The following is a 113,625-nucleotide window of genomic DNA, read 5'->3' as shown; positions in this document are numbered from 1 at the left end:
GAAATCAATACCAGGAATCATCGGAAAATGACGGATAATTTTCCCTTTTCCGGTGATAGCCAGAGCATCTTTATAATTCAGGCTGGACCAGTGGACATCCACCGTCACATCACCTGCCGGCAGTTGACTCTCTTCGAGATGTTGCACGGATGCGAGGGTTTTACCGTCCTGCTGTTCTAAGATCAACGCCTGCATAACCTGTCCTCACTTTACATGGTAGATTGGAAAAATAGCTACGAAGACTATACTCGCTAATTAAAACGTGATGCCGATGCAACGCAATAAATTGCCAGATAGATCCATTTTGGTAGTATGCCTGCTTCATTGCGCGCCGTGGCGAATTCCGCCTTCAGATTCGCTTTTTCATACTGTTTATAACCGTCGGAGTTAACTCAAGGATGCGATTAACGACGAAATTCTCAGCTTTTATCACGCTGCTCACGGGGTTAACGATCTTCGTGACTCTGATAGGTTGCTCGCTAAGCTTTTATAACGCCGTACAGTATAAGTATGTCAGCCGTGTGCAGGCGACGGCAACAGCCATTGATACGCACCTGGTGACCCATGATATTGTCTCGCTGACGCCGCAAATCGACGAACTCATGATCGCTTCCGATATTGTGCGTGTCGATCTGTTGCAGGGGGAGCGCAGCGTCTACAGCCATTCTCGCGCCAGAGGTTATCGGCCAGCCGGCACCAGCGACATGTATCGCGAGCTGGTCGTACCGCTGATAAAACATCCAGGAATGTCGCTACGTCTGGTTTATCAGGACCCGATGGGTAACTATTTTCACTCACTGATCACCACGGCGCCGCTGACGCTGGCGATCGGTTTTATCGTTCTGATTTTGTTTTTATCGGTACGCTGGCTGCAGCGGCAGCTTTCCGGGCAGGAGCTTCTGGAAATTCGCTCCACGCATATTCTGAACGGCGAACGCGGGGCGAATGTCCGCGGTTCTGTTTACGAATGGCCGGCGCGCACCAGTAGCGCGCTTGATGTATTGCTTTCCGAAATTCAGTTTGCTCACGAACAGCGTAGTCGCCTGGACACCCTCATTCGCTCCTACGCCGCGCAGGACACCAAAACCGGGCTCGGTAACCGTCTGTTTTTTGATAACCAACTGGCGACGCTGCTGGAAGATCAGGAAAAAGTGGGAGTGCATGGCGTGGTGATGATGATCCGCTTGCCAGACTTCAATCTTCTGCGCGACAGCCTGGGAGGCAATCAGGCGGAAGAGCAGATGTTTATGCTTATCAATCTGCTATCGACATTTATTATGCGTTACCCAGGCTCGCTGCTGGCGCGTTATCACCGCAGCGACTTTGCCGTGCTGCTACCGCATCGAACGCTGAAAGAAGCGGAAAGTATTGCCGGACAACTTTTAAAAGCTGTCGATGCGCTACCGGCTAACAAAATGCTCGATCGTGACGATATGGTACATATCGGCATTTGCGCCTGGCGCAGCGGACAGTCCACCGAGCAGGTGATGGAACATGCTGAAGCCGCGGCGCGGAATGCCGCCCTGCAGGGGGGAAATAGCTGGGCTATCTACGACGACACTCTGCCGGAAAAAGGGCGCGGCAATGTGCGCTGGCGCACATTGATTGAGCAGATGCTGAACCGGGGCGGACCGCGACTTTATCAAAAACCGGCGGTCACGCGAGAAGGTCGCGTACATCATCGGGAATTGATGTGTCGCATCTATGACGGTAAAGAAGAGGTGAGCTCGGCGGAGTATATGCCGATGGTGTTGCAATTTGGTTTATCGGAAGAGTATGACAGATTACAAATTAGCCGCCTGATTACGTTGCTGGGCTACTGGCCGGATGAAAATCTGGCAATGCAGTTGACGGTTGAGTCGCTGATTCGTCCGCGTTTTCAGCGCTGGTTGCGCGATACGTTAATGCAGTGTGAAAAATCACAGCGAAATCGCATAATTATTGAACTTGCGGAGGCAGATGTTTGTCAACACATCAGTCGGTTACAACCCATCCTTCGCTTAGTCAATGCGCTTGGCGTTCGGGTGGCGGTGACACAGGCGGGTTTGACGCTGGTTAGCACGAGCTGGATTAAAGCGCTCAATGTGGAATTACTCAAGCTGCATCCGAGTCTGGTCAGAAACATTGAGAAGCGAACGGAAAACCAGCTTCTGGTTCAAAGTCTGGTAGAGGCCTGCGCGGGTACGCCTACGCAGGTTTACGCGACGGGCGTCCGTTCGCGCGGCGAGTGGCAGACGCTGACAAAACGCGGCGTGGCTGGCGGGCAGGGTGATTTTTTTGCCTCCTCCCAACTACTTGACACAAACGTGAAAAAATATTCGCAAAGATACTCGGTTTAACCTGCCGTTTAATTTGTTTTCACGTAGAATAACGCGCGCTGCGCCTCATGGGGGTGTGCTTGTCTGCTCGCCAGATTGTTGCAGCAAATATGCAGGTGAATGACCTTTGACAGGTTGCAAACGAAGGCGAGGATTGCTGCTGATTTTTTCAGCCCTGAGGGACTCAGGCCGAGATTTGTAACAAAGGAAACGAACTGCACTAATTTTCACCGTAGCAGATGATTTTTGCGCCTTGTCGCTGCTGCGTGTGGTTGGTAAAGTAAGCGGATTTTGTTTTCCGCCCCAGCTTTCAGGATTATCCCTTAGTATGTTGAAAAAATTTCGTGGCATGTTTTCCAATGACCTGTCCATTGACCTGGGTACCGCGAATACCCTCATTTATGTAAAAGGACAAGGCATCGTATTGAATGAGCCTTCCGTTGTGGCCATTCGTCAGGATCGTGCCGGTTCGCCGAAAAGCGTGGCTGCAGTCGGTCATGATGCGAAGCAGATGCTGGGCCGTACGCCGGGCAATATCGCTGCGATCCGTCCGATGAAAGACGGCGTTATCGCTGACTTCTTTGTGACCGAAAAAATGCTCCAGCACTTTATTAAACAAGTGCATAGCAACAGCTTTATGCGCCCAAGCCCGCGCGTACTGGTATGCGTGCCGGTCGGCGCGACGCAGGTAGAACGCCGCGCGATTCGTGAATCCGCTCAGGGCGCAGGCGCCCGTGAAGTCTTTTTGATCGAAGAGCCGATGGCGGCCGCGATCGGCGCAGGTCTGCCAGTTTCTGAAGCAACCGGTTCAATGGTTGTGGATATCGGTGGTGGTACCACTGAAGTTGCCGTGATCTCCCTGAACGGCGTGGTTTACTCTTCTTCTGTCCGTATTGGTGGTGACCGCTTCGACGAAGCCATCATTAATTACGTTCGTCGTAACTACGGTTCTCTGATCGGTGAAGCTACCGCAGAACGTATTAAACACGAAATCGGTTCCGCTTATCCGGGCGACGAAGTCCGTGAGATCGAAGTGCGTGGCCGTAACCTGGCGGAAGGCGTTCCACGCGGCTTTACCCTGAACTCAAACGAGATTCTGGAAGCGTTGCAGGAACCGTTGACCGGTATCGTCAGCGCGGTAATGGTAGCGCTGGAACAGTGTCCGCCGGAGCTGGCGTCAGACATCTCCGAGCGCGGTATGGTGCTCACCGGCGGCGGCGCGCTGCTGCGTAACCTTGACCGTCTGTTAATGGAAGAGACGGGCATTCCTGTCGTGGTTGCTGAAGATCCGCTGACCTGTGTGGCGCGCGGCGGCGGCAAGGCGCTGGAAATGATCGATATGCACGGCGGCGACCTGTTCAGCGAAGAGTAGTTGGATACGGGCAGGATTATCCCTGGATTGTCCTGCCTCTCCGACGCGAGAATACGCATAGCCTATGAAGCCAATTTTTAGCCGTGGCCCGTCGCTACAGATTCGCCTTATTCTGGCGGTGCTGGTGGCGCTCGGCGTTATCATTGCCGACAGCCGCCTGGGGACGTTCAGTCAAATCCGAACGTACATGGACACTGCCGTCAGTCCTTTCTATTTTATTTCAAACGGCCCTCGTGAACTGCTCGACAGCGTGTCACAAACGCTGGCTTCTCGCGACCAGCTTGAGCTGGAAAACCGGGCGCTGCGCCAGGAATTACTGCTAAAAAACAGCGATCTGCTGATGCTGGGGCAGTACAAACAGGAGAACGCGCGGTTGCGCGAGCTGCTGGGGTCGCCGCTGCGTCAGGACGAGCAGAAAATGGTGACGCAGGTTATTTCAACGGTTAACGATCCTTACAGCGATCAGGTCGTTATCGATAAAGGCAGCGTTAATGGCGTATATGAAGGTCAACCGGTCATTAGCGACAAAGGTGTCGTAGGGCAGGTTGTCGCCGTGGCGAAACTGACCAGCCGCGTGTTGCTGATTTGCGATGCGACTCATGCGCTGCCGATTCAGGTACTGCGCAATGACATCCGCGTGATTGCCGCCGGTAACGGCTGTACTGACGATCTTCAGCTTGAACATCTGCCCGCCAATACCGATATTCGCGTCGGCGATGTGCTGGTAACGTCCGGACTTGGTGGGCGTTTCCCGGAAGGGTATCCGGTGGCGGTGGTCTCCTCCGTCAAGCTGGACACTCAGCGCGCCTATACCGTCATTCAGGCACGTCCAACCGCGGGTTTGCAGCGTTTACGCTATCTGCTGCTGTTGTGGGGAGCCGATCGTAACGGCGCCAATCCGATGACGCCGGAAGAGGTTCACCGCGTCGCCAATGAGCGCCTGATGCAGATGATGCCGCAGGTGTTGCCTTCTCCGGATGCGATGGGGCCGCCGGCGCCAGTGCCGGAGCCGGCGACGGGGATTACTCAGCCATCTGCGGGCCAGGCTGCGCCGGTAGCAACGCAACCATCGCCTTCGGGCGCGACCACGCCGCCTGCGCGTGCGCCGGGAGGGTAATGGTGGCGAGCTATCGTAGCCAGGGGCGCTGGGTTATCTGGCTCTCGTTTCTTATTGCGCTGTTGCTGCAAATCATGCCCTGGCCGGACGACATCATTGTTTTCCGGCCAAACTGGGTTTTGCTCATCTTACTGTACTGGATTCTGGCCCTGCCGCACCGCGTAAATGTGGGGACGGGATTTGTGATGGGTGCCATACTTGATCTCATCAGCGGTTCCACACTTGGCGTGCGCGCTCTGTCGATGAGTATTGTCGCCTACCTGGTCGCTCTGAAATTCCAGCTCTTCCGTAACCTGGCGCTCTGGCAGCAGGCGCTGGTGGTAATGTTGCTTTCACTGGCCGTGGACATTATTGTTTTCTGGGCCGAGTTTTTAGTGATCAACGTCTCTTTCAGACCGGAAGTGTTCTGGAGTAGTGTAGTCAATGGCGTGCTGTGGCCCTGGCTCTTTTTGCTGATGCGTAAAGTACGCCAGCAGTTTGCTGTGCAATAAAGGTCGATATGACAACTCTGTATCTTGCTTCCGGTTCCCCGCGTCGCCAGGAATTATTGACTCAACTTGGATTTTCATTCGAGCAGGTCGTGCCTGGTATTGAAGAGCAACGGCGTGCTCAGGAAAGCGCGCAGCAGTATGTTGTTCGGCTGGCGCGCGAAAAGGCGCAGGCTGGCGTGGCGCTGGTTCCCCGTGATCTGCCGGTTTTGGGCGCGGATACGATAGTCGTGTTAAATGGCGAGGTGCTGGAAAAGCCGCGCGACGCCGCTCATGCCGCAGAAATGCTGCGTTTGCTTTCCGGAAATACGCATCAGGTGATGACTGCTGTTGCGCTTGCGGACTCGCAGCAGACGCTGGATTGTCTGGTGGTAACGGAGGTGACTTTCCGCACGCTTTCTGCGCAGGATATTACTGGCTATGTCGCCAGCGGCGAGCCTTTAGATAAAGCAGGTGCATACGGTATTCAGGGGCGGGGTGGCTGTTTTGTCAGGAAGATAAATGGCAGCTATCACGCCGTGGTCGGCTTACCGCTGGTTGAAACGTATGAGTTGTTGAGTCATTTTAACGCACTGCGTGATAAAAGGGATAAACATGACGGCTGAATTGTTGGTAAACGTAACGCCATCGGAAACGCGCGTGGCGTACATTGATGGCGGTATTCTTCAGGAAATCCATATTGAGCGCGAAGCGCGACGCGGAATCGTAGGCAATATCTACAAAGGTCGTGTAAGTCGTGTACTTCCAGGTATGCAGGCGGCTTTTGTAGATATTGGGCTGGATAAAGCCGCATTTCTTCACGCTTCCGATATTATGCCGCATACCGAATGCGTGGCGGGCGACGAGCAAAAACAGTTTACGGTGCGCGATATCTCCGAACTGGTGCGTCAGGGACAGGATCTGATGGTGCAGGTAGTGAAAGATCCGCTCGGCACGAAAGGCGCGCGTTTGACCACGGACATCACGTTGCCCTCCCGTTACCTTGTTTTTATGCCCGGCGCGTCACACGTTGGCGTTTCCCAGCGTATCGAAAGCGAAAGTGAACGCGAGCGCCTGAAAAAGGTGGTGGCGGAGTACTGCGACGAACAGGGCGGGTTTATTATCCGTACCGCGGCGGAAGGCGTGTGTGAAGAGGATCTCGCGTCTGATGCCGCCTATCTCAAGCGCGTCTGGACGAAAGTCATGGAGCGCAAAAAGCGTCCGCAAACGCGCTACCAGATGTATGGCGAACTGGCGCTGGCGCAGCGCGTGCTGCGCGATTTCGCCGATGCGCAGTTGGACCGAATTCGCGTAGACTCACGTCTGACCTATGAGTCGCTGCTGGAGTTTACCGCAGAATACATCCCGGAAATGACCAGTAAACTGGAGCATTACAGTGGCCATCAGCCGATCTTCGATCTTTATGACGTGGAAAATGAAATCCAGCGCGCGCTGGAGCGCAAGGTTGAACTCAAGTCCGGCGGTTATCTGATTATCGACCAAACCGAAGCGATGACGACGGTAGATATCAATACCGGCGCGTTTGTCGGACACCGTAATCTCGACGACACCATTTTTAATACCAATATTGAAGCGACTCAGGCCATTGCCCGCCAGCTACGCCTGCGTAATCTGGGCGGCATTATCATTATCGATTTTATCGACATGAATAATGAAGATCATCGCCGCCGGGTGCTGCATTCGCTGGAACAGGCGTTAAGTAAGGATCGCGTGAAAACCAGTATTAACGGTTTTTCGCCGCTGGGACTGGTGGAAATGACCCGTAAACGGACCCGTGAAAGCGTGGAACATGTGCTTTGTAACGAGTGTCCAACCTGTCATGGCCGCGGGACGGTAAAAACGGTGGAAACCGTCTGCTATGAGATCATGCGTGAAATTGTACGTGTTCATCACGCTTATGACTCCGATCGCTTCCTGGTTTATGCTTCTCCTGCGGTGGCGGAAGCGCTGAAAGGCGAAGAATCACACGCGCTGGCGGAAGTCGAAATCTTTGTCGGCAAACAGGTTAAAGTTCAGGTCGAACCGCTTTATAACCAGGAGCAGTTTGACGTCGTAATGATGTAAAAGACCGCGACCCGTACGAGCATTTGCAGGCCGGATAAGGCGTTCACGCCGCCGTCCGGCAAAGCAAGGTTGTGAGTCGTATTTTTTGGCAGACAAGGAGAGACGCGTGAGGCGATTGCCGGGGATTTTATTGCTCACTGGAGCCGCGCTCATCGTCATTGCAGCGCTGCTGGTTAGCGGGCTGCGCCTGGCGTTGCCTCATCTTGACGCCTGGCGTCCGGCTATCCTGAATAAAATTGAGTCTGTGACCGGCGTGCCGGTGGCCGCCAGCCAACTCTCCGCAAGCTGGCAAAATTTTGGCCCTACGCTGGAAGCGCATAATATTCATGCCGCCCTGAAAGATGGCGGCGAACTGTCGATAAAACGCGTTACGCTGGCGCTGGACGTCTGGCAAAGCCTGTTGCATATGCGCTGGCAGTTTCGCGACCTGACCTTCTGGCAACTCAATTTCCGCACCAACACGCCTCTTCAAAGCAGCGACGGCGAAGGCATCGAAACCAGCCGTTTAAGCGATCTTTTCCTGCGTCAGTTCGATCATTTCGATCTGCGCGATAGCCAAATCAGTTTTCTGACGCTTTCCGGACAACGCGCGGAACTGGCGATCCCACAGCTTACCTGGCTAAACGGCAAAGAGCGGCACCGCGCCGAAGGCGAGGTCAGTCTCTCCAGCCTGACCGGGCAGCACGGTGTGATGCAGGTGCGGATGGATTTACGCGATGACGACGGTTTGCTGAATAACGGCAGAGTCTGGTTACAGGCCGACGATATTGACGTCAAGCCGTGGCTGGGTAAATGGATGCAGGATAATGTGGCGCTCCAGACGGCGCGTTTCAGTCTGGAAGGCTGGATGACGCTCAGTAAAGGCGAAATCGCCGGAGGAGACGTCTGGCTGAAACAGGGCGGAGCAAGCTGGTTGGGCGATAACACGACGCACACGCTGTCTGTCGATAACCTGACGGCGCAGATTAGCCGCGAGCAGCCGGGCTGGCAGTTTTATATTCCGGACACACGGATTACGCTTGATGGTAAACCCTGGCCGAGCGGAGCCTTAACCGTGGCCTGGCTCCCGCAGCAGGGCGTCGGCGGCGAGAATCACACACGTAGCGATGAGCTACGCATTCGCGCCAGTAATCTTGAACTGGCGGGGCTGGAAGCATTACGTCCGCTGGCGGCTAAACTGTCGCCTGTGCTGGGCGAAATATGGCAGGCTACGCAGCCGAGCGGAAAGATCGCCACTCTGGCGCTGGATATTCCGCTACAGGCGACCGAAAAAACGCGTTTTCAGGCATCGTGGGAAAATCTTGCCTGGAAACAGTGGAAGCTGTTGCCCGGCGCGGAACATTTTTCCGGTACGCTGGCGGGAAGCGTAGAAGACGGGCAGATGAAGGTTGCGATGCAGCAGGCTAAAATGCCCTATGAAACCGTTTTTCGCGCGCCGCTGGAAATTGAAAACGGCGTCGCGACGCTTAGTTGGTTGAAGAATGAGAACGGCTTTCAGCTTGATGGCCGCGACATTGACGTCAAAGCAAAGGCGGTACATGCGCGCGGCGGGTTCCGCTATCTGCAACCGACGGGCGGCGAACCGTGGCTGGGTATTCTGGCCGGAATCAGTACCGACGATGGATCTCAGGCGTGGCGCTATTTTCCGGAAAACCTGATGGGCAAAGCGCTGGTCGATTACCTTAGCGGCGCGATTCAGGGCGGCGAGGCGGATAACGCCACGTTGGTTTACGGTGGTAACCCGCACCTCTTTCCCTATAAGCATAACGAAGGTCAGTTTGAAGTGCTGGTGCCGCTACGCAATGCGACGTTTGCTTTTCAACCCGACTGGCCGGCGCTAAAAAATCTCAACATTGAACTGGATTTCCTGAACGACGGCCTGTGGATGCGTTCGGATAGCGTCGATTTGGGCGGGGTGAAGGCCAGCAAACTCGCGGCGGCGATTCCGGATTATTCCAAAGAGAAACTGCTCATTGATGCCGATATTAACGGGCCGGGAAAAGCCGTTGGGCCTTATTTCGACGAGACGCCACTAAAAGACTCGCTTGGCTCGACGCTGGCGGAGCTCCAATTAGATGGCGATGTGAATGCTCGCTTACATCTTGATATTCCGCTGGATGGCGAACAGGTTACCGCTGAGGGCGATGTCTCGTTGCGTAATAACAGTCTGTTTATTAAGCCGCTAAACAGCACGCTCAAAAATCTGAACGGTAAATTCAGCTTTGTGAATGGCGCGCTAAAAAGCGGGCCGCTGACGGCAAACTGGTTTAATCAGCCGCTTAACCTGGATTTCAGTACGACGGAAGGGGCAAAAGCCTATCAGGTCGCCGTCAACCTGAACGGTAACTGGCAACCAACGCGTATGGGCGTCTTACCGCCGCAACTGAATGACGCCCTGAGCGGCAGCGTGACGTGGAATGGTAAAGTCGGCATCGATCTTCCATATCATGCTGACACCACTTATCGCATCGAGCTGAACGGCGATCTGAGAAATGTGAGCAGTCACTTACCTTCTCCGCTAAATAAACCCGCAGGCGAAGCCATTCCGGTGAACATTCAGGCTGACGGCAACCTGAAAAGTTTTGCGCTAACGGGGAGAGCAGGGAGTAAAAATCACTTTAACAGCCGCTGGTTATTAAATCAGAAGCTGACGTTGGATCGGGCTATCTGGACGACGGACAGCCGGACGATTCCGCCATTACCTGCTCAACAAGGCGTTGAGCTCAATCTGCCGGCGCTGGATGGCGCGCAATGGCTGGCGTTATTCCAGAAAGGCGCGGCGGATAACGTGAGCAGTTCGGCCGAGTTTCCTCAACGCGTCACGTTGCGTACTCCCGCGCTATCGCTGGGCGGCCAGCAGTGGAACAATTTGAGCGTCGTTTCAGCCCCCTCGCTGAACGGAACAAAAATTGAAGCGCAGGGCCGTGAGGTGAACGCCACGCTGCTCATGCGCAACCATGCGCCGTGGCTGGCGAACATTAAGTACCTGTACTACAACCCTGGCGTCGCAAAAACGCACGCCTCGTCACCCACGCCGACATCGCCGTTGGCTTCGGCGAACACGATTAGCTTCCGCGGCTGGCCGGACTTACAGCTTCGCTGCGAAGAGTGCTGGCTGTGGGGGCAAAAATATGGGCGTATTGATGGTGATTTCGCCATCAAAGGCAATACGCTGACTCTGGCGAATGGCCTGATCGATACCGGATTCGCCCGTTTGAAAGCGAACGGCGAGTGGGTGAATGCGCCGGGTAATGAACGAACCTCGCTGAAAGGTAGTCTGCATGGTAGTAACCTCGACACGGCTGCCGGGTTCTTCGGTATCTCGACGCCAATCCAGAACGCGTCTTTTAACGTAGATTACGATCTGCACTGGCGAAACCCGCCCTGGCAACCTGAGGAAGCCACGCTCAACGGGATTTTACGTACGCGTCTGGGTAAAGGCGAGTTTACTGATCTCAGTAGCGGTCATGCCGGACAGTTACTGCGGCTGCTCAGTTTTGATGCGTTGCTGCGTAAGCTGCGGTTTGACTTCAGAGATACCTTTAGCGAGGGCTTCTATTTCGACTCTATTCATAGTACCGCGTGGATTAAAGATGGCGTCCTGCATACTGACGATACGCTGGTGGATGGGCTGGAAGCGGATATTGCAATGAAAGGTTCTGTTGATCTGGTGCGTCGTCGTCTTGATATGGAGGCCGTTGTCGCGCCGGAAATTTCCGCCACCGTGGGCGTCGCCGCCGCGTTTGCCGTTAACCCGATTGTCGGCGCGGCGGTATTTGCCGCCAGTAAAGTGTTGGGGCCGCTATGGAGCAAGGTCTCCATTCTGCGTTATCGCATTACCGGCCCGGTCGATGCGCCGCAGATTAACGAAGTTCTGCGCCAACCGAGAAAAGAAAGCCAGCAATGATTTGACGGGGGCGAGGAATTGCCCCACTCTCAGTAAATAGTCATGCCGGACGGCGCTGCGTTTATCCGGTTTGTACAATCTAACAACGTAGTCCGGATAAGGCGTGAACCGCCATCCGGCAGAAATCAACGAGTAGCAAAAACGATGAGTCTGAACCTGGTAAGTGAACAATTGCTAGCGGCGAATGGCCTGAACCATCAGGATCTGTTCGCTATTTTGGGCCAACTGGCCGAACGCCGTCTTGATTATGGCGACCTCTATTTTCAGTCGAGCTATCACGAATCCTGGGTTTTAGAAGACCGCATCATTAAAGATGGTTCATATAATATCGACCAGGGCGTTGGCGTTCGCGCCATTAGCGGCGAAAAAACCGGTTTTGCTTATGCTGACCAGATAAGCCTCCTGGCGCTGGAGCAGAGTGCGCAGGCAGCGCGAACCATTGTACGCGAGAACGGCGAAGGCAAGGTAAAAACGCTCGCCGCCGTAGCGCATCAGCCGCTCTACACCACCCTTGATCCGTTGCAAAGTATGAGCCGCGAAGAGAAGCTGGATATCCTCAGACGCGTTGATAAAGCGGCGCGAGAAGCCGATAAACGCGTGCAGGAAGTTAACGCCAGCCTGACCGGCGTATATGAATTAATCCTCGTGGCGGCGACCGACGGGACGCTGGCGGCGGATGTCCGTCCACTGGTGCGTTTGTCCGTTAGCGTGCAGGTGGAAGAAGACGGTAAACGCGAGCGCGGCGCCAGCGGCGGCGGCGGTCGCTTTGGTTATGAGTATTTTCTTGCCGATCTCGACGGCGAGGTGCGCGCCGACGCGTGGGCGAAAGAAGCGGTACGCATGGCGCTGGTTAATCTCTCCGCGGTCGCTGCGCCAGCGGGGACGTTACCGGTGGTTCTGGGCGCCGGGTGGCCGGGCGTATTGCTGCACGAAGCGGTCGGTCACGGGCTGGAAGGTGATTTTAACCGTCGTGGGACGTCTGTGTTTAGCGGTCAGATCGGCGAGCAGGTTGCCTCCGCGCTTTGCACCGTAGTGGATGACGGCACAATGATGAACCGTCGCGGCTCCGTTGCTATCGATGATGAAGGTACGCCAGGCCAGTACAACGTATTGATTGAAAATGGCGTACTGAAAGGATACATGCAGGACAAGCTGAACGCGCGCCTGATGGGCGCTGCGCCGACCGGTAACGGGCGTCGCGAATCTTACGCGCATCTGCCGATGCCGCGTATGACGAATACCTATATGTTGGCGGGGCAGTCAACGCCGCAGGAAATTATCGAATCCGTTGAGTACGGCATCTATGCGCCTAACTTTGGCGGCGGTCAGGTGGATATCACCTCCGGCAAGTTTGTGTTCTCTACCTCGGAAGCGTATCTGATTGAAAACGGAAAAGTCACGACGCCGGTGAAGGGCGCGACGTTGATTGGATCAGGCATTGAAACGATGCAACAGATCTCCATGGTCGGCAACGACCTTAAGCTGGATAACGGGGTGGGGGTCTGCGGTAAAGAGGGGCAAAGTCTGCCGGTAGGCGTAGGCCAGCCGACGCTGAAAGTCGATAACCTGACGGTTGGCGGCACCGCATAACTGTCCGCCTTATCAGGCCTGTGGTGTGTGCCGCCCAGGCCTGATAAGCGCAGCGCCATCAGGCAATGTCTGCGTCGGGTGGCATCTGGCCTACAATCGTCTTCAGCAATTACCCGGTGTTTTTATTTTTCTTTCCCTCGCCCGTGCATCCCCTGAAACAGGTGTGCGACATCGACAAAATAGTCAGTTAACGCGTTAATCACTACCTGCACTTTAAGCGGCAGCTTATCTTTTTCGGTGTACAGCGCGTACACCGGACGAGGATCGGACTGATAGCGAGGCAGCAGGATCTCCAGATCGCCACGATTGATCTCATCGATCACCCACATCAGCGGCACATAGGCGATTCCGGTTCCGGCGGTCAGCCAGCGTACCAGCGTCATCGGATCGTTAGTGACGAACCGCCCCTGTGGAATCAGTCGGGTAGAAATTCCTTCCGGCGCGATAAGTTCAAACTCATTATCCGGGCGCACGCTATATTCCAGCCAGGAATGGCTACTGAGATCGGCGGGTTTTTCCGGGACGCCGTACTGAGCGAGGTAGGGCTTGGCGGCGCACACAACCATCGGCATCGCGCCGAGTCGACGGGAAAACAGGCTGGAGTCTTGCAGCGCGCCCACGCGGATCACCACGTCCAGCCCGTCGGCAATTAAATCCGGGGCCGGAATTCCTGTCACCAGATTGACCGCCAGACCGGGATACTCTTTTAATAATTTTGCGGTAAGCCCGGCCAGCACATTTTGCGCCATGGTTGAAGAACAGCCGATACGCAATGTACCGATGGGCGTGTTATTAAAAGCGTAAAGCTGCTCATGAACATCCTGCACTTCATGCAGCATACGACGACAACCCTGATAATAGATTTTTCCAGCCTCGGTAAGCCCAATGCTGCGTGTGCTGCGGTTGAGCAATTTAACCTGAAGCTCATCTTCCAGTTTCGCCACAGTCTGGCTGATGGACGATACGCTCATTTGCAGCTGTCTGGCTGCGGCGGTAAAAGAGCCAAACTCGACAACTTTGGCGAATACCGACATTCGTTTTAATCGTTCCATTATTCACTCTGGCTTAAAAGTGATTTAGATCACATAATATAGATAACAGCATAACAATTACGTTAATATACTATTATTCGAATAAGAGCTATGTCGCTCTCGCCTGGCGTCTCTTGCCCTTCTCTGCGGCGATGTAGCTTAACAATCTATCGCCTGCTCTCTCTCAGAAATCAAGGTCAACATGAGTCTGTTTCCCGTTATCGTGGTGTTTGGTCTTTCCTTCCCACCGATATTTTTCGAATTGCTTTTGTCACTGGCTATTTTTTGGCTGGTGCGTCGGATGCTAGTGCCGACGGGCATCTATGATTTTGTCTGGCATCCGGCTCTGTTCAATACTGCGCTGTATTGTTGTCTGTTTTATTTAATATCGCGCCTGTTCGTTTGAGGTTGAAGTGAAAACACTAACAAGAAAACTCTCCCGTACGGCCATTACCCTCGTACTGGTTATTCTGGCCTTTATCGCCATTTTCCGCGCCTGGGTGTATTACACCGAATCTCCCTGGACGCGTGACGCGCGTTTTAGCGCCGATGTCGTCGCTATTGCCCCGGATGTCGCGGGCCTGATTACCCATGTAAACGTGCATGATAACCAACTGGTGAAAAAGGATCAGGTCCTGTTTACCATCGATCAGCCACGCTATCAAAAAGCGCTGGCGGAAGCGGAAGCTGATGTAGCCTATTATCAGGTCCTGGCGCAGGAAAAACGCCAGGAAGCCGGTCGCCGTAATCGCCTCGGCGTACAGGCGATGTCCCGGGAAGAGATCGATCAGGCGAACAATGTCTTGCAGACTGTACTGCATCAACTGGCTAAAGCCCAGGCGACGCGCGATCTGGCTAAACTCGATCTGGAACGCACCGTCATTCGCGCGCCTGCCGACGGCTGGGTGACTAACCTCAATGTTTATGCCGGTGAATTTATTACCCGCGGTTCCACAGCCGTCGCCCTGGTGAAAAAGAACTCTTTTTACGTGCAGGCCTATATGGAAGAGACCAAGCTGGAAGGCGTGCGTCCGGGATATCGTGCCGAAATCACGCCGCTTGGCAGCAACCGGGTATTAAAAGGTACCGTCGATAGCGTGGCGGCAGGGGTAACGAATGCCAGCAGTACCAGCGATGCGAAAGGGATGGCGACGATAGACTCTAACCTCGAATGGGTGCGTCTGGCCCAGCGTGTCCCGGTGCGTATCCGGCTCGACGAGCAGCAGGGGAATTTGTGGCCTGCCGGTACGACGGCAACCGTCGTGATCACCGGTAAGCAGGATCGTGACGCAAGCCAGGACTCCTTCTTCCGTAAACTGGCGCACCGGCTGCGCGAATTCGGTTAATCGTCATGGGCATTTTCTCCATTGCCAACCAGCACATTCGTTTTGCGGTAAAGCTGGCGTGCGCCATTGTGCTGGCATTATTTATCGGCTTCCATTTTCAACTGGAGACGCCGCGTTGGGCGGTGCTGACCGCCGCGATCGTGGCGGCAGGCCCGGCATTTGCCGCCGGCGGGGAACCCTATTCCGGCGCTATCCGTTATCGCGGAATGTTGCGTATTATCGGGACGTTTATTGGCTGTATCGCCGCGCTTATCATTATTATCTCTATGATCCGCGCGCCGCTATTAATGATTCTGGTGTGCTGTGTCTGGGCCGGTTTTTGTACCTGGATCTCCTCTTTAGTACGGATCGAAAACTCTTATGCGTGGGGACTGTCAGGTTATACTGCGCTGATCATTGTGATTACCATTCAGACGGAGCCGCTGCTCACGCCGCAATTTGCGCTTGAGCGCTGTAGCGAAATCGTTATCGGCATTGGCTGTGCTATTTTAGCGGATCTGCTTTTCTCGCCGCGATCGATAAAGCAGGAGGTTGATCGCGAACTGGACAGTTTACTGGTAGCGCAATATCAGCTAATGCAACTTTGTATTAAGCATGGCGACAGCGAAGAAGTCGACAACGCCTGGGGCGATCTGGTGCGACGCACGGCGGCGCTGGAGGGGATGCGAAGTAATCTGAATATGGAATCTTCGCGCTGGGTACGCGCTAACCGCCGCCTGAAAGCGTTGAATACGCTTTCGCTCACGCTGATTACGCAATCCTGTGAAACTTATCTTATTCAAAACACGCGGCCGGAACTGATTACCGATACATTCCGGGAACTGTTCGAGACGCCGGTTGAAACGGTACAGGACGTCCACAGGCAGTTAAAACGGATGCGGCGTGTCATTGTCTGGACCGGTGAGCGCGAAACGCCCGTCACGCTTTATAGCTGGGTAGGCGCTGCGACGCGCTATCTGCTGCTTAAACGCGGCGTGATCAGCAACACCAAAATCAGCGCGACGGAAGAAGAGATCCTGCAAGGCGAGCCCGTAGTTAAAGTGGAATCCGCTGAACGCCACCATGCGATGGTGAACTTCTGGCGCACCACGCTTTCCTGCATTCTGGGGACATTATTCTGGCTATGGACCGGCTGGACATCGGGTAATGGCGCGATGGTGATGATTGCCGTGGTGACCTCGCTGGCGATGCGTTTACCCAATCCGCGCATGGTCTGCATTGATTTTATTTATGGCACTCTGGCGGCGTTGCCGCTGGGATTGCTCTATTTCCTGGTGATTATTCCCAATACGCAGCAAAGTATGCTGTTGTTATGTTTGAGCCTGGCGGTATTGGGGTTCTTTATCGGCATTGAGGTCCAGAAACGGCGTCTGGGGTCGATGGGGGCGCTGGCCAGTACGATTAACATTATTGTGTTGGATAATCCGATGACGTTCCATTTCAGCCAGTTCCTCGACAGCGCGTTGGGGCAAATTGTCGGCTGTATGCTGGCGTTTATCGTCATCCTGCTGGTGCGTGATAAATCCAAAGATCGAACCGGTCGCGTGCTGCTTAATCAGTTTGTTTCCGCTGCGGTCTCGGCAATGACGACCAACGTGGTACGTCGTAAAGAAAACCGTCTGCCTGCGTTATATCAGCAACTCTTTTTGCTGATGAATAAATTCCCTGGCGATTTGCCGAAGTTTCGCCTGGCGCTAACGATGATCATTGCTCATCAACGTCTGCGCGACGCGCCGATACCGGTTAATGAGGATCTGTCAGTGTTCCACCGCCAGCTTCGTCGTACCGCAGACCATGTTATTTCCGCCGGAAGCGATGATAAACGGCGACGCTACTTTGGTCAGTTGCTGGATGAGCTGGATATCTATCAGGAGAAATTACGTATCTGGGAGGCGCCGCCGCAGGTGACGGAACCGGTTAAACGCCTGACGGGCATGTTACATAAATACCAGAACGCGCTTACCGATAGCTAACCCACAAGAACCGATGCCAAAAGCGTCGGTTTTTTTATGACTATACTTATTTGAGATACAAAAACAGCGCAAGAGTGCTCCGGGGCTAAAAGCGTTTCTGGAAGTGAAACCTCTGCATAATGATGCTTAGTAGTAAAACAGACAATTGTCTGTCGGGGATGGTGGCTGGCTATGAATGTCTATACTTTTGATTTTAATGATATTAAAAACCAAAGCGATTTTTATCGCGAGTTTACGCAGACGTTTGGTCTTGCCAGTGAGAAAGTAAGCGATCTTGATACATTATGGGATGCGGTAATGAGCGATATCTTACCTCTACCGCTAGAGATTGAGTTCGTTCACCTGCCTGATAAACTGCGCAGGCGCTACGGGGCGCTGATTTTACTCTTTGATGAAGCGGAAGAAGAGCTGGAGGGGCGGCTACGGTTTAATGTCCGGCATTGAAAAAGCATAAAAAAGCCCCCGACAGGCGGGGGCAAGTCGTCGGGTTAGACGACGAGGGTTTACTTATACAACTCGGCGGTGGCGTGCCAGTTATCACCTTCTTTTAATTCGATGATGCGATAGCTATTAGCGCCTGCTTTTTCGGCTTTAGCGACAATCTCCTGGCGCATATCCATTGGCGTACTGCCAATCTGCGAGACGGAAATGGTGCCCATCGGTTGCAGATTCTGCGCCTGTTCCGCGTTGACCTGATGTACTGCGGCATTTGCGCCGAAAGAGAGCAGAGTGGCCAGGCCGAGTGATGCGATAATGTATTTCGTTTTCATGGTCTTTTATTCCTTTATAGGGTCAACCTCGCGGATTAATGGGCTTTTCTTATGCGATATCTCCGCGAAGTAACGACACGTTATATGCGATGGCAGGTGAATTTTATTTGTACAGTTCGGCAGTGGCGTGCCAGTTGCTGCCGCTACGCGCTTCGGTAATGTGGTAGGCTGTAGCGCCTTGTTCATCCGCTTTTTTGCTCAGCATGGCGTTCATATCCATAGGCGATGAGCCGATAGCGCTGACTGAAACCGATCCGATTGCTTCACGGTTTTGCGCTTGCTCTGCGCTGATAGGTTCTGCGGCGAAAGCGCCAAAAGAGAGAACGGACAGAATACTTAATGTTGCAACAGTGGTTTTGATTTTCATGATTTTTACCTCGTCGAATTCCTTTACTGGGGTCTTTGTTTCGTGACCCTCATCACAAAATTAAGTATACACTAATCACGCTATTAATTAATACCACGCTAATTGTTTCTGCTTTTTAAAGACATTAAAAATTTTATTTTTTATAACGTTATGGAATTAAAATTGCTGTTTTTCGCCGCTGTCATTTAAAAAATGAAATAAAATCAATGTTTTAATAAATTTGACATTTTGTGCGTTTTTTTGATTTGTCATTCATGTGGTGAATGTTTAAGGGCATGATTTGCCAAATGATAGCCGTACAGGAAAGCGGCGAGGGGAGGGGACAAAAAGGTGCCTCCGCCGTACGACGACGGAGGAAGTGGGACTAAAGCTCTTGTTCAAAAAGTTCCAGAATGGCTTCGTACAGATCTCTTACGGAAAAGCCGCTGGCAGGCGTAGTGAAGATAGTATCGTCGCCGGCAATCGTGCCGAGAATACCTTCTGCTTTCCCCAGTGAATCCAGCAGGCGCGCGATGAGTTGTGCCGCGCCGGGGCTGGTATGAATCACCACGACAGCGTCGTTATAGTCGATATCCAGCACCAGATTTTTCAACGGACTGGATGTTGTTGGGACGCCCAGTTCAGCCGGAAGACAGTACACCATTTCCATTTTTGCGTTACGTGTACGCACTGCGCCGAACTTAGTCAACATGCGCGAGACCTTGGACTGATTGATATTTTCAAAGCCCTGATCCTGCAACGCGAGGACGATTTCGCCCTGTGAGCTGAATTTTTCTTCTTTGAGGAGCGCTTTAAACGCTCTTACTAGTTCTTCTTGTTTAGCCGAGCTTCGCATAAGTCACCCGTAATATGGCGGTAGAAACAACATTATTGTGCATACAGATGAATTTTTATGCAAACAGTCTGCCTTGTTTAAGGCTGAAATAATGTTATGAAAGAGCGGAATTTTATCAAATTTCGTTATCAAGAAACATGCCTGTGTCACGCCTCGCAAATAAGATTAAAAGTAAATTAATTGTTATCAAAATGATGTTGTTTTGAGAGGATAGTAGGGTATATTGTCACCACCTGTAGGAACGTTGCTCTCTGGTTGCAGCCGATCCGGATTACGCAAATTAAATGCATAAAAGCCAAAATTGCGCGACTCCGCATTCTTGATGAGTGAGGATTGTAATCATTGAATTTGTGAATTAAGGTCGCCGCCGCGGAGCAATAGACACTTAGCTAATCATATAATAAGGAGTTTAGGATGAAAGTCGCAGTCCTCGGCGCTGCTGGTGGTATCGGTCAGGCGCTGGCATTACTTTTAAAAAACCAACTGCCTTCAGGTTCAGAACTCTCCCTGTACGACATCGCTCCAGTGACTCCCGGTGTGGCCGTTGATTTGAGCCACATCCCCACCGCTGTAAAAATCAAAGGTTTCTCCGGTGAAGACGCAACCCCGGCGCTTGAAGGCGCTGACGTAGTACTGATTTCTGCGGGTGTGGCGCGTAAGCCGGGTATGGACCGTTCCGACCTGTTTAACGTTAACGCCGGCATCGTGAAAAACCTGGTGCAGCAGATCGCTAAAACCTGCCCGAAAGCGTGCGTGGGCATTATCACCAACCCGGTGAACACCACCGTTGCGATTGCGGCGGAAGTGCTGAAAAAAGCAGGCGTATACGACAAAAACAAACTGTTTGGCGTTACCACGCTGGATATCATCCGCTCTAATACCTTTGTCGCAGAGCTGAAAGGTAAGCTGCCAACGGAAGTTGAAGTTCCGGTGATTGGCGGACACTCCGGCGTGACGATTCTGCCGCTGCTGTCGCAGATTCCAGGCGTAAGTTTTACCGAACAAGAAGCGGCCGAGCTGACTAAACGTATTCAGAACGCCGGTACTGAAGTCGTCGAGGCGAAAGCCGGCGGCGGATCGGCAACCCTCTCTATGGGTCAGGCTGCCGCGCGTTTCGGTCTTTCACTGGTTCGCGCTCTGCAGGGCGAAAAAGGCGTGGTGGAATGCGCCTATGTGGAAGGCGACGGTCAGTATGCCCGTTTCTTCTCTCAGCCGCTGCTGCTGGGTAAAAACGGTGTAGAAGAGCGTAAATCCATCGGCACACTGAGCGCTTTCGAGCAACATTCGCTGGACGCTATGCTGGATACGCTGAAAAAAGATATTCAGTTGGGTGAAGATTTTATTAATAAATAAGCTGTTCCTGCCCGATGCCGGGGCTTTTGCTCCGGCTTCTTTGACTGTAAACAAGCCACGAAATCAAGTACTAAATCTGCTAAACTCCTCACGTCTTATCGGTTATTAACGAGAACGTCGTGAAAAAGATCCAAAGAACGCAAACCCGCGATCACATTACGCAAATGCTTCGCTATGAAATTCTTTCCGGCAATATAAAAGCGGGAGAAGAACTCGCGCAGGAAAGTATTGCGGAGCAGCTTGGTCTTTCACGAATGCCGGTTCGAGAAGCGCTACAGTCACTCGAACAGGAAGGTTTTTTAATCCGACTGCCCAACAGGCACATGCAGGTCGCGCATCTTGAGGCCGATCGCGTGAGTCATATTTTTCGCGTGATTGCCGCGATGGCCGCCGAAATGTTTTCGCTGATACCCAGCGAAGTAGGCGATGCCCTCCTGATACGTGCGCAAGCGCTGGCTGTCGCAGAAGACAAATCCTGCGAACTGGAGTGTCATGCGATGCTGATTTCTTATGTGAATAACCGCTATCTGGAAAAGGTGTATCAGCAGTTCCTGGACGGTTATGTCTCTTATGTTATTTTGCATCTGAAAAAAGATAATCAGGAGTCGGCGCAGCTTTTCGCTGAACTGGCTGACGTCATACGCCAGGGGCGGCGTGATGAGATTGGGCAAGTTATGCAGCGTTATTTCCTCTCTTTAGCAGAAATAATGCGTCAACATATGAAGGATTGGGAAAGTGCAGAAGCCTAAGTTAGGGAAGATTAAGCTTCTTTCAGCGAAAGAACAGGTCGCGGCAGTGCTGCGTAAAGCGATTCTTTCGAGGGAGTTAGTGGAAGGGCAGGAGATTACGTTAGAAGGCATTGCCGGAATGGTCGGCGTGTCCAGTATGCCAGTGCGCGAGGCGTTTCAGATTCTGGCGGCGGATGGGCTGATAAAAGTGCGCCCTAATAAAGGGGCGGTGGTGTTGGGCATCAATGAACAAACGATCCGTGAACACTATGAAATTCGCGCGCTGTTAGAAAGTGAGGCGGTGGCTAAAGCTTCTCGTCCTGGCACCGATATCTCGCGGATAGCCCAGGTGCATTATGCCGCTGAAAAGGCTCTCGCGGAAAATAACTCGGCGGAATACTCCGACCTGAATCAGGCATTTCATATGGAAATATGGAATGTTGCTGGCAACGAAAAAATGAAAATGTTGCTCTGTAATATGTGGAACGGCCTGTCGATGGGCCATAAGGTCACCGAAGAAGAGTATGCCGTGATTTCCATTCAGGAACATAAAAGTATTCTGCAAGCTCTTGAACTTCATGATGAAACATTGGCACGCCAGCGCATGCGCGAACACATTATTCGCTCAATGGAGAATATGCTGACCCGCTATGTTGGTGACCCTTCTGCCTGATCTTTTCGCCTGCGTGAGCATCGCAGGCGCTTCAACCAATTCTTCAATTCTATTAATCACGTCCAGTAACGATCTAACCACGATCTTGATGTAGATCCCACTCCTGCATCTTTCCTGAGAAACGATTTGACTTAGTTTTTGTATGGGAATAATTTCTCCCTGTCAACATTGGATACAATATCATATATCATTGATTGGATAATTATAAATATGGAACCCATTACCCTTACCTTATGTTTATTGGTGTTCGCTATCGTCATGTTTGTATGGGAAAAAGTGCCACTGGCCGTCACTTCCATGATTGTCTGCGTGGCCTTAGTGATCACCGGAGTTCTGAATATCAAACAGGCCTTTGCTGGCTTTATCGACACTAATGTCATCCTCTTTGTCGCGATGTTCATCGTGGGGGGCGCGTTGTTCGAGACCGGTATGGCAAACAAAGTGGGCGGCGTCATCACGCGCTTCGCGAAAACAGAAAAACAGCTGATCTTCACCATTATGGTGGTGGTGGGTTTGATGTCTGGCGTCCTCTCTAACACCGGTACCGCTGCGGTTTTGATTCCGGTGGTGATCGGCGTGGCGGCAAAATCGGGCTTCTCGCGTTCTCGTCTACTGATGCCGCTGGTTTTCGCCGCTGCGTTGGGCGGTAACCTGTCGTTAATTGGCGCGCCGGGAAATCTTATCGCGCAGTCTGCGCTACAGAATATTGGCGGCGGCTTTGGCTTTTTTGAATACGCAAAAATCGGTCTCCCGATGCTCATCTGCGGCATTCTCTACTTCCTGACTATTGGCTATCGCTTTCTGCCGAATAATGCGACCGGCGGTGAGGTGGGGAGCGTCGGGGAGCAACGTGACTACAGCCATGTTCCACAGTGGAAACAACGGCTCTCACTCGTGGTGTTGATCGCAACGATCCTTGGCATGATCTTTGAGAAGAAGATCGGTGTCAGCCTGGCCGTGACCGGTTGTATTGGCGCTCTTGTGCTGGTAGTAAGCGGCGTACTCACGGAAAAACAGGCCTATAAAGCCATTGATTCACAGACTATTTTTATCTTTGGCGGCACCCTGGCGCTGGCAAAAGCGCTGGAAATGACCGGGGCAGGCAAGCTGGTTGCGGACTATGTAATCGGCATGCTGGGGCAAAACTCCTCACCGTTCATGTTGCTGATCGCCGTTTTCGCCTTATCCGTTGTGATGACCAACTTTATGTCCAATACCGCAACGACAGCGCTATTGGTGCCGGTGAGTTTGTCCATTGCCGCAGGCATGGGGGCCGACCCGCGTGCGGTTCTGATGGCGACGGTCATTGGCGGTTCCTGCGCCTACGCAACCCCTATCGGTATGCCTGCCAACATGATGGTGCTCTCCGCGGGTGGCTATAAATTTGTCGACTACGCTAAGGCCGGTATCCCCCTGATTATCGTTTCAACCATTGTCAGCTTGATCCTGCTGCCAATCCTTTTCCCTTTTCATCCGTAATTAACGGAAGCTGTTCTGACTAAGGAGCATTTATGAGTAAAAGTGAACAGATATCCCATATGACCGACGTTATGGCCAAGTTTGTGGGATATACCGGCAAAGTTTTGCCTGATGATGTCACTGCAAAACTGGAAGATTTGCATAAGAAAGAGACCAGTAAACTGGCCGACGTCATCTTTACTACCATGATTGAGAACCAGCGTCTGGCGAAAGAGCTGGATCGACCTTCCTGCCAGGACACCGGTGTCATTCAGTTTCTGGTGGAGTGCGGGACGAACTTTCCGCTGATTGGCGAGCTGGAAGCGTTGTTGCGTGAGGCGGTGATCAAAGCAACTGTAGATTCTCCGCTGCGCCACAACAGCGTAGAAACTTTTGATGAATACAACACCGGTAAAAACGTGGGTAAAGGTACGCCGACGGTCTTCTGGGAGATCGTTCCCAATTCCGATCAGTGCAGCATTTATACCTATATGGCAGGCGGTGGTTGTTCTCTGCCGGGGAAAGCGATGGTGCTGATGCCGGGTGCAGGCTATGAAGGTGTGACCCGCTTTGTACTGGATGTGATGACCAGCTACGGCCTCAACGCGTGTCCGCCGCTGCTGGTTGGCGTGGGCGTAGCGACCTCTGTTGAAACGGCGGCACTGCTATCGAAAAAAGCGCTGATGCGTCCGATCGGTTCGCATAACGAGAATGAGCGTGCAGCCTCGCTGGAAAAAATGCTGGAAGAAGGCATTAACAAAATTGGCCTGGGGCCGCAGGGGATGTCCGGTAATACCTCCGTTATGGGCGTGAACATTGAAAACACCGCGCGTCATCCTTCTACCATCGGCGTGGCGGTAAACGTCGGCTGCTGGTCGCACCGTAAAGGGCATATCGTTTTCGATAAAGATTTGAATTACACCATTACGTCTCACAGCGGAGTGAATTTCTGATGACTAAAAAAATCCTGACTACGCCAATTAAAGATGAAGATTTAGCGGATATTAAGGCTGGCGATATTATTTATCTCAACGGTCATATTGTTACCTGCCGTGACGTAGCCCATCGCCGTTTAATTGAAGGTGGTCGCGAACTTCCGGTAGATGTTCGCGGCGGCGCTATTTTACACGCTGGCCCCATTGTCCGCCCAATTAAAGGCGAAGACGATAAGTTTGAAATGGTCTCCGTTGGACCAACCACCAGCATGCGTATGGAGAAATTCGAAAAAGAATTTATTGCGCAGACCGGCGTGAAATTAATTGTGGGTAAAGGCGGTATGGGTAAAGGTACCGAAGAGGGCTGTGCTGAACACAAAGCGCTGCACTGCGTATTCCCTGCCGGTTGTGCGGTTGTAGCCGCCGTGTGCGTGGAAGAAATTGAAGATGCCCAATGGCGCGATCTGGGGATGCCGGAAACGCTGTGGGTCTGTCGGGTTAAAGAGTTTGGCCCGCTGATTGTTTCTATTGATACCCATGGGAATAATCTGTTTGAACAGAACAAAATTATTTTTAATCAGCGTAAAGAGCTCGTCGCTGATGAAATATGCCAGAACGTAAGTTTCATCAAATAAACCTGATTACGTAAATTGCACGATAATGGTGGTAATACGTTATGACGATAATAATAACCAAGGGCTCTGGCCGGGGGCGGCTCAGGGAAATCCACCCTTATTATTTCATCGTCATAAATAGCCCCATTATCGTGCCTCCTGCCTGAAGGCTATTTTATGACTAATGCAGCTCTGCTATTAGGTGAAGGCTTCACCCTGATGTTTCTCGGCATGGGGTTCGTGCTGGCGTTTCTGTTCCTGCTGATTTTCGCCATCCGCGGCATGTCCGCCGTGATTACTCGCTTCTTCCCGGAACCTGTCGCCGCGCCCGCACCGCGCGCCGTTCCCGCCGTGGACGACTTCACCCGCTTAAAGCCGGTGATTGCCGCCGCCATTCACCATCACCGCCACCACGTTTAATTTCCCGGAGGGATCCATGACCATTGCCATTACCGACGTCGTCCTGCGTGACGCCCACCAGTCCCTGTTCGCCACCCGCCTGCGCCTTGACGATATGCTGCCGATTGCCGCTCAGCTCGACGACGTGGGCTACGGCTCCCTCGAATGCTGGGGCGGCGCCACCTTCGACGCCTGCATCCGCTTCCTCGGCGAAGACCCGTGGGTCCGCCTGCGCGAGCTGAAAAAGGCCATGCCGAAGACCCCCCTGCAGATGCTGCTGCGCGGCCAGAACCTGCTCGGCTACCGCCACTACGCCGATGACGTGGTCGCCCGTTTTGTCGAACGCGCGGTGAAAAACGGCATGGACGTCTTCCGCGTCTTCGACGCCATGAACGACCCGCGCAATATGAAAGCGGCCCTGCAGGCGGTGCGCAGCCACGGCGCGCACGCCCAGGGCACCCTGAGTTACACTACCAGCCCGGCGCACACCCTGCAGACCTGGCTGGACCTGACCGAACAACTGCTGGAAACCGGCGTTGACTCGATTGCCATCAAGGATATGTCCGGCATTCTTACACCGATGGCGGCGTATGAGCTGGTCAGCGAAATCAAAAAACGTTTTGAGGTGCGCCTGCACCTGCACTGTCACGCCACCACCGGGATGGCGGAGATGGCGCTGCTGAAGGCCATCGAGGCGGGCGTCGACGGCGTCGACACGGCGATTTCCTCCATGAGCGCCACCTACGGCCACCCGGCCACCGAGGCGCTGGTGGCGACGTTGGCAGGTACTGAGCATGACACCGGGCTGGATATCCTGAAGCTGGAGAGCATCGCCGCGTACTTTCGCGAGGTGCGCAAAAAGTATCACGCCTTTGAAGGCCAGCTGAAGGGCTACGACAGCCGTATTCTGGTGGCCCAGGTACCGGGCGGAATGCTCACCAACCTCGAAAGCCAGCTGAAGCAGCAGAACGCGGCGGATAAACTCGACCAGGTGCTGGCGGAAATCCCCCGCGTGCGCGAGGACCTCGGCTTTATCCCGCTGGTGACCCCGACCTCGCAGATTGTCGGCACCCAGGCGGTGCTCAACGTGCTGACCGGCGAGCGCTACAAAACCATCGCCAAAGAAACGGCGGGCATTCTGAAAGGCGAATACGGCCACACCCCGGTGCCGGTTAACGCCGCGTTACAGGCCCGCGTGCTGGAAGGGGGCGCTCCGGTGACCTGCCGTCCGGCGGACCTGCTGAGGCCGGAGCTGGCTGAACTGGAAGCGGACGTCAGGCGCCAGGCGCAGGAGAAGGGGATTACTCTGGCGGGAAACGCCATCGACGACGTGCTCACCGTGGCGCTGTTCCCGCAGCCTGGCCTCAAATTCCTTGAGAACCGCCATAACCCGGCGGCGTTTGAGCCGGTACCGCAGGCGGAAGCCGCGCAGCCGGTGGCAAAAGCAGAGAAGCCTGCAGCTTCCGGTATCTACACCGTGGAAGTGGAAGGCAAAGCCTTTGTGGTGAAGGTCAGCGACGGCGGCGATATCAGCCAGCTCACTGCTGCCACCCCGTCTTCCGCACCGGTTCAGGCTGCCGCCCCGGCAGGCGCAGGCACACCGGTCACCGCCCCGCTGGCGGGCAACATCTGGAAGGTGATTGCCACCGAGGGCCAGACGGTGGCCGAAGGCGATGTGCTGCTGATTCTGGAAGCCATGAAGATGGAAACCGAAATCCGCGCCGCGCAGGCCGGCACCGTCCGCGGTATCGCGGTGAAGTCCGGCGACGCAGTCTCCGTCGGTGACACCCTGATGACGCTGGCGTAAGGACGAGGAGCAGAAATGGAAAGTCTGAACGCCCTGCTTCAGGGCATGGGGCTGATGCACCTTGGCGCAGGCCAGGCCATCATGCTGCTGGTCAGCCTGCTGCTGCTGTGGCTGGCGATTGCGAAGAAGTTCGAACCGTTACTGTTGCTGCCGATTGGCTTCGGCGGTCTGCTGTCGAACATCCCGGAAGCGGGTATGGCGCTGACCGCGCTGGAGAGCCTGCTGGCCCATCACGACGCCGGGCAGCTGGCGGTGATTGCCGCGAAGCTTAACTGCGCGCCGGACGTGCACGCCATTAAAGAGGCATTAGCGCTGGCGCTGCCGTCGGTGCAGGGACAGATGGAGAACCTGGCGGTGGACATGGGTTACACGCCGGGGGTGCTGGCGCTGTTCTATAAAGTGGCGATTGGCTCCGGTGTCGCGCCGCTGGTCATCTTCATGGGCGTCGGCGCGATGACCGACTTCGGCCCGCTGCTGGCCAACCCGCGCACCCTGCTGCTGGGGGCGGCGGCGCAGTTCGGTATCTTCGCCACGGTGCTCGGGGCGCTGACGCTGAACTACTTCGGCCTGATTTCCTTCACCCTGCCGCAGGCGGCGGCCATCGGCATTATCGGCGGCGCGGACGGTCCGACGGCCATTTACCTGTCGGGCAAGCTGGCGCCGGAGCTGCTGGGGACCATCGCGGTGGCGGCGTACTCGTATATGGCGCTGGTGCCGTTAATCCAGCCGCCGATTATGCGCGCGCTGACCTCGGAGAAGGAGCGGAAAATCCGCATGGTGCAGCTGCGCACGGTGAGTAAGCGGGAAAAAATCCTCTTTCCGGTGGTGCTGTTACTACTGGTGGCGCTGCTGCTGCCGGACGCGGCGCCGCTGCTGGGAATGTTCTGCTTTGGCAATCTGATGCGTGAAAGCGGCGTGGTGGAGCGTCTGAGCGACACGGTACAGAACGGGCTGATTAATATCGTGACCATTTTCCTCGGACTGTCGGTGGGCGCGAAGCTGGTCGCGGATAAGTTCCTGCAGCCGCAGACGCTGGGCATTCTGCTGCTGGGTGTGATTGCGTTCGGGATTGGGACGGCGGCCGGGGTGCTGATGGCGAAGCTGCTGAACCTGTGCAGTAAGAACAAAATCAACCCGCTTATCGGTTCGGCAGGGGTGTCGGCGGTGCCGATGGCAGCCCGCGTATCGAACAAAGTGGGGCTGGAATCAGACCCGCAGAACTTCCTGCTGATGCACGCGATGGGCCCGAACGTGGCGGGGGTTATCGGTTCGGCCATTGCGGCGGGCGTGATGCTCAAGTACGTGCTGGCAATGTAATCCAATCTAATCGGGAGCAGTGATTCTGCTCCCGCCAAATGAGGACACAGTAATGAGTGAAATGGTTGCGTTTCGGCAAGGTACATCCATGCCATCCAGAGAAACCATCTTGCATTATGTTGTTGAGACGGTGAATCAGATAACTGAGCTTGAGCCAGCGCTGCATTTACTGCCGTGGTCTGGCGTCAACTCAGCAATATATGAGCAACGTTTTGCACAGTGTTACGACGAGGGGCTTTGTGCCGCACAGACGTCGGCACCGAATGTTCCGCAGGGGATTCTGCCATCAACCGATTGGGCTCAGGGTATCGGGTTACTCTGTTTTGCCGCAGGGTATATGAGCGCAGGCGAGCGGCCATTAACACACAATCAGCTATGCGATTTCGTCAAACAGGCGGCTGTTTGTTTATCGCCGATTGAGGGGGAAGCGGCGAGCGGTTTCTCGACGGTACGTAGTATTGCATTACCCGTATTCAGGCGATTACAACGCGATGGTCACGCGTCTCGGATCCTGCTGTTACAAACGTTGCTGCATCTGGTCGCCTGGAAAAGCGCATCGCAGTATGCGCGTCAACAGGCGCAACGACTGCTCTGGATGGGTGGCATTCTGGGGGAAGGGGGCGAGTCTGGCTTATTGGCACTCGATAAGGCGCTGCGTGAAGAGGCCGTCGGGGAGAAAAGTCTCCCCGCTCTGCTGATCTTCACGAGTTTCCTGGCGCATTTTCCGGCAGGGCCAGTCTTTATTGACTAGCCGTCGAACGACGCAGGCAAAAGCTGCGTCGTTTTAGTTCGACGCCGGGTATTCCTGCACTGTCACCTGGAACGTGAGCTGCTTATCATCCCGCATTACCACGACCGGAATGACGGAGCCCGGGCGGATTTCCGCCACCTGATCCATCGTCTCCAGCGCGGACACGGCGGGTTTATTATTGACCGAAATAATCAAATCATTAACCTGAATACCGGCAAGCGCGGCGGGGCCGTTTGGCGTCACTTCATTAACGACAATGCCCTGAATCGGGTCCATGCCGCTACCCTGCTGCGCGTGCAGCGGCGCGATTTCTCGTCCGCCAATACCGATATAGCCGCGAATCACGCGACCGTCGCGGATAAGCTTATCCATAATTTTCGTGGCTAGCTGGAAAGGAATCGCAAAACCAAGGCCTTCCGGCGTTTCACCATCGTTACTCTTATCAAAAGAGAGGGTGTTGATCCCCATCAGTTCGCCTAACGAGTTGACCAGCGCGCCGCCGGAATTACCGTGGTTAATCGAGGCGTCGGTCTGGAGAAAATTCTGTCGCCCCGTCGGGTTCAAGCCGATACGACCCGTTGCGCTGATGATCCCCTGGGTGATGGTCTGTCCCAGATTATATGGGTTGCCGATAGCCAGTACGACGTCGCCAATATGCGGTGTACGTTTTGTATTAATCGGGATGGTAGGTAGCCCGCCAGTGGCGTTGATCTTCAGCACCGCCAGATCGGTAAGCGAATCGGAGCCAACCAGTAGCGCTTCAAAGACGCGGCCATCCTGTAGCGCGACGATAATCTGATCGGCATCGTTAATCACGTGCTTGTTAGTAATAATATAACCGCGTTGATCCATGATCACGCCGGAACCCAGCGTGCGGATTTCCAGTTGATTATGCGCGGTACTGTTCATACTGCGGTTATAGACATTGACGACGGCAGGCGCGGCGCGGCGAACCGCAAAATTATAACTGGCTGGCGTCTCATCGGTACTGTCGAATTGCGGGACGGCGATAGGATTAATTTTGCGCAAAGAAGGCATGACGGCCAACAGAATAGCGCCGACAATTAAACCTATTGCGACCGAACGTAAGAGCTTCACAAACATGATGGAGGCGTCGTTAAAAAAGGGAACGGCAGCAGCATACCATGAGTTAACCGGACATCACATCGCAGGCTGATGCCCGGTTTAAGACAGGATTAGCGCAGCAATAGATAAATGTTCTCGTTGCCGCGTACTACCTGAAGAGCAATGATGGACGGTTTTGCCGCCATCACTTTGCGCATTTCGGCGATAGAACTGATGCGATCGCGATTAACGCCGATGATAACATCATCTTTTTGCAAACCGGCCTGCGCGGCAGGACTGCTTTTTTCGACGCTATCAACCTTAACGCCTTTCGTCCCGTCTTTCAGCTGGCCGTCGCTCAACGTCGCGCCTTGCAACGCCGGGGCGATCATTTCGGCGCTGGCGGAAGAAGAGGTATTGGAATCCAGCGTGACTTCCACCTCCAGCGGCTTACCATCGCGCAGCAGGCCCAGCTTCACTTTCGTGCCCGGTTCGGTGGTGGCGATACGCGAACGCAGTTCGGCAAAGCTATTCAGCGGCTTACCGTTAAGACTGATAATCACGTCTCCGGATTTCACCCCGGCCTTCGCCGAACCTGAATTGGGTAAAACCTCGCTGACAAAAGCGCCACGCTGAACGTTCAGTTTGAATGCCTTAGCGATATCAGCAGTCATTTCAGTGCCTTTAATTCCCAGCAATCCGCGTTTGATTTCGCCGAACTGAATCAACTGCTGTGCCAGCGTCTGCGCCATATTGGAAGGAATAGCAAAGCCAATGCCGATGCTCCCGCCCCCTGGCGCGAGGATCGCGGTATTAATCCCGATCAGCTCGCCGTTCAGGTTAAGCAGCGCGCCGCCGGAGTTGCCGCGGTTAATAGAGGCATCGGTTTGAATAAAGTTCTCAAGCCCTTCCAGATTAAGCCCGCTGCGTCCCAGCGCTGAAATAATCCCGGAGGTGGCGGTTTGCCCAAGGCCAAACGGATTACCGACCGCCACGGCGAAATCGCCGACGCGGAGTTTGTCGGAATCGGCGATGGCAATTTGCGTTAACTTGCTGGGATTCTGAATTTGTAACAGAGCGATATCGCTCTGGTCGTCGCCGCCGATCAGCTTCGCGTCGAATTCGCGTCCGTCATTCAGTTGAATACTGATCTTCTGTGCCTGATTAATCACATGATTATTGGTTAATACATAGCCTTTCGCGGCATCGATAATCACCCCCGAACCGAGTCCTTCAAACGGCTGGGACGGCTGGTCTGGCAGATCCTCGCCAAAGAATTTTTTAAACTCCTCCGGCACTTTTTGGCTCTGGGCGGCGGTTCCCTCGACTTTTACGCTGACGACAGCAGGCAGCACTTTCTCCAGCATAGGGGCAAGGCTTGGCAGCGTCGCCTGGCCTGGTACCTGGCCTGGTATCGATGCAAGGGCTGGAAACGGTGCCGAAAGAGTTAACCCGACACTTAACGCTAATGCACTTAACAGCTGGGTGTGTTTTTTCATGGATGCTGCTCTCGTACCTTGAATGAACGGATAGACAATTCAAAACAGATTGATGTTATTGAATTTTCAGCCTGGTAACAATGATAATAGCTGGGACAGGAAAGATAGAGAGAGGGCGCAAGCGATGCGCCCGATAAATTTCTTAACGGCGTGCGATTAATCGCGCTTTGCGCCGCTACGTAACAGGCCAGACGCGCCTTCAGAATAATCACGTGGCATTTGTACTGGTGCCTGATCGTTGCTCGCCTCAGACTCCGCCAGACGGTTACGGAACGGATTCGACTCCGCAGACATTTCCGGCAGCAGGCTGCTGGAGCTTTTCGCCATATGCTGATACAGCTGGCGGTAATCATGCGCCATGGTATCCAGCAGTTCCGCGCTGCGGGCGAAGTGGCTAACCAGCTCTTCACGGTACTCTTCCAGCTCAGCTTTGTTTTTTTCCAGTTCGTACTGCAATGCCTGCTGTTGACGTAACTTACGATTACCAAAACGCATGGCCACGGCACCAATGATGATACCGACGACTAATCCAATTAGCGCATATTCCCAGGTCATGAACATCTCCCGTTGTCTTATGTTTCCGTAGGGTGTTGGCTCCAGGCTCCATGCCCGCGCCTGATTATGCCACTATAACCGCTAATTCCGTAGAAGTGGAATCCCGACAGCATATCGCGTAGTGTAGAACGGCCTTTTTTTCGTCAGCCGTGAACGACGGCACATCGATTTTCAAGGAATAACAATAACATTATGCAAAGCCTTTCCCCTACATCGCGTTATCTCCAGGCACTCAACGAAGGCACCCATCAGCCTGACGACGTACAGAAAGAGGCGGTCGACCGTCTGGAAACCCTTTATCAGGCGCTCACCGCGAAAAAATCGTCGGCTACGCCACCCGGCGGTCTGATAGCGCGACTGGGGAAATTATTAGGCAAAAACGAACCGGACACGCAAATACCGGTTCGCGGGCTGTATATGTGGGGGGGCGTGGGGCGCGGCAAAACATGGCTCATGGATCTCTTCTACCACAGCCTGCCGGGCGAGCGAAAACTACGCCTGCATTTTCATCGGTTTATGCTGCGCGTGCATGAAGAACTTACCGCGCTACAGGGGCAGATCGATCCGTTAGACATTATTGCCGATCGGTTTAAAACCGAGACGGACGTACTGTGTTTCGATGAGTTTTTCGTCACCGATATTACCGACGCCATGCTGTTGGGCGGTTTAATGAAAGCGCTGTTTGCACGCGGCATTACGCTGGTCGCGACCTCCAATATTCCGCCGGATGAACTCTACCGCAACGGTTTGCAACGCGCCCGCTTCCTGCCGGCTATCGATGCCATTAAACAGCACTGCGATATTATGAATGTGGACGCCGGCGTCGATTACCGACTGCGGACGCTGACGCAGGCCCATTTATGGCTAACGCCGCTTAATGATGAAACCCGGCGGCAAATGGATAAACTATGGTTGGCGTTAGCGGGGGCCGCGCGCGAGCACGCTCCGACGCTGGAAATCAATCATCGCCCTTTATCCACCCTGGGCGTTGAAAACCAAACGTTAGCGGTCTCTTTCGCTACGCTGTGCGTCGAGGCCCGCAGCCAGCATGATTACATTGCGCTCTCAAGGTTATTTCACACGGTTCTGCTGTTTGACGTGCCGGTCATGACGCCGCTGATGGAGAACGAAGCGCGCCGCTTTATTGCTCTGGTGGATGAGTTTTACGAGCGCCACGTTAAGCTGGTGGTCAGCGCCGCCGCGCCGTTATATGAGATTTATCAGGGGGAGCGGCTCAAGTTTGAATTTCAGCGCTGTCTGTCGCGCCTGCAAGAGATGCAGAGTGCGGAGTATCTCAAGCGGGAGCATATGCCGTAAGCCGGACAAGCGCAGCGCTCCGGCATTGTGCGGTATCATATCTGTGCAACCTCCCCTACCGGAGGGTGAACCAGGCCTGAACAAAACCCGCGGCAAATCGCAAAAAGGGGTCGATCTTTGACCTGGACTTCTCTATAATCCTGCGACCCCACGTTACAAGAGAGTTTTTTCCCAAACTTTCTCTGTGCCGGCCAAACATATCCGAGGGGGTAGGTTTACCGGACTTTGTCGTGTGAACCTCAACTATTTAAACGTTTGGGTGTTCACCAACGTGTAACTTATTTATTTGGGTAAGCTTTTAATGAAAACTTTTACAGCTAAACCAGAAACCGTAAAACGCGACTGGTATGTTGTTGACGCGACCGGTAAAACTCTGGGCCGTCTGGCTACTGAACTGGCTCGTCGCCTGCGCGGTAAGCACAAAGCGGAATACACTCCGCACGTAGATACCGGTGATTACATCATCGTTCTGAACGCTGACAAAGTTGCTGTAACCGGCAACAAGCGTACTGACAAAGTGTACTATCACCACACCGGCCACATCGGTGGTATCAAACAAGCGACCTTTGAAGAGATGATTGCCCGCCGTCCTGAGCGTGTGATTGAAATCGCGGTTAAAGGCATGCTGCCAAAAGGCCCGCTGGGTCGTGCTATGTTCCGTAAACTGAAAGTTTACGCGGGCAACGAGCACAACCACGCGGCACAGCAACCGCAAGTTCTTGACATCTAATCGGGATTATAGGCAATGGCTGAAAATCAATACTACGGCACTGGTCGCCGCAAAAGTTCCGCAGCTCGCGTTTTCATCAAACCGGGCAACGGTAAAATCGTTATCAACCAACGTTCTCTGGAACAGTACTTCGGTCGTGAAACTGCCCGCATGGTAGTTCGTCAGCCGCTGGAACTGGTCGACATGGTTGAGAAACTGGATCTGTACATCACTGTTAAAGGTGGTGGTATCTCTGGTCAGGCTGGTGCGATCCGTCACGGTATCACCCGCGCTCTGATGGAGTACGACGAGTCCCTGCGTGGCGAACTGCGTAAAGCTGGCTTCGTTACTCGTGACGCTCGTCAGGTTGAACGTAAGAAAGTCGGCCTGCGTAAAGCACGTCGTCGTCCGCAGTTCTCCAAACGTTAATGGGTTTCTGCTTCGGCAGACAACTGTTAGCGAAAAAACCCGCTTCGGCGGGTTTTTTTATGGCTAAAGTCCGAATCCAGTCTCTTTTCCTCCCTATCTTTAGCATTATTCTCATCTTATTCATCTTTCATGCACGCTCAGAGAAAAGGAAGTCACAGTGGGATTTTTTAACGCATTGTTTACTAAGAAAGAGTCGTTAATGCTGTCGAATAAATGGGAATTCTTTATAACAACGGTGGATGACCATGTTACGGGGATACGTGTGGATATCGGCGCCATTCAGGATGAAAAATTTGATCGCCTTATCCATACCGGGTTCTTACGTGTTCATTACACCAACTGTTATGAAAATGGTTTGCCGCAGCCCGATGAAACACAGCGTTTAAATCGTATAGAGGACTGGCTTGATGAAAAGGGGAAGACGTTTCCGATCTGGCTGGTGGGTGTGGTTACCCAACAAGGCTGGCGCGATTTTGTGTTCATGTCGGAAGAGGATCTTAACTGGGAAAAGACGCTGGATAAATTGCTCGCTGGTGGCCCGGAAATCTCTTTTAGTTATAGAGAGAGTCACAATGATAAAGGAAACTTTTACCGCCAGTTCTTGTATCCAACCCGATACGACTGGAACTGGATACACGATTCCCGCGTGTGCCGGGGATTACAGGAACAAGGTGATGATCTGACGCTTCCGCGCGCTATTGATTATTATGCGACATTGCCTACAGAAGTCGCCGCGCGCGACCTGGCGCAAGATATTGCTGCATTACCGTATGGCATAACGCTGGTCAGTATTCGAATGAATGACCCGCAACAGGGGTTTATGGCGTCTTTTATCAGCACCGATGCTCCGCAACAATGGCATATGACAGAAATCACTTGCCAGCTTACCGATCTGGCTGAAAAACATGGCGGCAGTTTTGATGGCTGGGGCGCACCGGTAGTACAGGCATAACAGGCGAAAGACAATATCTCAGGTGGGGCGAGCATTTCAGACCAGGAATATCTCTTTTTCCTCATTTCCAGAATCGACTCACCACAAAGGTCACAAAATCTGGTAAACTATCATCCAATTTTCTGCCCAAATAGCGGGGAATGTTCATTTTTTGTCTCGTTTCTGAGCAATGATGGCTTTTTTCGCCCTGGGTGACATAACATCTGGCTGGTCACATTGTGGCTGGTAGCAGTAAAAATTCTGAATATACCTGGAGGTTTTCATGGCTGTCGCTGCCAACAAACGTTCGGTAATGACGCTGTTTTCTGGTCCTACTGACATCTATAGCCATCAGGTCCGCATTGTGTTGGCTGAAAAGGGTGTTAGTTTTGAGATCGAACATGTGGAAAAGGACAATCCACCTCAGGATCTGATTGACCTCAACCCGAATCAAAGCGTTCCGACACTGGTGGATCGTGAGCTGACCCTGTGGGAATCTCGCATCATTATGGAATATCTGGATGAGCGTTTCCCTCATCCGCCGCTGATGCCGGTTTATCCGGTCGCGCGCGGTGAAAGCCGTCTGTACATGCACCGTATTGAAAAAGACTGGTATACGCTGATGAACGTCATCGTAAACGGGTCTGCTTCCGAGGCCGACTCTGCGCGTAAACAACTGCGTGAAGAGCTGCTGGCGATTGCGCCGGTATTTGGTCAGAAACCGTATTTCCTGAGCGACGAATTCAGCCTGGTTGATTGCTACCTGGCGCCTCTCCTGTGGCGTTTACCGCAGTTGGGTATTGAATTCAGCGGCGCAGGGGCGAAAGAGCTGAAAGGCTATATGACCCGAGTCTTTGAACGTGATTCTTTCCTGGCTTCTTTAACCGAAGCTGAACGTGAAATGCGCCTCGGTCGGGGTTAACCTGTATGGATTTGTCACAGTTGACGCCGCGTCGTCCCTATCTGTTGCGTGCTTTCTACGAGTGGTTGCTGGATAACCAGTTGACCCCGCATCTGGTGGTGGATGTGATGCTGCCTGGCGTGCATGTCCCTATGGAATATGCGCGTGATGGGCAAATCGTCCTTAATATTGCGCCGCGGGCGGTAGGTAATCTGGAGCTATCTAATGATGAAGTGCGTTTTAATGCGCGCTTCGGCGGCGTTCCCCGTCAGGTTTCTGTGCCTTTGGCTGCGGTGCTGGCGATTTACGCCCGTGAAAACGGCGCAGGCACCATGTTTGAGCCTGAAGCCGCCTATGATGAAGACGTTGTCAGCTTAAATGATGATGACAATACCGCAGGTGCGGAAAGCGAGACCGTGATGTCCGTCATTGATGGCGATAAGCCCGACCACGATGACGACAGTAGCCCTGATGACGAGCCGCCTCCGCCGCGTGGCGGACGTCCGGCGCTACGCGTAGTAAAATAATCAACAGGCCCTGAAGGGCCTGTTTTGTTTGGTCTCCTCGCGGGTTCACCCTGCTTTTGAAGCTGTGTTACGATAAGCTTGCTATTATTTGCCACCGACCACTCATGAATGGACGTTATGAACGCATTTGATTCGCAAGCAGAAGATTCACCGACATCCCTCGGGCGTAGTTTGCGCCGCCGTCCGCTGGCGCGTAAAAAACTGTCTGAAATGGTTGAGGAAGAGCTGGAGCAGATGATCCGCCGTCATGAGTTTGGCGAGGGAGAACAGCTACCGTCTGAACGTGAATTAATGGCCTTCTTCAATGTGGGACGTCCCTCCGTGCGTGAAGCGTTAGCTGCGCTGAAGCGTAAAGGCCTGGTGCAAATCAATAACGGCGAACGCGCCCGCGTCTCGCGCCCCTCTGCTGATACCATCATCAGCGAACTGTCGGGTATGGCGAAAGATTTTCTTACTCATCCTGGCGGCATCGCTCACTTTGAACAGCTACGGCTTTTCTTTGAATCCAGCCTGGTACGCTATGCGGCGGAACATGCCACCGACGAGCAGATCGCGTTGTTAACGAAAGCGCTGGAAATTAATAGCCAGTCGCTGGATGACAACGCGCTGTTTATTCGTTCGGATGTCGAGTTTCACCGGGTGCTGGCTGAAATTCCCGGCAATCCGATCTTTATGGCTATTCATGTTGCTCTGCTGGACTGGCTAATCGCCGCTCGCCCAAGCGTTCCCGATCGTGAGCTGCATGAACATAATAACGTGAGTTATCAACAGCATATTGTGATTGTTGATGCCATTCGCCAGCGAGATCCCGATAAAGCGGATCGCGCTCTGCAAACCCACCTCAATAGCGTTTCCGCTACATGGCACGCGCTCGGTAAAAAAAGTCAAAAAATGCGGTAGCGATCGCACCTCCGATCCCGGTTTAGTGAAGCAGATCGCACTATAAGCGTTCTGTATTATTTGCTGCTTATTTGATCTGGTATAACAGGTATAAAGGTAGGTAGTTAATATATTCATCATCCGTAGAGGTAGGTATGGCAAAAGCATTGCAAGGCGTAATGGCGGCGTTGTTGACCCCATTTGATCATCAGCAGCAACTGGATAGCGAAAGCCTGCGCCGTCTGGTGCGTTTTAACATCGGGCAGGGTATCGACGGGCTGTACGTTGGCGGTTCCACCGGGGAAGCATTCGTACAGAGCCTTGCTGAAAGAGAGCAGGTACTGGAGATTGTCGCCGAAGAGGCGAAGGGAAAAATCACGCTGATCGCCCATGTCGGGACGGTAAGCACCGCAGAAAGCCAGCAGCTTGCCAGCGCCGCAAAGCGTTACGGTTTTGATGCGGTCTCTGCGGTGACGCCTTTTTATTACCCTTTCAGTTTTGAAGAGCACTGTGACCATTATCGGGCAATCATTGATTCCGCAGATGGATTGCCGATGGTGGTATACAACATTCCGGCGTTAAGCGGCGTAAAACTTACCCTCGATCAGATCAATACGCTGGTGACATTACCGGGCGTGAGCGCGCTGAAGCAAACCTCCGGCGATCTCTTCCAGATGGAGCAGATCCGCCGTGCGCATCCGGATCTGGTGCTGTACAACGGTTATGACGAAATCTTCGCTTCCGGCCTGCTGGCGGGCGCGGACGGCGGTATCGGCAGCACATACAACATTATGGGCTGGCGTTATCAGGGGATTGTTCAGGCATTACGTGAGGGCGATGTGGCGAAAGCGCAGCGTCTGCAAACCGAGTGCAATAAGGTTATTGATTTACTGATTAAAACCGGCGTATTCCGCGGCCTGAAAACGGTCCTGCATTATATGGACGTGGTATCGGTGCCGCTGTGTCGTAAACCGTTCGCGCCTGTTGATGAAAAATACCTGCCGGCGCTCAAGGCGCTGGCTCAACAACTGATGGAAGAAAAGGCGTAACAGCATAATGCCGGGGGCGCTACGCTTGCCCGGCCTACAACAGTGTGAGCGGTAGGCCGGATAAGGCGGAGCCGCCATTCGGCATAACGACAACAAAAATCGTCGGGAGAGTAAAATGAGTACTTCTACCCAGAACATCCCGTGGTATCGCCATCTCAACCGGGCGCAGTGGCGGGCATTTTCCGCTGCCTGGCTGGGATATCTGCTTGATGGTTTTGATTTTGTGTTGATTGCTCTTGTACTGACTGAGGTACAAAGCGAATTTGGGCTGACGACAGTACAGGCGGCAAGCCTGATTTCTGCGGCTTTTATCTCTCGCTGGTTCGGCGGGTTATTACTGGGCGCGATGGGCGATCGCTATGGGCGTCGTCTGGCGATGGTCAGCAGCATCATCCTGTTTTCAGTGGGAACCCTGGCCTGCGGGTTTGCGCCCGGTTACACCACCATGTTCATCGCCCGACTGGTGATTGGTATGGGCATGGCGGGCGAATATGGTTCCAGCGCGACCTATGTGATTGAAAGCTGGCCAAAACATTTACGCAATAAAGCCAGCGGTTTTCTGATTTCCGGCTTCTCCGTCGGCGCGGTCGTTGCCGCGCAGGTGTACAGCCTGGTGGTGCCTGTCTGGGGCTGGCGCGCGCTGTTTTTCATTGGCATTTTGCCAATTATCTTCGCCCTCTGGCTGCGGAAAAACATTCCGGAAGCGGAAGACTGGAAAGAGAAACACGCGGGTAAAGCGCCGGTACGTACGATGGTCGACATTCTTTATCGGGGCGAACATCGCATCATCAACATTTTAATGACTTTCGCCGCCGCCGCTGCGCTGTGGTTCTGTTTTGCCGGTAACCTACAAAATGCTGCGATTGTGGCGGGGCTGGGACTACTGTGCGCGGTTATCTTTATCAGCTTTATGGTGCAGAGCAGCGGTAAACGCTGGCCCACTGGCGTCATGCTGATGCTGGTGGTACTGTTTGCTTTCCTCTATTCCTGGCCGATTCAGGCGCTATTACCCACTTATCTGAAAACCGAGCTGGCCTACGATCCGCATACGGTGGCGAATGTCCTGTTCTTTAGCGGATTTGGCGCGGCGGTTGGTTGCTGCGTAGGCGGTTTTCTTGGCGACTGGCTGGGAACGCGTAAAGCATATGTCTGTAGCCTGCTGGCCTCGCAAATCCTCATTATTCCGGTCTTTGCGATTGGCGGCACAAACGTCTGGGTTCTGGGTCTGCTACTGTTTTTCCAACAGATGTTGGGGCAGGGGATTGCCGGGATTCTGCCGAAACTGATCGGCGGTTACTTCGATACCGATCAGCGCGCGGCGGGGCTGGGCTTTACTTATAACGTCGGCGCGCTCGGCGGCGCGCTGGCACCGATCCTGGGAGCGCTGATCGCTCAACGTCTGGATCTGGGCACTGCGCTGGCATCGCTCTCTTTCAGCCTGACGTTTGTCGTGATCCTGCTTATTGGGCTTGATATGCCGTCTCGCGTACAGCGTTGGCTACGTCCGGAAGCGTTACGCACCCACGATGCTATTGACGACAAACCGTTCAGCGGAGCCGTACCGCTTGGCAGTGGTAAAGGTGCCTTTGTAAAAACGAAAAGTTAATCCGCTTGCCCGGTTTTCAACCGGGCAATATTTGTAAGGGAGTAGTATGTCGTTACTTGAACAACTGGATAAAAATATTGCCGCTTCTGGCGGCCTGATTGTCTCCTGCCAGCCCGTTCCGGGCAGTCCGCTGGATAAGCCGGAGATTGTAGCGGCAATGGCGTTGGCAGCGGAACAGGCGGGCGCGGTTGCGGTGCGTATTGAAGGCATAGACAACCTGCGTATGACCCGCTCGCTCGTTTCGGTACCCATTATCGGCATTATCAAACGCGATTTGGACGACTCTCCAGTGCGCATTACCCCTTTTCTCGACGATGTAGATGCGCTGGCACAGGCCGGAGCAGCTATTATCGCCGTTGATGGAACCGCTCGGCAACGGCCGGTAGCCGTTGAGGCGTTGTTGGCGCGCATTCATCACCACCATCTACTGGCGATGGCCGACTGCTCATCCGTGGACGATGGTCTCGCCTGTCAACGGTTGGGCGCGGACATTATCGGCACGACAATGTCCGGCTACACCACCCCCGATACGCCGGAGGAACCCGATCTGCCCTTAGTCAAAGCGTTGCATGACGCCGGATGCCGGGTGATAGCCGAAGGACGCTATAACTCGCCAGCACTGGCGGCGGAGGCGATCCGTTATGGCGCATGGGCGGTGACGGTAGGGTCCGCCATTACCCGTCTGGAACATATCTGTGGATGGTATAACGACGCATTAAAAAAGGCGGCGTCATGACTACGTTAGCAATTGATATTGGCGGGACTAAACTTGCCGCCGCGCTCATCGACAACAACTTGCGCATTAGCCAGCGTCGCGAGCTGCCGACCCCCGCGAGCAAAACGCCGGATGCGTTACGTGAAGCATTAAAGGCGCTGGTTGAACCGCTACGGGCAGAGGCGCGTCAGGTAGCGATAGCTTCTACCGGGATCATTCAGGAAGGGATGCTGTTGGCGCTAAACCCCCATAATCTGGGCGGCTTGCTACACTTTCCGTTAGTGCAAACACTGGAAACGATCGCTGGCCTGCCGACGCTGGCGGTGAACGACGCGCAGGCGGCGGCCTGGGCGGAGTATCACGCGCTCCCTGATGATATCCGCGATATGGTATTTATCACCGTTTCAACCGGCGTTGGCGGCGGCGTTGTCTGTGACGGCAAGCTCCTTACCGGAAAAGGCGGTCTGGCCGGGCACCTGGGACACACCCTGGCGGACCCACACGGGCCCGTATGCGGCTGTGGACGCGTTGGCTGCGTAGAGGCCATCGCCTCCGGACGAGGGATGGCTGCGGCGGCGCGGGACGATCTGGCGGGATGCGACGCCAAAACCCTATTTATTCGCGCTGGCGAAGGTCATCAGCAGGCGCGACATCTGGTAAGCCAATCCGCGCAGGTAATAGCGCGGATGATCGCCGATGTGAAAGCGACTACCGACTGCCAGTGTGTGGTCATTGGCGGCAGCGTAGGGTTAGCTGAGGGATACCTGGAGCAGGTTCGCGCGTTTTTGATGCAAGAGCCTGCGCCTTATCACGTGGCGCTGAGCGCCGCTCGCTATCGGCATGACGCAGGATTATTAGGCGCTGCGTTGTTAGCTCAAGGAGACACATTATGATGATGGGGGAAGTACAGTCGTTGCCTTCTTGCGGGTTGCATCCGCGACTGCTGGATGCCTTGACTCTTGCGCTGGCGGCAAGACCGCAGGAGAAAGCGCCGGGGCGCTATGAATTGCAGGGCGACAATATCTTTATGAATGTAATGCAGTTAACGACGCAAATGCCGGCAGAGAAGAAAGCGGAATTGCATGAACAATACATTGATATTCAGCTACTACTAACCGGCGTCGAGCGTATTGCGTTTGGGATGTCCGGTGCCGCTCGCCAGTGCGAGGAGATGCACGTTGAAGAGGATTACCAGCTTTGTAGTCAAATTGCCGACGAGCAGACTATTACGCTGCAAGCGGGGATGTTTGCTGTGTTTATGCCGGGAGAACCGCATAAACCGGGATGTGCAGTGGGTGAGCCAGATGACATCAAAAAAGTGGTAGTGAAAGTACGCGCCAGTCTGCTGGCGGCCTGAATCTCTTGCCGCAGCAGTCTTCCGAACGCAGCCCCTTATGGGCTGCGTGGTGAATGTGCCGGAGAGCGCGGGTATGACGGGTTAACGCTTAAACGTCACGGCTTCCGGCTGGGTCAGGTGCAGCGTCGTCTGGCTCGGCACCGTCTCGGCAATAACCCGCCCGTGGCGAATCGAGTAACGGGCAGGCGTCTGGCGACGTACCGCATCGAATCCATTCTCAGCGGGTAAGATAACCAGATTCGCGGCATTGCCGACGCTCATACCGTAGTCCTGTAAATGCAGGGTTTTTGCGCTGTGGGTAGTGATCAGATTTAACCCATCGTTGATTTGCCCATACCCCATCAACTGGCAAACGTGTAACCCCATATGCAGCACCTGCAGCATATTTGCGGTGCCTAATGGATACCACGGATCGAATACGTCATCATGGCCAAAGCAGACGTTGATCCCCGCTTCCAGCATCTCTTTCACCCGCGTGACGCCACGACGTTTCGGGTAAGTGTCAAACCGCCCTTGCAGATGAATATTCACCAGCGGGTTGGCGACGAAGTTAATCCCCGACATTTTCAACAGGCGGAACAGGCGTGACGCATACGCGCCGTTGTACGAGTGCATAGCCGTGGTGTGGCTGGCGGTCACGCGCGCCCCCATGCCATCACGATGCGCCAGCGCCGCGACCGTTTCGACAAAGCGAGACTGCTCGTCATCAATTTCGTCGCAGTGCACATCGATCAAGCGATCGTATTTCTGCGCCAGTGCAAAGATTTTGTGCAGCGATTCAACGCCATATTCCCGCGTGAACTCAAAGTGCGGAATGGCACCAATAACGTCAGCGCCCAAACGCACGGCTTCCTCTAACAGCGCTTCACCGTTGGGATAAGACAGAATACCTTCTTGCGGAAAGGCGACGATTTGCAGGTCTACCCACGGCGCAACCTCTTGCTTCACTTCCAGCATGGCTTTCAGCGCGGTGAGCGTAGGATCTGAAACGTCAACGTGAGTACGAACGTACTGGATGCCGTTAGCCATCTGCCATTTCAGGGTCTGCATCGCGCGCGCTTTCACATCTTCATGCGTGAGCATTGCTTTACGTTCTGCCCAGCGCTCAATCCCTTCAAACAGTGTGCCGGACTGGTTCCAGCTCGGTTCACCCGCCGTTTGCGTGGTATCCAGGTGGATATGTGGCTCAACAAACGGTGGAATAGCCAGACCGCCTTCGGCATCAAGCACTTCGCCCTGCGGTAACGATGCGGCTTCCTGAGGCTCAATCCGGCTAAAGCGCCCGTTTTCAATCGTAATCTGCCATAATCCTTCGTGTCCCTGCAGACGCGCCTGACGAATGGTGATGTTATTGTTCTGCATGGCTGACCTCTGGTGATTTAGCAAGGCTGCGGTTGAAAAGTGGATTCAGCAGGATATAGCTGAAGACGCCGCCGAGTACGGCGTTGACGGGCACAATACCAGGAACATAATGTCCGGCGGCGATGCCCAGCGCGACGGAAAGAATAGCAATCCAGTTAACGGGAATAAAGCGCACGGTGTTGAAGTCGGCATAGCGGCGGCGGTTCAACAGATAGTCGGCAATAATCACTCCGCCAATCGGTGGGATGGCCGATGACAGGAACGTCAGCCAGCCGACAAAATTATTGTAAAGCCACAGCGCGCACACGGTACCGATAATCCCGTTCACCACCGACAGCGTGCGGCTGGAAAGACCGGTAATATTGGCGAAGCCCAGACCCGATGCGTACAGCGCGTTATCGTTGGTGGTCCAGATATTCAGGCCGAGCACCACAATCGCGGGCAGCAGCAGCCCCTGCGCTATCATCACGTCAGAGATATCCGCCTGACCGACAGCGGCAGCGCCTGCCGCGCCAAAGATAAACATCAGCGAGTTGCCGAGGAAAAAAGCGACCATCGCAATCAGTACGGCGCTTTTGGCATGACGCCCGAAGCGGACGAAGTCGGCGGTTAATGTACCGGCGCTGACAAACGAGCCCACCACCAGCGCCAGCGCGCTGGAAAAATCCAGCGGCGTCTGCGGCACTATCGTTTTTAAATGCTCCAGCCCACCCACGCCGCTGACCGCCAGCCAGACGGAGTAGCTGCCCAGAATCACGATCGCGGGTACGGCAATGATAGACAAAATGGTCAACGCCGAGATGCCGAAAAAAATGGTCAGGGTCATCAGCAGACCCGAAACGGCAATCAGAATATTGGCATCAATGCCCGTCGCTTTACTGACCGGAATAGCGAACATCGCTACGCCAACGCCAAACCAGCCGACCTGTGTGCCGCCTAGCAGCAGCGAGGGAAGCCATGATCCTTTAACGCCAAAGGAGTAGCGTGCAAGGAGGTGGGTGGAGAGTCCGGTTTTTGCGCCGATGTAACCAAGAAATGCAGTGTAGATACCGAGGAGGAGATTACCGAAGAGAACTGCGAGGAAGAAATCATTATAAGAAAGACCGGTGCCGAGTGTCCCTCCGGTCCACATACTGGCGGAAAAAAACGTTAAACCCAACATGACAAACGTCAGTGGAATCACGCCCTTCCGCGCCGCCAGAGGGACGGGGCCCTGGCTATAATTGTTGTCCTGCGACACAACGCCTCCATGAATTTTGCCCAAAAAATCCGCCGCATAATATACAGTTCTCAGAATAAAGCAAACGTTTTCGTGTGATATTTTCTTGATAATTATTCATGGAATTAATGGTTCGCTAGTTTTTCTCCGTTGTCAGTGAACCACCGCGTGTGAGTTGAGTTTCCAGCATGGTTTGCGAACGAATAAGTTCGTCTGTGAGTAATTTTTCGTCGGGCAACTGCACTTTGTACTCGCTCGCCATGATGGTGTTTGGCAGGCCAGTCAGCGCGTAATGCGCTTCCCCCGCGCCTTTCCCTGCGCACAAAACCAGGCCGACTGGCGGGTTTTCTCCGGGCATTGTCCAGTGCTCTTTGGCATAGTTCAGGTACATATTCATCTGCCCGGCATCGCTATAGCTGAATTTGCCTACCTTCAGGTCAACGAGCAACAGGCAGCGCAAGCGACGATGGAAGAACAGCAGATCGACGCGGAACCAGCTATCGTCTATGCGTAGTCGGCGTTGGCGGCCAACAAAAGCAAAATCGTCACCGAGCTCCAGCATAAAGTCCATCAGGTGGCTGAGCAGCGCGTCTTCGAGATCTGATTCGGAATACTCGTCCTTCAGGTTAAGAAATTCCAGAATGAACGGGTCGCGTATGGTTTGCTCTGGCAAAACGTTTGGCTCGGCGGGTGCAGGCTGCTGCAACATGGCGGATTTGTCGTGGGACAGTAGTGTTCGTTCGTAAAATTGAGTGGCGATTTGCCTGTCGAGCTGCCGTACGGACCAGCCGTTACGTAGCGTCTCTTTCTCGTAAAAAGTGCGGGCATCGGGATTTTTTACCGACAAGAGGCGGACATACGCCGACCAGGGGAGTGGGAAAGATTTAGCCAGTTGCGCCAAATGGAGAGATTCTCCAGACACTGTCTGGAGAATCTCAATTTTTTGAAAATAAAGATAAAACTTTTTAAATTGCCATAGATTACTGGCAGAAAAACCTCGTTTATATCTTTGGCTTAAATCCTGTGATAAACGATCAATTAGCTGTTCACCATAAGCAGCTCTGGCTTCACCGCCTTGTTCAAATTCAACAATGCGTCGACCCATTTCCCAATAGGTTGCTGTCATGATGGTGTTGATGCTGCGAACGGTTTGTGTCCGCGCTGTATCCAGCAGTTGAACAATTCCGTTATGAATTTGCTGATATTCATCAGACTGTGGCGCTAAAGTTGGATTCGTCATGTCATCCCTTACGTGATAGTTTCATTGTGAAATTAGAACGCTATCAATACGCTTCAGGCGTAAACGGATCAATCCATGAACGGATTTTACATGACATTACATCTCGATTTACGAGCGGGTTTCCAGAATCGGCAGGAGAGATATTGAGGAGAGGAATATCGGCTCCCCAGCCATCAGCACAAGGCATCAACCGGGGAGCCGGAAGGGTTACACTTCGAGGTAGTTCATAATCCCGTCAGCCGCCTTACGGCCTTCGGCAATCGCCGTCACCACCAGATCGGAACCGCGCACGATGTCGCCACCGGCGAAGATTTTCGGGTTGCTGGTCTGGAAAGCATTATCGCTGCGTTCCGGCGCGATAATTCGTCCCTGCGAGTCCAGTTCCACGCTGTGTTTCGCCAGCCATTCCATGCTGTGTGGACGAAAACCAAACGCCATCACCACCGCATCAGCCGGAACCACATGCTCGGAACCGGCGACGATCTCCGCCCGCCGACGGCCTTTGGCATCCGGTTCGCCCATTTCAGTGCGCACCATTTTTACGCCGCTCACTTTGCCGTTGACATTGACTTCAATGCCCAGCGGTTGAACGTTAAACTGAAATTCGACACCTTCCTCGCGCGCGTTTTTCACTTCGCGTCTGGAGCCCGGCATGTTCTCTTCATCACGACGATAAGCACAGGTTACGTGCGTTGCGCCCTGACGAATGGAGGTACGTACGCAGTCCATTGCGGTGTCACCACCGCCCAGCACCACCACGCGTTTGCCTTCCATGCTGACATATGGTGCGTCGCTGGTTTCGCCAAACCCCATGATCTGCTTCGTATTGGCGATAAGGAACGGCAGAGCGTCGAATACGCCGTCCGCATTTTCATTTTCCAGCCCGCCGCGCATCGACTGATAGGTGCCGACGCCAAGGAACACCGCGTCGTACTCTTTCAACAGCTCGTCAAGTTCGACGTCGCGGCCCACTTCGGTATTAAGTTTGAACTCAATACCCATGCCGGTGAAGATCTCGCGACGGCGGGTCATCACCTCTTTTTCCAGTTTGAAAGCTGGAATACCGAAGGTCAGCAGGCCGCCGATTTCCGGATGGCGATCAAAGACTACCGCCTTCACGCCGTTGCGGGTCAGCACGTCGGCGCACGCCAGCCCTGCCGGACCTGCGCCGATAATCGCTACCCGTTTGTCCGTCTGGCGCACGCCGGTCATATCCGGGCGCCAGCCCATCTCAAACGCTTTATCGTTGATATAGCGCTCAATGTTACCGATGGTTACTGCACCGAACTCGTCGTGCAGCGTACAGGAGCCTTCACACAGGCGGTCCTGCGGGCAGACGCGGCCACACACTTCCGGCAGGGTGTTGGTCTGGTGCGATAGCTCAGCCGCCTCAAAAATACGCCCTTCGTTAGCCAGTTTCAGCCAGTTCGGGATGTAGTTATGTACCGGACATTTCCACTCGCAGTAGGGGTTCCCGCAGGACAAACAGCGATCCGCCTGGGCTTTCGCCTGACCTTCAGAAAACGGTTCGTAGATTTCAACAAACTCGATCTTACGGATCTTCAGCGGTTTCTTCGGCGGATCAACGCGCTGCAGGTCGATAAATTGATAAACATTCTGGCTCATTTCAATTCCTTACTGCGCCTGCACGCGCAATTCTGCCGCACTACGACTACGGTGGCCCAACAGGGCTTTGACATCGCTGGACTTGGGCTTAACTAACGCGAATTGGGTTGAGAAGCTTGACCACCTGGACAGGATCTCTTCGCCGCGTTGCGAACCAGTATGTTGCACGTGCTCGGTGATCAGGCCGCGCAGATGCTCTTCGTGGATAGCCAGCGAATCAACGTCCAGTACTTCTACCAGTTCCGGGTTCACGCGTTTACGGAATTCGCCATCTTCGTCCAGCACATAGGCGAAGCCGCCGGTCATCCCCGCGCCGAAGTTAACGCCGGTTTTACCCAGCACGCAGACGATACCGCCGGTCATGTATTCACAGCCGTTGTCGCCGATGCCCTCTACTACGGTAATCGCCCCGGAGTTACGCACGCCGAAACGTTCGCCCGCGCGGCCCGCCGCGTACAGACGGCCACCGGTCGCTCCATACAGGCAGGTGTTGCCGATGATGCTGGCTTTATGGCTGAGGAAGGCGGAACCTACCGGTGGTCTGATGGCGATCAAACCGCCTGCCATACCTTTACCGACATAGTCGTTGGCATCGCCAGTCAGATATAACTCCACGCCGCCCGCGTTCCACACGCCAAAGCTCTGGCCTGCGGTACCGCTGAAGTGCGCTTTAATCGGATCGGAAGCTAGCCCCTGATCGCCGTGGGTCTGTGCGATGTAGCCGGAAAGCGACGCGCCGACGGAACGATCGGTGTTGCGGATGTCGAACCAGAAGGTTTTGCTCTGGCGCGCATCGACAAATGGCTTCGCCTGCTGCAACAGTTGCGCATTCAGCACGCCGTTATCAAACGGCGGGTTATTCTCGGTGCAGTACAGCGCTTTACCCGGATGAGGTTCAGCGGTTTCCAGTAGACGAGACAGCGCCAGCTTCTGCTGTTTAGCGGTGAAGCCCTCCAGCTCTTTAAGCAGGTCGGTGCGGCCAATCAAATCCACCAGGCGGGTCACGCCAAGTGAAGCCATTAGCTCGCGCACTTCGCGGGCGATAAATTCAAAGTAGTTAGTCACTTTGAACGGCAGGCCGTGATAGTGGTTCTTACGCAGCTTGTCATCCTGAGTTGCTACGCCGGTTGCGCAGTTGTTCAGATGGCAAATGCGCAGGTATTTACAGCCCAGCGCCACCATCGGGCCGGTGCCGAAGCCGAAACTTTCCGCACCGAGAATCGCCGCTTTAATGATATCGACGCCGGTTTTCAGACCGCCGTCCACCTGCAGACGAATCTTGTGACGCAGACCGTTAGCGACCAGCGCTTGCTGGGTTTCAACAAGTCCGAGTTCCCACGGGCAGCCAGCGTATTTCACCGAAGAGAGCGGGCTGGCGCCGGTACCGCCGTCGTAGCCGGCGATAGTGATCAGATCCGCATAGGCTTTCGCCACGCCGGTCGCGATGGTGCCAACGCCCGGTTCGGACACCAGCTTCACGGAGATCATCGCCTTCGGGTTGACCTGTTTGAGGTCGAAAATCAGCTGCGCTAAGTCCTCGATAGAGTAGATATCGTGGTGCGGCGGCGGGGAGATCAGCGTCACGCCCGGCACTGAATAGCGCAGTTTAGCGATATACGGAGTGACTTTATCCCCCGGCAACTGACCGCCTTCGCCCGGTTTCGCGCCCTGCGCGACTTTAATCTGGATCACATCGGCATTGACCAGGTACGCTGGCGTCACGCCAAAGCGACCGGAGGCCACCTGTTTGATACGCGACACTTTATTGGTGCCGTAGCGCGCCGGGTCTTCGCCGCCTTCGCCGGAGTTGGAGTTGCCGCCGAGGCTGTTCATCGCTTCCGCCAGCGCTTCGTGCGCTTCCGGACTTAATGCGCCGATAGACATGGCTGCGGTATCAAAGCGTTTAAACAGCTCACTGGCGGGCTCAACCTCGTCGATAGTCACCGCCTCGCCGTCTGGATGTATCGCCAGCAGATCGCGCAGCGTTGCCGCCGGACGCTCATTGACCAGTTTGGCGTATTCCTGATAATCGCTGTACTCGCCGCTCTGTACCGCCTGTTGCAGGGTACGCACGACATCCGGGTTATAGGCGTGATATTCGCCGCCGTGGACGTACTTCAGCAGGCCGCCCGGGCTAATGGGTTTGCGCGCCAGCCAGGCGCGTTTGGAGAGATTCAGCAGATCCTGCTGGAAGTCATCAAAGCTCGCGCCGCCGATACGGCTGACCACGCCCTGGAAGCACAGGTTTACCACATCATCGTGCAGCCCGACCGCTTCAAACAGTTTGGAGCAGCGGTAAGAGGCAATGGTCGAAATGCCCATTTTGGACATAATCTTGTACAGCCCCTTGTTGATGCCGTTACGGTAGTTCTGCATCACGGTACGGTAGTTTTTAGCGATGGCCTGGGTATCAATCAGACGCCCCAGCGTTTCGTAGGCCAGGTACGGATAGATGGCCGTTGCGCCAAAGCCGAGCAGTACCGCAAAGTGATGCGGATCGCGGGCGCTTCCGGTTTCTACGATGATGTTGGCGTCGCAGCGCAGGCTTTGTTCCACCAGACGCGTTTGCACCGCGCCCACCGCCATCGGCGCGGGCACCGGCAGGCGATTCTTACCGATATTGCGATCCGAGAGGACCAGCAGCACGGTGCCGTTGCGCACCATCTGTTCCGCTTTATCGCACAGCGCTTTAACCGTCGCGTCCAGTGTGGTTTCGGTGACATCAAAGGTAATATCAAGCCAGTCGGCGCGGTAGTGATGCTCGCTCATGGTGGTGAGCTGTTTGAAATCGGAGTACAGCAGAATTGGTGATTTAAAACTCAGGCGATGGGCCTGACCTTCCGCTTCGCAGAAGACGTTCATTTCGCGACCGATGCTGGTGGCGAGCGACATGACGTGCGCTTCACGCAGCGGGTCGATAGGCGGGTTAGTGACCTGCGCGAACTGCTGGCGGAAGTAGTCGTAAATAATACGCGGCTGGCTGGAGAGCACGGCAAAGGGGGTATCGTCGCCCATTGAGCCGACGGCTTCCTGGCCGTTTTCGCCCAACACGCGGATAACCGAGTCCAGCTCTTCGGCGCTGTAGTTAAACTGTTTCTGATAGCTGGCGAGCAGGTCATCGTCCAGTTCGCGACTACCGACTTCTTCATCAGGCAGCTCTTCAAACGGCACCAGACGGCGAACATTCTTTTCCATCCACGCTTTATACGGATGGCGGCTTTTCAGATCGTCATCGGTTTCCGCGGAATGCAGAATACGTCCGCCGCGGGTGTCGATCACCATCAGCTCGCCTGGACCGACGCGGCCTTTCTCGACCACTTCATCCGGCTGATAGTCCCAGATACCGACTTCGGAGGCGCAGGTGATCAGCTTGTCTTTGGTAATGACATAGCGTGCCGGGCGCAGGCCGTTACGGTCAAGGTTACAGGCGGCGAAGCGCCCGTCGGACATCACGATGCCTGCCGGTCCGTCCCACGGCTCCATATGCATGGAGTTAAAGTCAAAGAAGGCGCGCAGATCCTGGTCCATATCGGGGTTGTTCTGCCAGGCGGGCGGCACCAACAGGCGCATGGCGCGGATGATGTCCATCCCGCCTGCCAGCAGCAGTTCCAGCATGTTGTCCAGCGAGCTGGAATCCGAACCGGTTTCGTTAACAAACGGCGCAGCGGACTGTAAATCCGGGATCAGCGGCGTCTGGAATTTATAGGTACGGGCGCGCGCCCACTGGCGGTTGCCGGTGATAGTGTTAATCTCGCCGTTATGCGCCAGGTAGCGGAACGGCTGCGCCAGCGGCCAACGCGGCACGGTGTTAGTGGAAAAGCGCTGGTGGAACAGGCAGATGGCCGATTCCAGACGCAGATCCGCAAGATCCAGGTAGAAGCGCGGCAGATCCGCCGGCATACACAGACCTTTATAAATGTTGACCAGGTTCGACAGGCTGCATACGTAGAAATCTTTGTCGTCCTGCAGACGTTTTTCAATGCGTCGGCGGGCGATAAACAGACGGCGCTCCATATCGCGCGGACGCCAGCCCGCCGGAGCGTTGACAAAAATCTGCTCAATACGCGGCAGAGAGGAGAGGGCGATTTCACCAAGCACGCCTTCATTGGTTGGCACATCGCGCCAGCCGACAATCGACAGGGTTTCCTGCTGTAATTCTTCTTCGACAATATGGCGTGACGCGGCGGCCAGTTCAGGATCTTTATTCAAAAAGATCATCCCGACGGCGTAGTTTTTGGCTAAGCGCCAGCCGCGCTCTTCGGCCACGATGCGAAAGAAACGGTCAGGTTTTTGTAACAGCAAGCCGCAACCGTCGCCGGTTTTACCGTCGGCAAGGATCGCGCCACGGTGCTGCATCCGGGCCAGCGCGTGTATGGCGGTACGCACTACCTTGTGGCTAGGTTCGCCTTCTATGTGGGCGATCAGGCCGAAACCACAGTTATCCTTCTCAAGGGATTTATCGTACAACATATCAGTGAACCTCCCCAGGCTCTACGGGACGCTCTCTCAACCGACGGCGCGCGGGCACAGCAAGAGCATGGCGACGGGGCTGGCGCATCATACGCTTACCTCGCATTCGCCCTCTTTGTGTCCTTTGCGCATTGGTAAATACGGTTAAGAGGGAATCTCAATTACTGCATAAATATGATGAGCAGACGGCTCATCCAGAAAGCTTCCAGCGGATCCCCAACTTATCGGGAATCCACACCCAGGTCAAATGGCAAACTGATTTATGCAAAAGTGTGCTGTAGCACAGATAACTTTTTGAATCTGTTGAAATTAAAAGGTTTTTTATAGAGGGGCTGCTAATACGGAGCGGCAGAAAGCCTGTGATCTGTCTCACTATAAGAGCCGCTCGCCAGACGTTATCTGACCTTGCTTTTTCAAAAATCTTGGCATTTTATGCTGTTTTAAGCGTGAGCAGTATTGAATGCTACTGTTTTTATCGATGACCCAGCAAACGCTGAAAAAAGAGGGGAATATCAGGAAAAATCATCAGCGGGATTATGAATGAAATATCGTTTATTTTGCTTGATTATGCAATGGATAAAAGCCTTCCGGGACGATTGATCCAGGTCATCGCCAAAGGAGACTAAAAATGGCAGGCTTTGGCCTCTTTTTAAGAGGCGGTCTATCAGATTATGCAGTTACAGAAATTAGTCAATATGTTTGGTGGGGATCTTTTACGTCGGTATGGGCAAAAGGTTCATAAGCTGACGCTTCATGGCGGTTTTAGCTGCCCTAATCGCGACGGCACCATCGGGCGTGGCGGTTGCACCTTCTGTAATGTCGCCTCTTTTGCCGATGAGGCGCAGCAGCATCATTCGATTGCCGAGCAGCTTGCGCATCAGGCGCATCTGGTGAACCGCGCTAAACGCTATCTGGCCTATTTCCAGGCCTACACCAGCACCTTTGCGGAAGTGCAGGTGCTGCGTTCCATGTATCAACAGGCGGTCAGCCAGGCCAGTATCGTCGGGTTATGCGTCGGTACGCGTCCGGATTGCGTCCCGCAGGCAGTAGTAGATTTACTGTGTGAATATAAAGATCAAGGCTACGAGGTGTGGCTGGAACTGGGATTGCAAACCGCGCACGATAAAACCCTGCACCGAATTAACCGCGGGCATGACTTCGCCTGCTATCAGCGTACCACCCGGATTGCCCGGGAGCGCGGGCTGAAAGTGTGCGCGCATCTGATTGTGGGGCTGCCGGGCGAAGGGCAGGCAGAATGCCTGCAAACCATGGAGCGTGTGGTGGAGACGGGCGTTGACGGTATTAAACTGCATCCGCTGCATATTGTGAAAGGCAGTACGATGGCCAAAGCCTGGGAAGCGGGGCGGCTGAACGGCATCGAACTGGACGACTACACGCTAACGGCAGGTGAGATGATTCGTCATACGCCGCCGGAGGTAATTTATCACCGAATTTCAGCCAGCGCTCGCCGTCCGACGCTGCTTGCCCCGCTGTGGTGCGAGAATCGCTGGACGGGGATGGTTGAGCTGGACAAATACCTGAATGAGCATGGCGTGCAGGGCTCTGCGCTGGCCCGTCCCTGGATACCACCTGTAGCGTAGCGTGATGAGGGGCGCTACGCATATTTCGCACAATATTCAACGCGGTTCCCATAATTGGGTATTATGTGCGAAGTTGTGGTGAAGGAATCCTCTATGAAGCAAATTCGTATGCTGGCGCAATACTATGTCGACCTGATGATGAAATTGGGTCTGGTGCGCTTTTCCATGCTCCTGGCGTTGGCATTGGTGGTGCTGGCGATTGTCGTGCAGATGGCGGTGACCATGGTGCTGCATGGTCAGGTTGAAAGTATCGACGTTATTCGTTCCATCTTTTTTGGCCTGTTAATTACGCCCTGGGCGGTCTATTTCTTATCCGTTGTTGTTGAACAACTGGAAGAGTCAAGGCAGCGACTGTCGCGTCTGGTGCAAAAGCTGGAGGAGATGCGCGAGCGCGATCTCAAGCTTAACGTACAGTTGAAGGACAATATTGCCCAGCTTAATCAGGAAATTGCCGATCGCGAAAAAGCGGAAGCGGAGCTGCAAGAGACATTTGAACAGCTAAAAGTAGAAATTAAAGAGCGTGAAGAGGCGCAAATCCAGCTAGAACAGCAATCCTCTTTTCTGCGCTCCTTTCTGGACGCCTCGCCGGATTTGGTTTTTTATCGTAATGAGGATAAAGAGTTTTCCGGCTGTAACCGCGCAATGGAATTGCTAACCGGCAAGAGCGAAAAACAGCTGGTGCATTTGAAGCCGGAAGATGTGTACTCTCCCGAAGCGGCGGAGAAAGTCATTGAAACCGACGAAAAAGTATTCCGCCATAACGTCTCCCTGACCTATGAACAGTGGCTGGATTATCCGGACGGACGAAAGGCCTGCTTTGAAATTCGTAAAGTGCCTTATTACGACCGTGTCGGTAAACGTCATGGCCTGATGGGATTTGGTCGTGATATTACCGAACGTAAGCGTTATCAGGACGCGCTGGAACGCGCCAGCCGCGACAAGACCACGTTTATCTCTACCATCAGTCATGAGCTGCGCACCCCGCTTAACGGCATCGTCGGTTTAAGCCGCATCCTGCTGGATACCGATCTCACCGCCGAACAGGAAAAATACCTTAAAACAATCCATGTCTCCGCCGTGACGTTAGGCAATATTTTCAATGATATCATTGATATGGATAAGATGGAGCGGCGTAAGGTTCAGCTTGATAACCAACCGGTTGATTTCACCAGCTTTATGGCCGATCTGGAAAACCTTTCCGGTTTGCAGGCGCAGCAAAAAGGGCTACGTTTTGTGCTTGAGCCGACGCTGCCGCTGCCGCACAAAGTCATTACCGACGGAACGCGTTTGCGCCAGATTTTATGGAATTTGATCAGCAATGCGGTGAAGTTTACTCAGCAGGGCCAGGTGACGGTGCGGGCGCGTTATGATGAAGGCGACATGCTGCACTTTGAAGTGGAAGATTCCGGGATCGGCATTCCGCAGGATGAGCAGGATAAAATTTTCGCCATGTATTATCAGGTGAAAGACAGTCATGGCGGTAAGCCGGCGACGGGTACCGGTATCGGGCTGGCGGTCTCCCGTCGGCTGGCGAAAAATATGGGCGGCGATATTACCGTCTCCAGTCTGCCGGGCAAAGGATCGACCTTTACGCTAACGGTTCATGCGCCAGCGGTGGCGGAAGAGGTGGAGGACTCCTTTGATGAAGACGACATGCCGCTGCCCGCGCTGCATGTTCTGCTGGTCGAAGATATTGAACTGAATGTGATTGTGGCGCGTTCAGTACTGGAAAAACTGGGGAACAGCGTGGATGTCGCGATGACCGGCAAGGCGGCGCTGGAGATGTTCGCGCCGGGCGAATATGACCTGGTCTTACTGGATATTCAGCTACCGGATATGACGGGTCTGGATATTGCCAGAGAACTGACCCGTCGCCACACGCGGGAAGATTTACCGCCGCTGGTAGCGCTTACGGCTAACGTTCTGAAAGATAAAAAAGAGTATCTGGACGCTGGTATGGACGATGTGCTGAGTAAGCCGCTGTCGGTGCCGGCCTTAACCGCGATGATTAAAAAATTCTGGGATGCCACCGATAAAGAGGAGAGTACCGTGACGCCTGAAGAGAGCGATAAAGCGCAAGCGCTGCTGGATATCCCGATGCTGGAACAATACATCGAGTTGGTCGGGCCTAAATTGATCACCGACGGTCTCGCGGTGTTTGAAAAAATGATGCCTGGCTATTTAAGTGTGCTGGAGTCCAATCTGACGGCGCGTGACAAAAAAGGCGTCGTTGAGGAAGGGCATAAGATTAAAGGCGCCGCCGGTTCGGTAGGACTGCGTCATCTGCAACAGCTTGGCCAGCAAATCCAGTCGCCGGATCTTCCCGCCTGGGAAGATAATGTCGCGGAATGGATTGAAGAGATGAAGCAGGAGTGGCAGCACGATGTCGCGGTGCTGAAAGCCTGGGTGGCAAACGCGGAAAAAAAATGACCCCGGTTTGACCGGGGTGCGCGAATACTGCGCCAACACCAGGGAAATCGTGGCTGCGCCGTGCTTATTATGATGATGTCAAAGGCGCAGTCCTGTTTTCAGGCCGCACGCAGTTAAGATAGCAAATCCTAAATGATTTGTTACATGAATCATTTAAATGTGTGAAGCGTAGCATTTTAATCAAAATTATTAATGGTCTTGAGTCGGTTGCAGGAGGATGTTCACCATGAAAAAAATTGGCGTAGTGCTCAGCGGATGCGGCGTCTATGACGGCGCCGAAATTCATGAGGCCGTTCTGACGCTGTTGGCCATTGCCCGCAGCGGCGCGCAGGCTGTCTGCTTCGCGCCGGATAAACCACAAGCGGATGTTATTAATCACCTGACCGGCGAAGCGATGGCGGAAACGCGTAACGTCCTGATTGAGGCGGCGCGTATTACGCGGGGCGATATTCGTCCCCTGTCCCAGGCTCAGCCAGAGGAACTGGATGCGCTCATTGTGCCTGGTGGTTTCGGCGCGGCGAAGAACCTGAGTAATTTCGCCAGCCAGGGGAGCGAATGCCGGGTGGATAGCGATGTCGTCGCGCTGGCGAAGGCCATGCACCAGTCCGGCAAGCCGCTGGGATTCATCTGTATCGCGCCCGCAATGTTGCCGAAAATCTTTGACTTCCCGCTACGTCTGACAATAGGGACGGATATTGATACCGCTGAAGTACTTGAAGAGATGGGCGCCGAACACGTACCTTGCCCGGTTGATGATATCGTTGTGGACGAGGATAACAAGGTCGTGACCACCCCTGCCTATATGCTGGCGCAGGATATCGCTCAGGCGGCAAGCGGCATTGATAAATTAGTGTCGCGCGTGCTGGTTCTGGCGGAATGAGCAAACGACGCATCGCGCCGTTAACGTTTTTGCGCCGTCTACTTTTACGTATCCTTGCTGCGCTCGCCGTCTTTTGGGGCGGCGGCATTGCGCTGTTTAGCGTGGTTCCGGTGCCTTTTTCGGCGGTGATGGCGGAACGGCAGATTAGCGCCTGGCTCGGCGGAGAGTTCGGTTATGTGGCGCATTCTGACTGGGTCAGTATGGCGGATATCTCGCCGTGGATGGGGCTGGCGGTAATTGCGGCGGAAGACCAGAAGTTCCCTGAGCACTGGGGCTTTGATGTTCCGGCGATTGAAAAAGCGCTGGCGCATAATGAGCGGAATGAGAGCCGTATTCGCGGCGCCTCTACGCTTTCGCAGCAAACGGCGAAAAATCTCTTTTTATGGGATGGACGCAGTTGGCTGCGCAAAGGTCTGGAGGCTGGGCTAACGCTGGGCATTGAAACTGTCTGGAGCAAAAAGCGCATCCTCACGGTTTATCTGAATATCGCGGAGTTTGGCGATGGTATTTTTGGCGTGGAGGCTGCGGCACAACGGTATTTTCATAAACCTGCCAGTCGCTTGAGTGTGTCTGAAGCCGCGTTGCTGGCGGCGGTATTGCCAAATCCGTTACGCTATAAGGCGAATGCGCCTTCTGGCTATGTGCGTAGCCGGCAGGCGTGGATTATGCGCCAGATGCGCCAACTGGGTGGGGAATCTTTTATGACGCGCAACCAGCTTAATTAATTTTGCCGAATGGCGGCGCGAAAGCCTTATCCGGCCTGCGATCTGTGTCGTCCAGGCCTGATAAGCACAGGTCTTAAGCCTCGTGAGAAGTAAGCGCCAGCCGTTTCTTGTTTTTTGGCTGCGCGTCCCTCTCCAGGGCAACGGCCAGCGCAGGCTGGGCGATAAACCGCTGCCACACTCTCTCCAGTTTGCGTTCACAGCACCATGTTGACCAGGTTGCCAGCGGGATAAAGGTACTTTCCCCCAGATTGTCGCAAACCACCGGAACCACTTCTGACTCGCTGATACGCTGGCAAAGGATGTTTTGCGGCTTCAGCGACATCGTCACAATATGGTTATCCAGCAGGTAGCGTTTCAGTTTTTTCAGTAGCCGCCGCAGGACAGCGACATCCTCTTCATAACGACATTGCGCGGCGAACTCGGTCAGGGTAATAGAGGGCGCGCCGTTGAAATCGGTAATCATGTCGTAGACATAGCCGGTGCCGCAATCGGTTTCTACCGTGCCGTAATAACGGGGGATAGCGCTCCAGTCTGTCAGGTAGCGGGACAGATGCGCATAGTAGCTCAGTTCACGCCGAATCTCTTTATCACCGCCGTGGTCACGGTTGTAAATGACTTTTATGCAACGCCGGGCATTATCCGGATGCGTATAGCATTTACGATGTCGACCGGCGCCCAGCGGAGTCTGTTTCGATAAGAGGATCATGGCAAGTCCTGGAAAAATTTATTCACATAAATTTAGTATGGACAAAGAACTTAAACAAAACCTAAACGAAATTTTTTAAGGTTTTCTTAATGTTTTTATGCATAGGTAAAGCGCACGAAATGTACAAATCTTACGAAAGGGTGGGGCTGCGGGACAAGTGGCAGGCAGGCGTAACACGCCCGGTTTTGGGGTGACTGTCATCAAATACCGGGACGGCGTTGGGGGAAAATAGGGTATAGAGGGGGAGGTTTAGTCTTCGTCAAAGCCGGAATTGAACAGCGCGATAACCGCCGCCAGCGCTTCAACTTCTTGCGGGCCGGTGGCTTCAATTTCGATCTGACGCCCTTTGGCGGAGTCGAGCATTAACAGAGCGATGACGCTGTTCGCTTCCGCTTCAGTGCCTTCGTCATTGCGTAATAGCACCTCGGCGTCAAACCCCTGCATCAGTTCGAAAAGCTTCATGGCAGGCCGGGCATGCATGCCCAGCTTATTGGTGACTTCAACAGTTTGCTTTACGGTCATGTTTTGCGTTTTTCCAGCGTGCGATGGCGAGACTGGACATTTTTACCGCGCGAGCGGAAGTAGTCTGCCAGCTGTTCTGCAATATACACCGAACGGTGTTTCCCGCCGGTACAACCGATAGCGACGGTAAGGTAGCTGCGGTTGTTGGTCTCCAGCATCGGTAACCATAGCTCAAGATAGCTGCGAGTCTGATAGATAAAATTGTGAACTTCTGTGTGTCGGTCAAGAAACGCGGCTACCGGCTTATCAAGCCCGGTCATGGGGCGCAGTTTGGGGTCCCAGTGCGGGTTGGGCAGAAAGCGGACATCAAACACATAGTCCGCATCAATCGGGATACCATGTTTAAAGCCGAAGGACTCAAATACCATCGTCAGTTCGCGCTCGCGTTTGCCCAACAGCCGGGTACGCAGCATCTCCGCCAGCTCATGGACGGACATTTCTGAAGTGTCGACGATCAGATCCGCACGTGAGCGTAACGGCTCCAGCAAGTCACTCTCTTTATCGATCGCACTCTCTAAAGAAAGATTTTTGCTGGAAAGCGGATGCAAACGGCGCGTGTCGCTGTAGCGGCGAATCAAGGTATTGCGGTCGGCATCAAGAAACAGCAATTGCGGCGAGAAAGCGCCAGGCAGATTATTCATCGCCTGTTCAAAAATCTCAGGTGATTCAGGCATATTGCGCACATCAATGCTGACGGCGGCGGAAATCTGGCGATCGGCCAGCGTTCGCGCCAGATCGGGCAACAGCACGACGGGGAGGTTATCCACGCAGTAAAATCCCATATCTTCCAGCGCGCGCAGAGCGACAGATTTACCTGATCCGGAACGCCCGCTGACGATCATCAGTACCATGTACCGTTTCTCCTCACAACGACAGAAAGAAATGCCATTGAGTTGTTATGCCTCATTCTGCTCACCTTCGGTGTCAGTAATGATTTGATACAGCTCTTCATCATTCAGCGCCGCGCGCAGGCGGCGGCAGATCGTTTTATCCGCCAGACGTTTCGCCACCAGCGACAGCGTGTGCAGATGCGTTTTAGTTTGATCGGCGGGCACCAGCAGGGCGAAGAGGAGATCGACCGGCTGGTTATCGATGGCGTCGAACGCGATCGGCGTTTCGAGCTGAACGAACACGCCGACGGCGCGTAAGGTATCTTCTTCCAGTTTCCCGTGCGGGATGGCGATACCATTACCAATACCGGTACTGCCCATTTTTTCGCGTGTCAGAATGGCTTCAAACACGACCTGAGGAGGTAAACTGAGCTGTTTTGCCGCCAGTTCGCTGATGATTTCCAGCGCGCGTTTCTTACTCTGACAATGAACGCCGCTACGCGTACACTCCTGGTTAAGTACACTGCTCAGTTGTAGAGTCGTATCGTTATTTATCATAATTTCACCTAAGAACCTGTCCTGTCAGGTTGATGGCCAGGTTCGGAGCGCTAACTGTACAAATGGCCCGTTGTGTCACACAACAGGCCGTCCTGCACTGGCTAACTGCCCGGACAATTAGTGTTGTTTCAGTTTATCTTTATGCCTGGTTAACTGCCTTGCCAGTTTATCAATCAAGCCGTCAATGGCGGCATACATATCCTGGCCTTCCGCGCTGGCGTGAATTTCGCCGCCGTTAACGTGTAGCGTCGCATCCGAGATATGCGTGACCTTCTCCACTTTCAACACCACGTATACCTGATTAATCCGCTCAAAATACTGTTCAAGTTTGGCGAATTTTGTCGTCACAAATTCACGCAGGGCTTCAGTAATTTCGACATTATGTCCGGTGATATTGAGCTGCATAGTGTCTTCCTTATCGGTTGGGTCAAACCAGCTGTTTGCGTTGGTTTGACGGCGGAATGGATAAAGACTCTCGGTACTTCGCAACAGTGCGGCGTGCCACCATGATACCTTGTTCTGACAGCAGAGAGGTTAACTTGCTGTCGCTCAGTGGTTTCGCGGGGTTTTCCGCCGCAATTAACTTCTTCACCAGCGCGCGAATCGCGGTGGAAGAGGCTTCGCCTCCGCCTTCGGTATTGACGTGGCTGGAAAAGAAATATTTGAGTTCAAAAATACCGCGCGGGCTGTGCAAATACTTCTGCGTGGTCACGCGGGATATAGTGGATTCGTGCATCTCGACGGCCTGGGCGATATCCGCCAGTACCATCGGTTTCATATATTCTTCGCCCTGTTCAAAAAAGGCTTGCTGTTGCTCGACGATGCAGCGACTGACGCGCAGCAGCGTGTCGTTGCGGCTTTCAAGGCTTTTTATCAGCCATTTCGCATCCTGTAAATTACTGCGGATGAACTGGCTGTCGGCATCGTTGCGCGCGCTATTGCACATGGCGGCATAGTGCTGGTTAATCTGTAAACGGGGAATACTGTCGCTATTAAGCTCCACCGTCCAGCGACCGTTATGCTTGCGTACCAGCACATCCGGGATAACGTACTCCGGCTCGCCGGTCTGGATCGATTGACCGGGTCTGGGATCGAGCGACTGAATCAGGTTTACCGCCTCTTTCAGCACCTCTTCTTTCAGTCGGGTAACGCGCATCAACGTGCGGAAATCGTGGTTGGCCAGCAGATCAAGGTGATCGCAGATAATGAGCCGCGCCTCTTCCAGCCACGGCGTGGATTTGTCGAATTGTGAAAGCTGGATCAGCAGACAGTCGCGAAGATCTTTTGCCGCGACGCCCACCGGATCAAAACGCTGAATACGCTTCAGGACGGCTTCGACCTCATCGAGATCCACCTCTACATCGCCCATGCTTTCGCGAATTTCATCCAGGGATACGGTGAGATAGCCGGTATCATCTACCGCGTCGACAATGGATGTCGCAATAGCGCGATCGGTGTCCGAGAAGGGCGTTAGCTCAACCTGCCACATCAGATAATCCTGCAACGACTGCGTCGTTTCACCCTGATAGACGGGCAGCTCATCGTCGATATAATCGCCGCTGGGGCCGGACGGCGTCCCGGCGGTGTAAATTTCATCCCAACTGGCGTCAAGCGGCAGCTCTTCCGGCATCTCTTTTTGTTCGAGCGCGTCGGCGGTATCGAGAGGATCGTTATCCTGAGGTTGCTGAGTGTCGATTTCGTCATGAAGATCGGTTTGCTCAAGCAGCGGGTTATTTTCCAGCGCTTGCTGGAGTTCCTGCTGAAGTTCCAGCGTAGACAACTGCAACAGACGGATAGCCTGTTGTAGCTGAGGCGTCATCGCCAGTTGTTGGCTAAGCCTGAGTTGCAAACCTTGCTTCATATTCAGAGTCGTTTTCTCCCGCTAGAGCAGCATAGCCCTCTACCCTATCAGAGTCTGAAGTCTTCCCCAAGATATACACGCTTAACGTGTTCGTCTTGCAGGATTTCTGTCGGCGTACCGTGGGCAATAAGGTGGCCCTGGCTCACGATATAGGCACGTTCACAGACTGCCAGCGTCTCACGGACGTTATGGTCGGTGATCAGCACGCCGAGCCCGCTATCGCGCAGATGCTCGATAATGCGTTTGATGTCGATAACGGAAATCGGGTCAACGCCGGCAAAGGGTTCATCCAGCAGGATAAATTTGGGATTAGCGGCCAACGCGCGGGCAATTTCTACACGACGGCGTTCACCACCGGACAGCGCCTGTCCCATGCTGTCGCGCAGATGCTCGATATGAAACTCTTCCATCAGCTCATTGGCGCGGTCTTCTCGCTGTTCTGCGGTCAAATCGTCACGAATTTGCAGTACCGCCATCAGGTTATCAAATACGCTGAGACGGCGGAAAATAGAGGCTTCCTGCGGCAAATAGCCGATACCGCGGCGCGCGCGCGCGTGCAGCGGCAGCAGACTGATATCTTCATCATCGATGATGATATTGCCCGCGTCACGCGGCACGATACCGACGACCATATAAAAGGTGGTGGTTTTACCCGCGCCGTTTGGACCGAGCAGCCCGACAATCTCCCCGGAGTTAACGGTCAGACTGACATCTTCCACTACGCGACGGCCTTTATAGGCCTTCGCCAGATTCTTTGCAGTTAATGTTGCCATAACGAATTAGTTACTCTTCTTTTGCGCCGGAGTCTGGCCTTTGTTTTTGTCTTGCAACTGCGACGGCACCAGAACGGTGGTGACGCGTTTGCCTTTCTCGCTGAAGGCCTGCATTTTCTGCTCTTTCACCAGGTAGGTGATTTTGTCGCCGGTAATGTTGCTGTCAAGCTGCTCCAGATAAGCGTTGCCGGTCAGCACCACAAAATCTTTCGCCAGCTCGTAATGCATATGGGAAGCGTGGCCTTTCACCGGCTTACCGTTGTCCTGCATCTGGTAGAAGGTGGCCGGATTGCCGTAACCGTCGATCACCTCTTTCCCCTGTTCGCCGCCAGGGCGGGTAACCACGACTTTATCGGCGTTGATCTTAATCGTGCCCTGGGTCATCACCACGTTGCCCGTAAAGGTCACGACGTTGCCTTGCATATCCAGCGACTGTTGATCCGAGTCAATATGAATAGGCTGTTCGGTATCGCCCGTGACGGCGAAGGCCGGAATGCTGGCGGCCAGCAGCGAGCCGGCAAGCATAAGATTAAGGCTGAGTTTGTTTGTTTTGAATTTCATAAGAGGTTCTAACCTTTTCAATCAGCTCGGCGTTCTTGCTGCGTAAGTTACCGCGCATTTTCAGTCCGCTGGAGTTAAATGTTGTGCCGTATAACGTCACCAGATCGTTCGAGGTAACATCCTGCGTCACCAGATTAATCTGCGCGTTATCGGTGGTAATTCTGCGTAATTGAGCGTCAGGCACCAGGGCGTTGACTTCAACATGGCCATACAGATAGAGCATCCGATCGTTAGTCAATTTGGCTTTATCGGCCTTGATCGACCATGTCGGCACTTTATCCTTATCAAAGGTGGTTAATACCGGTTGCGTAAACCATGAGACCGCCTGATCGGAAAAATATTCAACGTGCTGCGCGATCAGACGATAGCTCAACGCGCCTTCCGGACTGTACACGACGGTATCCGTATGCTCGCTTTTATACGTGGGATCGTTGCTGTTGACCATCACGGCAGCAGGATCGTCTTTATCCGCCAGATTGATACCAATCAGTACCAGAATGGCCAGCGACAGTAGAATGATAACCCAACGTCTGGTTTTACTCATATCGATTGCCCTTTGGCCTCATCCAGCTTGCCCTGCGCCAGCAGCAGCAAATCGCACACCTCACGTACCGCGCCGCGCCCGCCGGCAATGTGCGTCACATAGTCAGCGCGGGGGATCAGCAGCGGATGCGCATCCGCAACGGCAACGCTTAACCCCACTTTTTCCATCACTGGCCAGTCAATCAGATCATCGCCGACATAGGCAACATTTTCCGGCGCAATGGCCAGTTTTTCCAGCAGATCGCTAAAGGCGATCAGCTTATTCGACTGTCCCTGATAAAGATGGACAATCCCCAGCGTGGCGCAGCGATCTTCTACAAGTTTAGCCTTTCGTCCGGTAATAATGGCAACCTCGATATTGGAGGTCAAAGCACAGCGAATACCATAGCCGTCACGAACGTTGAAAGCCTTCAGCTCTTCGCCGTTATTGCCCATATAAATCAGGCCGTCAGACAATACGCCATCCACGTCCAGGATGAGCAGGCGGATATTCTCCGCTTTGGTCATGACATGGGTGCTGACGGGGCCATAACAGGTCGCAAGCGACGCACCTGCTTTACTCATCGTTAATTATCCTTGAGTTTCTACACGACGCCTGCACGCAGGAGATCATGCATATGTAACACACCGAGTAACTGGTCGCCATCAGCAACCAGTACGGAGGTGATATGGCGGGACTGCATTAAATTCAGCGCATCGACAGCGAGAATACCGGGACGAACGCGAATGCCCCCTGGCGTCATCACCTCGGCGATCCCCAACTGGCGCATATCGCCGCCCATATCGAACACGCGACGTAAATCGCCGTCGGTGAAGATACCGTCGATCTTCATGGATTCATCGCAAATGACGGTCATACCGAGATTTTTACGCGTAATTTCTAACAGCGCATCACGCAGGGTGGCATGTTTATTAACATGCGGGATCTCATCGCCAGTATGCATAATATCGCTTACACGCAGCAGTAGCTTACGTCCCAGCGCGCCGCCAGGATGCGACAGAGCGAAATCCTCGGCGGTAAAGCCGCGCGCTTTTAACAACGCCACGGCGAGCGCGTCGCCCATCACCAGCGTTGCGGTGGTACTACTGGTAGGCGCCAGGCCTAACGGACACGCTTCTTTGGGCACTTTAACACACAGATGCACATCTGCCGCACGCGCCATGCTGCTTTCCGGTCGCCCGGTAATGCAAATTAAAGGCACGTGCAGCCGTTTAAGCACCGGTATTAGCGCCGCGATCTCGCTGGATTCGCCGGAGTTGGAGATAGCGATAACCACATCCTGCGGCGTAACCATCCCCAAATCGCCGTGCGCGGCTTCGCCTGGATGTACAAAAAAGGAAGAGGTGCCGGTACTGGCGAACGTGGCGGCCATTTTCCGTCCGATATGGCCGGATTTTCCCATCCCCATGACCACCACTTTTCCGGTGCAGTTGAACATTTTTTCACAGGCCAGCGTGAAATGCTGGTTGATATATTGATCAAGCTCCGCCAGGCCTTCACGTTCAATTTCCAGGACCTCTTTGCCTGCCTGCTGAAAGTCAAACCCCGGTTGCAACGCTAAATGCGACATAATCCGTTTCCAGTTATCCAACAAGAAGTGGCGATAGCCAATAGAGCATCGCCAGCCATACGATAAACCCGCCGGTCAGCAGTATACCTGCGCCCCGACCAATCTGACGCGGATGCCGCCAGCAAAGTAAAGCGAAAACCACGCTAACCAGCAACATCACGCTATAATCACGCCCAAATGCCAGCGGGTTGATCTCCCCCGGCGCGATCAGCGCAGGCAGTCCCAGCACGATGGCGAGATTAAAAATATTGGCGCCAATGAGATTACCAACGGCAATATCATTTTCGCCTTTTCGCACGCCGGCAATCGCCGTCGCCAGTTCTGGCAGACTGGTGCCGACGGCGATGACTGTCAGACCGAGCGTTAATTCACTCATGGCGAAATAGTTCGCCAGCACCGTAGCGTTATCGATTACCATGCGCGTCGCCATCGGCATGATGACCAGCGCAATGCCCAGCCATAAGAACGCGACGGGGAGCCCGCCTTCGCGCGGCAGCTCCGCCAGTTGTTCGCGGGTGAGGCTGTCATTCCCCTGGCGTTCGGCCAGACGCGCGATTTTAACAATGAATAACAGCCATAGCACAGCCAGAAGCAGGAGAAAGATACCATCACTGCGACTTAACTGTCCGTCATGCAGTACGGAACCGGCTACCACGCTAACAAATAACATTAATGGCAATTCGCGACGTAGAACATCGGAATGCACGGTAAATGGACGAACCAGCGCCGCCAGCCCTAAGATCAGCAAAATATTGGTGATGTTAGAACCGAGCGCCGCGCCGACGGCCAAATCGAGCTGACCGTGTAGCGATGCGGCGACCGACACAATAATTTCCGGCAGCGAGGTGCCGATACTCACGACCGTCATCCCGATGATCAGCGGGGGAATACCGAATGTACGGCATAAAATAGAGGCCGCAAACACCAGACGATCGGCGCCGTAGGCCACCAGAAGCAAACCAATTATGAGTAGCGCCATCGCTAAAAGCATCTAAAGTCCTTTCTTCAGGTATACTCGCCGGTCCCCTGGAAGGGATATCTGGAAGCCGTAACGAAGTCCTAATTTTGACTTTATGCGGCTAAAAAGTAAAACGAATGCCAGCTTTCGCTAACCCTGTCAGTTAATATTCTGTAATTATGTCGAACCCATGGTTAAATTCAGCGCCATGGTTACCTCAACAAGGCAATACGAAGGATGAATCAATGGGTCAGTCTGCGGCCAATTTAGTCGATATGCGCGACGTCAGCTTTTCCCGTGGCGAACGCTGCATTTTCGATAATATTTCCCTGACGGTGCCGCGCGGGAAGATCACGGCGATCATGGGGCCGTCGGGCATCGGTAAAACCACGCTGTTGCGCCTGATTGGCGGACAGATCCCGCCGGATAAGGGCGAGATCTTATTTGATGGCGAGAATGTGCCGGCCATGTCCCGTTCGCGGCTCTACACCGTCCGCAAACGTATGAGTATGCTGTTTCAGTCGGGAGCACTGTTTACCGACATGAACGTGTTTGACAATGTGGCCTATCCGCTACGGGAGCACACCAATTTACCCGCGCCGCTGCTAAAAAGCGTCGTGATGATGAAACTGGAAGCTGTCGGGCTGCGCGGCGCGGCAAAACTGATGCCTTCCGAGCTCTCCGGTGGGATGGCGCGCCGCGCCGCGTTGGCGCGCGCCATCGCTCTGGAACCGGATCTCATCATGTTCGATGAGCCGTTTGTCGGCCAGGACCCGATTACCATGGGCGTTCTGGTGAAGCTGATTTCAGAATTGAACAGCGCGCTGGGCGTGACCTGCGTGGTGGTCTCGCATGATGTGCCAGAGGTGCTCAGTATTGCGGATCACGCCTGGATCATGGCGGACAAAAAAATCGTCGCTCACGGTAGCGCTCAGGCGTTGCAGGAGAATACGGACCCGCGCGTGCGTCAGTTCCTTGACGGTATTGCCGACGGGCCGGTTCCGTTCCGCTATCCGGCGGGCGACTATCACCTTGATTTACTCGAAACAGGGAGTTAAGCCACTCATGCTGTTAAATGCGCTGGCAGCACTCGGACACAGCGGGATCAAAACCGTCAGGACGTTCGGGCGCGCCGGGTTAATGTTATTCAATGCGATTATCGGTAAGCCGGAGTTTCGCAAACATGCGCCGCTGCTGGTGCGCCAGCTTTATAATGTGGGCGTCTTGTCGATGCTTATCATTATTGTCTCCGGCGTATTCATCGGTATGGTGCTGGGGCTGCAAGGCTATCTGGTTCTGACTACTTACAGCGCGGAGACCAGTCTTGGCATGTTAGTGGCGCTTTCGCTGCTGCGCGAGCTGGGGCCGGTGGTCGCGGCGTTGCTGTTTGCCGGGCGGGCCGGGTCGGCGTTGACGGCGGAAATCGGCCTGATGCGGGCGACGGAGCAGCTCTCCAGTATGGAGATGATGGCGGTCGATCCATTGCGCCGGGTGATTTCGCCGCGCTTTTGGGCGGGCGTGATTTCATTGCCGCTACTGACCATTATCTTTGTGGCGGTCGGTATCTGGGGCGGCTCGCTGGTCGGCGTAAGCTGGAAGGGAATCGACGCCGGGTTCTTCTGGTCCGCGATGCAGAATGCCGTCGACTGGCGTATGGACCTGGTGAACTGTCTGATAAAGAGCGTGGTGTTCGCCATTACGGTAACATGGATTGCGTTATTCAACGGTTATGACGCAATACCGACTTCTGCCGGGATTAGCCGGGCAACGACGCGTACCGTGGTTCACGCATCGTTGGCCGTTCTGGGGCTGGATTTTGTGCTGACCGCACTGATGTTTGGGAATTGAGTTCATGCAAACGAAAAAAAATGAAATTTGGGTAGGCGTTTTTTTGCTGGTAGCGTTGCTGGCGGCGCTGTTTGTTTGCCTGAAGGCGGCAAATGTGACCTCTATGCGCACGGAGCCGACCTATAAGGTTTATGCGACCTTCGATAACATCGGCGGTCTGAAAGTGCGTTCCCCGGTACGCATCGGCGGGGTGGTTGTCGGGCGGGTTGAAGATATCTCGCTTGATCCGAAAACATACCTGCCGCGCGTAACGCTCGACATCGAAGAGCGTTATAACCATATTCCCGATACCAGCTCGTTGAGTATTCGTACTTCCGGGCTGCTGGGGGAGCAATATCTGGCATTAAACGTCGGTTTTGAAGATCCTGAGCTGGGAACGTCTATCCTCAAAGATGGGAGTACGATTCAGGACACCAAGTCTGCAATGGTGCTGGAAGATATGATTGGCCAGTTCCTTTATAACAGCAAAGGCGACGACAATAAGAATTCTGGCGATGCGCCAGCCGCAACGGAAGGTCATACTGAAGCCACAACGCCCGCGGGCGAAACGAAATAATCTCAGGAGAATTGAGGCATGTTTAAACGACTGATGATGGTGGCCCTGCTGGTCATTGCGCCATTAAGCGCAGCAACGGCAGCGGATCAGAGCAATCCTTATAAACTGATGAACGAGGCGGCGCAGAAAACTTTTGATCGCCTGAAAAACGAACAGCCGAAAATTCGTGCCAATCCGGATTACCTGCGAGACGTTGTTGATCAGGAACTTCTGCCGTACGTGCAGGTAAAATATGCCGGCGCGCTGGTGTTGGGCCGCTACTACAAAGAGGCAACCCCGGCGCAGCGTGAAGCCTATTTTGCAGCGTTTCGCGAATACCTGAAACAGGCATACGGTCAGGCGCTGGCGATGTACCACGGTCAGACTTACCAGATAGCGCCTGAGCAACCGCTGGGCGATGCGACCATTGTGCCTATCCGTGTAACGATTATCGATCCCAACGGTCGTCCGCCGGTACGCCTGGATTTCCAGTGGCGCAAAAACACTCAGACCGGCAACTGGCAGGCGTATGACATGATTGCGGAAGGTGTCAGCATGATCACCACCAAGCAAAATGAGTGGAGCGATCTGCTGCGTACTAAAGGCATCGACGGCCTGACCGCACAACTGAAATCTATCTCTCAACAGAAAATTACTTTGGACGAGAAACAGTAATGACGCCGCAACTCACCTGGACGCGTGAGGCGGACACTCTGGTGCTGGCGGGAGAGCTGGATCAGGACGTGTTGGCGCCGCTATGGGACGCGCGCGTAGAAGCGATGACTGGCGTTACCCGTATCGACCTGAGCCAGATCTCCAGGGTGGATACGGGGGGACTGGCGCTGCTGGCGCACCTTGTGAACCAGGCAAAAAAGCAGGGCAATGCCGTGTCGCTGTCTGGCGTTAACGACAAGGTTTACGCGCTGGCGCAATTATATAACTTGCCCGAAGACGTACTTCCCCGTATGTAATGAATGCCGGATGGTTTATCCGGCCTACACTTCGCATGATCCCCGTAGGCCGGATAAGTTGCGTTAGCAGCACCATCCGGCACTTTTACCGCGCTGATTTATCAGCGTAATCTTTTGCTTATTTAAGACGGCGCGACTTTGCTCTAAGATGTTGGGCTGTTTTCACTATTTGACGAATAAAGAACCCATGGAAAATCATGAAATTCAGAGTGTGCTGATGAATGCCCTCTCCCTCCAGGAAGTCCACGTCTCCGGCGATGGCAGTCACTTTCAGGTTATTGCCGTGGGCGAGATGTTTGACGGCATGAGCCGGGTCAAGAAACAGCAAACGGTCTATGGGCCGCTAATGGAGTACATTGCGGACAACCGTATCCATGCCGTATCGATCAAAGCATATACCCCGGCGGAATGGGCGCGCGATCGTAAACTTAACGGATTTTAAGCTACGGGTAACCTGCCGGTAGCGGAGATGAATGCTTAACTGAGAATACAATAATGGATAAATTTCGTGTACAGGGGCCAACGACGCTCCAGGGCGAAGTCACAATTTCCGGCGCCAAAAACGCCGCGCTGCCGATCCTGTTCGCCGCTCTGCTGGCAGAAGAACCGGTAGAGATCCAAAACGTTCCAAAACTGAAAGACGTGGATACGTCGATGAAGCTCCTGAGCCAATTAGGCGCGAAAGTGGAACGCAATGGATCGGTACACATTGACGCCAGCCAGGTGAACGTGTTCTGCGCGCCTTATGATCTGGTTAAGACCATGCGCGCCTCGATATGGGCGCTGGGGCCGCTGGTTGCCCGTTTTGGTCAGGGACAAGTCTCTCTGCCGGGGGGCTGTACTATCGGCGCGCGTCCGGTTGATCTGCATATTACCGGTCTGGAACAACTGGGTGCGACCATCAAGCTGGAAGAGGGCTACGTAAAGGCCTCCGTCGAAGGACGTCTTAAAGGGGCGCATATCGTGATGGATAAGGTCAGCGTCGGCGCGACCGTCACCATTATGTGCGCAGCTACGCTGGCGGAAGGGACGACCATCATTGAAAACGCCGCGCGCGAGCCGGAAATTGTCGACACCGCTAACTTCCTGGTTACGCTGGGGGCGAAGATCGCCGGGCAGGGCACCGATCGTATTACGATCGAGGGCGTAGAGCGTCTGGGCGGCGGCGTTTATCGTGTGCTGCCGGATCGTATCGAAACGGGGACTTTCCTGGTGGCGGCAGCGATCTCTCGCGGCAAAATCCTCTGCCGTAACGCGCAACCGGACACTCTGGACGCGGTACTGGCGAAACTGCGCGATGCTGGCGCGGATATCGAAGTGGGCGAGGACTGGATTAGTCTGGACATGCACGGCAAACGGCCGAAGGCGGTCAATGTCCGTACCGCGCCGCACCCGGCATTTCCGACCGATATGCAGGCGCAGTTCACGTTGCTGAACCTGGTGGCGGAAGGGACGGGCTTTATCACTGAAACCGTCTTTGAAAACCGTTTTATGCACGTGCCTGAACTCAGCCGCATGGGCGCGCGTGCGGAAATTGAAAGCAATACCGTCATATGCCATGGTGTAGAAACGCTCTCTGGCGCCCAGGTCATGGCGACAGATCTGCGGGCATCTGCGAGCCTGGTGCTGGCGGGCTGTATTGCGGAAGGCACGACGATTGTGGATCGCATTTATCACATCGATCGCGGTTATGAGCGCATCGAAGACAAACTGCGCGCGCTAGGCGCGAATATTGAACGCGTGAAAGGCGAATAACCTTCTGTACGCTGAATAACCCCCGCGAACGCGATGCGGGGGTTGTTTTACAGGCACTTACTCTACATTCTGTTTGTTTTTATTACGCGCTCTCATAAGCCGCGTTCTGTCGATAAACTCATGCGTGCGCGGATCGTGATAACGCGATGGCCAAATAACCCAGGGTTCCGTTCCCAATGCTTTCGCGATAATCAACTCTCCTTTCGGCCACGGGCGCGTTAATGCATTGGCCAGCGTGGATGAACTCAATCCATTCCGACGTGACTCAGCGGCCATTGAAGTCCCTTTTTTACGTAGTCCGGCAATGATATCGGCCGGATGCCAGTCAATAAGCTTGCTTTCCATACATCCATCACTCCTTAGGTTAATCACTTACGGTTTTAACAACCCGACGACGTTCGATACTATAACGCTTCGTGAAAGAATGTTCTAAAAAGTTCATGTAAGTGGCAGCAATATTCAGAATATGCCAGGGGAAGCCCTATATGGCTATATGAAAAGACAGGGAACAAAGTATCTGGAGTTTATTGGAACTTAATGGGATATCCCGCGTAGTACGCGGGATAAGAGAACGGCATTAACGATCGCGCTGCACCGCGATGTGTGCGAGACCGATTAGCGCCTCACGCCATGGGGTATCCGGCAATATCTGCAACGCGGATATCGCTTTGTCGGCTTCTTCTTCCGCTCGCTGACGCGTCCATTCCAGCGAGCCGCAGGTGGTCATCGCTTCCAGAACCGGTTCCAGAAGATGACGGCCATTACCTTGTTCAATAGCGGTACGGATCATCGCTGACTGTTCTGGCGTACCGTGGCGCATGGCGTGAAGCAACGGTAAGGTGGGTTTGCCCTCATTGAGGTCATCACCCACATTTTTACCGAGATGCTCGCCGTCGGCGCTGTAATCCAGCAGATCGTCAATGAGCTGGAAAGCCGTACCAAGGTAGCGGCCATAGTCCTGCAACCCTTTCTCTTGCTCAGGCGTACAACCGGCAAGAATACCGGAGCACTGGGCGGCGGCTTCGAACAGACGCGCCGTTTTACTGTAAATCACCCGCATGTAATTTTCTTCGGTAATGTCCGGGTCATTCACGTTCATCAATTGCAGCACTTCACCTTCTGCAATCACGTTGACCGCTTCCGACATCACTTCCAGCACTTTTAACGAGCCGAGGCTGGTCATCATCTGGAAGGCGCGGGTATAGATAAAGTCGCCGACCAGCACGCTGGCGGCATTACCGAAAGCGGCATTTGCCGTCGCTTTGCCGCGACGCATATCGGATTCATCCACCACATCATCATGTAGCAGCGTCGCCGTGTGGATAAACTCGATCAGAGCGGCGATAGTCACGTGCGCGTTACCCTGATAACCCACCGCGCGTGCGGCAAGAACGGCAATCATCGGACGAATGCGTTTTCCGCCGCCGCTAATAATGTAATATCCTAGCTGATTAATCAGTTGAACGTCGGAATTAAGCTGTTCAAGGATTGTCGCATTGACACCCGCCATATCTTGCGCGGTTAACTCGTTGATTTTTTCTAAATTCATCGCAAAAGCCGGGCTTATCGCCCCGATTATCCCATGTCTGAATGAGGTAACGTAGGGTTTATGGTTAGAAATATACCCTGATTGTACTGAAAAAACGCCGCAGATAAACGTTACCGTATGCGTTGTGTTTTTTTTCTTCATGTATTGATGGTAGCACTTGTCAAAGCCGTGCAATTTGCGTAATATTCGCGCCCTATTGTGAATATTTATAGCGCGCTCTGAATCATTGAAAGGTGTGCGCGGAAGCGGAGTTTTTTATGTACGCGGTTTTCCAAAGTGGTGGTAAACAACACCGAGTAAGCGAAGGTCAGACCGTTCGCCTGGAAAAGCTGGACATCGCAACTGGCGAAACTATCGAGTTCGCTGAAGTTCTGATGATCGCAAACGGTGAAGAAGTCAAAATCGGCGTTCCTTTCGTTGATGGCGGCGTAATCAAAGCTGAAGTTGTTGCCCACGGTCGTGGCGAGAAAGTTAAAATCGTTAAGTTTCGTCGCCGTAAACACTACCGTAAGCAGCAGGGCCATCGTCAGTGGTTCACTGATGTGAAAATTACCGGCATCAGCGCTTAAGATTAGGGGAGCAGATTAAATGGCACATAAAAAGGCTGGCGGCTCGACTCGTAACGGTCGCGATTCTGAAGCTAAACGTCTGGGCGTAAAACGCTTTGGCGGTGAAGCAGTTCTGGCAGGCAGCATCATCGTTCGTCAACGTGGTACTAAATTCCACGCTGGCACCAACGTTGGTTGCGGTCGTGACCACACTCTGTTTGCTAAAGCAGACGGTAAAGTGAAATTCGAAGTTAAAGGCCCGAAAAACCGTAAATACATCAGCATCGTTGCTGAGTAAGTTTTTTGTGGTCCGGTAACGGATGAAAGCCCCGCACCTGTTGCGGGGCTTTTTACATTCGATGGCCGACTAAAATATACCCGTGTGGCTGTGTGAATGCCGTTAACGGGTCTTTGCAGGGAACACGGCATGAAGCAGCAGGCAGGCATTGGCATTCTTTTAGCGCTCACTACCGCGATGTGCTGGGGAGCGTTGCCAATAGCAATGAAGCAAGTGCTGGAGGTGATGGAGCCTTCAACCATTGTCTTCTACCGCTTCTTAATGGCCAGTATTGGCCTCGGGGCGATACTGGCAGTAAAAAGAAAGCTGCCGCCGCTGCGTATTTTTCGTAAGCCGCGCTGGTTGGTGTTATTGGCGATAGCGACCTGCGGACTGTTCGGTAATTTCATTTTGTTCAGTTCTTCCCTGCAATATTTAAGCCCAACCGCGTCGCAGGTTATCGGCCAGCTCTCGCCGGTTGGCATGATGGTCGCCAGCGTCTTTATTCTGAAAGAAAAGATGCGCGGTACGCAGGTGATTGGCGCGCTGATGTTATTGAGCGGGCTGGTGATGTTTTTTAACACCAGTCTGATCGAGATTTTTACCCGACTGACCGACTACACCTGGGGCGTTATTTTTGGCGTAGGCGCGGCGATGGTGTGGGTGAGCTATGGCGTGGCGCAAAAAGTATTATTGCGACGTCTGGCCTCGCAGCAGATCCTGTTTTTACTGTACACTTTATGTACGATAGCGCTCTTGCCGCTGGCAAAACCGATGGTGATAGCGCAACTGAGCGACTGGCAGCTCGCCTGTTTGATTTTCTGCGGGCTAAATACGCTGGTAGGATATGGCGCCCTGGCGGAAGCGATGGCGCGTTGGCAGGCGGCGCAGGTGAGCGCGATAATCACGCTTACACCGCTATTTACCCTGCTGTTTTCAGATCTTTTATCTATGGCCTGGCCCGATTTCTTCGCCAGACCGATGTTAAACCTTTTAGGTTATCTCGGTGCGTTTGTCGTGGTTGCGGGCGCGATGTATTCCGCCATTGGTCATCGTATTTGGGGCGGTTTACGTAAGCATGAAACGGTGGTTTCGCAACCCCGCTCAGGCGAATGATTTACGGAGAATAAAATGAAGTTTGTTGATGAAGCATCGATTCTGGTCGTTGCAGGCGATGGCGGTAATGGCTGTGTGAGCTTCCGCCGCGAAAAATATATCCCGAAAGGCGGCCCGGACGGCGGTGATGGCGGCGACGGCGGCGACGTCTGGATGGAAGCCGATGAAAACCTGAATACGCTGATCGATTACCGCTTTGAAAAATCGTTCCGCGCTGAACGTGGTCAGAATGGCGCGAGCCGCGACTGTACCGGTAAACGCGGTAAAGACGTGACCATTAAAGTGCCGGTCGGTACGCGCGTTATCGACCAGGGAACCGGTGAAACGATGGGCGACATGACCAAACACGGTCAGCGTCTGTTGGTCGCGAAGGGCGGCTGGCATGGGTTAGGCAATACCCGTTTTAAATCCTCGGTTAACCGTACGCCGCGCCAGAAAACCAATGGTACGCCGGGCGATAAGCGCGACCTGCTGCTGGAACTGATGCTGCTGGCGGATGTCGGGATGCTGGGGATGCCAAACGCCGGTAAATCAACGTTCATTCGCGCGGTATCGGCAGCAAAACCGAAAGTCGCGGACTATCCGTTTACCACGCTGGTGCCGAGCCTGGGCGTGGTACGTATGGACAGCGAAAAGAGTTTTGTGGTGGCTGACATTCCGGGGTTGATCGAAGGCGCGGCGGAAGGCGCGGGCCTGGGGATTCGCTTCCTGAAGCACCTCGAACGTTGCCGCGTACTGCTGCACCTCATTGATATCGATCCGATCGACGGTTCCGATCCGGTGGAAAACGCCCGTATCATTATTGGCGAACTGGAAAAATACAGCCAGGATCTGGCGGCTAAACCGCGCTGGTTAGTGTTCAACAAGATCGATCTGATGGATAAAACCGAAGCGGAAGAGAAAGCGAAAGCGATCGCCGAAGCGTTGGGCTGGGAAGGGAAATACTATCTGATTTCCGCTGCCAGTCAGCTAGGGGTGAAAGATCTCTGCTGGGATGTGATGACCTTTATCATCGAGAATCCGATCGCGCAGGCTGAAGAAGCAAAACAGCCGGAAAAAGTCGAGTTCATGTGGGACGATTATCATCGCCAGCAGTTGGCTGAAGTGGAAGAAGACGCAGACGATGACTGGGATGACGACTGGGATGAAGACGACGAAGAAGGCGTCGAGTTCATCTACAAACGTTAATCTCGTAGCCGGATGGCGCTAACGCTTATCCGGCCTACAAAAGCCAACGGGCCACATTTGCGGCCCGTTTTATTATGTTCGTTGTAGGCCGGATAAGACGCGTTAGCGCCGCCATCCGGCAATAATGCACTCAGTTATTCTGATAAATATCCTTATACAACCGACTCTCGAAGCGTACCAGCGGGATTCGGCGATTACGCTGATCGGCAGGTGGAACCGCGTAGCCGGACAAATACTGTACAAATGCCATCCGTTGCCCGCTTGCGGTGGTAATAAAGCCCGCCAGGTTGTACACGCCCTGCAGCGACCCGGTTTTCGCCGAAACCTTACCGTCTACGCCCGCCTGATGCAGCCCGGCGCGGTATTGCAATGAACCATCATAGCCCGCCAGCGGCAGCATAGAGATAAAGTTCAGCTCGTTATCGTGTTGGGCGATATATTGCAGCACCTGCATCATCGTGGCGGGAGCGATCAGGTTATGGCGAGAAAGACCGGAACCGTCGGCAATAATGGTATTGCCGATATCAATTCCCGCCTGTTGGCGCAGGATCTGGCGAACGGCATCCGATCCCGCCCGCCAGGTGCCAGGCACGTTAAACCTGACATGACCAATCATCCGAAAAACAGTATCGGCGATCATGTTGTCTGACTTTTTCAGCATAATCTTAAGCAGATCGTGCAGTGGCGCCGACTGTTTACTGGCGACGATCGTTCCGGGCTCGTTAACCTGCGTCTGGCGCAGCAGCGTGCCGCGGTAAGTTATCCCGGCCTCTTTCAGTTCCTGCTTGAGGATCGCGCCCGCGTAGCTGGCGCCGTCCTGAATAGCAAAGGCCAGCGGCAGCGGGTCGGCGCGCTGTGGTAAACAGCCGGTAAGCGTATAACGGTTCAAATCGCCAGGCACAACATCCAGCTCGCAATACTGCGCGTCTGCCGAACCGCGCGGCAGAGTCCGTACCTGGCTGAACATCGTTACCGGATAATAAGAGGCCACGCGAATAAAGGCTAAATCGTTTGGTTTTTGCGCGCTATAAAGCGACACAGAAAAACAGTTGCGGTCAACAATGGCGGCGGCGGGAGGCGCGCTGAAACACTGCGTCAGGTCGTTCCACGGCCAGCCTGGCGCTTTATCGTGGCTGGCGAAAATCGACGTGTCGATAAGCACATTACCGTCGATTTGCGTGACGCCTGACTTTTTCAGCGTCGCGACCATATTGCGAATATCCTGACGTCTTAGCGTTGGATCGCCACCGAATCGCGCAATTAAGTCACCTTTCAGGATGCCGTTATCGACGTTGCCTTTAGTCTCCAGCGTGGTCGTAAAACGGAAATCCGGGCCGAGTTGAATCAGCGCCGCCAGCGCGGTAATCACCTTTTGGGTACTGGCGGGAAGCGCCATCTGCTGACTATGATAATCAATAGCCGGCGCGGGCGCGCCAATCTTTTGCACCATCAGCGCGAGGTTGGCGCCGGCCGGAAGCTGTTTGATGTATTCGTCAATATTCGCGGCCTGAACGCTGAACGCTATACTGGTGGTCAATCCGATGATAAATCTGGAAAATCGCATAATCTCGCGCTAACACCCTGGAAACAAGCCGTCATACTACGGCGCAACGCCCTAAAAAGTAAACGATGACCCATAGGGAACTCCAGGGTAAAATGGTTATCAAAGAGGAAATTGTAGCTGACCTGGGACTGCGCGCCCGGGTTGGTGTTTTTTTGCTTCTGACCCTGGTATGGCATATGCCGGGGCTGGCTTAGCAGCCGGGGTAGAGTTCATTGCCCCCTACAGGAATGTTCAAGAGGTATAACAAATGCAAGCTATTCCGATGACCTTACGCGGAGCCGAAAAACTGCGCGAAGAGCTGGATTTTCTGAAATCTGTGCGCCGTCCTGAAATCATCGCCGCTATCGCCGAAGCGCGCGAACATGGCGATTTAAAAGAAAACGCGGAGTATCATGCTGCACGCGAACAGCAGGGTTTCTGCGAAGGGCGCATTAAAGATATCGAAGCAAAACTGTCGAATGCGCAGGTGATTGATGTCACTAAAATGCCGAACAATGGTCGCGTGATTTTCGGCGCTACCGTCACGGTGCTGAACCTGGACACCGACGAAGAGCAGACCTATCGTATTGTTGGCGATGATGAGGCGGATTTTAAGCAAAATCTCATTTCGGTAAACTCGCCAATCGCTCGCGGCCTGATCGGCAAAGAGCAGGATGACGTCGTGGTGATCAAAACGCCTGGCGGTGATGTGGAATACGAAGTGCTTAAAGTGGAATACCTTTAAGCAGTACTCAATACGCAAATTGTTGGTGTATTGTAAAGAAAGGAAAAAGGCCGCATAGCGGCCTTTTATCAACGGAGAGAGCGTGGCATTTTGCTCTCCTGCTCGTGGAAAACCCCTCGTTTTACACAGATTTTGTGTTCGACTTTAGGATATCCTTAACGCGGCAGCGAGATTTTACGCTCTTTAGTTGGGCGATACAGCACCAGCGTTTTACCGATGACCTGTACGTTACAGGCGCCGGTTTCGCGCACGATAGCGTCCACGATCAAGGTTTTTGTTTCGCGATCTTCCGAGGCGATTTTCACCTTGATAAGTTCATGGTGCTCTAACGCTTGTTCAATCTCGGCCAGTACCCCTTCGGTCAAACCATTATTGCCAAGCATAACAACAGGCTTGAGCGGATGTGCCAGACCTTTTAGGTGCTGTTTTTGTTTAGTACTCAGATTCATCGTATATTTTTGCTTACGTTGGGATTGAAAACGGGTCATTCTACCGCCATCTCCCTTATATCGCCAAATAGGCGTGTAGAAATTTACGCCATTGGCTACGATGAACTGCCCCGACGGGAAAGTTAAATGACAGGTAAAAAGCGTTCTGCCAGCTCAAGCCGCTGGCTTCAGGAACACTTTAGCGATAAATATGTTCAACAGGCGCAGAAAAAGGGGCTACGCTCCCGTGCCTGGTTTAAACTTGATGAAATACAGCAAAGTGACAAACTTTTTAAGCCGGGAATGACGGTAGTCGATCTCGGCGCTGCGCCAGGAGGCTGGTCACAGTATGTGGTCACGCAGATTGGCGGCAAAGGCCGCATCATCGCTTGTGATCTTTTACCTATGGATCCTATCGTTGGTGTGGACTTTCTTCAGGGCGATTTTCGTGATGAACTTGTCATGAAAGCGTTACTGGAACGCGTGGGTGACAGTAAAGTACAAGTTGTCATGTCGGATATGGCACCAAACATGAGCGGAACACCGGCGGTGGATATCCCCCGCGCCATGTATCTGGTGGAGCTGGCGTTAGAGATGTGCCGCGATGTGCTGGCGCCAGGCGGAAGTTTTGTAGTGAAGGTGTTCCAGGGCGAAGGTTTCGATGAGTATCTAAGGGAAATTCGCTCCCTGTTTACGAAGGTTAAAGTTCGTAAGCCGGACTCTTCGCGTGCGCGTTCGCGTGAAGTGTACATTGTAGCGACCGGGCGAAAGTGATAACCGGCAGATTTCAGACGTAAGGTTTGAAAGAAACTGGATATAGAGTATCCTGACGCTGTTTTTAACACAGTTGTAATAAGAGGTTAATCCCTTGAGTGACATGGCGAAAAACCTAATACTCTGGCTGGTCATTGCCGTTGTGCTGATGTCAGTATTCCAGAGCTTTGGGCCCAGCGAGTCTAATGGCCGTAAGGTGGATTACTCTACCTTCCTGCAAGAGGTCAATCAGGACCAGGTTCGCGAAGCGCGTATCAACGGACGTGAGATCAACGTTACCAAGAAAGATAGTAACCGTTACACGACTTACATTCCGATTAATGATCCGAAGCTGCTTGATAACCTGCTGACTAAAAACGTCAAGGTTGTTGGCGAACCACCTGAAGAGCCAAGCCTGCTGGCTTCTATCTTCATTTCCTGGTTCCCGATGCTGTTGCTGATCGGCGTCTGGATCTTCTTCATGCGTCAGATGCAGGGCGGCGGTGGCAAAGGCGCCATGTCGTTCGGTAAGAGCAAGGCGCGTATGCTGACGGAAGATCAGATCAAAACCACGTTTGCTGACGTTGCGGGTTGTGACGAAGCGAAAGAAGAAGTGGCGGAACTGGTTGAATACCTGCGTGAACCGAGCCGTTTCCAGAAGCTGGGCGGTAAAATTCCGAAAGGCGTCCTGATGGTCGGCCCGCCGGGTACCGGTAAAACCCTGCTGGCAAAAGCCATTGCGGGTGAAGCGAAGGTGCCGTTCTTTACGATTTCCGGTTCTGACTTTGTGGAAATGTTCGTCGGTGTCGGCGCGTCTCGTGTGCGTGACATGTTCGAACAGGCCAAGAAAGCGGCGCCGTGCATTATCTTCATCGATGAAATCGACGCCGTCGGTCGCCAGCGTGGCGCAGGTCTTGGCGGCGGTCACGATGAACGTGAGCAGACGTTGAACCAGATGCTGGTTGAGATGGACGGCTTCGAAGGTAACGAAGGTATCATCGTTATCGCCGCAACTAACCGTCCGGACGTCCTTGACCCGGCGCTGCTGCGTCCTGGTCGTTTCGACCGTCAGGTGGTGGTAGGCCTGCCGGATGTTCGCGGTCGTGAGCAGATTCTGAAGGTGCATATGCGTCGCGTACCGTTAGCGACGGATATTGATGCGGCGATCATTGCGCGCGGTACGCCGGGCTTCTCCGGTGCGGACCTGGCGAACCTGGTCAACGAAGCGGCGCTGTTTGCCGCACGCGGCAACAAACGCGTAGTGTCGATGGTTGAGTTCGAGAAAGCGAAAGACAAAATCATGATGGGTGCCGAACGTCGCTCCATGGTGATGACGGAAGCGCAGAAAGAGTCGACCGCGTACCACGAAGCGGGCCACGCGATTATCGGTCGCCTGGTGCCGGAACACGATCCGGTGCACAAAGTGACGATTATCCCGCGCGGTCGTGCGCTGGGCGTGACCTTCTTCCTGCCTGAAGGCGACGCGATCAGCGCCAGCCGTCAGAAACTGGAAAGCCAGATCTCCACCCTGTACGGCGGTCGTCTGGCGGAAGAGATCATCTACGGTGCCGAACATGTTTCTACCGGGGCGTCGAACGATATTAAAGTCGCGACTAACCTGGCGCGTAACATGGTGACTCAGTGGGGCTTCTCCGACAAACTTGGTCCGCTGCTGTATGCGGAAGAAGAGGGCGAAGTGTTCCTCGGCCGTAGCGTCGCAAAAGCGAAACATATGTCTGATGAAACTGCGCGTATCATCGACCAGGAAGTGAAAGCGCTGATTGAACGTAACTACAATCGCGCTCGTCAGATCCTGACTGACAATATGGATATTCTGCACGCGATGAAAGATGCGCTGATGAAATATGAAACCATCGATGCGCCGCAGATTGATGACCTGATGGCGCGTCGTGAAGTGCGTCCGCCTGCGGGCTGGGAAGATCCAAACGGCACCAATAACTCTGACAGCAATGGTACGCCTCAGGCGCCGCGTCCGGTTGATGAACCACGCACGCCGAACCCGGGCAACACGATGTCAGAGCAGCTGGGCGACAAATAAGCATTTGTTGTACAACATTATGTTTAGCGCTCACCGAAACCCTGGGGCTTGCCCCGGGGTTTTTCTTTTTTTAACTCACCATAAATAAAACAGGGATTTTGACCATGAAACTCTTCGCTCAGGGCGCCACGCTCGATCTCACTCATCCGCATGTTATGGGTATCCTGAACGTAACGCCGGATTCGTTCTCCGACGGCGGCGCGCATAACACGCTGATTGAGGCGGTGAAACATGCGAATTTAATGGTGAATGCCGGGGCGACAATTATTGATGTGGGGGGGGAATCAACGCGACCAGGCGCGGCGGAAGTGAGCGTGGAAGAAGAGCTGGATCGCGTTATTCCGGTACTGGAAGCAATCGCGCAACGTTTTGAAGTGTGGATTTCTGTGGATACCTCTAAACCCAAGGTGATCCGTGAAGCGGCAAGGGCGGGCGCGCATATTATCAATGATGTCCGTTCGCTCTCCGAGCCCGGCGCGTTGGAAGCGGCAGCGGAAACCGGCTTGCCGGTCAGTCTTATGCACATGCAGGGCAACCCCAAAACCATGCAGGAGGCGCCGAAATATGACGATGTCTTTGCCGAGGTGAATCGCTACTTTATTGAGCAAATAGCACGTTGTGAGAAGGCCGGCATCGCAAAAGAGAAATTGTTGCTCGACCCCGGATTCGGTTTCGGTAAAAATCTCTCTCACAATTATACCTTACTGGCGCGACTGGGTGAGTTTCATCATTTTAATCTGCCGCTGCTGGTGGGCATGTCACGTAAAACGATGGTTGGTCAGTTACTTAACGTGGGACCATCAGACCGTCTGAACGGCAGCCTTGCGTGCGCGGTAATTGCCGCGATGCAGGGTGCGCAGATCATTCGCGTCCATGACGTCAAAGAAACCGTAGAGGCGATGCGGGTGGTAGAAGCCACTCTGTCTGCAAAGGGAAACAAACGCTATGAGTAATCGTAAATATTTCGGTACCGATGGGATTCGCGGACGTGTAGGCAATGCCCCCATTACACCTGATTTCGTGCTTAAACTGGGTTGGGCTGCCGGAAAAGTGCTGGCGCGTCATGGCTCGCGTAAAATCATTATCGGTAAAGATACGCGTATTTCCGGCTATATGCTGGAGTCCGCGCTGGAGGCGGGCCTTGCCGCTGCGGGGTTGTCGGCCTCGTTTACCGGACCTATGCCAACGCCAGCCGTCGCCTATCTGACGCGGACTTTCCGCGCGGAGGCGGGTATCGTTATCTCGGCTTCGCATAACCCGTTCTATGATAACGGCATTAAATTCTTCTCTATCGACGGTACGAAACTGCCTGACGATGTGGAAGAAGCCATCGAAGCCGAAATGGAAAAAGAGATCACCTGCGTAGACTCCGCCGAGCTGGGGAAAGCGAGCCGCATCGTCGACGCCGCCGGACGCTATATTGAGTTCTGTAAAGGCACCTTCCCGAACGAACTGAGCCTCAACGGTCTGAAAGTGGTTGTGGATTGCGCCAACGGCGCTACCTACCATATCGCGCCAAATGTGCTGCGCGAGCTGGGCGCGACCGTTATCGCTATTGGCTGTGAGCCAAACGGCGTCAACATTAACGAAGAAGTGGGCGCGACCGACGTGCGCGCGTTGCAGGCGCGCGTGTTGGCGGAGAAGGCGGACCTCGGCATTGCGCTTGACGGCGACGGCGACCGGGTCATCATGGTTGACCATGAAGGCAATAAAGTCGATGGCGATCAGATCATGTATATCATCGCGCGCGAAGGGCTGCGCCAGGGGCAACTGCGCGGCGGCGCGGTGGGAACGCTGATGAGCAATATGGGGCTGGAGCTGGCGCTCAAGCAGCTTGGCATTCCGTTTGCCCGGGCGAAAGTGGGCGACCGCTACGTGCTGGAAAAATTGCAGGAAAAAGGTTGGCGCATCGGCGCGGAAAACTCTGGTCACGTTATTCTGCTGGATAAAACGACCACTGGCGACGGTATTGTGGCGGGGCTACAAGTTCTGGCGGCGATGGTGCGTAATCATATGAGTCTGCACGATCTGTGCAGCGGTATGAAAATGTTCCCGCAGATTCTGGTTAACGTGCGTTACACCGCCGGTAGCGGCGATCCGCTGGAAAATGAAGCGGTGAAAGCGGTAACGGCGGACGTAGAAGCCACGCTCGGCAATCGTGGGCGGGTACTGCTACGTAAATCCGGTACCGAACCGTTGATTCGCGTGATGGTGGAAGGCGAGGATGAAGCGCAGGTTACGGCATTCGCCCATCGTATCGCGGATGCGGTAAAAGCCGTTTAAGCGTTTAAGTGACTAAAAAGGCGGCGGTTGCCGCCTTACTGCCCGCAAAAAACAACGCTTTTGCTGTTTTTTTCCGCAGTTGATACAATGCGCTTAAATTGCCCTTGCGAAGGTCATTCGCTTTGGTTAGTATTCACACCCGCTTCAGTGGGAAACAGTAAAAATCCCGCTTTATTGGTAGAAGCATTGGTACGCGGCAACTCCGCAAGGAACAGGTTGATTATGTACGAAGCTCTTTTAGTTGTTTTCCTTATTGTGGCAATTGGCCTTGTAGGTCTGATCATGCTGCAGCAAGGTAAAGGCGCTGATATGGGAGCCTCCTTCGGAGCAGGCGCTTCCGCTACGCTATTTGGTTCAAGTGGTTCTGGTAACTTCATGACCCGAATGACGGCGGTATTGGCGACGCTGTTCTTCATCATCAGTCTGGTGTTGGGTAATATCAATAGCAATAAAACCAATAAAGGAAGCGAGTGGGAAAATCTGAGCGCGCCGGCGAAGACCGAGCAGACTCAACCTGCTGCACCGGCCCAGCCGACCAGCGATATCCCGCGCTAATAGCAGTATCCGTGCCGAGGTGGTGGAATTGGTAGACACGCTACCTTGAGGTGGTAGTGCCCAATAGGGCTTACGGGTTCAAGTCCCGTCCTCGGTACCAATATTCCGAAAGAAAGACGCTGAAAAGCGTCTTTTTTTTCGTTTGTTATTTGTGGTTGTCTGTAGGTCGGATAAGGCGTTTACGCCGCCATCCGACATTATTACAACCCATGATGGCGCTACGTTTATCAGGCCTACAGACACCTTATATTCCGCGCATAAAAAAGGCCGCTTTCGCGGCCTTAAAATGATAAATGTTTACTTCGCTTTGTTTTCCAGATTCTCAACCAGCGGCAGACCGGTCGCGGAAGAGGCGGTTAACAGACCCGCTTTCGCGTAGCCGAACAGTTTCTCGCGGGTATCGGTAATGTCCAGATTACGCATGGTCAACTGACCGATACGATCGTCTGGTGAGAACACGGACTCGCCTTTCTCCATGGTCAGACGCTCAGCCTTATAGGTCAGGTTGTCAGACACCGTGTTCAGGATGGAGTAGTCGTTGCCGCGACGCAACTCGAGTGTGACCTCACCGGTAATCTGGCTGGCGACCCAACGTTGCAGGCCATCACGCAGCATCAGCGCCTGCGAGTCGAACCAGCGGCCCTGATACAGCAGTTTGCCCAACTGACGACCATGAGAGTGATATTGCTCAATGGTGTCTTCGTTGTGAATACCGGTCAACAGACGCTCGTAAGCGATGTGCAGCAGTGCCATTCCGGGGGCTTCATAAATACCGCGGCTTTTTGCTTCAATGATGCGGTTTTCAATTTGGTCGCTCATACCCAGGCCGTGACGGCCGCCGATGCGGTTCGCTTCCAGCATCATCTCAACATCATCGCTGAAGGTTTTGCCGTTCAGGGCTACAGGGTGGCCCTGCTCGAAGCGGACGATCACTTCTTCTGCCGGGATCTTCACGCTCTCGTCCCAGAACTTCACGCCCATAATCGGGTTGACGATCTTGACGCTGGAGTTCAGGAACTCGAGGTCTTTCGCTTCGTGCGTCGCGCCCAACATGTTGGAGTCGGTGGAGTAGGCTTTTTCGACTGACATCTTATAGTCGAAACCGCAGGCAATCATAAATTCAGACATCTCATGACGGCCGCCCAGCTCATCGATAAAGTCGGTATCCAGCCACGGTTTGTAAATCTGCAGCTCGGCGTTGGTCAGCAAGCCGTAACGATAGAAACGTTCAATATCGTTGCCTTTATAGGTGCTGCCGTCGCCCCAGATATTCACGCCGTCTTCTTTCATCGCGGCGACCAGCATCGTGCCGGTCACGGCACGGCCCAGCGGCGTGGTATTGAAATAGGTCAGTCCGCCAGTCGTATTATGGAAAGCGCCGCACTGAATCGCTGCGATCCCTTCTGCAACCAACTGCTTGCGGCAATCAATCAGGCGAGCATTCTCTGCGCCATACTCCATTGCGCGACGAGGAATGGCGTCATAGTCATCCTCATCCGGTTGTCCCAGATTCGCAGTATAGGCATATGGGACAGCTCCTTTTTGTCGCATCCACAGCAGTGCGGCGCTGGTGTCCAGACCGCCGGAAAAAGCGATACCAATACGTTGACCTGCTGGAAGATGCTTAAGAATCGTCGTCATAGAATAGAACCCTGCTTGATTGACTGATAATGAGATCGGTTTCTGCTTTAGTGCATTTTTATGCAAAATAAATGAGTTTTCATTTAATCATCTTTTAGCAGAGACAGGAAGCGTTTAGTGAAGGTTTACTGAAATAACGTTGTGAAATGCGTGTATAAGCCGGAGAGATGGGATGAGTATAACGAAGAGTGATATTCATTCATCTGCATATTGGGAATAGGGTTGACATAACTCATGCCTGGTCACTATACTGTGCGCAGATTTTACGTCCCGTCCTCGGTACCAAATCCCAGCAGTATTTGCAAATTTTGCCCAAAACGAGTAGAATTTGCCACGTTTCAGGCGCGGGGTGGAGCAGCCTGGTAGCTCGTCGGGCTCATAACCCGAAGGTCGTCGGTTCAAATCCGGCCCCCGCAACCACTTTCCCTTAGAGTTCTTTTTCAAATATACTGTGAAGATTATGTCCTTCGTAGCTGGATTTGAAAAAAATTCTTTCGGAAGGTACACCAGACCGCCGTTGCGGTTATAGGGTTCAGTTATCTAAAGCCCCGATTTATCGGGGTTTTTTGTTATCTGACTACAGAATAACTGGGCTTTAGGCCCTTTTTTTATGTCTTGGGGGTGGGCTTGTCCACATTAGAGCAAAAATTAACAGAGATGATTACAGCGCCAGTTGAAGCCTTAGGCTACGAGCTGGTCGGCATCGAATTTATTCGCGGTCGCACATCCACACTGCGCATCTATATTGATAGTGAAGATGGCATCAATGTTGATGATTGTGCTGATGTGAGCCACCAGGTAAGCGCGGTGCTGGACGTTGAAGATCCTATCTCCGTGGCTTACAACCTTGAAGTCTCGTCACCGGGTCTCGACCGTCCTATGTTCACTGCCGATCATTATGCGCGTTTCCAGGGTGAAGAAGTCGCGCTGGTTCTTCGCATGGCGGTACAGAACCGTCGCAAGTGGCAGGGCATTATCAAAGCGGTGGACGGTGAAATGATTACCGTCACAGTCGAAGGCAAAGATGAAGTGTTCGCGCTGAGTAATATCCAGAAGGCGAACCTGGTTCCCCACTTTTAACAGTCTGGATGAGGTGAAAAGCCCGCGATGAACAAAGAAATTTTGGCTGTTGTTGAAGCCGTCTCCAACGAAAAAGCGCTGCCACGCGAAAAAATTTTTGAAGCGCTGGAAAGTGCGCTGGCGACAGCAACAAAGAAAAAATATGAGCAGGAGATCGATGTTCGTGTAGAAATCGATCGTAAAAGCGGTGATTTTGATACTTTCCGCCGTTGGTTGATCGTTGAAGAAGTGACCATGCCGACGAAGGAAATTACGCTGGAAGCGGCGCGTTTTGAAGACGAAAGCCTGAATGTCGGCGACTATGTTGAAGATCAGATTGAATCTGTCACCTTTGACCGTATCACCACGCAGACTGCGAAACAGGTTATCGTACAGAAGGTCCGTGAAGCTGAACGCGCGATGGTTGTCGATCAGTTCCGCGACCAGGAAGGCGAAATCGTCACTGGCGTGGTGAAGAAAGTGAACCGCGACAATATCTCTCTGGAAATTAAATCCGAAGGGATGGCCGGTAACGCTGAAGCGGTGATTCTGCGTGAAGATATGCTGCCGCGCGAAAACTTCCGTCCTGGCGACCGTATTCGCGGCGTGCTGTATGCTGTTCGCCCGGAAGCGCGTGGCGCGCAGCTGTTCGTCACCCGTTCCAAGCCGGAAATGCTGATCGAACTGTTTCGCATCGAAGTGCCGGAAATCGGCGAAGAAGTGATTGAAATTAAAGCGGCGGCTCGCGATCCGGGCTCTCGTGCGAAAATCGCAGTGAAAACCAACGATAAACGTATCGATCCGGTCGGCGCTTGCGTGGGGATGCGCGGCGCGCGCGTTCAGGCGGTCTCTACCGAACTGGGCGGTGAGCGTATCGATATCGTGCTGTGGGATGATAACCCGGCGCAGTTCGTCATTAATGCGATGGCGCCGGCAGACGTCGCGTCTATCGTGGTGGACGAAGATAAACATACCATGGATATCGCCGTTGAAGCCGGTAATCTGGCGCAGGCGATCGGACGTAATGGTCAGAACGTCCGCCTGGCTTCGCAATTGAGCGGCTGGGAACTCAACGTAATGACCGTTGATGACTTGCAGGCTAAACATCAGGCTGAAGCACATGCCGCTATCGAGATCTTTACTAAATATCTTGATATTGATGAAGAGTTCGCGACCGTTCTGGTAGAAGAAGGTTTCTCCACGCTCGAAGAACTGGCCTATGTGCCAATGAAAGAACTGCTGGAAATTGACGGCCTTGATGAGCCGACCGTTGAAGCACTGCGCGAGCGTGCTAAAAACGCACTGGCCACTCTGGCGCAGGACCAGGAAGCAAGCCTCGGTGATAACAAACCGGCTGACGATCTGCTGAATCTGGAAGGATTAGATCGCGATATGGCTTTCAAACTGGCGGCTCGTGGTGTTTGTACGCTGGAAGATCTCGCCGACCAGGGCATTGATGATCTGGCTGATATCGAAGGGTTGACCGACGAAAAAGCCGGTGAGCTGATTATGGCTGCCCGTAATATTTGCTGGTTCGGCGACGAAGCGTAATAAACTGTAGCAGGAAGGAACAGCATGACAGATGTAACCCTAAAAGCGCTGGCCGCAGAGAGACAGGTTTCCGTGGATCGCCTGGTACAGCAGTTTGCTGATGCAGGTATCCGGAAATCTGCTGACGACTCTGTGTCCGCACAAGAAAAACAGACTTTACTGGCGCACCTGAACCGCGAAGCGGTTTCTGGTCCCGATAAACTGACGCTGCAGCGTAAGACGCGCAGCACCCTGAATATTCCTGGTACCGGTGGAAAAAGTAAATCGGTACAAATCGAAGTCCGCAAGAAGCGCACCTTTGTGAAACGCGATCCGCAAGAGGCTGAACGCCTGGCCGCGGAAGAGCAGGCGCAGCGTGAAGCGGAAGAGCAAGCCCGTCGTGAGGCAGAAGAACAGGCCAAACGCGAGGCGCAACAAAAAGCTGAACGCGAGGCCGCAGAACAAGCTAAGCGTGAAGCCGCTGAAAAAGCGAAACGTGAAGCTGCGGAAAAAGACAAAGTGAGCAATCAACAGACTGACGATATGACCAAAACCGCCCAGGCCGAAAAAGCCCGCCGTGAGAATGAAGCTGCAGAGCTGAAGCGTAAAGCGGAAGAAGAAGCACGTCGCAAACTCGAAGAAGAAGCGCGTCGTGTAGCAGAAGAAGCTCGCCGCATGGCGGAAGAAAACAAATGGACCGCAACGCCTGAGCCAGTAGAAGACACCAGTGACTATCATGTCACCACTTCTCAGCACGCGCGCCAGGCCGAAGACGAAAACGATCGTGAAGTAGAAGGCGGTCGTGGTCGTGGCCGTAATGCAAAAGCGGCGCGTCCGGCGAAAAAAGGCAAACATGCCGAATCCAAAGCCGATCGCGAAGAAGCGCGTGCTGCGGTTCGCGGCGGTAAAGGCGGCAAGCGTAAAGGATCTTCTTTACAGCAAGGCTTCCAGAAGCCCGCTCAGGCCGTTAACCGCGACGTGGTGATCGGTGAAACCATCACCGTTGGCGAACTGGCGAACAAGATGGCGGTGAAAGGTTCTCAGGTCATCAAAGCGATGATGAAGCTGGGCGCCATGGCCACCATCAACCAGGTCATCGACCAGGAAACCGCACAGCTGGTTGCCGAAGAGATGGGCCACAAAGTTATCCTGCGTCGTGAAAACGAACTGGAAGAAGCGGTAATGAGCGACCGTGATACCGGCGCTGCGGCTGAACCGCGCGCACCGGTTGTGACCATCATGGGCCACGTTGACCACGGTAAAACCTCTCTGCTGGACTACATTCGTTCCACGAAAGTGGCCTCTGGCGAAGCGGGCGGCATTACCCAGCACATCGGTGCCTACCACGTTGAAACTGACAACGGGATGATCACCTTCCTGGACACCCCGGGCCACGCCGCGTTTACTTCTATGCGTGCTCGCGGCGCCCAGGCAACGGATATCGTGGTTCTGGTGGTAGCGGCAGACGACGGCGTGATGCCGCAGACTATCGAAGCTATCCAGCACGCGAAAGCGGCAGGTGTGCCGGTCGTGGTTGCGGTGAACAAAATCGATAAGCCGGAAGCCGATCCGGATCGCGTTAAGAACGAACTGTCCCAGTACGGCATTCTGCCGGAAGAGTGGGGCGGCGAGAGCCAGTTCGTTCACGTGTCTGCGAAAGCAGGTACCGGTATCGACGAACTGCTGGACGCTATCCTGCTGCAGGCCGAAGTTCTGGAGCTGAAAGCGGTACGCAAAGGTATGGCGAGCGGTGCGGTTATCGAATCCTTCCTGGATAAAGGTCGTGGTCCGGTGGCTACCGTTCTGGTACGTGAAGGTACGCTGCATAAGGGCGATATCGTGCTGTGTGGCTTCGAATACGGTCGCGTGCGTGCGATGCGTAACGAACTGGGTCAGGAAGTGCTGGAAGCGGGTCCGTCCATTCCGGTGGAAATCCTCGGCCTGTCCGGCGTTCCGGCTGCGGGTGATGAAGTGACCGTCGTTCGTGACGAGAAGAAAGCGCGTGAAGTTGCTCTGTATCGTCAGGGTAAATTCCGTGAAGTTAAACTGGCTCGTCAGCAGAAATCTAAACTCGAGAACATGTTCGCCAATATGACCGAAGGCGAAGTTCACGAAGTGAACATCGTGCTGAAGGCCGACGTACAGGGTTCTGTGGAAGCGATCTCCGACTCCTTGCTGAAACTGTCTACCGACGAAGTGAAAGTGAAGATCATCGGTTCTGGCGTAGGTGGTATCACCGAAACCGACGCGACCCTGGCTGCGGCGTCTAACGCCATTCTGGTGGGCTTCAACGTTCGTGCTGACGCCTCTGCGCGTAAAGTGATCGAATCTGAAAGCCTGGATCTGCGTTACTACTCCGTCATCTATAACCTGATTGACGAAGTGAAAGCGGCGATGAGCGGTATGCTGTCTCCGGAACTGAAACAGCAGATCATCGGTCTGGCTGAAGTGCGCGATGTGTTCAAATCGCCGAAATTCGGCGCGATCGCGGGCTGTATGGTTACCGAAGGTACGATTAAACGCCATAACCCAATCCGCGTTCTGCGCGACAACGTGGTTATCTATGAAGGCGAGCTGGAATCCCTGCGCCGCTTCAAAGATGACGTTAACGAAGTCCGTAACGGCATGGAATGTGGTATCGGCGTGAAGAACTACAACGACGTTCGCGTTGGCGATATGATCGAAGTATTCGAAATCATCGAGATCCAACGTACCATCGCTTAAGGTTGGTTGGGTGTAGGCCGGATAAGGCGTTTACGTCGCCATCCGGCAATGTTATGCCTGATGGCGCTAGCGCTTATCAGGCCTACAGCCTGAATACCGTATTAATTTCAAAAAGGGGCTGATAGCCCCTTTTTTGTCTGGAGAATTTATTATGGCGAAAGAATTTGGTCGCCCGCAGCGCGTGGCCCAGGAGATGCAAAAAGAGATCGCAATCATCCTGCAGCGCGAAATTAAAGACCCGCGCCTGGGTATGATGACTACCGTCTCCGGTGTGGAAATGTCCCGTGACCTGGCCTATGCCAAAGTGTTTGTCACCTTTTTGAACGACAAAGATGAAGACGCAGTAAAAGCGGGCATCAAAGCGTTGCAGGAAGCGTCTGGTTTCATCCGCAGCTTGCTGGGTAAAGCGATGCGTCTGCGCATCGTGCCGGAACTGACCTTCTTCTACGACAACTCGCTGGTGGAAGGGATGCGTATGTCCAACCTGGTGACTAACGTGGTGAAACATGACGAAGAACGTCGTGTGAACCCGGACGACAGCAAGGAGGACTGATGAGTCGTCCTCGTCGTCGTGGCCGCGACATTCACGGCGTTCTGCTGCTGGATAAGCCGCAGGGTATGTCCAGCAATGACGTGCTGCAGAAAGTTAAGCGCATCTACAATGCCAACCGCGCCGGGCATACCGGCGCGCTGGACCCGCTGGCGACCGGCATGTTGCCGATTTGCCTCGGCGAAGCGACAAAATTTTCGCAGTACCTGCTGGATTCTGACAAACGCTATCGTGTTATTGCCCGTCTGGGGCAGCGCACGGATACCTCTGACGCCGATGGTCAAATCGTGCAGGAGCGTCCGGTGACTTTCAGCGCTGAGCAGCTTGCGAGCGCGCTGGAGACCTTTCGTGGGGATATCGAACAGATTCCCTCGATGTATTCGGCGCTGAAGTATCAGGGCAAGAAGCTGTACGAATATGCCCGCCAGGGTATCGAAGTGCCGCGCGAAGCCCGCCCGATTACTGTCTATGAGCTGCTGTTTATTCGCCATGAAGGTAACGAGCTGGAGCTGGAAGTTCATTGCTCCAAAGGCACCTATATTCGTACCATTATTGATGATTTAGGTGAGAAACTGGGCTGTGGCGCGCACGTAACCTACCTGCGTCGTCTGACGGTCAGCAAGTATCCGGTGGATCGTATGGTGACGCTGGAGCATTTGCAGACGCTGGTAGCACAGGCGGAGCAGCAGGGCGTTCCGGCGGCGCAGTTGCTCGATCCATTATTGATGCCAATGGACAGTCCAGCTTCGGACTATCCTGTTGTTAATCTGCCGTTAACATCTTCGGTATACTTCAAAAATGGCAACCCGGTTCGTACCACGGGCGCACCGTTGAAGGGACTGGTTCGTGTGACGGAAGGTGAAGACGATAAATTTATCGGTATGGGCGAAATTGACGACGAAGGCCGTGTCGCGCCTCGTCGGCTGGTAGTAGAGTACCCAGCGTAATGTCGCTTCGTCTTGCGATAAGAGAGCGCTGCGAGTAGAATACCGCCGCTTAACGTCGCGTAAATTATTTAACAGTTTACGCGGCGTACACTGGGATCGCTGAATTAGAGATCGGCGTCCTCTCATTCTTAAATACTTTGGAGTTTTAAAATGTCTCTAAGTACTGAAGCTACAGCTAAAATCGTTTCTGAGTTCGGTCGTGACGCAAACGACACCGGTTCTACCGATGTTCAGGTTGCTCTGTTGACTGCACAGATTAACCACCTGCAGGGTCACTTTGCAGAGCATAAAAAAGATCACCACAGCCGTCGTGGTCTGCTGCGTATGGTTTCTCAGCGTCGTAAACTGCTCGACTACCTGAAACGTAAAGATGTTGCACGCTACACCGCGCTGATTGAGCGTCTGGGTCTGCGTCGCTAATTCTTTCGAGTTTCAGAAAGAGGGGGCCTTCATGGCCCCTTTTTTCCAGCAGATGGCAGCAATTCGCTGGAAACTAATGTATTGTTGCTATGAATGATCTTCCGTTGCAGAGGTTCGCGCGGCTAATGAGAGGCTTTACCCATATCAGGGTTAGGGTTGTCATTAGTCGCGAGGATGCGCAGAAGATCGGGTATTAACGACGGCACGTATTGTGCCGTCAAAAATTGGAAAGGATATTATTTTGCTTAATCCGATCGTTCGTAAATTCCAGTACGGTCAGCATACCGTTACGCTGGAAACTGGCATGATGGCGCGTCAGGCCACTGCCGCTGTTATGGTAAGCATGGATGACACCGCCGTATTCGTTACCGTTGTCGGCCAGAAAAAAGCCAAGCCAGGCCAGGACTTCTTCCCACTGACCGTTAACTATCAGGAGCGTACCTACGCTGCTGGCCGTATTCCGGGTAGCTTCTTCCGTCGTGAAGGCCGTCCAAGCGAAGGCGAAACCCTGATCGCGCGTCTGATTGACCGCCCGGTTCGTCCGCTGTTCCCGGAAGGCTTCGTTAACGAAGTGCAGGTTATCGCGACCGTCGTTTCCGTTAACCCGCAGGTTAACCCGGATATCGTGGCGATGATCGGCGCATCTGCTGCGCTGTCGCTGTCCGGCATTCCGTTCAACGGCCCAATCGGCGCGGCGCGCGTAGGTTACATCAATGACCAGTACGTGCTGAACCCGACCCAGGACGAGCTGAAAGAAAGCAAGCTGGACCTGGTGGTTGCCGGTACCGAAGCGGCTGTGCTGATGGTGGAATCCGAAGCTGAACTGCTGAGCGAAGACACTATGCTGGGCGCGGTGGTATTCGGTCACGAGCAGCAGCAGGTTGTTATCCAGGCGATCAACGATCTGGTGAAAGAAGCCGGTAAACCGCGTTGGGACTGGCAGCCGGAAGCCGTCAACGACGCGTTGAACGCGCGTGTTGCTGCGCTTGCTGAATCTCGTCTGAGCGACGCGTACCGCATCACCGATAAACAAGAGCGCTATGCTCAGGTTGACGTAATCAAATCCGAAACCATCGAGCAGCTTATTGCAGAAGATGAAACTCTGGATGCTAACGAGCTGGGCGAAATCCTGCACGCTATCGAGAAAAACGTGGTGCGTAGCCGCGTACTGGCAGGCGAGCCGCGTATTGATGGCCGTGAAAAAGACATGATCCGTGGTCTGGACGTGCGCACTGGCGTACTGCCGCGTACTCACGGTTCCGCTCTGTTTACCCGTGGTGAAACGCAGGCGCTGGTTACCGCGACTCTGGGTACTGCCCGTGACGCGCAGGTGCTTGATGAACTGATGGGCGAGCGCACTGACAGCTTCCTGTTCCACTACAACTTCCCTCCGTACTCCGTAGGCGAAACCGGCATGGTCGGTTCTCCGAAGCGTCGTGAAATTGGTCACGGTCGTCTGGCGAAGCGCGGCGTGCTGGCAGTGATGCCGGACATGGATAAATTCCCGTACACCGTTCGCGTGGTGTCTGAAATCACCGAATCCAACGGTTCTTCCTCTATGGCTTCCGTGTGCGGCGCTTCTCTGGCGCTGATGGACGCTGGCGTGCCAATTAAAGCCGCCGTAGCAGGTATCGCTATGGGTCTGGTGAAAGAAGGCGACAACTACGTTGTACTGTCTGACATTCTGGGCGACGAAGATCACCTGGGCGATATGGACTTCAAAGTGGCGGGTTCCCGCGACGGTATCTCTGCGCTGCAGATGGATATCAAAATTGAAGGTATCACCAAAGAGATCATGCAGGTTGCGTTGAACCAGGCTAAAGGTGCGCGTCTGCACATCCTGGGCGTGATGGAACAGGCGATCAACGCGCCGCGCGGCGATATCTCTGAATTCGCGCCGCGTATCCATACCATCAAGATCAGCACGGACAAGATCAAAGACGTGATCGGTAAAGGCGGTTCTGTGATCCGCGCGCTGACTGAAGAGACCGGCACCACCATCGAAATCGAAGATGACGGTACTGTGAAGATCGCGGCGACCGACGGTGAAAAAGCGAAATACGCTATCCGTCGTATCGAAGAGATTACTGCGGAGATCGAAGTCGGCCGTATCTACAATGGTAAAGTGACCCGTATCGTTGACTTTGGCGCGTTTGTTGCCATCGGCGGCGGTAAAGAAGGTCTGGTTCACATCTCTCAAATCGCGGATAAGCGTGTAGAGAAAGTGACCGACTATCTGCAGATGGGTCAGGAAGTCCCGGTTAAAGTTCTGGAAGTTGACCGCCAGGGCCGTGTACGTCTGAGCATTAAAGAAGCAACCGAGCAGTCTCAACCTGCGGCTGCGCCGGAAGCTCCGGCGAGCGAACAGGCCGAGTAAGGTAGCCTTTTGCCCTCCGCAGCGCGGAGGGCTTTAGACCTGGCTGGACGCCTTGTTGAGCCACCGGGGAACAGGACGTTCATTCAATCGTTGTCTTCGGGAGTGGGAAATGAAGCCTTTTTTGCGCTGGTGTTTCGTTGCGACAGCACTTACGCTTGCAGGATGCAGTAATTCCGCCTGGCGTAAAAGTGAAGTCCTCGCAGTACCATTGCAACCGACTTTACAGCAGGAAGTGATTCTGGCGCGTATGGAACAGATTCTTGCCAGTCGGGCTTTAACCGATGACGAACGCGCACAGCTTTTATATGAGCGCGGAGTGTTGTATGATAGTCTTGGTTTGAGGGCATTAGCGCGAAATGATTTTTCACAAGCGCTGGCAATCAGACCGGATATGCCTGAAGTATTCAATTATTTAGGCATTTATTTAACGCAGGCAGGCAATTTTGATGCTGCCTATGAAGCGTTTGATTCTGTACTAGAGCTTGATCCAACTTACAACTACGCGCACTTAAACCGCGGTATCGCATTGTATTACGGCGGCCGTGATAAGTTAGCGCAAGATGATCTGCTGGCGTTTTATCAAGACGATCCCAATGATCCTTACCGCAGCCTGTGGCTTTATCTTGTTGAGCAGAAGCTCAATGAGAAGCAGGCGAAAGAAGCGTTAAAAGCACGCTTCGAAAAATCGGATAAAGAGCAATGGGGATGGAACATTGTCGAGTTCTACCTGGGCGACATTAGCGAAGCAACGCTGATGGAAAGGCTCAAGGCGGACGCAACGGATAACACCTCGCTCGCTGAGCATCTCAGTGAAACCAACTTCTATTTAGGTAAGTATTACCTAAGTCTGGGGGATTTGGACAGCGCCACGGCTCTGTTCAAACTGGCGGTGGCCAACAACGTTCATAACTTTGTTGAGCACCGATACGCATTGTTGGAATTATCGCTCCTGGGCCAGGACCAAGATGACCTGGCAGAATCGGACCAGCAATAGCTGACGAACATATCAGCCCGTAATCTTTTTGATTGCCATCACCTTCGCGGGTGAGGGCGTTGTTGTTCGTTAATACACCTACTTTGAGCCGGTTCACACTTTTCAATGAAAATTGCAGATCAATTTCATGATGAGTTATGTAGACTGGCCGCCATTAATTTTGAGGCACACGTACTACATGGCTGAATTCGAAACCACTTTTGCAGATCTGGGGCTGAAGGCTCCTATCCTTGAAGCCCTTACCGATCTGGGTTACGAAAAACCATCTCCAATCCAGGCAGAGTGCATTCCGCATCTGCTGGGCGGTCGCGACGTGCTGGGCATGGCCCAGACCGGTAGCGGCAAAACCGCAGCGTTCTCTTTACCGCTGCTCAACAATCTTGATCCTGAGCTGAAGGCACCTCAGATTCTGGTGCTGGCGCCAACCCGCGAACTGGCGGTACAGGTTGCCGAAGCCATGACGGATTTCTCTAAACACATGCGCGGCGTAAACGTGGTTGCCCTGTACGGCGGTCAGCGTTATGACGTGCAGTTACGCGCCCTGCGTCAGGGGCCGCAGATCGTTGTCGGTACGCCGGGACGTCTGCTTGATCACTTAAAACGCGGCACCCTCGACCTCTCTAAACTGAGTGGTCTGGTGCTGGATGAAGCCGACGAAATGCTGCGTATGGGCTTCATCGAAGACGTTGAAACTATTATGGCGCAGATCCCGGAAGGTCATCAGACCGCTCTGTTCTCCGCCACCATGCCGGAAGCGATTCGTCGCATTACCCGCCGCTTTATGAAAGAGCCGCAGGAAGTGCGCATTCAGTCCAGCGTGACTACCCGTCCTGACATCAGCCAGAGCTACTGGACTGTCTGGGGTATGCGTAAAAACGAAGCACTGGTGCGTTTCCTGGAAGCGGAAGACTTTGATGCGGCGATTATCTTCGTACGTACCAAAAACGCGACCCTGGAAGTAGCAGAAGCGCTGGAACGTAGCGGCTACAACAGCGCCGCGTTGAATGGCGATATGAACCAGGCGCTGCGTGAGCAGACTCTGGAACGCCTGAAAGATGGTCGTCTGGACATCCTGATCGCTACCGACGTGGCGGCACGTGGTCTGGACGTTGAACGTATCAGTCTGGTGGTGAACTACGATATTCCGATGGACTCCGAGTCCTACGTTCACCGTATCGGTCGTACCGGCCGTGCGGGTCGCGCCGGTCGCGCGCTGCTGTTCGTTGAGAACCGCGAGCGTCGTCTGCTGCGCAACATCGAACGCACCATGAAGCTGACCATTCCGGAAGTGGAACTGCCGAACGCAGAACTGCTGGGTAAACGCCGTCTGGAAAAATTCGCCGCGAAAGTTCAACAGCAACTGGAAAGCAGCGATCTGGATCAGTACCGTGCGCTGCTGGCGAAAATCCAGCCGTCTGCTGAAGGCGAAGAGCTGGATCTCGAAACGCTGGCCGCCGCACTGCTGAAAATGGCGCAGGGCGAGCGTCCGCTGATTCTGCCGCCGGATGCGCCGATGCGTCCTAAGCGTGAATTCCGTGACCGTGATGACCGTGGTCCGCGCGATCGTAATGACCGTGGCCCGCGTGGCGACCGTGAAGAACGTCCGCGTCGTGAACGTCGTGACGTTGGCGATATGCAGTTATACCGCATTGAAGTGGGCCGTGATGACGGCGTTGAAGTTCGTCATATCGTGGGCGCTATCGCTAACGAAGGCGACATCAGCAGCCGTTACATTGGTAACATTAAGCTGTTCGCGTCTCATTCCACCATCGAGCTGCCGAAAGGTATGCCGGGCGAAGTGCTCCAGCACTTCACGCGTACCCGCATTCTGAACAAGCCGATGAATATGCAGCTGTTGGGTGATGCGGTTCCGCACGCGGGCGGCGAACGTCGCGGCGGTGGTCGTAGCTTCAGTGGCGAACGTCGTGAAGGCGGTCGTAATTTCAGCGGCGAACGTCGTGAAGGTGGTCGTGGTGATGGTCGTCGCTTCAGCGGCGAGCGTCGTGAAAGCCGTGGTCCGCGTCGTGATGACTCTACCGGTCGCCGTCGTTTCGGCGGTGATGCGTAACTCACGCTGACCTGCGCATTCACAGCGTAAAGTAAAATATACAGCCCCGATCGTCACAATCGGGGCTTTTTTTATTTCTTTTGTACTCGTGTACTGGTACAGTGCAACGTATTGAGAGATAGTCACATTATAAATGACTGGAGAGAGAGCTGAATGGCAACACTTACCACCACCCAAACGTCACCTTCGCTGCTTGGCGGCGTGGTGATTATCGGCGGCACCATCATTGGCGCGGGGATGTTCTCCCTGCCGGTGGTCATGTCCGGGGCGTGGTTCTTCTGGTCGATGGCGGCGCTGGTCTTTACCTGGTTTTGTATGCTGCACTCCGGGCTGATGATTCTCGAAGCCAACCTTAACTACCGCATAGGTTCGAGTTTCGACACCATCACCAAAGATCTGTTGGGGAAAGGCTGGAACATTGTCAACGGCATTTCTATTGCCTTTGTGCTCTACATCCTGACTTACGCCTATATCTCGGCGAGCGGCTCAATTCTGCATCATACCTTTGCTGAGATGTCGCTGAACGTTCCGGCGCGAGCGGCAGGTTTTGCCTTTGCGCTGCTGGTGGCGTTTGTCGTGTGGCTGAGTACGAAGGCGGTCAGCCGGATGACGGCGATTGTGCTGGGCGCGAAAGTGATTACTTTCTTCCTGACCTTCGGCAGCCTGTTAGGGCACGTTCAGCCTGCCACGTTGTTTAACGTGGCTGAAAGCCACGCGTCATATACGCCGTACCTGCTGATGACGCTGCCATTTTGTCTGGCCTCTTTTGGTTATCACGGTAACGTACCGAGCCTGATGAAATATTACGGCAAAGATCCGCGTACCATCGTGAAATGCCTGATTTATGGGACGTTACTGGCGCTGGCGCTCTATTCCGTCTGGCTGCTGGGGACGATGGGCAACATCCCGCGTCCGGAATTTATCGGCATTGCGCAGAAAGGCGGCAATATTGATGTGCTGGTACAGGCGTTGAGCGGCGTGCTGAACAGCCGCAGCCTGGATCTGCTGCTGGTGGTGTTCTCTAACTTTGCGGTCGCCAGTTCCTTCCTCGGCGTGACGCTGGGGCTGTTTGACTATCTGGCGGATCTGTTTGGTTTTGACGACTCGGCAATGGGGCGTTTTAAAACGGCGCTGCTGACCTTCGTACCGCCGATTGTCGGTGGCCTGCTGTACCCGAACGGTTTCCTCTACGCCATTGGTTATGCCGGTCTTGCGGCGACCATCTGGGCGGCCATTGTGCCTGCGCTGTTGGCGCGTAAATCTCGCGAACGTTTCGGCAGCCCGAAATTCCGCGTCTGGGGCGGCACGCCGATGATTGTACTGATTCTGGTCTTCGGTGTCGGCAACGCGGTTATCCATATTCTGTCGAGCTTTAATTTGCTGCCGGTGTACCAGTAACGTTATTGTGCCGGATGGCGGTTGCACCTTATCCGGCCTACTTGATGCTGTAGGCCCGGTAAGCGAAGCGCCTCCGGGCAAAACAACGCACTACCCCAACAATTCCTGCTTCACATCCATCGCCAAATCAAACGAATGCAGCCGCGCCTGGTGGTCGAAAATCTGCCCGTTGACCATAATTTCATCCGCCTGGGTTTCCCGCAGGATGGATTCCAGCCCGTGGCGGACTTTCGCTTTATCGCCGACCAGCGACATACTCAGCGCCTGCTGCACGCCATACTGTTCGGATGGCGACCAGAAGGTCTCCATATTCTCAATCGGCGGCGGCAGTTGGCCGGTTTCCCCACGGCGTAGCTTCACAAAAGCCTGCTGCATGGAGGTAAACAGGAATTCGGCGTCGCGGTTGCTGTCGGCGGCGATAATATTGATACACACCATCGCGTACGGTTTTTCCAGCCGCGCTGAAGGTTTGAACTGGGTACGGTACAGATGCAGCGCCTGGAACAACATATCCGGCGCGAAATGCGAAGCAAAGGCGAACGGTAGGCCAAGCTGGGCCGCCAGTTGTGCGCTATACAGGCTGGAGCCCAACAGCCAGACCGGGATCTTCTCGCCGTAGCCGGGAACCGGGCGCACATGCGGATTAGGGTCGCGAGCGTCGAACCAGTCCACCAGCTCTGCGACATCGCGTGGAAAGTTATCGATATCGCCGCTCATATGGCGACGCAGCGCGCGCATCGTCGGCTGATCGCTACCCGGCGCGCGTCCCAACCCTAAGTCGATACGTCCCGGGTAGAGCGTATTCAGCGTGCCGAACTGCTCGGCAATCACCAGCGGTGAATGGTTAGGCAGCATCACGCCGCCGGAGCCAAGATGTAATGTTGTGGTATTGGCCGCCAGATAACCAATCAATACCGAGGTCGCCGCGCTGGCGATACCGGTCATGTTGTGATGTTCCGCCAGCCAGTAGCGGTGATAGCCGCGCTTTTCAGCCAGCCGTGCGAGATCAAGCGAGTGCGCGAAGGCTTCTTTTGCCGAAGATCCTTCAGGGATCGGTGCCAGATCCAGCACCGAGAACGGAATAGTTTTGTCAGTCATAACGGCTCACTTTGTTACCGGTTAATCTTTTAATACTGCATTAAAGATTAGCGAATGTTGTTAACAAAGTGAGCTTTATGAGACTGACGGCAAAACAATGCCCGATAGCGCTGCGCTTATCGGGCCTACGGGAGAGCTATTTGTAGGCCCGATAAGGTCTTTATGCCGCCATCCGGCTAGGCCTGTAGCTCCAGCCCGGCCAGCCGCTTCCAGTAGCCGTTGCAGTCACTATGGGAGGCAAGCGGTAATGGTGCGCCGCCGTTTTCGTTAGCGCGAAAGGCATCAAGCATGGCAAATGTCTCCGTCCCCAACGGCGACAGGCGCACGATATCGACCAATCCCTGCATCGACGTCAGTTCGTTGCCAAGGTTATAGACATAGCCGCTCATGGTCTGAATACCGTTAAGCACAAACACCTGCTGATTCTCTTGCGAGAGCACGTCACGACCGTTTGGATACTTGATACAGCAGGTTTCGCACTCATCTTTCGGGCGGTCTTCCGAACGGGCGGTAAAGCAGCGAGCGGAGTAGGCCAGCGGCAGATGCCCGTAGCTCAACACTTCCACTTCAAACTGATTGCGGATGCCCAGTTCATCGCACTGATTAAGCAAATTCACCAGCCAGTCGCGGGACAGCTCCACCGGCATACACCAGCGTACCATGCCTTCTTTCAGCAACCGGCGCAGCGTGACCGCGTTGTAGCAATTCAGCGCATGGCCGGCGACAAACGGCAGTTTGCGCTCGGCGCACAGATTCACCACGCCAAGATCGCTGGCTTCCAGCAGAAAATCGCCGTTGTCCACATAGCGTTTCAGCTCGCTTAATTCAGATGACGCCTGTACCAGCGCCAGGGTGGAGAGCGCCACCTGCTTACCGCTGGCGGCGAGGGATTTCGCCATTTCCAGCCAGTCGCCGACTTTGGTAGCGCGACGCTTGCTGCACACCGCTTCACCCAAATAAATGACATCAGCGCTGCTTTTTGCGGCCTGCTGATAAAAATCTTCCAGCGTCTCTTTCGGCCAGTAATAAAGCACCGGTCCTAAGGAATATTTCATAGCTCCTCTCACTGCCATTTACGGTGATATGCGCCAAGCGTGGTTTGGGTGCCTTCGGACATCGCGCCGAGCGTCTCCATCCAGTCGCGCTGTGGAGCGAAGTTTTGCGGGGCGGCTTTGCAGCGATCGATCGCCTGGCGCCACACTTTCGCCACCTGGCTGACATAGGCCGGGCTGCGCTGGCGACCTTCGATCTTCACCGAAGCGATGTTCGCCGCCATGAGCTCCGGCAGTAGTTCCAGCGTGTTCAGGCTGGTTGGCTCCTCCAGCGCGTGATAGCGCTCGCCGTCCACTAAATAGCGGCCTTTACACAGCGTTGGGTAGCCCGCGTTTTCGCCATCCTGGTAACGGTCAATCAGGACATCATTCAGGCGCGATTCCAGCCCCTGCGGCGTTTGCTGCCAACGGACAAAGCGGGCGGGCGAGCAGGCGCCGACGGTATTGGGCGACTCCCCCGTCAGATAAGAAGAAAGATAGCAGCGACCTTCCGCCATAATGCACAGGCTGCCAAACGCGAATACCTCCAGCGGCACCGGCGTGACGCGGGCCAGTTGTTTTACCTGGTGAATCGACAGTACACGCGGCAGTACTACGCGGTGGACATCAAAGTTGCGGTGATAAAAGCGAATCGCCTCTTCGTTGGTTGCCGAGGCCTGAACGGAAACATGGCGCTCAATATGCGGGTAACGCTCTGCGGCATATTCCAGCATAGCGAGGTCGGCGAGAATCAACGCGTCGGCGCCAAGCTGCGCCGCCATATCCACGGCGCGCTGCCAGCGGGCATAGCCGTCCGGATGCGCAAAAGTATTAATGGCGATGTGTAATTTGCGGCGATGCTGGTGAACAAAACTCACCGCTTCCTGCAATTTTTTTTCGGTAAAGTTAAGGCCGGCAAAATGACGGGCATTGGTATCGTCTTTTAACCCGATATAAACGGCGTCAGCGCCGTTTTCGATGGCCGCCTTCAGCGCCGGGAGATTTCCGGCAGGGCAGAGCAGCTCCATAATTTATCCTGAGGGTTACGTCTGAGACGCAAAATTGTTAACGAACAGGGATTTTAGTTAACCTTGCTGCGACAATTTTTGATTTAAGGCAGTTAAAGGCGTATTGGTAACACCAATAATGGGGTAGAAAATCAGACCCAATTGTTGATTTACGCCGCCATGTGATTTATTGGATATGGCAAAATAACAGGACTATTGAAACAGGGAGTAAAGCTCGTGTTAGATAAACTGCGTTCACGCTTAGTCCATGCTGGCCCGTCTCTGATGAGTGTACCGGTTAAACTGACGCCCTTTGCGCTAAAGCGCCAGGTTCTGGAACAGGTTCTGAGCTGGCAGTTTCGTCAGGCGCTGGCCGATGGAGAGCTGGAATTCCTCGAAGGTCGTTGGTTAAGCATTCATGTTCGTGACATCGACTTAAAATGGTATACCACGGTTGAAAATGAAAAGCTGATCGTTAGCCAGCAGGCGGATGCCGACGTCAGTTTTAGCGCCGACGCCAGCGATCTGCTAATGATAGCTGCCCGTAAACAGGACCCGGATACGCTCTTTTTCCAGCGTCGACTGGTCATTGAAGGCGATACTGAGTTAGGGTTGTATGTGAAGAATCTGATGGACGCCATCGAACTGGAGCAGATGCCGAAAGCGTTACGCGTTATGCTGCTGCAACTGGCGGATTTTGTTGAGGCGGGAATGAAAAACTCGCCGGAAACCAAACAGACCTCGGTAGGTGAACCATGCTAATTCGAGTAGAAATTCCCATTGATGCGCCTGGTATTGATGCGCTGTTACGCCGTTCATTCGAAAGCGATGCGGAAGCGAAGCTGGTTCACGATTTGCGTGAAGATGGTTTTCTGACGCTCGGACTGGTGGCCACGGATGATGAAGGCCAGGTGGTGGGCTATGTCGCCTTTAGTCCGGTTGATGTGCAGGGCGAAGATTTACAGTGGGTCGGCATGGCGCCGCTGGCGGTCGATGAAAAGTATCGCGGGCAAGGGCTGGCGCGCCAGTTAGTGTATGAAGGGCTGGATTCGCTCAACGAGTTCGGCTACGCGGCGGTCGTGACGTTGGGCGACCCGGCGTTATATAGCCGCTTCGGTTTTGAACTGGCCGCGCATTACGATCTTCACTGCCGTTGGCCCGGTACGGAAAGCGCTTTCCAGGTACACCGTTTGGCTGAGGATGCGCTGGAAGGCGTGACGGGGCTGGTGGAGTATCACGACCACTTCAATCGTTTTTAAGCACCGGCGTTTGCAGGCTGGACAGCAGCGCCTCAAACGCTTCGCGTTCCGTCACAAGGCGCTCCTTCTGGCGCTTTGTGAGCTGTTTGATGCGATACTCTATGCGCAGGGCCAGCGAGCGATCGCCGACCTGCGCCGCAAACGCCAGCGTTAACTCGCCTTTTCCCCGTAATGCTTTTGCGCCTTTTCCCGTTTGATGCTGCCTGTAACGACGCGCCACATCGGTGGTTATTCCGGTGTAAAGCGCATTGTCTGCGGTACGAATCAGATACAGATACCAGGGTGTCATTGTCGCCATCAGCATGATAATTTTCAGATTCCCAGTATAAGCGAGAATAAAGATGGACACACTTACCGCTATTGGCCGTTGGCTGGCGAAACAACACGTGGTGACCTGGTGCGTACACCATGAGGGAGAGCTGTGGTGCGCCAATGCGTTTTATTTGTTCGATGCGCAAAACGTCGCGCTGTATCTGTTAACGGATGATAAAACCCGCCATGCGCAAATGTCCGGCGCGTGCGCGCCAGTTGCGGGAACGGTCAATGGTCAGCCGAAAACGGTGACGCGCATTCGCGGCGTACAGTTTAAAGGGGTAATTCGCCGTCTGGAGGGGCAGGAGAGCGACGCCGCGCGTAAAGCTTACCTTCGTCGCTTCCCGGTCGCCAGGGTGCTGCCAGCGCCGGTATGGGAAATCCGGCTGGATGAAATTAAATTCACCGACAACACGCTGGGGTTTGGTAAAAAACTGCACTGGTTACGCGACTCACGCGCCCAGCAGGCGTAGCGCCTCGCGGTTAAATGCCGGCAGGTCGTCAGGCGTGCGGCTGGTCACCAGCTGATCTTTATCGACGACGACTTCCTGATCGTAAAATTCCGCGCCCGCATTCTTCACATCGATAATAATCGGTTTCACCGCCGTGAGTTTGCGGCCACGAATGACATCGGCGCTGATCAACAACTGTGGGCCGTGGCAAATGGCAAAAACCGGTTTACCGCTGTTAACGAAATCGCGGGTAAAATCCACGAAACGGCTGTCGCCGCGCAGGTAGTCCGGCGAATGACCTCCCGGCAATAGCAAGGCGTCGAACTCGTCGGGGCGAACGTCATCAATAGCCTTATCAATGGTGACGCTGGCCTCGCCTTTTTTTCCTTTCACCGTTTTACCCGCCTCTTTTTCGATGGTGATGACCTCATGGCCGGCCTGACGGAATTCTGCTGCCGGCGAGGTAAATTCTGAATCTTCAAATTCATCGGTAATCAAAACGGCAATTTTCTTACTCATGCGTTTCCTCCGCAGTGGTGGCGTCGGGTAAGGCAAATTTTCCACAATGATGGATACTTACCTCGTAGACTATTAAGCCTGGTCGATAGGGCCGAGAGTGCAAGGTGGACAAATCTGTAAAGGAGCGAGGATGAGTCAGGTACTGATTACCGGCGCGACCGGACTGGTCGGCGGACATCTGCTGAGAATGTTAATCAACACGCCGCAGGTGAGCGCTATCGCCGCGCCGACGCGTCGTCCGCTGACGGATATTGTCGGCGTTTATAACCCTCACGATCCGCAGCTTACCGACGCGTTAGCTCAGGTGACCGACCCGGTAGATATTGTTTTTTGCTGCCTGGGCACGACCCGGCGTGAAGCGGGAAGTAAAGCGGCGTTTATTCATGCGGATTATACGCTGGTGGTTGATACCGCGCTGACCGGGCGTCGACTGGGCGCGCAGCACATGTTGGTGGTCAGCGCAATGGGAGCAAACGCGCACTCTCCGTTTTTCTACAATCGGGTGAAAGGAGAAATGGAAGAGGCGTTAATCGCGCAAAATTGGCCTCGTTTGACGATTGCCCGGCCTTCTATGCTGCTCGGCGACAGAACAACGCGGCGGGTGAATGAAACGCTTTTCGCTCCGCTATTCCGGCTGTTGCCAGGAAACTGGAAATCGATTGATGCGCGGGATGTGGCGCGGGCCATGCTGGCGGAAGCGCTGGCGCCAGCACAAGAAGGCGTGACGATTCTGACCTCATCGCAACTGCGGGAAAAAGCGGAGTAGCGAAGCCGGATGATTTACCGGATGGCGACGCGGTTTACACATTCTTATCGCCACCCGGCACACCGGTTACTTAATATACGTAAAGGCGGTGGTCACGCGTTTCACGCCGCTCACCCGGCTGGCGATGTCCGCTGCCGCTTTTCCTTCACGTTCAGTCACCAGGCCCAGCAGGAATACTTCGCCATTTTCGGTGGTAACTTTCACATTTGACGATTTTACCTGATCGCTGGTCAGTAGCTGTGAACGAACTTTCGTGGTGATCCAGGTATCGTTAGAGGCGGTCCCCAGGCCGATAGGCTGACCCTGGCGAATCTCGTTATAGACCTCGGTGGTGCCTTCAACGCCCATCGCTATCTGTTTAGCGCGTGCGGAGAGTTCGCTGTTTGGCGACTGGCCCACTAACAAAACTTTGCCCTGATAAGCCGTGACATTGATGCGCGTCTCTTTTTTGATTTGCTCATCTTTCGACAGTGCGCTGCTGACACGCAGTTCCAGCGTTCCGTCATCCACCTGGGTGCCCACGCTACGCGGGTCGGTTGCGGCTTTGGTGCCGACGGCTGCCGTACCCACTACCGCGGCGGCGACGCAACCTTGCAATAGCAACGCAGAAATAAGGACTGCGAGCGGCGAAAATGCCTTCATGTGTACTCCTTAATCATCCTGGTGAGGAAAAAGCGTGTTATCGATCAAATCGCACAGGCAGTTTACCGTCAGCATATGCATTTCCTGAATGCGCGCGCTGTGGTGTGAAGGGATACGAATTTCGACATCCTGCGGCCCTAATAGTCCGGCCAGCTCGCCCCCGTCATACCCGGTTAGCGCCACAATGGTCATGTCACGTGTGACGGCTGCTTCAACGGCTTTTACGATATCGCGACTATTACCACGCGTAGAGATCGCCAATAAAACATCGCCTGCATGTCCCAGCGCCCGGACTTGTTTTGCATAAACTTCATCGTGCAGGCGATCGTTAGCGATCGCAGTTAAGACCACATTATCGGTATTTAGTGCAATGGCGGGTAAACTGGGTCGCTCCGTTTCAAAGCGGTTAATCATGCTGGCAGCAAAATGCTGTGCGTTGGCCGCGGACGTCCCGTTTCCACAACAGAGGATTTTGTTGCCGTTAAGCAGGGAATGAACCAGCGTCATGGCGGCGCGGGAAATGGCATCCGGAAGCGCTTCCGCCGCAGCAATTTGAGTTTGAATGCTTTCTGTAAAGCAAACTTTGATTCTTTCGAGCACGCTAATCCTTAAAATCTTCAATTATGAGTGGTCGTTAAACGCATCCCGAAACCACTCAATCTCATTTCCGGTGAAGGCTAACACATCGAACCGACAATCCACAGTATCAAAACTCCCATTCTGGCGGGCGAGCCACAAGCGGGCAGTATGTAATAATTTGTGTTGCTTGCTGCGAGTCACACTAGCCGCCGCGCCGCCATAAAGCCCGGAGCGCCGATAGCGGACCTCAACAAAAACCGTCGTTTTTCCGTCGCGCATGATCAGATCGATTTCGCCGCCGCGCTCGCGCACGTTGGCGGCGATAAACCGCAGTCCTTTGCTTTCCAGCCAGCGACGCGCGGCAGCTTCCCACGCGTCGCCAGCCTGTTTACGCGTTAGCTGGCGGGAACAATCTCCCCTTGCTGGTATTTGAGCCATGATAACTTCCTGTTAATCACACAATCCGGGCTGGCAGTTAATGCGCCGGTATTACCATTGATCTCAAACCCCTGCACCTGACGCATCTGCGAAAAGTGGTTCGCCAGCGTCCAGGCATCCACGCCCATGGCGTACATCCGCGCCAGAGAATAGTCGTTATGTACAGCGCTCAGCGCCTGCTGCATCAACGGCATATTGCCGCCTGCCAGCATAGGAATTTCACTGTATTGTAAACCTTCCATCTCCAGACGGAAGTCGGGGCCGGAGGTGCCTTGCGCGCTACGGGAGCTGGCATACAGCGTCGCGCCGCTCTGGGTGCCGTTACGCATGGCGATCATCGGTTTGATAAAGCCAATCTCTTCCGGCGTAGCCAGAATATAGACCGCGTCTACGCGTCCGCCGCCGGTGATTTGCGCGTCGGTCGGCGGCGCAGGGATGGTCAGACCGCCAATGGTGACGCCAGGCTGCGCAGGCACGCTGGCGGCGACCGGACTGCCCGTCAACGCGATACCCGCGCCGCCGTTCACGCCCATTTTCAGCTCGGCTACGGAGCCGAATTTTTGCTGTAACACGATGCCGCCGCCCAGTTTTTGCCACTCCTGGGTGAAGGCGTTCGCCACGCGATCGCCAAGCGCGCTGCGTGGGATCAACAGCAGCGGCGACTGCTTGCCCTGGTCATAAATATGATGCGCCGCGTCACGGGCTTCATCTTCAGGAGAGAGCGCGAAATAGCAGATATTAGGGAAGCTACGTACAGTTTCCGGCTGGTTGAGCGCCAGCACGTTGAGCGGCGTGTTGCTTTTCATCAGCGCTTCCACATTGTTTTTCAACAGCGGCCCGACCACGATACTGGCGCCGTCTTGCTGAACCTGAGCGAGCACCTGATCCAACGGCTGGGAAGAGGTATCGTAGATTTTTAATTCAGCGGAGGGATCCGCCGGCGCGCTTGCTGTAGCAGGGGGAGTTTGTGGCGCGCTGACTGGCGTAGCGGACTGGGATGGAGCGTCATCAGTCAGATCGCTCACCGAGGCCTGCGACGGACTGGCGACGCCGTTGGTCATTTGTGGCTGCGTCTCCTCCACGCCAGGTTCTACTGGCGCATCAGGCGCGGCGGCAGGCTGCATCTCTACCGCCTGGGTGCCGAGGTTTTTCGCGGCTTCGAAACCTTGCTGGATGGTACGGCCAAACACGGCAGCCTGACCGTTCAGCGGCAGCAGCAGAGCGATTTTGCTGGTGGAAGCTGGTTTAAAACGTTGCACATTGACGAGCTGCGTCGGCAGCATTTTCGCCCCCGGATTTTGCGGGTAGCGTTTTTGCCAGTCGGCGATCCCAGCTTTCAGCATGTCTGGATCGTTGCGGTTGTCAAACCAGACGCGTTGCAGATCCAGCCAGCCCTGAAGCACATTTTCATCGGCGTTGATAACCAGCGTCCTGGCCTGATCCGGCGTCATGGCGGAGAGCGCCTGCCAGGTGGCGTCGATATTTTTTTGTTTATCTTTCGCCGCCAGTAGCGGTTCCTGGGCGATTAACGCCCGCAACAGGGTAAGCGACGGGCGTCCCTGGCTGGCAATGATCTGCGCCTGCCAGTAACGTGCTTGCTGATGTGGCGCAAAGTCGGCGGGTTTTAGTTTATCCAGCAAGGCCTGCGCGCCTGCGACATCTTTTTGCGCCAGTTTGATCTCTACCGCTAATAAAGACTGTTCGCGACGCTGGGCATCGTTCAGATTTTGCGGGAGTTGGTTGAACAGGTCGACGGCCTGCTGGCTTTTTCCTTCTTTCAGCAGTGCATGAATGGCGAGTAATTGCCAGTTGGTCTTGCTATCATCTGCGCTTTGCTGCATCTGATGCAGGTAAAAGGCGGAGTCAGCTTGCGCTGAACCCTGCATATAGGCTGCGCTTTGATCTGGCGCCTGGGTGCCGCACCCGGCGAAAAGTAGCGCAGCCAGGACGACAGGCAGCGCGCGCGCGGCGTTCAAACGAGAAAATGTTGAGGGTACCATACTGTATCCAGTGATATTTTTTTACGCAATGCTCAATATTAAATCGGCAATACGGACGACACAATGAAACAAAACGAATCGGCGGATAATTCTCAGGGCCAACTCTTTATTGTACCTACTCCTATCGGGAATTTGGCTGATATTACTCAACGCGCGCTCGAAGTTTTACAAGCCGTTGATTTAATTGCCGCTGAAGACACTCGTCATACCGGTTTATTACTGCAACATTTCGCGATTAACGCCCGGCTGTTCGCGTTGCATGACCATAACGAACAACAAAAAGCGGAAACGCTGGTCGCGAAGCTAAAAGAAGGGCAGAACATTGCGCTGGTTTCCGACGCCGGTACGCCGCTGATTAACGATCCGGGCTACCATCTGGTGCGTACTTGTCGCGAAGCGGGGATTCGCGTGGTGCCGCTACCGGGGCCGTGTGCGGCGATTGCCGCCCTGAGCGCCGCTGGCCTGCCATCCGACCGTTTCTGCTATGAAGGCTTTTTACCGGCGAAATCCAAAGGTCGCCGTGATGCGCTGAAGGCGGTTGAAGCGGAGCCGCGAACGCTGATTTTTTATGAGTCCACCCATCGTCTGCTGGATAGCCTGGAAGATATGGTGGACGTGTGGGGCGAATCCCGCTACGTGGTGCTGGCGCGTGAGCTGACCAAAACCTGGGAAACCATTCACGGCGCGCCGGTCGGCGAGCTGCTGGCGTGGGTCAAAGAAGATGAAAACCGCCGCAAAGGCGAAATGGTGCTGATTGTCGAAGGCCATAAAGCGCAAGAAGACGACCTGCCCGCCGACGCGCTGCGCACGCTGGCGCTGCTACAGGCAGAACTGCCGCTGAAAAAAGCGGCGGCGCTGGCAGCAGAAATTCACGGCGTGAAGAAAAATGCGCTGTATAAGTACGCGCTGGAGCAGCAGGAAGAGTAAAAGCGAGCGCCCGGGAACCGCCTTTTATCGCCATCGCGTTAATACTCAATCAGGTGATTGATGTGGGTAAATTGATGGGGGCATTGGGCGGTGATAGCGGGCCGGGCCTTTCCTTCGGGCTTACTCTCGCGATCAGCAACGCATAACCGACTCCTTTTTAGACGATCATTAGTTCCACGCCTGTTTTCGCTAATGCCGCTTTATCCTGTTTGCTGATAGTGTCATCGGTTATCACACAGTCGATCTTGTCCATCGGCAATACCTGGTTAAAGCCGCGACGGTTAAATTTGGTCGCGTCCAGTACCGCGATAACTTTGTGTGCCGCCGCCGCCATGACGCCGCTAATGGAATAACCTTCGTTAAACGTGGTAATACCGTTTGTCGCATCAATACCATCCGCCCCGACAAACATGACATCGGCGCTGATGCCGTGTAGCGATCGTTCCGCAATCGTGCCGTGCATTGAGTGGGTTTTATGCCGTACCGTACCGCCGCAAACCACCAGCGTGAGATCTTTATTTTCTGATAGCGTAAAAGCGGCAGGCAAGCTGTTAGTGATCACCGTAATATTGCTTTTTCGCGCGAGCGCTTCCGCAATCAGTAATGTTGTGCTCCCGCTATCCAGAATGATGGTCATTCCTTCTTCAACCATTGCCGCAGCCGCCTGGGCAATCCGCTTTTTCGGATCGCTGGCGAGTTGATACCGATCTTCCAGAATGACTTCCTGATTGTCGCCTTCCGCCAGATGACTTCCCGGTTTTGCCGCGCCGCCATGAAAACGGGTGACAAGGCCTTTCTCTTCCAGCAGACGCAGGTCAGCACGGATAGTCACTTCAGAAATACCAAAGGTATTTGAAAGGTCCATCACCAGCACGCTGCCTTGCGTATTAATCAGGTCGACAATTTTATTTCTTCGCTCAAATGAGTTCATATTGATTTGCCTGATAATTAACTGTAACTAGTTTAAACGAAGGATTGCGAAAGGTGAACGCTAAATTTCGAAAGGAAATGTGAGCCAGCGCAGGTTGCTGGCTCGTACCATCAGGAAAGTTGAAGTAAGATTTTGCCCTGCATGGGCGCGCCATTAAGCGCTTTGACTGCTTCTGCAAAGCTTTCCGCATCGCCGCGATGGGCAATGAGAGGGGTCAGTTGAAGACGTTTTTCAGCCAACAGGCGCGCTGCGGTTTCCCATTCTTCTCCTGGCCATGGCGCGGAGTAGTTCATCCAACTGCCGAGGAGCGTGAGCTCTTTACGCAAAATTAGCCCGAATGTACGCGTTGTCAGGGTGAGATCGTGATGTAACGTCCCCACCAGCGCCAGTTGCGCGCGCGGCCCGGCGATATCGATAGCCAGCGAGACGGTCTGGGGAGTTCCTGCCGTTTCGAGAACCAGTTGATCAAACTGAATGTCGGACAACGCGGTCTGGATGTCGTCGGCGGTCATTTCCCGGCTATTACAGGTATGCGTTGCGCCGAGCGCTTTCGCAAGTTCCAGTTTCTGCGGATTGATATCAATCGCCGTTACGCTTCGCGCGCCCAGTTCCCGC

At 54.0% G+C, this 113,625-nt stretch carries 112 protein-coding genes and 2 tRNA genes (2 of these 114 only partly in view); 73 read left to right on the top strand and 41 right to left on the bottom strand.

Features of this window, described 5'->3' with window-relative positions:
• Positions 1–195 carry the start of an MDR family oxidoreductase gene (locus ACLJZ5_RS09240; protein WP_001148246.1) on the bottom strand. 780 nt of this gene lie to the left of the window's left edge, so only the first 195 of its 975 coding nucleotides appear in the window; its start codon is at positions 193–195; its stop codon lies off the left edge, out of view.
• A gap of 203 nt (positions 196–398) precedes the next feature.
• Between ACLJZ5_RS09240 and csrD the strand changes: the two genes are divergently transcribed.
• The 8 genes from csrD (at position 399) to tldD (ending at position 12,856) form a co-directional block, all read left to right on the top strand.
• A complete protein-coding gene (gene csrD / locus ACLJZ5_RS09235) occupies positions 399–2,339 on the top strand; it encodes an RNase E specificity factor CsrD (protein ID WP_116526421.1) in 1,941 nt (646 codons plus the stop codon).
• Positions 2,340–2,646: 307 nt separating this feature from the next.
• Positions 2,647–3,690 (top strand): rod shape-determining protein MreB, encoded by a 1,044-nt coding sequence (gene mreB / locus ACLJZ5_RS09230; RefSeq protein ID WP_000913396.1) that lies wholly within the window; start codon positions 2,647–2,649, stop codon positions 3,688–3,690.
• A gap of 64 nt (positions 3,691–3,754) precedes the next feature.
• Positions 3,755–4,807: a rod shape-determining protein MreC gene (mreC, locus tag ACLJZ5_RS09225; protein WP_024797554.1), complete on the top strand. Its 1,053-nt coding sequence runs from the start codon at positions 3,755–3,757 to the stop codon at positions 4,805–4,807.
• 2 nt (positions 4,808–4,809) lie between these two features.
• Positions 4,810–5,298, top strand: coding sequence for a rod shape-determining protein MreD (mreD, locus tag ACLJZ5_RS09220; RefSeq protein ID WP_000179403.1), 489 nt, complete (start codon positions 4,810–4,812; stop codon positions 5,296–5,298).
• Positions 5,299–5,306: 8 nt separating this feature from the next.
• Positions 5,307–5,900 carry a Maf family protein gene (locus tag ACLJZ5_RS09215; RefSeq protein WP_000210306.1) on the top strand — a complete coding sequence of 198 codons (594 nt, stop codon included), beginning with the start codon at positions 5,307–5,309 and terminating at the stop codon, positions 5,898–5,900.
• Positions 5,890–7,359 (top strand): ribonuclease G, encoded by a 1,470-nt coding sequence (gene rng / locus ACLJZ5_RS09210; protein ID WP_000123188.1) that lies wholly within the window; start codon positions 5,890–5,892, stop codon positions 7,357–7,359. Before ACLJZ5_RS09215 ends, rng begins: the two co-directional genes overlap by 11 nt.
• Positions 7,360–7,465: 106 nt before the next feature.
• On the top strand, positions 7,466–11,266 hold the full coding sequence (gene yhdP / locus ACLJZ5_RS09205) for an AsmA2 domain-containing protein YhdP (protein WP_410958912.1): 3,801 nt from the start codon (positions 7,466–7,468) through the stop codon (positions 11,264–11,266).
• Positions 11,267–11,410: 144 nt separating this feature from the next.
• Positions 11,411–12,856 carry a metalloprotease TldD gene (tldD, locus tag ACLJZ5_RS09200; protein WP_000055936.1) on the top strand — a complete coding sequence of 482 codons (1,446 nt, stop codon included), beginning with the start codon at positions 11,411–11,413 and terminating at the stop codon, positions 12,854–12,856.
• A 122-nt stretch (positions 12,857–12,978) separates the two neighbouring features.
• On the opposite strand, the gene aaeR is transcribed toward tldD, so the two are convergent.
• Positions 12,979–13,908, bottom strand: a complete 930-nt coding sequence (aaeR, locus tag ACLJZ5_RS09195; protein WP_000440300.1) for an HTH-type transcriptional activator AaeR — start codon at positions 13,906–13,908, stop codon at positions 12,979–12,981.
• Between the two features lie 181 nt (positions 13,909–14,089).
• On the opposite strand from aaeR, the gene aaeX reads away from it, so the two are divergent.
• From aaeX to ACLJZ5_RS09175, 4 genes are all read left to right on the top strand, one after another.
• Positions 14,090–14,293, top strand: a complete 204-nt coding sequence (aaeX, locus tag ACLJZ5_RS09190; RefSeq protein WP_000051840.1) for a p-hydroxybenzoic acid efflux pump operon protein AaeX — start codon at positions 14,090–14,092, stop codon at positions 14,291–14,293.
• A gap of 7 nt (positions 14,294–14,300) precedes the next feature.
• Positions 14,301–15,233 (top strand): p-hydroxybenzoic acid efflux pump subunit AaeA, encoded by a 933-nt coding sequence (gene aaeA / locus ACLJZ5_RS09185; RefSeq protein ID WP_000855134.1) that lies wholly within the window; start codon positions 14,301–14,303, stop codon positions 15,231–15,233.
• 5 nt (positions 15,234–15,238) lie between these two features.
• The gene (gene aaeB / locus ACLJZ5_RS09180; protein WP_000510913.1) at positions 15,239–17,206 is read left to right on the top strand and encodes a p-hydroxybenzoic acid efflux pump subunit AaeB; all 1,968 of its coding nucleotides are present in this window, start codon (positions 15,239–15,241) and stop codon (positions 17,204–17,206) included.
• Between the two features lie 171 nt (positions 17,207–17,377).
• Positions 17,378–17,650 (top strand): hypothetical protein, encoded by a 273-nt coding sequence (locus ACLJZ5_RS09175; RefSeq protein ID WP_001103887.1) that lies wholly within the window; start codon positions 17,378–17,380, stop codon positions 17,648–17,650.
• 59 nt (positions 17,651–17,709) lie between these two features.
• Here ACLJZ5_RS09175 and yhcN-B read toward each other — a convergent pair whose 3' ends face one another.
• From yhcN-B to argR, 3 genes are all read right to left on the bottom strand, one after another.
• Positions 17,710–17,976 carry a DUF1471 family stress response protein YhcN-B gene (gene yhcN-B, locus ACLJZ5_RS09170; protein WP_000853277.1) on the bottom strand — a complete coding sequence of 89 codons (267 nt, stop codon included), beginning with the start codon at positions 17,974–17,976 and terminating at the stop codon, positions 17,710–17,712.
• A 103-nt stretch (positions 17,977–18,079) separates the two neighbouring features.
• A complete protein-coding gene (gene yhcN, locus ACLJZ5_RS09165; RefSeq protein ID WP_000695693.1) occupies positions 18,080–18,343 on the bottom strand; it encodes a peroxide/acid stress response protein YhcN in 264 nt (87 codons plus the stop codon).
• Positions 18,344–18,707: 364 nt separating this feature from the next.
• Positions 18,708–19,178: a transcriptional regulator ArgR gene (argR, locus tag ACLJZ5_RS09160; protein ID WP_001257852.1), complete on the bottom strand. Its 471-nt coding sequence runs from the start codon at positions 19,176–19,178 to the stop codon at positions 18,708–18,710.
• Between the two features lie 414 nt (positions 19,179–19,592).
• Between argR and mdh the strand changes: the two genes are divergently transcribed.
• From mdh to ACLJZ5_RS09110, 10 genes are all read left to right on the top strand, one after another.
• Positions 19,593–20,531: a malate dehydrogenase gene (mdh, locus tag ACLJZ5_RS09155; RefSeq protein ID WP_000861586.1), complete on the top strand. Its 939-nt coding sequence runs from the start codon at positions 19,593–19,595 to the stop codon at positions 20,529–20,531.
• Positions 20,532–20,650: 119 nt separating this feature from the next.
• Positions 20,651–21,280: a GntR family transcriptional regulator gene (locus ACLJZ5_RS09150; RefSeq protein ID WP_000723776.1), complete on the top strand. Its 630-nt coding sequence runs from the start codon at positions 20,651–20,653 to the stop codon at positions 21,278–21,280.
• Positions 21,267–21,932 (top strand): GntR family transcriptional regulator, encoded by a 666-nt coding sequence (locus ACLJZ5_RS09145; protein WP_001171581.1) that lies wholly within the window; start codon positions 21,267–21,269, stop codon positions 21,930–21,932. The genes ACLJZ5_RS09150 and ACLJZ5_RS09145 overlap by 14 nt, the downstream gene beginning before the upstream one ends.
• 210 nt (positions 21,933–22,142) lie before the next feature.
• A complete protein-coding gene (locus ACLJZ5_RS09140) occupies positions 22,143–23,411 on the top strand; it encodes an SLC13 family permease (protein WP_000433390.1) in 1,269 nt (422 codons plus the stop codon).
• A 32-nt stretch (positions 23,412–23,443) separates the two neighbouring features.
• Entirely contained in the window at positions 23,444–24,343 is a 900-nt protein-coding gene (gene ttdA, locus ACLJZ5_RS09135) for a L(+)-tartrate dehydratase subunit alpha (RefSeq protein ID WP_000045350.1), read from the top strand.
• A complete protein-coding gene (gene ttdB, locus ACLJZ5_RS09130; RefSeq protein WP_023218130.1) occupies positions 24,343–24,960 on the top strand; it encodes a L(+)-tartrate dehydratase subunit beta in 618 nt (205 codons plus the stop codon). Before ttdA ends, ttdB begins: the two co-directional genes overlap by 1 nt.
• A 156-nt stretch (positions 24,961–25,116) precedes the next feature.
• Positions 25,117–25,359 carry an oxaloacetate decarboxylase subunit gamma gene (locus ACLJZ5_RS09125; protein ID WP_000180119.1) on the top strand — a complete coding sequence of 81 codons (243 nt, stop codon included), beginning with the start codon at positions 25,117–25,119 and terminating at the stop codon, positions 25,357–25,359.
• 16 nt (positions 25,360–25,375) lie between these two features.
• Entirely contained in the window at positions 25,376–27,145 is a 1,770-nt protein-coding gene (gene oadA, locus ACLJZ5_RS09120; protein ID WP_080152070.1) for a sodium-extruding oxaloacetate decarboxylase subunit alpha, read from the top strand.
• A gap of 15 nt (positions 27,146–27,160) precedes the next feature.
• Positions 27,161–28,462, top strand: coding sequence for an oxalacetate decarboxylase subunit beta (locus ACLJZ5_RS09115; RefSeq protein ID WP_080161332.1), 1,302 nt, complete (start codon positions 27,161–27,163; stop codon positions 28,460–28,462).
• 19 nt (positions 28,463–28,481) lie between these two features.
• The gene (locus ACLJZ5_RS09110; protein ID WP_024797489.1) at positions 28,482–29,213 is read left to right on the top strand and encodes a triphosphoribosyl-dephospho-CoA synthase; all 732 of its coding nucleotides are present in this window, start codon (positions 28,482–28,484) and stop codon (positions 29,211–29,213) included.
• Positions 29,214–29,246: 33 nt separating this feature from the next.
• On the opposite strand, the gene degS is transcribed toward ACLJZ5_RS09110, so the two are convergent.
• The 3 genes from degS to zapG all read right to left on the bottom strand — a co-directional run bounded on the left by degS (position 29,247) and on the right by zapG (position 32,332).
• On the bottom strand, positions 29,247–30,317 hold the full coding sequence (gene degS, locus ACLJZ5_RS09105) for an outer membrane-stress sensor serine endopeptidase DegS (protein WP_000497705.1): 1,071 nt from the start codon (positions 30,315–30,317) through the stop codon (positions 29,247–29,249).
• Between the two features lie 92 nt (positions 30,318–30,409).
• The gene (degQ, locus tag ACLJZ5_RS09100; RefSeq protein WP_000716690.1) at positions 30,410–31,777 is read right to left on the bottom strand and encodes a serine endoprotease DegQ; all 1,368 of its coding nucleotides are present in this window, start codon (positions 31,775–31,777) and stop codon (positions 30,410–30,412) included.
• A 156-nt stretch (positions 31,778–31,933) separates the two neighbouring features.
• Entirely contained in the window at positions 31,934–32,332 is a 399-nt protein-coding gene (zapG, locus tag ACLJZ5_RS09095; RefSeq protein WP_001519074.1) for a Z-ring associated protein ZapG, read from the bottom strand.
• Between the two features lie 192 nt (positions 32,333–32,524).
• Between zapG and zapE the strand changes: the two genes are divergently transcribed.
• The 12 genes from zapE (at position 32,525) to nanQ (ending at position 42,752) form a co-directional block, all read left to right on the top strand.
• A complete protein-coding gene (zapE, locus tag ACLJZ5_RS09090) occupies positions 32,525–33,649 on the top strand; it encodes a cell division protein ZapE (protein ID WP_024797488.1) in 1,125 nt (374 codons plus the stop codon).
• A gap of 301 nt (positions 33,650–33,950) precedes the next feature.
• A complete protein-coding gene (gene rplM, locus ACLJZ5_RS09085; protein WP_000847559.1) occupies positions 33,951–34,379 on the top strand; it encodes a 50S ribosomal protein L13 in 429 nt (142 codons plus the stop codon).
• A gap of 15 nt (positions 34,380–34,394) precedes the next feature.
• A complete protein-coding gene (rpsI, locus tag ACLJZ5_RS09080; protein WP_000829815.1) occupies positions 34,395–34,787 on the top strand; it encodes a 30S ribosomal protein S9 in 393 nt (130 codons plus the stop codon).
• A gap of 199 nt (positions 34,788–34,986) precedes the next feature.
• Positions 34,987–35,739, top strand: a complete 753-nt coding sequence (locus ACLJZ5_RS09075; protein ID WP_000950539.1) for a DUF695 domain-containing protein — start codon at positions 34,987–34,989, stop codon at positions 35,737–35,739.
• Positions 35,740–36,001: 262 nt separating this feature from the next.
• Complete coding sequence (sspA, locus tag ACLJZ5_RS09070; protein ID WP_000257298.1) at positions 36,002–36,640, top strand: stringent starvation protein SspA; 639 nt, start codon at positions 36,002–36,004, stop codon at positions 36,638–36,640.
• A gap of 5 nt (positions 36,641–36,645) precedes the next feature.
• On the top strand, positions 36,646–37,146 hold the full coding sequence (sspB, locus tag ACLJZ5_RS09065; protein WP_000366112.1) for a ClpXP protease specificity-enhancing factor: 501 nt from the start codon (positions 36,646–36,648) through the stop codon (positions 37,144–37,146).
• Positions 37,147–37,254: 108 nt separating this feature from the next.
• Positions 37,255–38,046 carry a transcriptional regulator NanR gene (gene nanR / locus ACLJZ5_RS09060; RefSeq protein WP_000382926.1) on the top strand — a complete coding sequence of 264 codons (792 nt, stop codon included), beginning with the start codon at positions 37,255–37,257 and terminating at the stop codon, positions 38,044–38,046.
• A 134-nt stretch (positions 38,047–38,180) separates the two neighbouring features.
• Positions 38,181–39,074 carry an N-acetylneuraminate lyase gene (nanA, locus tag ACLJZ5_RS09055; RefSeq protein ID WP_001029667.1) on the top strand — a complete coding sequence of 298 codons (894 nt, stop codon included), beginning with the start codon at positions 38,181–38,183 and terminating at the stop codon, positions 39,072–39,074.
• 115 nt (positions 39,075–39,189) lie between these two features.
• Complete coding sequence (gene nanT / locus ACLJZ5_RS09050) at positions 39,190–40,680, top strand: sialic acid transporter NanT (RefSeq protein WP_000108071.1); 1,491 nt, start codon at positions 39,190–39,192, stop codon at positions 40,678–40,680.
• 46 nt (positions 40,681–40,726) lie between these two features.
• Positions 40,727–41,416 carry an N-acetylmannosamine-6-phosphate 2-epimerase gene (locus ACLJZ5_RS09045; protein ID WP_000054439.1) on the top strand — a complete coding sequence of 230 codons (690 nt, stop codon included), beginning with the start codon at positions 40,727–40,729 and terminating at the stop codon, positions 41,414–41,416.
• A complete protein-coding gene (nanK, locus tag ACLJZ5_RS09040) occupies positions 41,413–42,288 on the top strand; it encodes an N-acetylmannosamine kinase (protein WP_000208983.1) in 876 nt (291 codons plus the stop codon). Before ACLJZ5_RS09045 ends, nanK begins: the two co-directional genes overlap by 4 nt.
• Entirely contained in the window at positions 42,285–42,752 is a 468-nt protein-coding gene (nanQ, locus tag ACLJZ5_RS09035; protein WP_000979900.1) for an N-acetylneuraminate anomerase, read from the top strand. The genes nanK and nanQ overlap by 4 nt, the downstream gene beginning before the upstream one ends.
• 81 nt (positions 42,753–42,833) lie before the next feature.
• Here the strand turns inward: nanQ and ACLJZ5_RS09030 are convergent, their stop codons facing one another.
• The 5 genes from ACLJZ5_RS09030 to gltB all read right to left on the bottom strand — a co-directional run bounded on the left by ACLJZ5_RS09030 (position 42,834) and on the right by gltB (position 52,669).
• Entirely contained in the window at positions 42,834–44,114 is a 1,281-nt protein-coding gene (locus tag ACLJZ5_RS09030) for a cytosine deaminase (RefSeq protein WP_024797487.1), read from the bottom strand.
• Complete coding sequence (codB, locus tag ACLJZ5_RS09025; protein WP_000076263.1) at positions 44,101–45,354, bottom strand: cytosine permease; 1,254 nt, start codon at positions 45,352–45,354, stop codon at positions 44,101–44,103. The genes ACLJZ5_RS09030 and codB overlap by 14 nt, the downstream gene beginning before the upstream one ends.
• Positions 45,355–45,469: 115 nt before the next feature.
• Positions 45,470–46,573, bottom strand: a complete 1,104-nt coding sequence (locus ACLJZ5_RS09020) for a YhcG family protein (RefSeq protein WP_024797486.1) — start codon at positions 46,571–46,573, stop codon at positions 45,470–45,472.
• A 207-nt stretch (positions 46,574–46,780) separates the two neighbouring features.
• Positions 46,781–48,199, bottom strand: coding sequence for a glutamate synthase subunit GltD (gltD, locus tag ACLJZ5_RS09015; protein ID WP_024797485.1), 1,419 nt, complete (start codon positions 48,197–48,199; stop codon positions 46,781–46,783).
• A 9-nt stretch (positions 48,200–48,208) separates the two neighbouring features.
• Positions 48,209–52,669: a glutamate synthase large subunit gene (gltB, locus tag ACLJZ5_RS09010; protein WP_023214002.1), complete on the bottom strand. Its 4,461-nt coding sequence runs from the start codon at positions 52,667–52,669 to the stop codon at positions 48,209–48,211.
• 671 nt (positions 52,670–53,340) lie between these two features.
• Between gltB and ACLJZ5_RS09005 the strand changes: the two genes are divergently transcribed.
• From ACLJZ5_RS09005 to mtgA, 4 genes are all read left to right on the top strand, one after another.
• On the top strand, positions 53,341–54,270 hold the full coding sequence (locus tag ACLJZ5_RS09005; protein WP_001176879.1) for a TIGR01212 family radical SAM protein: 930 nt from the start codon (positions 53,341–53,343) through the stop codon (positions 54,268–54,270).
• 93 nt (positions 54,271–54,363) lie between these two features.
• Positions 54,364–56,700, top strand: a complete 2,337-nt coding sequence (gene arcB / locus ACLJZ5_RS09000) for an aerobic respiration two-component sensor histidine kinase ArcB (protein ID WP_024797484.1) — start codon at positions 54,364–54,366, stop codon at positions 56,698–56,700.
• 226 nt (positions 56,701–56,926) lie between these two features.
• Positions 56,927–57,580 carry an isoprenoid biosynthesis glyoxalase ElbB gene (elbB, locus tag ACLJZ5_RS08995; RefSeq protein ID WP_000719811.1) on the top strand — a complete coding sequence of 218 codons (654 nt, stop codon included), beginning with the start codon at positions 56,927–56,929 and terminating at the stop codon, positions 57,578–57,580.
• A complete protein-coding gene (mtgA, locus tag ACLJZ5_RS08990) occupies positions 57,577–58,305 on the top strand; it encodes a monofunctional biosynthetic peptidoglycan transglycosylase (protein ID WP_000044648.1) in 729 nt (242 codons plus the stop codon). Before elbB ends, mtgA begins: the two co-directional genes overlap by 4 nt.
• 73 nt (positions 58,306–58,378) lie before the next feature.
• Here the strand turns inward: mtgA and yrbL are convergent, their stop codons facing one another.
• The 12 genes from yrbL to ACLJZ5_RS08930 all read right to left on the bottom strand — a co-directional run bounded on the left by yrbL (position 58,379) and on the right by ACLJZ5_RS08930 (position 67,221).
• Positions 58,379–59,011 (bottom strand): PhoP regulatory network protein YrbL, encoded by a 633-nt coding sequence (yrbL, locus tag ACLJZ5_RS08985; protein ID WP_023219250.1) that lies wholly within the window; start codon positions 59,009–59,011, stop codon positions 58,379–58,381.
• Positions 59,012–59,260: 249 nt separating this feature from the next.
• Positions 59,261–59,533, bottom strand: a complete 273-nt coding sequence (gene npr, locus ACLJZ5_RS08980; RefSeq protein ID WP_000216797.1) for a PTS phosphocarrier protein NPr — start codon at positions 59,531–59,533, stop codon at positions 59,261–59,263.
• Entirely contained in the window at positions 59,530–60,384 is an 855-nt protein-coding gene (rapZ, locus tag ACLJZ5_RS08975; protein ID WP_000243749.1) for an RNase adapter RapZ, read from the bottom strand. Before rapZ ends, npr begins: the two co-directional genes overlap by 4 nt.
• A gap of 45 nt (positions 60,385–60,429) precedes the next feature.
• Complete coding sequence (gene ptsN / locus ACLJZ5_RS08970; protein WP_000609332.1) at positions 60,430–60,921, bottom strand: PTS IIA-like nitrogen regulatory protein PtsN; 492 nt, start codon at positions 60,919–60,921, stop codon at positions 60,430–60,432.
• Between the two features lie 117 nt (positions 60,922–61,038).
• The gene (hpf, locus tag ACLJZ5_RS08965) at positions 61,039–61,326 is read right to left on the bottom strand and encodes a ribosome hibernation promoting factor (RefSeq protein ID WP_001176589.1); all 288 of its coding nucleotides are present in this window, start codon (positions 61,324–61,326) and stop codon (positions 61,039–61,041) included.
• Positions 61,327–61,348: 22 nt separating this feature from the next.
• Positions 61,349–62,782, bottom strand: a complete 1,434-nt coding sequence (gene rpoN / locus ACLJZ5_RS08960; protein WP_000809020.1) for an RNA polymerase factor sigma-54 — start codon at positions 62,780–62,782, stop codon at positions 61,349–61,351.
• Between the two features lie 47 nt (positions 62,783–62,829).
• On the bottom strand, positions 62,830–63,555 hold the full coding sequence (lptB, locus tag ACLJZ5_RS08955; RefSeq protein WP_000224104.1) for an LPS export ABC transporter ATP-binding protein: 726 nt from the start codon (positions 63,553–63,555) through the stop codon (positions 62,830–62,832).
• A 6-nt stretch (positions 63,556–63,561) separates the two neighbouring features.
• Positions 63,562–64,116 carry a lipopolysaccharide ABC transporter substrate-binding protein LptA gene (gene lptA, locus ACLJZ5_RS08950; protein ID WP_000669770.1) on the bottom strand — a complete coding sequence of 185 codons (555 nt, stop codon included), beginning with the start codon at positions 64,114–64,116 and terminating at the stop codon, positions 63,562–63,564.
• Positions 64,085–64,660 carry an LPS export ABC transporter periplasmic protein LptC gene (gene lptC / locus ACLJZ5_RS08945; protein WP_000047845.1) on the bottom strand — a complete coding sequence of 192 codons (576 nt, stop codon included), beginning with the start codon at positions 64,658–64,660 and terminating at the stop codon, positions 64,085–64,087. The genes lptA and lptC overlap by 32 nt, the downstream gene beginning before the upstream one ends.
• Positions 64,657–65,223 (bottom strand): 3-deoxy-manno-octulosonate-8-phosphatase KdsC, encoded by a 567-nt coding sequence (kdsC, locus tag ACLJZ5_RS08940; protein WP_000030029.1) that lies wholly within the window; start codon positions 65,221–65,223, stop codon positions 64,657–64,659. The genes lptC and kdsC overlap by 4 nt, the downstream gene beginning before the upstream one ends.
• Before the next feature lie 20 nt (positions 65,224–65,243).
• Entirely contained in the window at positions 65,244–66,230 is a 987-nt protein-coding gene (gene kdsD, locus ACLJZ5_RS08935; protein ID WP_000018617.1) for an arabinose-5-phosphate isomerase KdsD, read from the bottom strand.
• 13 nt (positions 66,231–66,243) lie between these two features.
• Positions 66,244–67,221: a calcium/sodium antiporter gene (locus ACLJZ5_RS08930; RefSeq protein WP_000922742.1), complete on the bottom strand. Its 978-nt coding sequence runs from the start codon at positions 67,219–67,221 to the stop codon at positions 66,244–66,246.
• 212 nt (positions 67,222–67,433) lie between these two features.
• On the opposite strand from ACLJZ5_RS08930, the gene mlaF reads away from it, so the two are divergent.
• The 7 genes from mlaF (at position 67,434) to murA (ending at position 72,297) form a co-directional block, all read left to right on the top strand.
• Entirely contained in the window at positions 67,434–68,246 is an 813-nt protein-coding gene (gene mlaF / locus ACLJZ5_RS08925; RefSeq protein WP_000531566.1) for a phospholipid ABC transporter ATP-binding protein MlaF, read from the top strand.
• Positions 68,247–68,253: 7 nt separating this feature from the next.
• The gene (mlaE, locus tag ACLJZ5_RS08920; RefSeq protein WP_000925786.1) at positions 68,254–69,036 is read left to right on the top strand and encodes a lipid asymmetry maintenance ABC transporter permease subunit MlaE; all 783 of its coding nucleotides are present in this window, start codon (positions 68,254–68,256) and stop codon (positions 69,034–69,036) included.
• 4 nt (positions 69,037–69,040) lie between these two features.
• Complete coding sequence (mlaD, locus tag ACLJZ5_RS08915; RefSeq protein ID WP_001193591.1) at positions 69,041–69,592, top strand: outer membrane lipid asymmetry maintenance protein MlaD; 552 nt, start codon at positions 69,041–69,043, stop codon at positions 69,590–69,592.
• Positions 69,593–69,610: 18 nt separating this feature from the next.
• Positions 69,611–70,246 (top strand): phospholipid-binding protein MlaC, encoded by a 636-nt coding sequence (mlaC, locus tag ACLJZ5_RS08910; protein ID WP_000476475.1) that lies wholly within the window; start codon positions 69,611–69,613, stop codon positions 70,244–70,246.
• On the top strand, positions 70,246–70,542 hold the full coding sequence (gene mlaB / locus ACLJZ5_RS08905) for a lipid asymmetry maintenance protein MlaB (RefSeq protein WP_000188844.1): 297 nt from the start codon (positions 70,246–70,248) through the stop codon (positions 70,540–70,542). Before mlaC ends, mlaB begins: the two co-directional genes overlap by 1 nt.
• A gap of 187 nt (positions 70,543–70,729) precedes the next feature.
• Positions 70,730–70,984 (top strand): BolA family iron metabolism protein IbaG, encoded by a 255-nt coding sequence (gene ibaG / locus ACLJZ5_RS08900; RefSeq protein WP_001518349.1) that lies wholly within the window; start codon positions 70,730–70,732, stop codon positions 70,982–70,984.
• Positions 70,985–71,037: 53 nt separating this feature from the next.
• Positions 71,038–72,297, top strand: a complete 1,260-nt coding sequence (gene murA / locus ACLJZ5_RS08895; protein ID WP_000357288.1) for a UDP-N-acetylglucosamine 1-carboxyvinyltransferase — start codon at positions 71,038–71,040, stop codon at positions 72,295–72,297.
• Between the two features lie 57 nt (positions 72,298–72,354).
• On the opposite strand, the gene sfsB is transcribed toward murA, so the two are convergent.
• Positions 72,355–72,642, bottom strand: a complete 288-nt coding sequence (gene sfsB, locus ACLJZ5_RS08890; RefSeq protein ID WP_000444168.1) for a DNA-binding transcriptional regulator SfsB — start codon at positions 72,640–72,642, stop codon at positions 72,355–72,357.
• Between the two features lie 232 nt (positions 72,643–72,874).
• Positions 72,875–73,846, bottom strand: a complete 972-nt coding sequence (gene ispB, locus ACLJZ5_RS08885; protein ID WP_001047354.1) for an octaprenyl diphosphate synthase — start codon at positions 73,844–73,846, stop codon at positions 72,875–72,877.
• A gap of 257 nt (positions 73,847–74,103) precedes the next feature.
• Here ispB and rplU point away from each other — a divergent pair, with 257 nt between their 5' ends.
• The 4 genes from rplU to cgtA all read left to right on the top strand — a co-directional run bounded on the left by rplU (position 74,104) and on the right by cgtA (position 76,975).
• Positions 74,104–74,415, top strand: coding sequence for a 50S ribosomal protein L21 (gene rplU / locus ACLJZ5_RS08880; protein ID WP_000271396.1), 312 nt, complete (start codon positions 74,104–74,106; stop codon positions 74,413–74,415).
• 19 nt (positions 74,416–74,434) lie between these two features.
• The gene (gene rpmA / locus ACLJZ5_RS08875) at positions 74,435–74,692 is read left to right on the top strand and encodes a 50S ribosomal protein L27 (RefSeq protein ID WP_000940593.1); all 258 of its coding nucleotides are present in this window, start codon (positions 74,435–74,437) and stop codon (positions 74,690–74,692) included.
• Positions 74,693–74,821: 129 nt separating this feature from the next.
• A complete protein-coding gene (locus ACLJZ5_RS08870; RefSeq protein ID WP_000813052.1) occupies positions 74,822–75,787 on the top strand; it encodes a DMT family transporter in 966 nt (321 codons plus the stop codon).
• A gap of 15 nt (positions 75,788–75,802) precedes the next feature.
• Positions 75,803–76,975, top strand: a complete 1,173-nt coding sequence (gene cgtA / locus ACLJZ5_RS08865; RefSeq protein ID WP_000673556.1) for an Obg family GTPase CgtA — start codon at positions 75,803–75,805, stop codon at positions 76,973–76,975.
• A gap of 130 nt (positions 76,976–77,105) precedes the next feature.
• Here the strand turns inward: cgtA and dacB are convergent, their stop codons facing one another.
• Positions 77,106–78,539, bottom strand: a complete 1,434-nt coding sequence (dacB, locus tag ACLJZ5_RS08860; RefSeq protein ID WP_001212675.1) for a serine-type D-Ala-D-Ala carboxypeptidase — start codon at positions 78,537–78,539, stop codon at positions 77,106–77,108.
• Between the two features lie 247 nt (positions 78,540–78,786).
• On the opposite strand from dacB, the gene greA reads away from it, so the two are divergent.
• Complete coding sequence (gene greA, locus ACLJZ5_RS08855) at positions 78,787–79,263, top strand: transcription elongation factor GreA (RefSeq protein WP_001148008.1); 477 nt, start codon at positions 78,787–78,789, stop codon at positions 79,261–79,263.
• A gap of 155 nt (positions 79,264–79,418) precedes the next feature.
• Here the strand turns inward: greA and yhbY are convergent, their stop codons facing one another.
• Positions 79,419–79,712 (bottom strand): ribosome assembly RNA-binding protein YhbY, encoded by a 294-nt coding sequence (gene yhbY / locus ACLJZ5_RS08850; RefSeq protein WP_001592995.1) that lies wholly within the window; start codon positions 79,710–79,712, stop codon positions 79,419–79,421.
• 126 nt (positions 79,713–79,838) lie between these two features.
• Between yhbY and rlmE the strand changes: the two genes are divergently transcribed.
• From rlmE to ACLJZ5_RS08820, 6 genes are all read left to right on the top strand, one after another.
• Positions 79,839–80,465, top strand: coding sequence for a 23S rRNA (uridine(2552)-2'-O)-methyltransferase RlmE (rlmE, locus tag ACLJZ5_RS08845; RefSeq protein ID WP_000145974.1), 627 nt, complete (start codon positions 79,839–79,841; stop codon positions 80,463–80,465).
• Between the two features lie 103 nt (positions 80,466–80,568).
• Positions 80,569–82,503, top strand: a complete 1,935-nt coding sequence (gene ftsH / locus ACLJZ5_RS08840) for an ATP-dependent zinc metalloprotease FtsH (RefSeq protein WP_001107480.1) — start codon at positions 80,569–80,571, stop codon at positions 82,501–82,503.
• A 104-nt stretch (positions 82,504–82,607) separates the two neighbouring features.
• Positions 82,608–83,456 (top strand): dihydropteroate synthase, encoded by an 849-nt coding sequence (gene folP, locus ACLJZ5_RS08835; RefSeq protein ID WP_024797483.1) that lies wholly within the window; start codon positions 82,608–82,610, stop codon positions 83,454–83,456.
• Positions 83,449–84,786, top strand: coding sequence for a phosphoglucosamine mutase (gene glmM, locus ACLJZ5_RS08830; protein ID WP_000071169.1), 1,338 nt, complete (start codon positions 83,449–83,451; stop codon positions 84,784–84,786). The genes folP and glmM overlap by 8 nt, the downstream gene beginning before the upstream one ends.
• Positions 84,787–85,008: 222 nt before the next feature.
• Positions 85,009–85,341 (top strand): preprotein translocase subunit SecG, encoded by a 333-nt coding sequence (gene secG / locus ACLJZ5_RS08825; protein WP_000272680.1) that lies wholly within the window; start codon positions 85,009–85,011, stop codon positions 85,339–85,341.
• 13 nt (positions 85,342–85,354) lie between these two features.
• Positions 85,355–85,441 (top strand) — tRNA-Leu (locus tag ACLJZ5_RS08820).
• Positions 85,442–85,638: 197 nt separating this feature from the next.
• On the opposite strand, the gene argG is transcribed toward ACLJZ5_RS08820, so the two are convergent.
• Positions 85,639–86,982, bottom strand: a complete 1,344-nt coding sequence (argG, locus tag ACLJZ5_RS08815; protein WP_024797482.1) for an argininosuccinate synthase — start codon at positions 86,980–86,982, stop codon at positions 85,639–85,641.
• Positions 86,983–87,325: 343 nt separating this feature from the next.
• On the opposite strand from argG, the gene ACLJZ5_RS08810 reads away from it, so the two are divergent.
• The 12 genes from ACLJZ5_RS08810 (at position 87,326) to mtr (ending at position 101,049) form a co-directional block, all read left to right on the top strand.
• Positions 87,326–87,402: transfer RNA gene (locus ACLJZ5_RS08810), tRNA-Met, on the top strand.
• A gap of 207 nt (positions 87,403–87,609) precedes the next feature.
• A complete protein-coding gene (rimP, locus tag ACLJZ5_RS08805; protein WP_000105461.1) occupies positions 87,610–88,062 on the top strand; it encodes a ribosome maturation factor RimP in 453 nt (150 codons plus the stop codon).
• Between the two features lie 27 nt (positions 88,063–88,089).
• Positions 88,090–89,592: a transcription termination factor NusA gene (gene nusA, locus ACLJZ5_RS08800; RefSeq protein WP_001031038.1), complete on the top strand. Its 1,503-nt coding sequence runs from the start codon at positions 88,090–88,092 to the stop codon at positions 89,590–89,592.
• Positions 89,593–89,616: 24 nt separating this feature from the next.
• Positions 89,617–92,295, top strand: a complete 2,679-nt coding sequence (gene infB / locus ACLJZ5_RS08795; RefSeq protein ID WP_000133064.1) for a translation initiation factor IF-2 — start codon at positions 89,617–89,619, stop codon at positions 92,293–92,295.
• Between the two features lie 151 nt (positions 92,296–92,446).
• Entirely contained in the window at positions 92,447–92,848 is a 402-nt protein-coding gene (gene rbfA / locus ACLJZ5_RS08790) for a 30S ribosome-binding factor RbfA (protein WP_001040199.1), read from the top strand.
• Complete coding sequence (gene truB, locus ACLJZ5_RS08785) at positions 92,848–93,792, top strand: tRNA pseudouridine(55) synthase TruB (RefSeq protein ID WP_000089674.1); 945 nt, start codon at positions 92,848–92,850, stop codon at positions 93,790–93,792. Before rbfA ends, truB begins: the two co-directional genes overlap by 1 nt.
• A gap of 150 nt (positions 93,793–93,942) precedes the next feature.
• On the top strand, positions 93,943–94,212 hold the full coding sequence (gene rpsO, locus ACLJZ5_RS08780; RefSeq protein WP_000059465.1) for a 30S ribosomal protein S15: 270 nt from the start codon (positions 93,943–93,945) through the stop codon (positions 94,210–94,212).
• A gap of 241 nt (positions 94,213–94,453) precedes the next feature.
• A complete protein-coding gene (gene pnp, locus ACLJZ5_RS08775; RefSeq protein ID WP_001670767.1) occupies positions 94,454–96,589 on the top strand; it encodes a polyribonucleotide nucleotidyltransferase in 2,136 nt (711 codons plus the stop codon).
• A gap of 109 nt (positions 96,590–96,698) precedes the next feature.
• Positions 96,699–97,583: a lipoprotein NlpI gene (gene nlpI, locus ACLJZ5_RS08770; protein ID WP_000802069.1), complete on the top strand. Its 885-nt coding sequence runs from the start codon at positions 96,699–96,701 to the stop codon at positions 97,581–97,583.
• 105 nt (positions 97,584–97,688) lie between these two features.
• A complete protein-coding gene (gene yrbN / locus ACLJZ5_RS08765) occupies positions 97,689–97,769 on the top strand; it encodes a protein YrbN (RefSeq protein ID WP_010723222.1) in 81 nt (26 codons plus the stop codon).
• On the top strand, positions 97,762–99,651 hold the full coding sequence (gene deaD, locus ACLJZ5_RS08760) for an ATP-dependent RNA helicase DeaD (protein ID WP_000807248.1): 1,890 nt from the start codon (positions 97,762–97,764) through the stop codon (positions 99,649–99,651). The genes yrbN and deaD overlap by 8 nt, the downstream gene beginning before the upstream one ends.
• 153 nt (positions 99,652–99,804) lie before the next feature.
• Entirely contained in the window at positions 99,805–101,049 is a 1,245-nt protein-coding gene (gene mtr, locus ACLJZ5_RS08755) for a tryptophan permease (RefSeq protein WP_024147999.1), read from the top strand.
• A gap of 90 nt (positions 101,050–101,139) precedes the next feature.
• On the opposite strand, the gene ACLJZ5_RS08750 is transcribed toward mtr, so the two are convergent.
• From ACLJZ5_RS08750 to ACLJZ5_RS08740, 3 genes are all read right to left on the bottom strand, one after another.
• A complete protein-coding gene (locus ACLJZ5_RS08750; RefSeq protein ID WP_024797481.1) occupies positions 101,140–102,147 on the bottom strand; it encodes a luciferase-like monooxygenase in 1,008 nt (335 codons plus the stop codon).
• A gap of 176 nt (positions 102,148–102,323) precedes the next feature.
• Positions 102,324–103,220 (bottom strand): U32 family peptidase, encoded by an 897-nt coding sequence (locus ACLJZ5_RS08745; protein WP_001663052.1) that lies wholly within the window; start codon positions 103,218–103,220, stop codon positions 102,324–102,326.
• Positions 103,211–104,206 carry a peptidase U32 family protein gene (locus tag ACLJZ5_RS08740; RefSeq protein WP_024797480.1) on the bottom strand — a complete coding sequence of 332 codons (996 nt, stop codon included), beginning with the start codon at positions 104,204–104,206 and terminating at the stop codon, positions 103,211–103,213. Before ACLJZ5_RS08740 ends, ACLJZ5_RS08745 begins: the two co-directional genes overlap by 10 nt.
• A gap of 216 nt (positions 104,207–104,422) precedes the next feature.
• Between ACLJZ5_RS08740 and ACLJZ5_RS08735 the strand changes: the two genes are divergently transcribed.
• Both ACLJZ5_RS08735 and ACLJZ5_RS08730 read left to right on the top strand, forming a co-directional pair.
• Complete coding sequence (locus ACLJZ5_RS08735) at positions 104,423–104,947, top strand: SCP2 domain-containing protein (RefSeq protein WP_000884721.1); 525 nt, start codon at positions 104,423–104,425, stop codon at positions 104,945–104,947.
• Positions 104,941–105,444, top strand: a complete 504-nt coding sequence (locus ACLJZ5_RS08730; RefSeq protein ID WP_000908562.1) for a GNAT family N-acetyltransferase — start codon at positions 104,941–104,943, stop codon at positions 105,442–105,444. The genes ACLJZ5_RS08735 and ACLJZ5_RS08730 overlap by 7 nt, the downstream gene beginning before the upstream one ends.
• On the opposite strand, the gene ACLJZ5_RS08725 is transcribed toward ACLJZ5_RS08730, so the two are convergent.
• Entirely contained in the window at positions 105,431–105,748 is a 318-nt protein-coding gene (locus tag ACLJZ5_RS08725; RefSeq protein WP_000928379.1) for a GIY-YIG nuclease family protein, read from the bottom strand. The genes ACLJZ5_RS08730 and ACLJZ5_RS08725 overlap by 14 nt on opposite strands.
• A 37-nt stretch (positions 105,749–105,785) precedes the next feature.
• Here ACLJZ5_RS08725 and ACLJZ5_RS08720 point away from each other — a divergent pair, with 37 nt between their 5' ends.
• Positions 105,786–106,229, top strand: a complete 444-nt coding sequence (locus ACLJZ5_RS08720; RefSeq protein ID WP_000380407.1) for a YhbP family protein — start codon at positions 105,786–105,788, stop codon at positions 106,227–106,229.
• Here the strand turns inward: ACLJZ5_RS08720 and yhbO are convergent.
• Positions 106,209–106,727, bottom strand: coding sequence for a protein/nucleic acid deglycase (gene yhbO / locus ACLJZ5_RS08715; RefSeq protein WP_000037599.1), 519 nt, complete (start codon positions 106,725–106,727; stop codon positions 106,209–106,211). The two genes, ACLJZ5_RS08720 and yhbO, sit on opposite strands and share 21 nt — an antisense overlap.
• A 130-nt stretch (positions 106,728–106,857) precedes the next feature.
• Here yhbO and ACLJZ5_RS08710 point away from each other — a divergent pair, with 130 nt between their 5' ends.
• On the top strand, positions 106,858–107,493 hold the full coding sequence (locus tag ACLJZ5_RS08710; RefSeq protein WP_001530791.1) for an NAD(P)H-binding protein: 636 nt from the start codon (positions 106,858–106,860) through the stop codon (positions 107,491–107,493).
• A 66-nt stretch (positions 107,494–107,559) separates the two neighbouring features.
• Here the strand turns inward: ACLJZ5_RS08710 and dolP are convergent, their stop codons facing one another.
• From dolP to ACLJZ5_RS08690, 4 genes are read right to left on the bottom strand one after another with little or no spacing between them, the layout of a single operon-like run.
• Positions 107,560–108,135: a division/outer membrane stress-associated lipid-binding lipoprotein gene (dolP, locus tag ACLJZ5_RS08705; RefSeq protein WP_000643280.1), complete on the bottom strand. Its 576-nt coding sequence runs from the start codon at positions 108,133–108,135 to the stop codon at positions 107,560–107,562.
• A gap of 9 nt (positions 108,136–108,144) precedes the next feature.
• A complete protein-coding gene (diaA, locus tag ACLJZ5_RS08700; RefSeq protein ID WP_000893481.1) occupies positions 108,145–108,735 on the bottom strand; it encodes a DnaA initiator-associating protein DiaA in 591 nt (196 codons plus the stop codon).
• Positions 108,736–108,756: 21 nt separating this feature from the next.
• Positions 108,757–109,152 (bottom strand): YraN family protein, encoded by a 396-nt coding sequence (locus ACLJZ5_RS08695; protein WP_000057285.1) that lies wholly within the window; start codon positions 109,150–109,152, stop codon positions 108,757–108,759.
• A complete protein-coding gene (locus ACLJZ5_RS08690) occupies positions 109,110–111,152 on the bottom strand; it encodes a penicillin-binding protein activator (protein ID WP_024797479.1) in 2,043 nt (680 codons plus the stop codon). Before ACLJZ5_RS08690 ends, ACLJZ5_RS08695 begins: the two co-directional genes overlap by 43 nt.
• Before the next feature lie 63 nt (positions 111,153–111,215).
• On the opposite strand from ACLJZ5_RS08690, the gene rsmI reads away from it, so the two are divergent.
• The gene (rsmI, locus tag ACLJZ5_RS08685; protein WP_024797478.1) at positions 111,216–112,079 is read left to right on the top strand and encodes a 16S rRNA (cytidine(1402)-2'-O)-methyltransferase; all 864 of its coding nucleotides are present in this window, start codon (positions 111,216–111,218) and stop codon (positions 112,077–112,079) included.
• A gap of 157 nt (positions 112,080–112,236) precedes the next feature.
• Here the strand turns inward: rsmI and ACLJZ5_RS08680 are convergent, their stop codons facing one another.
• Both ACLJZ5_RS08680 and gatD read right to left on the bottom strand, forming a co-directional pair.
• Entirely contained in the window at positions 112,237–113,010 is a 774-nt protein-coding gene (locus ACLJZ5_RS08680; RefSeq protein WP_001083899.1) for a DeoR/GlpR family DNA-binding transcription regulator, read from the bottom strand.
• A 110-nt stretch (positions 113,011–113,120) separates the two neighbouring features.
• Positions 113,121–113,625: the 3' portion of a galactitol-1-phosphate 5-dehydrogenase gene (gene gatD / locus ACLJZ5_RS08675; RefSeq protein WP_000844174.1), read on the bottom strand. Its footprint extends 539 nt past the window's final position; only the last 505 of its 1,044 coding nucleotides appear in the window; the start codon falls outside the window, past its right edge; the stop codon is at positions 113,121–113,123.

The organism is Salmonella sp. 5800, from assembly GCF_046558195.1.
Taxonomy (GTDB): Bacteria; Pseudomonadota; Gammaproteobacteria; order Enterobacterales; family Enterobacteriaceae; genus Salmonella; species Salmonella enterica.
This window is presented reverse-complemented; position numbering and strand designations above follow the sequence as displayed.

Excerpts from the sequence above, each read along its gene's own strand:
- csrD (WP_116526421.1), top strand. The coding sequence starts at position 399 with ATGCGATTAACGACGAAATTCTCAGCTTTTATCACGCTGCTCACGGGG.
- mreB (WP_000913396.1), top strand. The coding sequence starts at position 2,647 with ATGTTGAAAAAATTTCGTGGCATGTTTTCCAATGACCTGTCCATTGAC.
- mreC (WP_024797554.1), top strand. The coding sequence starts at position 3,755 with ATGAAGCCAATTTTTAGCCGTGGCCCGTCGCTACAGATTCGCCTTATT.
- ACLJZ5_RS09215 (WP_000210306.1), top strand. The coding sequence starts at position 5,307 with ATGACAACTCTGTATCTTGCTTCCGGTTCCCCGCGTCGCCAGGAATTA.
- rng (WP_000123188.1), top strand. The coding sequence starts at position 5,890 with ATGACGGCTGAATTGTTGGTAAACGTAACGCCATCGGAAACGCGCGTG.
- tldD (WP_000055936.1), top strand. The coding sequence starts at position 11,411 with ATGAGTCTGAACCTGGTAAGTGAACAATTGCTAGCGGCGAATGGCCTG.
- aaeR (WP_000440300.1), bottom strand. The coding sequence starts at position 13,908 with ATGGAACGATTAAAACGAATGTCGGTATTCGCCAAAGTTGTCGAGTTT.
- aaeX (WP_000051840.1), top strand. The coding sequence starts at position 14,090 with ATGAGTCTGTTTCCCGTTATCGTGGTGTTTGGTCTTTCCTTCCCACCG.
- aaeB (WP_000510913.1), top strand. The coding sequence starts at position 15,239 with ATGGGCATTTTCTCCATTGCCAACCAGCACATTCGTTTTGCGGTAAAG.
- ACLJZ5_RS09175 (WP_001103887.1), top strand. The coding sequence starts at position 17,378 with ATGAATGTCTATACTTTTGATTTTAATGATATTAAAAACCAAAGCGAT.
- yhcN-B (WP_000853277.1), bottom strand. The coding sequence starts at position 17,976 with ATGAAAACGAAATACATTATCGCATCACTCGGCCTGGCCACTCTGCTC.
- yhcN (WP_000695693.1), bottom strand. The coding sequence starts at position 18,343 with ATGAAAATCAAAACCACTGTTGCAACATTAAGTATTCTGTCCGTTCTC.
- argR (WP_001257852.1), bottom strand. The coding sequence starts at position 19,178 with ATGCGAAGCTCGGCTAAACAAGAAGAACTAGTAAGAGCGTTTAAAGCG.
- mdh (WP_000861586.1), top strand. The coding sequence starts at position 19,593 with ATGAAAGTCGCAGTCCTCGGCGCTGCTGGTGGTATCGGTCAGGCGCTG.
- ACLJZ5_RS09140 (WP_000433390.1), top strand. The coding sequence starts at position 22,143 with ATGGAACCCATTACCCTTACCTTATGTTTATTGGTGTTCGCTATCGTC.
- ttdA (WP_000045350.1), top strand. The coding sequence starts at position 23,444 with ATGAGTAAAAGTGAACAGATATCCCATATGACCGACGTTATGGCCAAG.
- ttdB (WP_023218130.1), top strand. The coding sequence starts at position 24,343 with ATGACTAAAAAAATCCTGACTACGCCAATTAAAGATGAAGATTTAGCG.
- ACLJZ5_RS09125 (WP_000180119.1), top strand. The coding sequence starts at position 25,117 with ATGACTAATGCAGCTCTGCTATTAGGTGAAGGCTTCACCCTGATGTTT.
- oadA (WP_080152070.1), top strand. The coding sequence starts at position 25,376 with ATGACCATTGCCATTACCGACGTCGTCCTGCGTGACGCCCACCAGTCC.
- ACLJZ5_RS09115 (WP_080161332.1), top strand. The coding sequence starts at position 27,161 with ATGGAAAGTCTGAACGCCCTGCTTCAGGGCATGGGGCTGATGCACCTT.
- degS (WP_000497705.1), bottom strand. The coding sequence starts at position 30,317 with ATGTTTGTGAAGCTCTTACGTTCGGTCGCAATAGGTTTAATTGTCGGC.
- degQ (WP_000716690.1), bottom strand. The coding sequence starts at position 31,777 with ATGAAAAAACACACCCAGCTGTTAAGTGCATTAGCGTTAAGTGTCGGG.
- zapG (WP_001519074.1), bottom strand. The coding sequence starts at position 32,332 with ATGACCTGGGAATATGCGCTAATTGGATTAGTCGTCGGTATCATCATT.
- zapE (WP_024797488.1), top strand. The coding sequence starts at position 32,525 with ATGCAAAGCCTTTCCCCTACATCGCGTTATCTCCAGGCACTCAACGAA.
- rplM (WP_000847559.1), top strand. The coding sequence starts at position 33,951 with ATGAAAACTTTTACAGCTAAACCAGAAACCGTAAAACGCGACTGGTAT.
- rpsI (WP_000829815.1), top strand. The coding sequence starts at position 34,395 with ATGGCTGAAAATCAATACTACGGCACTGGTCGCCGCAAAAGTTCCGCA.
- ACLJZ5_RS09075 (WP_000950539.1), top strand. The coding sequence starts at position 34,987 with ATGCTGTCGAATAAATGGGAATTCTTTATAACAACGGTGGATGACCAT.
- sspA (WP_000257298.1), top strand. The coding sequence starts at position 36,002 with ATGGCTGTCGCTGCCAACAAACGTTCGGTAATGACGCTGTTTTCTGGT.
- sspB (WP_000366112.1), top strand. The coding sequence starts at position 36,646 with ATGGATTTGTCACAGTTGACGCCGCGTCGTCCCTATCTGTTGCGTGCT.
- nanR (WP_000382926.1), top strand. The coding sequence starts at position 37,255 with ATGGACGTTATGAACGCATTTGATTCGCAAGCAGAAGATTCACCGACA.
- nanA (WP_001029667.1), top strand. The coding sequence starts at position 38,181 with ATGGCAAAAGCATTGCAAGGCGTAATGGCGGCGTTGTTGACCCCATTT.
- nanT (WP_000108071.1), top strand. The coding sequence starts at position 39,190 with ATGAGTACTTCTACCCAGAACATCCCGTGGTATCGCCATCTCAACCGG.
- ACLJZ5_RS09045 (WP_000054439.1), top strand. The coding sequence starts at position 40,727 with ATGTCGTTACTTGAACAACTGGATAAAAATATTGCCGCTTCTGGCGGC.
- nanK (WP_000208983.1), top strand. The coding sequence starts at position 41,413 with ATGACTACGTTAGCAATTGATATTGGCGGGACTAAACTTGCCGCCGCG.
- nanQ (WP_000979900.1), top strand. The coding sequence starts at position 42,285 with ATGATGATGGGGGAAGTACAGTCGTTGCCTTCTTGCGGGTTGCATCCG.
- ACLJZ5_RS09030 (WP_024797487.1), bottom strand. The coding sequence starts at position 44,114 with ATGCAGAACAATAACATCACCATTCGTCAGGCGCGTCTGCAGGGACAC.
- ACLJZ5_RS09020 (WP_024797486.1), bottom strand. The coding sequence starts at position 46,573 with ATGACGAATCCAACTTTAGCGCCACAGTCTGATGAATATCAGCAAATT.
- gltD (WP_024797485.1), bottom strand. The coding sequence starts at position 48,199 with ATGAGCCAGAATGTTTATCAATTTATCGACCTGCAGCGCGTTGATCCG.
- gltB (WP_023214002.1), bottom strand. The coding sequence starts at position 52,669 with ATGTTGTACGATAAATCCCTTGAGAAGGATAACTGTGGTTTCGGCCTG.
- ACLJZ5_RS09005 (WP_001176879.1), top strand. The coding sequence starts at position 53,341 with ATGCAGTTACAGAAATTAGTCAATATGTTTGGTGGGGATCTTTTACGT.
- arcB (WP_024797484.1), top strand. The coding sequence starts at position 54,364 with ATGAAGCAAATTCGTATGCTGGCGCAATACTATGTCGACCTGATGATG.
- elbB (WP_000719811.1), top strand. The coding sequence starts at position 56,927 with ATGAAAAAAATTGGCGTAGTGCTCAGCGGATGCGGCGTCTATGACGGC.
- mtgA (WP_000044648.1), top strand. The coding sequence starts at position 57,577 with ATGAGCAAACGACGCATCGCGCCGTTAACGTTTTTGCGCCGTCTACTT.
- yrbL (WP_023219250.1), bottom strand. The coding sequence starts at position 59,011 with ATGATCCTCTTATCGAAACAGACTCCGCTGGGCGCCGGTCGACATCGT.
- npr (WP_000216797.1), bottom strand. The coding sequence starts at position 59,533 with ATGACCGTAAAGCAAACTGTTGAAGTCACCAATAAGCTGGGCATGCAT.
- rapZ (WP_000243749.1), bottom strand. The coding sequence starts at position 60,384 with ATGGTACTGATGATCGTCAGCGGGCGTTCCGGATCAGGTAAATCTGTC.
- ptsN (WP_000609332.1), bottom strand. The coding sequence starts at position 60,921 with ATGATAAATAACGATACGACTCTACAACTGAGCAGTGTACTTAACCAG.
- hpf (WP_001176589.1), bottom strand. The coding sequence starts at position 61,326 with ATGCAGCTCAATATCACCGGACATAATGTCGAAATTACTGAAGCCCTG.
- rpoN (WP_000809020.1), bottom strand. The coding sequence starts at position 62,782 with ATGAAGCAAGGTTTGCAACTCAGGCTTAGCCAACAACTGGCGATGACG.
- lptB (WP_000224104.1), bottom strand. The coding sequence starts at position 63,555 with ATGGCAACATTAACTGCAAAGAATCTGGCGAAGGCCTATAAAGGCCGT.
- lptA (WP_000669770.1), bottom strand. The coding sequence starts at position 64,116 with ATGAAATTCAAAACAAACAAACTCAGCCTTAATCTTATGCTTGCCGGC.
- lptC (WP_000047845.1), bottom strand. The coding sequence starts at position 64,660 with ATGAGTAAAACCAGACGTTGGGTTATCATTCTACTGTCGCTGGCCATT.
- kdsC (WP_000030029.1), bottom strand. The coding sequence starts at position 65,223 with ATGAGTAAAGCAGGTGCGTCGCTTGCGACCTGTTATGGCCCCGTCAGC.
- kdsD (WP_000018617.1), bottom strand. The coding sequence starts at position 66,230 with ATGTCGCATTTAGCGTTGCAACCGGGGTTTGACTTTCAGCAGGCAGGC.
- ACLJZ5_RS08930 (WP_000922742.1), bottom strand. The coding sequence starts at position 67,221 with ATGCTTTTAGCGATGGCGCTACTCATAATTGGTTTGCTTCTGGTGGCC.
- mlaF (WP_000531566.1), top strand. The coding sequence starts at position 67,434 with ATGGGTCAGTCTGCGGCCAATTTAGTCGATATGCGCGACGTCAGCTTT.
- mlaE (WP_000925786.1), top strand. The coding sequence starts at position 68,254 with ATGCTGTTAAATGCGCTGGCAGCACTCGGACACAGCGGGATCAAAACC.
- mlaD (WP_001193591.1), top strand. The coding sequence starts at position 69,041 with ATGCAAACGAAAAAAAATGAAATTTGGGTAGGCGTTTTTTTGCTGGTA.
- mlaC (WP_000476475.1), top strand. The coding sequence starts at position 69,611 with ATGTTTAAACGACTGATGATGGTGGCCCTGCTGGTCATTGCGCCATTA.
- mlaB (WP_000188844.1), top strand. The coding sequence starts at position 70,246 with ATGACGCCGCAACTCACCTGGACGCGTGAGGCGGACACTCTGGTGCTG.
- ibaG (WP_001518349.1), top strand. The coding sequence starts at position 70,730 with ATGGAAAATCATGAAATTCAGAGTGTGCTGATGAATGCCCTCTCCCTC.
- murA (WP_000357288.1), top strand. The coding sequence starts at position 71,038 with ATGGATAAATTTCGTGTACAGGGGCCAACGACGCTCCAGGGCGAAGTC.
- sfsB (WP_000444168.1), bottom strand. The coding sequence starts at position 72,642 with ATGGAAAGCAAGCTTATTGACTGGCATCCGGCCGATATCATTGCCGGA.
- ispB (WP_001047354.1), bottom strand. The coding sequence starts at position 73,846 with ATGAATTTAGAAAAAATCAACGAGTTAACCGCGCAAGATATGGCGGGT.
- rplU (WP_000271396.1), top strand. The coding sequence starts at position 74,104 with ATGTACGCGGTTTTCCAAAGTGGTGGTAAACAACACCGAGTAAGCGAA.
- rpmA (WP_000940593.1), top strand. The coding sequence starts at position 74,435 with ATGGCACATAAAAAGGCTGGCGGCTCGACTCGTAACGGTCGCGATTCT.
- ACLJZ5_RS08870 (WP_000813052.1), top strand. The coding sequence starts at position 74,822 with ATGAAGCAGCAGGCAGGCATTGGCATTCTTTTAGCGCTCACTACCGCG.
- cgtA (WP_000673556.1), top strand. The coding sequence starts at position 75,803 with ATGAAGTTTGTTGATGAAGCATCGATTCTGGTCGTTGCAGGCGATGGC.
- dacB (WP_001212675.1), bottom strand. The coding sequence starts at position 78,539 with ATGCGATTTTCCAGATTTATCATCGGATTGACCACCAGTATAGCGTTC.
- greA (WP_001148008.1), top strand. The coding sequence starts at position 78,787 with ATGCAAGCTATTCCGATGACCTTACGCGGAGCCGAAAAACTGCGCGAA.
- yhbY (WP_001592995.1), bottom strand. The coding sequence starts at position 79,712 with ATGAATCTGAGTACTAAACAAAAACAGCACCTAAAAGGTCTGGCACAT.
- rlmE (WP_000145974.1), top strand. The coding sequence starts at position 79,839 with ATGACAGGTAAAAAGCGTTCTGCCAGCTCAAGCCGCTGGCTTCAGGAA.
- ftsH (WP_001107480.1), top strand. The coding sequence starts at position 80,569 with ATGGCGAAAAACCTAATACTCTGGCTGGTCATTGCCGTTGTGCTGATG.
- folP (WP_024797483.1), top strand. The coding sequence starts at position 82,608 with ATGAAACTCTTCGCTCAGGGCGCCACGCTCGATCTCACTCATCCGCAT.
- glmM (WP_000071169.1), top strand. The coding sequence starts at position 83,449 with ATGAGTAATCGTAAATATTTCGGTACCGATGGGATTCGCGGACGTGTA.
- secG (WP_000272680.1), top strand. The coding sequence starts at position 85,009 with ATGTACGAAGCTCTTTTAGTTGTTTTCCTTATTGTGGCAATTGGCCTT.
- argG (WP_024797482.1), bottom strand. The coding sequence starts at position 86,982 with ATGACGACGATTCTTAAGCATCTTCCAGCAGGTCAACGTATTGGTATC.
- nusA (WP_001031038.1), top strand. The coding sequence starts at position 88,090 with ATGAACAAAGAAATTTTGGCTGTTGTTGAAGCCGTCTCCAACGAAAAA.
- infB (WP_000133064.1), top strand. The coding sequence starts at position 89,617 with ATGACAGATGTAACCCTAAAAGCGCTGGCCGCAGAGAGACAGGTTTCC.
- rbfA (WP_001040199.1), top strand. The coding sequence starts at position 92,447 with ATGGCGAAAGAATTTGGTCGCCCGCAGCGCGTGGCCCAGGAGATGCAA.
- truB (WP_000089674.1), top strand. The coding sequence starts at position 92,848 with ATGAGTCGTCCTCGTCGTCGTGGCCGCGACATTCACGGCGTTCTGCTG.
- rpsO (WP_000059465.1), top strand. The coding sequence starts at position 93,943 with ATGTCTCTAAGTACTGAAGCTACAGCTAAAATCGTTTCTGAGTTCGGT.
- nlpI (WP_000802069.1), top strand. The coding sequence starts at position 96,699 with ATGAAGCCTTTTTTGCGCTGGTGTTTCGTTGCGACAGCACTTACGCTT.
- yrbN (WP_010723222.1), top strand. The coding sequence starts at position 97,689 with ATGAAAATTGCAGATCAATTTCATGATGAGTTATGTAGACTGGCCGCC.
- deaD (WP_000807248.1), top strand. The coding sequence starts at position 97,762 with ATGGCTGAATTCGAAACCACTTTTGCAGATCTGGGGCTGAAGGCTCCT.
- mtr (WP_024147999.1), top strand. The coding sequence starts at position 99,805 with ATGGCAACACTTACCACCACCCAAACGTCACCTTCGCTGCTTGGCGGC.
- ACLJZ5_RS08750 (WP_024797481.1), bottom strand. The coding sequence starts at position 102,147 with ATGACTGACAAAACTATTCCGTTCTCGGTGCTGGATCTGGCACCGATC.
- ACLJZ5_RS08745 (WP_001663052.1), bottom strand. The coding sequence starts at position 103,220 with ATGGCAGTGAGAGGAGCTATGAAATATTCCTTAGGACCGGTGCTTTAT.
- ACLJZ5_RS08740 (WP_024797480.1), bottom strand. The coding sequence starts at position 104,206 with ATGGAGCTGCTCTGCCCTGCCGGAAATCTCCCGGCGCTGAAGGCGGCC.
- ACLJZ5_RS08730 (WP_000908562.1), top strand. The coding sequence starts at position 104,941 with ATGCTAATTCGAGTAGAAATTCCCATTGATGCGCCTGGTATTGATGCG.
- ACLJZ5_RS08725 (WP_000928379.1), bottom strand. The coding sequence starts at position 105,748 with ATGCTGATGGCGACAATGACACCCTGGTATCTGTATCTGATTCGTACC.
- ACLJZ5_RS08720 (WP_000380407.1), top strand. The coding sequence starts at position 105,786 with ATGGACACACTTACCGCTATTGGCCGTTGGCTGGCGAAACAACACGTG.
- yhbO (WP_000037599.1), bottom strand. The coding sequence starts at position 106,727 with ATGAGTAAGAAAATTGCCGTTTTGATTACCGATGAATTTGAAGATTCA.
- ACLJZ5_RS08710 (WP_001530791.1), top strand. The coding sequence starts at position 106,858 with ATGAGTCAGGTACTGATTACCGGCGCGACCGGACTGGTCGGCGGACAT.
- dolP (WP_000643280.1), bottom strand. The coding sequence starts at position 108,135 with ATGAAGGCATTTTCGCCGCTCGCAGTCCTTATTTCTGCGTTGCTATTG.
- ACLJZ5_RS08695 (WP_000057285.1), bottom strand. The coding sequence starts at position 109,152 with ATGGCTCAAATACCAGCAAGGGGAGATTGTTCCCGCCAGCTAACGCGT.
- ACLJZ5_RS08690 (WP_024797479.1), bottom strand. The coding sequence starts at position 111,152 with ATGGTACCCTCAACATTTTCTCGTTTGAACGCCGCGCGCGCGCTGCCT.
- rsmI (WP_024797478.1), top strand. The coding sequence starts at position 111,216 with ATGAAACAAAACGAATCGGCGGATAATTCTCAGGGCCAACTCTTTATT.
- ACLJZ5_RS08680 (WP_001083899.1), bottom strand. The coding sequence starts at position 113,010 with ATGAACTCATTTGAGCGAAGAAATAAAATTGTCGACCTGATTAATACG.